This window comes from Streptomyces sp. NPDC046261, assembly GCF_040646235.1.
Classification (GTDB): domain Bacteria; phylum Actinomycetota; class Actinomycetes; order Streptomycetales; family Streptomycetaceae; genus Streptomyces.
Map to the genome: position 1 here is coordinate 1 of NZ_JBEYZU010000010.1, position 111352 is coordinate 111352.

Below are 111352 nucleotides of genomic sequence, written 5' to 3' on the forward strand. Positions count from 1 at the left end.
GCGCCTGGGCGGGCGGGCAGGCGCGCCTGCCCGCCGGCCGCCCCACCCTCCCCGGACGTGGAACCCGCTGCTCGCCCGTGCACGCGGCGCACTCGTCGGAGGACCCGTCCGCCAAGGGCGAGGAAGCGGGGACCTCCTCCCGGACGGACGCGAGCTCCATCCCCTCGGACGCCGAGGCGGACAGCACGAGCAGCACGGAGGTCAGCACGGCGACCACAGCCCGCACCACGGGCTGCAGCAATACCCCACGACCCCACATAGACACGCACCAAGCGTAGTTGTTCGGTCACCTTGGGTGCATTCCGTCGAAAGAGTGAGATTCCGGAGTCGCGGTGCGATCATCCGGCCGCCTTCCATCCGATGAACCGACTGGCCGGATACGGTGCCCGCCCGCCAAGACCGGTCAACGTCCGAGCCATTGACGCGGTCCCGGGAGGTGTACACGCAACACTCCGACGGAAGGGCAGCACGATGGGATTACGGACAGTACGCACGGCGCTGGTGGGGGCAGTGGTGGCCGCGCTGGCCACCACGGGCCTGGCGACGGCGTCCGCGGCCGGCGCCGGACAGGACGCCGGGGCGCACGGCGCCACCCGGGCGGCCATGGCGGCCGAGGTGAAGGCCGGAATACCGGGCATCCTGGGGCAGGTTCAGGACAAACTCGGGACCTGGCACGGATCGGTCGGCGTCGCCGACCTCGCCACCGACCGCCAGCGCCTCCCCCAGGACCGCTTCCGCATCGGCAGCATCAGCAAGGCGTTCGTCTCCACCGTTCTCCTCCAGCTGGAGGCCGAGGGCAGACTCGACCTCGACGACACGGTCGAGCGGCGGCTGCCGGGGGTGGTCCGGGGCAACGGCCACGACGGCGGCCGGATCACCGTCCGCCAACTGCTCAACCACACCAGCGGAGTCTTCAACTACACCAAGGACCCCGGCATGGTCGAGAAGCTCACCTCGGGCTTCCCCGAGCACCGCTACGACACGTACACGCCCCGCCAGCTGGTCGCGATCGCCATGAAGCACCGGCCCGACTTCCGGCCGGGCCAGGGCTGGAACTACTCCAACACCAACTACGTCCTCGCCGGAATGATCGTGGAGAAGGTCACCGGCCACACCTACGCCGCCGAGATCCAAAAGCGCGTCATCGACAAGCTGGGCCTGCGCGCCACCACCCTGCCGGGCACCTCATCGCTCATGCCGTCCCCGCACGGCCGCGCGTACGGCAAGCTCTCCGACGCACCGGACGCCGAGATCGTCGACACCACCGAGCTCAATCCGTCCTGGGGCGGCGCCGCGGGCGAGATCATCTCCACCACCGGTGACCTCAACCGCTTCTACCGCGCGCTGCTGGGCGGCACGCTGCTGCCCGAGCGTCAGCAGAAGGAGCTGCTCACCACCGTCCCGATGGACGACGCCGGCGGCGGCTACGGCCTGGGCGTCACCTCGGCCACACTCTCGTGCGGCAGGACCGTCTGGCTGCACAGCGGCGGCATCCACGGCTCCACCTCCCTGGCCGTCTCCACGGCGGACGGACGCCACACCGCCGCGTTCAACTACAACGGCGACTGGAGGGCCGACCTCCCCGCACTGGTGGAAGCCGAGTACTGCGGTGGGAAACCGGCCGCAGCCGCCCTGAAGACGAACAGCGCCCTGGCGGCCGTCACCTCCCTGCGCTGACGTCCGGCCCGCCGCGCACACCACCCTGATCGCGGCTGCCGCGTGCGCGCCCCTGTGGCCCGTACCGCGCCGTACCCGGGCGCGCACCGGCAGGCGTGAGGTGTAATACGGACAGACCTCCCAGGCGCGGTCCTGGGTCGAGCGGTTGTCCGAGGTGAGGAGCGCACCGTGGAGAAGCCGGAACGGGAACGGGCGGAGTCGGCGGCCCGGCAGGCCGCCGCGCAGCTCACCGCGCAGGACATCCGCGGCGTCGCCCTCACCTGGGTGGACAACGCCGGCATCTCCCGCGTCAAGGCCGTCCCCACGGCTCGCCTCGCGCACGCCGCCCGTCGGGGCGTCGGCGCCTCCCCCTCCTTCGACGTCTTCCTCGTCGACGACTCCAGCGTCACCAGCCGTCACATCGGGGGCCCCGACGGCGATCTGCGGCTGTTCCCCGATCTGGACCGGCTGACCGTCCTGGCCGCGCAGCCCGGCTGGGCCTGGGCGCCGGTGGACCGGTACGAACAGGACGACACACCCTATGCCGCGTGCCAGCGGCAGTTCGCCCGCCGGATGGCCGACGCGGCCGCGGCCCGCGGGATGCGGCTGAGCATGGGCTTCGAGACCGAATGGGTCGTCACCCACGCCAACGGGCACGAGCCGCCGCGCTACGCCTGCTCCGGCCCCGCCTACGGCATGACGCGGGTGATCGAGCTGTCGGACTATCTGCGCGAGGTGCTGGACGCGCTCACCGCGCAGCGCGTCGACGTCCTGCAGATCCACCCCGAGTACTCCCTCGGCCAGTTCGAGGTGTCGGTCGCCCCCTCGGACCCGGTCGGCGCGGCCGACCTGTCGGTGCTCGTCCGGGAGACGATCCGCGCGGTGTCGGCGCGGCACGGCCTCGACGCCTCCTTCGCCCCCGTCGTGGAGCCCGGCGGCGTCGGCAACGGCGCGCATCTGCACCTGAGCCTGTGGCAGGACGAGCGGAACCTGTGCCGCGGCGGCGACGGCCCGTACGGCATGACGGCCGAGTGCGAGGCGTTCCTGGCCGGTGTGGTGCGGGAGCTGCCCGCGCTGCTCGCCCTCGGCGCCCCCACGCCCGCCAGCTATCTGCGCCTGGAACCCTCGCGCTGGGCGGGGGTCTTCCAGTGCTGGGGCCTGGAGGCACGGGAGGCCGCGCTCCGCTTCATCACCGGCGCGCCGGACGACGCCGAGGGCGCCAACGCCGAGGTCAAGTGCTTCGACGGGGCGGCCAATCCGTACCTGGTGACGGGCGCCGTCGTGGCCGCCGGGCTGGCCGGTCTGGACGAGGGGCTGCGGCTGCCGCCGCCCGCCGCCGGCGACCCGGCCCTCACCGGCGGCCACCCGCGGCTGCCCACGTCCCTCGCCGAGTCCCTGGAGCACTTCCAGGGCTCGGCCCTGCTGCGCACCGCGCTCGGCGACCCCCTGTTCGAGGCGATCGCCGCCGTCCGCGCGGGCGAGGTGAAGCTGTTCGAGGGCCTGGCGCCGAAGGACATCGCGGCCGCGACGCGCGGACGGTACTGACATGACCGGCGTGCCGGTCCCCCCTCTGGTGGACCATCACTGTCACGGCGTGGCCCGCTCCGGCCTCTCCGCGGCGGCGTTCGCGTCCTTCCTCACCGAGTCCGACGCGCCCGCCGCGCCCGGCACCTCCTTCTTCGACACCCAGCTCGGCTTCGCCGTGCGCCGCTGGTGCCCACCGCTTCTGGACCTCGCACCGCACTGCCCGCCGGAGGTCTACCTCGCCCGCCGCGCCGAGCTCGGCGCGGCCGAGACCAACCGTCGCCTGCTGAGCTCCTGCGGCATCTCCGACTTCCTGGTCGACACGGGGCTGCCGGGCGACCTGACGAGCCCCCGGGAGCTGGCGGCGGCCGGTGACGCGGCCTGCCACGAGATCGTCCGCCTCGAACACCTGGCGGAACGGATCGCCGACGGCGCCGGCAGCCGCGCCGCGTTCCTCGACAGCCTCGGCGACGCCGTGCGGGACAGCGCCCGCGACGCCGCGGGCTTCAAGTCGGTGGTCGCCTACCGCTACGGCCTCGACTTCGAACCCGGCCCACCGCGCCCGGCCGAGGTACGGGCCGCAGCCGACCGCTGGCTCACCGCCCGTACCCCGGGCACCCGGCTGGCCGAGCCCACACTCCTGCGGCACCTGCTGTGGTCCGCCGCCGAGACGCGCCTGCCGCTCCAGTTGCACACCGGCTTCGGCGACCCCGACCTGCGGCTGGACCGCTGCGACCCACTGCTGCTCACCGACTTCGTCCGGGCGGTGCGCCCGACCGGCTGCACCCTTGTGCTGCTGCACGGCTACCCCTACCACCGGGGCGCCGGCTATCTCGCCCACTCCTTCCCGCACGTCTACGCCGACATGGGGCTCGCCCTGACCCACACCGGGGCGCGCGCGGGGGCCGTGCTGGCCGAGATGCTGGAACTGGCCCCGTTCGGCAAGCTCCTGTTCTCCACCGACGCCTACGGCCTGCCGGAGCTCTACGTCGTGGGGGCCGAGCTCTTCCGGCAAGGGCTCGGCCGGCTGCTGACGGGATGGGTCGAGGACGGCGCCTGGTCGGCCGGGGACGCGGAACGGGTCGCGGCGCTGATCGCCGCCGACAACGCCCGCCGGGTCTACGGCCTGGACGCCCCCTCGGCTCCCTAGGCCCCTCTGCCCCCCCTAGGCCCCTCTGCCCCCCTAGCCATCGTTTGGGTGAAGCTGCCCGCCAACCGGTCCTGTGCTCCGGTGGCCTCCGCGAGCATTGTGGAATATGCGACATCCGCTCCGCAGGCTCGGCGCTCTGGCTCTCACAGGACTGCTCACCCTCACCGCACCGCCCTCCGCGCAGGCGGCCACGGGAACGTTCATCTATCACACGCCACAGGGCGCCGTGCGGCACGGTCTGACCAATCCCGTCGACGGGCACTGCTACACCGTCGGCCACGCCCAGGGCGTCACCGGCAATGAGACGGACCGCAACGCCTATCTGTACGACACCCCCGACTGCCGGGGCACGGCGGCGTATTTCCCGTCCGGGTTCTACGGCCAGCAGTCGTTCCACAGCGTCGTCTTCATGCGCTAGGGCGCGCGCGGCGCACGGCGCTCCTGTGGCGTAGTGCGGCCCCATGGGTTCCGCTGATACGGAGGGAACAAGTTCGCTACTCTGGGCGGTCGAGCCGCCGACGCGGGGAGGACCCATGAGCACCGGCACGGTGTGGAGCATCGAGCGCATTCGCGACGTTCTCGGCAGTCCCGACCTCTCGCGGCGCTTCAGTGACGAGATCGGCCGGGCGCCGGCGCACACGGTGCCGGCCGTCTTCGCGAAGTGGCAGGCCATCGCCGAACGGACGCTCGCCTCCGTCGAACGGGGGCGGCAGGCGGCGGCCGCCGAGGCGGCGGGCGGTGAGGTGCCGGGCGAGTGGATCGACATCACCCAAAAGGTGCAGGAGGACGCTGCCCTCATTCGCGCCCACGGAGCCCCCTGGAGCTGACACCCTGAGCCGGTGTACGCGCTCAAGTACGATGCGACGATAGCGGCTGTCTGGGACTCCCTTCCGCCCGCGGTGAGCGGGCAGCTCAGCGACGTCCTCGCCGCGGCCTGCGCGAACCCTCTCTCGGTGACCGTCCCGTACGGCGAGGACGACGGCATCATGCGGATGCTGGTGCTGGACGACGTCTTCGTCGTCATCTATCTGGGGCACCAGACGAAGACGCTGCACATCTACCAGATCGACTACCTCGGCTGAGCCGGCCGTGCGAGACCGGCCAGCACGCGGACGGCCCGGTCGAGTTCCTCCTCGGTGTTGTAGTAGTGCGGGGAGAGTCTCACCAGCGGGTGGACGCCTCGGTCCTCGGTGTCGAACTGCGACTGCTCGGGAGCCGTCGTGGTCACGTTGATCCCCCGGCCGGCCAGCACGGCCTTGACCTCCTCCGCCGGCACCCCGTCGACCTTGGCGGTCACGATGGCGCACCGTTCGCGCCCCAGGTCGTACGTGCGTACCCCCGGCACCGCGTCGAGCCGCTCGCGCAAGGTGGCCCCCAGGGCGACGGCCCGCTCGCCGATCGCGTCCAGGCCGAGGTCCAGGGCCTGGCGCACGGCGCTGCCCAGGCCCAGCACGTTGGAGTAGCTCATCTCCCACGTGGCGAAGCGCCGCGCGCCCGGCTGCCAGGTGAAGCCGCGCTTGCCGTCCCAGACCGAGGCGGCGGTCTCGTTGACGTGCGGGTCGAGGCGGTCCAGGATCCCGGTGCGCACCCACAGGAAGCCCGTGCCCCGCGGGCCCCGCAGGAACTTGCGGCCCGTCGCGGTCAGCATGTCGCAGCCGATCTCCTGGACGTCGACGGGGAACTGGCCGGCCGACTGCGTGGCGTCCAGCAGGAACGGCACCCCCGCCCGGCGGGTGATGCGGCCGATCTCGGCGGCCGGGTTGACCAGGCCGCCGCCGGTGGGGATGTGGCTGACGCCGACGAGCTTGACGCGCTCGTCGAGGAGGGCGGTCAGCGCGGCGGTGTCCAGCTGCCCATGGGCGTCGTTGGGGACGACGACGATCTCGGCCCCGGTGCGCTGGGCGACCTGCAGGTAGGACAGCACGTTGCTGCCGTACTCGGAACGGCCGGTGAGGATCCGGTCGCCGGGGCGGAAGGCCAGGGAGTAGAACGCGGCCTGCCAGGCATGCGTGGCGTTGTCGAACAGCGCCACCTCCTCGGGGCGCCCGTTCAGGAGTTCGGCGATGGTGGCGTAGACCGCCTCGATGGCCTCCAGGCGCTCGGTCGCGGCCTCGTAGCCGCCGACGCGGGCCTCGAGTTCGAGGTGGGCGGTCATCGTCTCCAGGGTCCGGCGGGAGAGGAGGGCGGCGCCCGCGTTGTTCAGGTGCACGCGGTGCGCGCAGCCCGGCGTTTCCTCGCGCAGTGCGGCGATGTCCATAAGGTGCGCTCCTGATCTGGGAGTTGATGTGCCTACGGAGGGTGTACGGGTCGACTTCACCATCGACCCTGCCCATATGCCAGTGGCCGGATGCCGCCCGGTAGCCGCGCGGGCACGCAACCCCGCCGGCCGGCTGCCCGTCTCCCCGCACGGAACTCCGTTCGCACGCCCCCGAGGAGATGACGTCCGTATGCGCTCTTCACACCTGCTCACCCGGCTGTCCGCCGTCGCCGTGGCCTGTGCCGCGACGCTCGGCGCGGCACCGTCCCCGGCGACAGCGGCCGGTGCCGCTCCCGGGGCGGAGGTGGCGGAGGTGGCCTACAGCCCGCAGGAGCGGCGGCAGGCGCTCGCCTACTGGACGCCGGAGCGGATGCGGAAGGTCGGCGGGACGGTGGACCTGGGTCCGACGGGGCCGCTGACGAAGACGTGGAAGGGCGCGCCGGTGAAGACGGTGGGCCGGCTGTTCTTCGTCAACGCCGACGGTGCCGACACCTGGTGCACCGCCACCGCGGTCGACAGCGGCAACCGTTCGGTCGTCATGGCCGCCGGCCACTGCGTGCGCCGCGGGGCCTCCCCCGTCAACACCTACACGGACCTGGTGTTCGTACCCGGCTACGCCAAGGGGGCACGGCCGTACGGGGTGTTCCCGGTCCGGGCGACGGTCACGCCCGCGTCCTGGGCCCACGACTCCGTGGGTGACATCGCGGCGCTGACCGTGGACCCGGTCAAGGGCAGGCGGCTCACGGAGGTGACCGGCGGCCAGCCGGTCGCCTTCGACCGCGAGCCGGGCGGGGAGGTGACCGCGTTCGGCTATCCGGCCTCCACTCCCCAGCGCGGTGAGGAGCTGCTGTACTGCGCGGGCCCGTCGAAGGCCGCGCCGGACGACGAGACGGTCATGCCCTGCGACATGACGGGCGGGGCGAGCGGCGGCCCCTGGCTGGCCGACTTCGACGCCACCACCGGCCGGGGCACGCTGGTGTCGGTCAACAGCCACGGTGACGCGCTGGAGCACAGCACCACGATGTCGGGACCCGTCCTGGGGGCGGCGGCCCGACGGGTCCACGACCGGGCGCAGCGCTCCTGACGGAGGACGGGGGTGGTTCCTGTGCCACCCCCGGAACGGGCAGCAGCGGGATCGATCACGAGGGCGCCGGACGGAAGCATCGACGAGGCAACCGCAATCGCGCAGGAGGATCGATGTTCACGTTCGGGAAGTCACGACGGACGGCGGCCGCTGTGTCGGGCGTCATGGCGACGGCCATAGCCGCCGCCGTCCTTCCGGCGTCCGCCGCCCTGGCCCGGCCGGCCGTACCGGCCCGCTACGCCCAGCAGCACCTGGACTGGCAGCCATGTGAGAAGGATGCGCCGCTGGAGTGCGCACAGATGACGGTGCCGCGCGACTGGCACCACCCGGACGCCGGGACGGACCTCACGGTGGCGGTCTCCCGGCACCGTGCGAGCGACCCCGGCAAGCGGCGCGGGGTGCTGATGATGGCGGCGGGCGGGCCGGGAGGCAAGGGTCTGCTGAGGCCGGCGCGACTGGTGAGGGAGTCGCCGGCGGTGGGGGCCGCCTACGACGTGGTCGGCTTCGACCAGCGCGGGGTGGGCCGCAGCACGCGGGCGGTGTGCGAGAGCGACGCGGAGTTCGCCGACTTCCTCGACGGGGACTTCCGCGACCGCTCACCGGCGGCACTGCGGCGGGTGGTGGAGCGTTCGCGGACGTTCGTGGAGAACTGCCGCAGCCGCAGCGGTGATCTGCTGCCGTACCTGAACACCGATCAGACGGTCCGGGACATGGACCTCTTCCGGTCCCTGCTGGGGGAACGCACGATCTCCTACTACGGCCCCTCCTACGCCACGATGATCGGCGCCTACTACGCGACGCTCTTCCCGCGGCGCGTCGAGCGGGCCGTGCTGGACAGCAACATCGCCTTCGACGGCTCCTGGGAGAGCTTCATGAAGGACCAGCCGATGAGCTTCCAGCGCCGCTTCGAGAAGGACTTCCTGCCCTGGCTCGCGCGGTACGACGACGTCTACCACTACGGTCGTACCGCGGCCGGGGCGCAGGCGAAGTGGGAGCAGCGGCGGCGTGCCCTGGGGCAGCGGCCGGTGACCGTCGACGGGGTCGTCGTGGGCCCCAACCAGCTGGACAGCGGGACGATCCAGGCGATGTACGACGCGGGGCAGGGCTTCGGGCCGCTGGCGACGGCGCTCGCCGCGCTCGATCACTGGGACCGTGCGAAGCCGGAGGAGAAGGCGACGGTGCGGCAGGTGTTCGGGGGCTACGCCGACTCCGGCTTCTTCGCCCAGTACTTCTCGGTGACGTGCAACGACACTCCGTGGACCCGGGACATGGGCGCGTGGATCCGGCGCAGCGGCGCGGACACGCGCGAGCGGCCGCTGGCGGGGGCGCGCGAGCTGGCCTTCGCCTCGGTGTGCGCGGCGTGGCCGGCGTCCCCGGCACCGGAGGTGAAGGTCACCGGGGCCGGCCTGCCGGCCACGCTGATGCTCAACTCGGTGCACGACCCGGCCACTTACTACGAGGGGGCGCTGCGGGCCCACCGTGCCCTGCGCGGCTCGCGGCTGGTGACGGTCACGGGGGGCGGTGACCACGGGCAGTACCTGGCGGGCAACGCCTGCGTGGACGGCATCGTCGACGCCTATCTGCTGACGGGGGCGGCGCCCGGCGGTGACACGGCCTGCGTCGCCGTTCCCCCGCCGGTGCCCGAGGGGGCGCGAGGGGCGGCGTCGGCAGCGAAGTAGGCCGGTGCCGTATCCGGGCCGGGTGCCCTGTCGTTGATGCGACAGGGCGGCAGGAAGGTCGGGGACATGCGCATCCAGATCATCACAGCGGGCACGATGGGCTCCGTCGCCCCGTACACGGGCCTCGGGCACCGGCTGTTCGCCGAGGGCCATGACGTGGAGATCGCCGCTCACGCGCGGTTCACGGACGTGGTGGCGTGCTGCGGCCTGCGGATGCGGGCGCTGGAGGCCGATCCGTTCGAGGAGCTGCTGGGCGCGCACAGCCGGTTCCGGCGCGCGGTGCGTTCGCCGGCGTCCGTCCTGCGGGTGGTGCGCGCCACCGAGCAGGCGGCTCTCGCGCTCGTCGACGGGATCCTCGCCGCGGTCGACCCCAAGGCCGACGTGGTCCTGTTGTCGGCGATCGCCGCGCCGATCGGCCGGGTCGTGGCGCGCTACCACGACATTCCGAGCATGGGCGTCTTCCTCCAGCCCGATACGCCCACGGCCGCGTTCTCGCCGTGCACGATGCCCTGGAAGCCCCCGGGGTTCGCCAACCGGGTGCGGGGTCAGGCCGCGAACGCGGTGCTGGACGCGCTGTACGCCACCGCCAACCGGAGTCTGCACGCCAGGCTCGGGCTCGCCTACCGCAGCGGTCACCGGCTGCGGATGGATCGGGAGCGGAGCCGGTGGCCCATTTGGCACGGCTACAGCCCCTCGGTGGTCCCCCTGCCCGCCGACTGGCGCCCCGGGCTGGGCGTCGCGGGGTACTGGTGGCCGCACGAGTGCGCCGACTGGGAGCCGCCCACGCTGGTCACCGACTTCCTGGCGGCGGGCCCGCCGCCGGTGTTCGTGGGCTTCGGCAGCATGATGCCCGGTGATCCCGGGCGGCTCGCCGACATCACGGCGCGGGCCCTGCGGCAGGCGGGGCTGCGCGGCATCGTGCAGTCGGGCTGGGCGGGGCTGTCCGTGATGAACGACGACGTCATCACGGTCGGCCCGATCCCGCACGGCTGGCTCATGCCGCGCACGGCCGCCGTGGTGCACCACGCCGGGGCGGGGACGACGGCGGCCGGTCTGCGTGCCGGTGTGCCGGCTGTTCCCGTGCCCGTCCTGACCGATCAGCCGTGGTGGGCCGAGCGGCTGGCGCGGCTGGGCGTGAGCCCGGGGGCGCTGCCGTACGCGGAGCTGACGGCCGGCCGGCTGGCCGAGGCGCTGCGACGGGCCACGGGCGAACCCCGCTTCGCCCGGCGGGCCACCCAGCTGGCCGCCCGGCTGGGGCTGGAGGACGGGGCGGGGGCCGTCGCCCGGGCGATCGCGGACATGCCCTGCTGAGGAAGTGCCGGGCCGTCGGCACGGCCCGTTCCGGACCACCGCATGAGACCAGGACGTAAGGACTCCCTGTGACCCCCCACCCGTCCCTGCCCGAACTCGCCTCCTCCGGCCGGACCGCCGAGCGGCCGGCCGCCTTCGCCATGCCCCCGCTGGACGCCTGGCTGTACCGGCACCAGAGCAGTGGGTCGGTGTGCATGACCGCCGGGATCCTCGCCCGGTTCGAGGGCCCCGCACCGTCGTTGCCGCACCTGCGGGAGCTGGTCCGGCGCAGGTGGGGGTCGCACGAGCGGCTGCGCTGGACGCCGGGCGCCCCGGCGACCGGCTCCGGCGCGTGGCCGCACTGGACGCCGGGGCCGGAGTTCGACCCCGGGCAGCACATCCCCGACTCGCCCTCGCCGGCCGCGCTGGAGGCCCGTACCGCGCAGCTGCTCGCACACCCGCTCGGCCCGGCGCGGCCGCCGTGGCAGCTGCATCTGCTGCCTGCCGACGACGGGTTCGCCCTGTTGCTGCGCGCCCATCACGCCCTGCTCGACGGGGTGTCGTTCGTGACGCTGCTGCGTGAGCTGCTGGACGCGCCGGCCGCCGTGCCCGGGCAGCGGGCCCGGCCCGCCGGGCAGCCGGCCGGGCCGCCGCGGCTCGCGCTGGCCCGTGCGCTGGCGGATCTGCTGCCGCGGGCGCGGCCGCTGCCGTTCCACGGCCCGGTGGACTCGCGGCGGGCGGTGGCCTGGAGCCGGGTGTCGGCGGCGGAGCTGAGCGCGGCCCGTGAGGCGCTGCCGTCGGGGCGGGCGTCCGCCAACGCGGTCTTCCTCGCCGCGGCGGCCGGTGCGCTGCGCAGCGCGGGCGTCACCGGGCGGCTGCCGCTGCCGGGACTGTGCGCGATGGTCCCCGTCGACGTGCGCGCGGACGACGAGGGGGCGGTGCTGGGCAACCGTTACGCCGCGGTGCGGGTGCCGCTGCCGACGGGCGGCTGTCCGCAGCGGCGGCTCGCGGCCGTGGACGGTTTCACCCGGCGGGCGGCGCTCAAGCAGCGGGCGCGGGCGCAGGCGCTGTTCGTGTCGTCGCGGCCGCGGCGGTACGGGCTGATGAGCGAGGTTCTGGGCCGTTACGCGGACTCCCCGCTGTACTCCTCGCTGCTGTGCAGCAGCATGGCGACCCACGCGGGCCCGCTGGCGCTGGGCGCGGCGCGGCTCACCGGGATCGCCGCGCTGCCGCCGTTGAGCCCGGGGCATCCGGTGGCGATGACGATGGCCGTGCACGACACGAGCGCGACGGTGACGGTGACGACCGACCACGCCCACCGGCACCTGGGGGCGCGGCTGTCCACGCTCGTCCGCGAGGAGATCCGCGCGTTGTTCGTGTGAGCGCCGTGCGCTCCGACGGGTGACGGCCATATGGGCAGTAACGTCCCGCCCCGGTTCTCGTTCCCCCTGGTGAAGTCCCCCCACGAAACGGAGACCGGCCGTGCCGACGCGTACCGCACTCCTTGAAGAGGTCATTCCGCTCACCCTGGACGGTTACGCGTACAGCGGCCGGGTCGTGCACCAGCCGAATGCCAGAGTGGCGCCCATCGTCTTCGTCGGCGGGGCGTTCCAGTACCAGAACTCCTGGGGCCGCCTGGAGCAGGGGTGCCGGGAGGCGGCGAGCGTGATCACGATGGACCTCCCCGGCTGGGGTGCGGCGGACCGCCTGCCCGCCCGCTACGGCCTCGACTTCCTCACCGAGGCGCTGGACCAGCTGCTCGCCAAGGTCGCGCCGAGCCCGGTGAACGTCTTCGGCGCCTCCTACGGCAGCGCGGTGGCGTACCAGTGGGCGCGTGACCACCCCGAACGGGTCGAGCGTGTCGCCCTCTTCGGCACGATGTCCCACCTGACGGCCTCCGCCCGGGCCCGGGTGCAGCTCACGCTGGACCTGGCGGAGCAGGACCGGCACGCGGAGTTCGTGGAGTGCGTGCTGGAGAGCATGATGTGCACCTCGCCCGGTGTCACGGTCGCCCGCAGGGCCACGGTGGCCAGATGTCTGACCCGTGCCCTGCGCGAGATGACCGCCGACGATCTCGTCAAGTACCGCGACAACTCCTTGCGGTTGCTGGCGAACGCGCGGCTGCCCGCCGGGCCGCCCGTGCGGGTTCCGGTGCTGGTGGCGACCGGTGAGCACGACCCGCTGAGTACACCGGCGCTGAGCCGGGAGGCCGCCGCGCAGTGCACGGACGCCCGGTTCGTCGCGTTCCGGAACGCGGACCATCTGCTGCACCTGGAATGCCCGGCCGAGGTGGTGGATCTGCTGATCCGCTTCTTCTCCGGGGATTCCCTCACCGGTCTCGACTACTGCCATCCCGTTGAGCGCATCCGGCACCAGATGCGGAACGCGCTCCCCTCGCCCCGCCCGGCGGCCGATCGCTGAGGGGTCCGGCCCCTTTCGGGGGCCGGACGGCGGGGCGGATCAGTCCTCGTGCGCGCCGGAGGGCAGGCGGCGCAGTTTCATGGCGGTGTGGGTGCGGAAGGCGTAGTCCAGCATCTTCGCGGCGTCCGGGTAGCGGCCGGCGGGGTCGTTGAGGATGACGCCGACGACCTTGCGGGAGCCGCGCTGGGCGGCGAAGACCAGGCACGGCCCGGCGGCCTGGGTCGAGCCGGTCTTGAGCCCGATGACGCCCTGGTACGAGCCGAGCAGCTTGTTGGTGTTGTACCAGGTGTAGAGGCGGTTGACGTTCTTCGCCTTCTGCTGGGTGCTCGTCGCCTTCATCACCGTGGTCAGCGTGTCGCTGCGCAGGGCGTGCCGGGCGAGCTTCGCGAGGTCGCGGGGGGTGCTGTAATTGCCGCCCTGGGCGGAGATGCCGTCGAACGAGTCGTAGTGGGTGTTGCGCAGCCCCAGTTCGCGGGCCTTCTTGTTCATTGTGGCGACGAAAGAGCCGGTGCGTGCCGCCTCGGTGCCGCCGCTGCCGAAGGTGTCGGCGAGCGCGTAGGCCGCGTCGCATCCGGAGGGCAGCATCAGGGCGTAGAGCAGCTGCCGGACGGTCAGTTTGTCGCCGGTGCGCAGGTCGGCCGTGCTGGCCTGCTTGCGTGCCACCCAGTCGCGGTAGGACTGCTTGACGGCGACCTGCCGGTCGAGCTCGCCGGCGTGGTCGTCGAGGACCACGACGGCGGTCATGATCTTCGTGGTGCTGGCCATGGGCCGCTTGGTGTCCGCCGCCTTGCCCCACGGCTTGCCGTCGGGGCCGCTGTCGAGGTACGCGCCCTTGGCGGCGATCCCCCCGGGGCCGGCCGCGGCTTCGGCGGTGGCCGTCGGGAGGGCGACCGCCACGGCCGCAGTGGACGCGGTCAGCGCCGTTCCCCAGCGGCGGACCACCCCCCGGCGGAGCCGCACGTCGGCACTTCCCCCACATCGCTGCATGGATTCTCCAGATTTCCTCGCTGATCGGGTTTGGGCGAGCGAATGGTCGCACCCGATGCCGCGCGAGATGAAATCCCTTCACTAATGAGTGAAGACAGTCGGATAATTCCCCGATATTCGAACGCATTTATATGAACGAAATGGGGAGTGCCCGTACCTGTGTGGTACGGGCACTCCCCCGTTTCCGTCCCGCGGAAACCGCGGGCGCCGGGCTCAGGCGGAGCAGACGCCGCGGGCGTGGTCGAACGTGGCGCCCGCCTGCGAGTACGTCCACGCGGGGTCGAGCAGCTTGGCCTCCAGCTGCTTGGCGGCCTCGGGGCTCTCCACGATGTAGCCGAAGTCCTGCAGCCACGAGGGGTAGAGGTTCTTGGAGCCGATGTAGAACGCGGAGCTGTCCACGGACACCATCTTGTGGTGCAGCGCGTACGGCTTGCCGTCGGCCCAGGTGGCGCTCGGAGAGCTACGGAAGGTGGCGAGCTGCAGCGTGGAGCACATCGCCGCCTTGGCCTTCTGCTGGCCGCCGGTGATCAGGGCGAGGCGGCCCCGGAGGGTGTCGCTGATCTCGGCCAGGGACTTGATCTGCGAGTAGCCGCCGCTGCCGACCGCGCCGCGGTTGGCGGGGTCGCTGACGACGATGCGGACCTTCACGCCGGCCGCCATCTTCGCGGCGAGGGCGTCGTAGAGGCGGATGTCGTAGCGGGCGATGGGCGGGCAGGTGGCGTTGAGGTCCTGCTGGGAGATCACGATCTGGCGGTCCGCGCTGGCCACCAGGGCGCGCAGGGCGCTCTCCTCGGGGTTGACCGTGTCGTAGTCACGGCCGGCGTTGGTCTTGTCGGGCAGGCCGACGACGCACTTGGTGTCGGGGGCGGTCGGCAACTGTGGCGTGAACTTCGACGTGGGGTCGGAGTCCTTGATGCCCACGCCGAGGCCGCCGACGGCGATCACGGGGACGTCGCCCGTCGGGGCGGCGGGGGTGGGGTTGGCGTCCTTCTCCATGGTGGGCATGCACTCCCCGCCCGAGGCGGCGAACCAGACGCTGGCGATGTTGCTCTTGTTCTGGCACGTCCACGTCCAGAGCGTGTCCAGGTAGCGTCCCGCGGTGCTCGCGGCGGGGCCGGTGAGGGCCATGTCGACGTCCGTCACCGGGTGGGAGGTGTCGAGGTAGTCGCCCTTCCAGCTGTTGATGCCGCCGGTGATGGCCGACTCGCCGTCCACGACGAGGAGCTTGGAGTGGTTCCAGGAGAAGCTGGTCTTCGACGTGGTCATCGACGCGACGTTCAGCGTGATGGAGTCGGCGGCCTTGCCGAGCCGGGCCTTGAGGTCGTCCCGGTACTTCGAGGGCAGCACGTTCATGTGGTAGACCGGCGCGGCGCCGACCAGGACGCGTACGCGCAGCTTGTTCCCCGACTCCGCCGAAGCCTTGAGGCCGGCGGCGATCGCGTCCTGGAACGCGCCGTCGGGAAAGGGCGCGAGGGTGGATATGTCGACCGTGCGCTTCGCCTTGGAGATGTTCTCCGTCATCTTCGCGAGCAGCCGCTTGGTGCCGGGCCGGTCGGCGCACTTGTCGTCGCCCCAGCAGCCGGGGGTCTGCAGGAGCCAGTCGGTGGGGTCCGCGGCGGAGGCGTCCAGCTTGTTGCCGGCGGTGCGCTGCCAGATGTCACCCTCGAGGCCGGGCGAGACCTGACGCAGCGTCTTCTCGACGGCGTCGAGGTGCGGGGTGGGTGAGGAGCCGGCGAAGGCGGGGGTCGCGGGGAGCGCGGCGAGGACGACGGCCGAGATCGTCACACTGCGGGTGAGACGGCGTAAACGGCGGAGCCGGTGGCGGAGCAATGGTGCGTCCTTAAACGAAGGAAGGATTCCGCGAACGGAAGATCAACGCGGAGAAGTTATCAGCTGTCGAACAGTTGAACAGCACATGTCGGGGCCCCACCGGCGGGTTCAGGTCAGCGGCCTCCCGGCGGGACGGCCCGCCTCCCACGCCGTCCCGTACGTCTCGCGGATGACCCGCCACTCCGCCACCAGTCCGCAGATGTACGACAGACCGCCTGATGGATGGATTTCTCGCACTGCCTCACGCCCATAGCTTCGTGACCGAGCTTCTTGATCACATCCGTCAGGAAGACCGGACGTCACGACGGAGGCAGACATGTACGGCAAGGCTTTCGCCCCCGAGTACCGCGGCGCGCTGGGCGAGCTGTCGGTCAACTCCTCTCTGGAGGAGGTACTGGCCAAGGCGGTGGAACAGCGGCGCCGGGCCGAACGGGGCGGCACCGCCCTGGAGTCGGCGCACGCGTCGCTGGCCGTCGCCGAGGCCAGCCGCCGCCTGGGCCGGGTCGCCGAGGCCGAACAGGCATGGAAGGCCAGCTACCGGGCGGCCCGGCAGGCCGGCGACGAGGGCGCCATGGCGTGGGCGGTGTGGAGTGGCGGCACCCTGGCCCGGCAGCGCGGCGACCTCGCCCTGGCCCGGCGGTGGCTGGCCGTCGCCGCCGACCTGGCCGAGCGCGGCGGCGACGTCGTGGCCCGCGGCTACTCGCTGGCCGGGCTCGCCGAGACGGGCCGCATCCAGGGCGACTACACGGCCGTCGGCGAACTGCACGAGCAGCTGCTGGCCGAGGCCAGACGGCGGGGTGAGGCCCGGCACACGGTGTGGGCCCTGGAAGGCATCGCGCAGATGCACCGCAACACCGGCTCGTACGACAAGGCCCTGGCCATGTTCGAGGAGGCGGCCCTGATAGCGGCACGGGCCGACGACGCCCGCGGCCGGGCGTGGGCGCTGCGCGGCATAGCCGACGTGCTGTCCCTGCGCGGGGAGACCGGCCGGGCCCTGGAGCTGCTGACCGAGGCCGAGCACGCGTGCCGCGAGATGCGGCTCGTCAGCGCCCTGGCCTACAACCACAAGATGCGCGGCAACGTGCTCTTCCGCGCCGGCCGGTACGAGGAGGCGCGGGCGACCTACAGCGGCGCCCTGGAGGAGTTCCGGGCGATGGGCGAGCCGCGGGGCACGGCGCTCGCCACACTCGGCCTGGTCAAGGCCCGGGCCCGGCTGGGGCGTGACCTGGCGGCGACCGCCGCCGACCTCGAGGCGCTGCACGGCACGCTCGGCAGGCTGGGCCTGCTGCACGCCCGGGAGATGGTCGACCGGGCGCGGGCCGAGCTCGGGATCACGACCGTGCCGGCGGCCCCGGCGTCCTGAGATGGCCGCCGCCTTCACGGCCGTACCGGCCGCCCCGCATCCCACCGGACGAGAGAAGCCCGCCATGACGTCACAGACCGCCCTGCAGGTGCCCCCGATATCCCCGCACCACGTGCTCGCGCGCTGCCGGGAGCTGGTCGAACCGGCCCTCAAAGAAGCCGTGCAGAGCCTGCACCCCTGGCCACGGCTGATGGGCTCGTTCGCGCTCGGCTGGTGCGACGCCGAGGGGACGCCGGGCGCGTCCGGCGGCGGCAAGGGGGTGCGGCAGGCGCTGGCCGTCGTGGGGGCCGAGGCCGTGGGCGCGCCCGTCGGGGCGGGTGTCGCGGGGGCGGTCGCGGTGGAGTTGGTGCACGCCTTCTCGCTGGTGCACGACGACATCATGGACGGTGACGAACGGCGGCGGCACGGCGCCAGCGCGTGGAAGGCGTTCGGCACCGGGCCCGCGGTGCTGGCCGGGGACGCGTTGTTCGCGCTCGCCGTCGAGACGCTGGCGGGGGCGGGCGGCGGGCGGAGCGCGGCGGCCGTGCGGCATCTGGCGGGCGCGCTGCGGGAGCTGGTGGCGGGCCAGTCCGACGACCTCCTCTTCGAGGACCGGCCGTGGACGGGTCCGGGCGCCGTGGGCATGGCGGAGTACGAGGCCATGGCGGCCGGCAAGACCGGGTCCCTGCTGGGCTGCGCGCTGGCGCTGGGCCCGGTGCTGGGCGGGGCCCCGCCGCTCGTGGTGGACGCGCTCGCGCGGGCCGGCCGGCATCTGGGGGTGGCGTTCCAGGCGGTGGACGACCTGTTGGGGATCTGGGGCGACCCGGGCGCCACGGGGAAGCCGGTCCACGGCGACCTGCTCCGCGGGAAGAAGACCCTGCCGGTGCTCGCGGCCCTGGCCGCCGACCGCCCGGCCGGCCGCCGGCTCGCCGCCCTGCTGGGCCCGGCCGCCCCGCTGGACGCCGCGGGCGCCCGCCACGCGGCCGGGCTCGTCGAGGAGGCCGGGGGCCGGGATGTCGCCCTGGCACAGGCCCGCCGCCACGCGGCCGCCGCGCGCGAGTGCCTGCACGGGGTGCCGCTGGCACCGCGTGCGACGGACGAACTTCTCGCGCTCACCGCGTTCCTGCTGGAGCGGCGGCTGTGACGGCGGGGCCTGCCGGCGGCGGTATCAGGCGGTGCGGTTCACGACGACGCTGCTCGCGGCCTTGTCGTGGAAGCACTGCCGATAGGGCTTGTCCCAGCAGCAGGACAGCACGTTGATCAGGCCACCGAGAGGGATGAAACCGATCAGCATGTAGACGGCCCAGCGGCCGAACGCGGCACCGAAGGAGAGGTTCTGGCCGTCGGAGAGGCGGGCGACGCGCAGGCCGCAGATGCGCTTTCCGAAGGTGGCGCCGTACTTCGCGGTCATGAAGGGCTCGTAGAACACGAGCACAGCCGCGAAACCGAGGAGGTTGAGCAGGGCGACGACGGGGGTGGCACCCCCGCTGGCCCGCCCGATCGCCATGGTGATCAGCATCATGACCACGATGGGCACGATCATGAAGATGGTGTCGAGGATGCGGGCTCCGAGGCGGGCGCCCTGGTTGGCGAGGGCCTGCTCGGGCGGGCCGCTGGGGCCCATCGGCGGCATGGACGGCGGGTAGTACTGGGGCGGCGGGGCGTTGTAACCGTAGGGGTTCTGGACGCCGGGCTGCTGCTGGTAATGACTCACACAACTGATCCAATAGGAGAAGCGGGCGATCGTACAAATCGATACGGGTTCCGCGCGGAGATCGATCGCAAACGGTTATCCGAAACGGTCCGGCGATCCGGCGGAAGGGCCGCTACTGATTGTGCGTCAGGTATTCATTTCCGCACCGATGCCCTTTGGGGGAGGTTATGCGGATGGCCGGCGGGTGACGACGTGGTGCGCGGTCGCCGACCTCGGTCCATTTCCCTCCATTCCGGTCGCAGGGCGGCCAGATTGGTCGTGCAGAAATACGCCGCGGCCCCGGCCAGGAGCACCGGCGTCAGTCCGAGGGACGCCACCGCGGTGCCCGCCAGCAATCCGCCCAGGGGAATGCCGGCCCAGGCGCATGAATCGCCCAGCGCCCTTACCCGGCCGAGGAGTTGACGCGGCACGCGTTCGAAGGAGATCGCGCCCAGGATCGGGTTGAGAAAGCCGGCGCCGAAGCCGGAGAGCGCGAAGACCCCCGCCACCGCCCACACCGGGGCCCCCGAGACGAGGATCAGCCAGCGCGGCGCGCCGGCCAGCAGGAAGCCGGCGAAGAACACGACCCGGCGCGGCAACCGGTGGGCCACGGCGGCGGCGATGAGGCTGCCGCAGACCGCCGCGATGCCGGCCGTGGCCGCGGTCAGGCCGATCACCGCCGGCCCGCCGCCGCTCTCCCGGGCCCAGACCGGCACCAGCACGGCGTTGAACGCCGCGTCCAGCAGGTTGGTGATGGCCACCATGACGATGATGCTGAGCAACAGGGGTTCGCCGCGCAGGAACGCGAAGCCCTCGCCGAGGCGCTGCCAGTAGCCGGCGCGGTCCTCGCCGCTGTGGGGCGTGTCCTCGTCGCCGACGGGCCGGCCCATGCCGCGCGGCAGGACCAGCGCGATGATCACGGAGCCGAGGGCGAAGGACACCGCGTTGACGATCAGGCCGGTCAGGGGGCCGATGAGGGCCACCAGCGCGCCGCCGGCCGCCGGGCCCACCGTGGAGGCGAGGCGCTCGGTGACGCCCGACAGGCCGGTGGCTCTCTCCAGCGGCACCCGGCTGCGGTCGGCCGCCTCCGGGACCATGATCTCCTTGGCCAGGTCGCCGGGGCCGCGCACCGCCCCGACCACCGCGACGAGCGTCAGCAGCAGCCAGAAGGGCAGCAGGTGCAGACTGTGCGTCAGCGGGATGAGCAGGACGGCCGCCGCGCTGACCAGGTCGGTGCTCCAGGACACGACCCGGGGGCCGACGCGGTCGACGAGCGGGCCCGTGAGGGCCTTGACCAGGACGTAGGGGGCCATCTCGCAGAAGGCGACCAGTCCCGTGAGGGTGGCACTGCCGGTGGTGACGAGGACGAACCACGGCAGGGCGATCGCCGAGACGCGCGTGCCGGTCACGGATACGGCCGTGGCGGCCAGGACGCCCGCCAGCGGACGGAGGCGGCGCCGGCCGGGTGGGGGTACGTCGGCTATGCGGCCCGTGTCGTGAGGAGGATGGGGTCGGTCGCCCGGCCCGTTGTGGTCTGCCATGCTCTTGACAGTAAACGGGGCACGTGACCGCGGACGCGCGGTTTTCCGTGCGATCGCCGGGAGCGCGGGCTAGCGGACGGCCGCGTGGGCGCCCAGCGCGATGCCCGCGAAGTGGCGCAGCGACCGGGTGCCGGGGGCGAAGTAGTCACTGTGGCCGTGGGCTCCGTCGGACGGGACGAGGCGGGCGCCGAACTCCGCGGACGTCGGGTCGGTGCCGTGGCCGAGGCCGAAGAGACGGACGTGGGGCACCCTGCCGATCCAGTCGGCGCCGTTGCGGCGCGTGGCCCACACCCGGGCGCCGGTGTGCAGGGCGGCGGCCGAGTCGGCGCGCATGCCGGGGCTGCCGAGGGCGACGACGTCGGCGACCTCGGTTCCGTCCAGTCCCCGGGCCGCCAGCCCGCAGACGACCGAGCCGTAGCTGTGGCAGAAGACGGCGGGCGGGGCGGCGGGGGCGAGGGCGGAGAGGCCGGCGAGGAAGCGGTCCAGGCGTGCGGCGCCCGCTTCGGCGAGGCGGCCGGTGGCGGCGTCGAGGCCGACGCCGACGGGTGTGGTGTAACCGGCCCACGCGATCACGGCGGACGGGGTGTCCGGCGCCTGCCGGGCCATCTCCGCCAGCAGTGAACGGGCCATTCCGGCGGGGGTGCCGACGTGGTCCTTCGTGCGGTCGAAGGAGGCCAGGTCGATGTCCGAGCCGGGGACGACGACCGCGGTGCGCCGGGCCGCCGCCCAGTCGCCGTACACCTCGGCGAGCTGTCCGCGTCCCCGCGGGTCGAAGGCGAGGATCTGCCGGCCCGGTGCCAGCAGCCGCTCGTACCGGTCGGCGCGGGCGCCGGCCCGCTCGCGCTCGTGGGCGGGGAGCGTGCGGTCGGCCTCCCGGGCCTGCTCGCGGTCGCGCTCGGCGGTGAGAGCCAGCCTGTTGGCCTCGTACCGCAGGGGTATGGGGGCGCCGTCGAGGTTGCCGACGACCAGCGGGTGACGGGTCGCCAGGTCGTGCCGGCGCGTGTCGTCGAGGGAGGCGAAGAAGCGCGCCACGTCGTGCGGGGCGGCGGTGGCCGGATCCGGCAGCGGGCGGTGCAGGAAGTGGTCCGCGCGCCACGCGGCGGCGCCGGCCGGGGGGCCGGTCACGGCGGTCTGCTCGCCGCCGACGGCCCAGCCGGCCGTGCCCGCCATCACGGTCGTCGTGAGTGCTGCGGCGACCAGTGTGCGCTTGAAGCGGCGCATGCGTGAATTCCCCTCGTCTGCTGCGGTGACGAGGGGAAACGTAGGAAGGGGGTGGGTGGCGCGACGTCACACCACGGGGCCAATCCGTGGGTGCTACCGGAGTATGAGAACGGCCTGGTCGCCGGGCTAGGGCAGGGTGGATACGTACACGGGCCGGCCGCCCTGGACACCTGCCGTCGGCAGGGTGGCGGGGTCGGCCGCGTGGGCGTGTTCGACGATCGTGTACGCCAGGCCGGCGTCCGTGCCGTCGCTGCCCAGCCCCTCCAACGCGACCCGCACCCGCACCACGTCGTCGCGGGACAGGCGGGCGACGGAGACCGTCGCCGTGTCGCGGCCGTCGGTGGCGACGCCCAGCAGTTCCACTGGCTGCGGCAGGTACGCGTACCACGCGTCGCTTCTGCGGCCCAGCTCGTCCAGCAGCCAGGCGTGGCTCAGCAGCGGGGTGTCGGCCACCCAGAATTCGCTGTCGTGGTCCTCGGGCGCGGGCTCGACGGGGCCCGCCGCGGCCATGAGGCGCAGCAGCGCCGCGCGGCCGGCCTCCGGATCGGGCAGCAGAGTGGCGTCTGCCCTGCCGGGCCACTGGACGGTCAGTTCCGCGGTACCCGACGAGAGATCGATGTCCCGCACGCACAGGCCCGCCGGGGCACTGCCGCGCTGGATCGCGGCCACGTCGACGAGCAGCGGTGCCCACCACTCGGCCGCGGGCAGGTGGCGGGCCGGCCGGCGTGGATGAGAGCTCATCGTGCGTACCTTTCGGAAAGAAGAACGTGTCGTGCCGCCCGCCGCTGTGACGGCGGGCGGCACGAGTGGGCCGGGCCGCGGAGGGTACCGGCTAGATGTTGATGGAATTCTTGACCCAGTCGGGGCACCGTCCCGGGACGCCCTCGCAGAAGGCCGTGATGACGCCCTTGGACTTTCCGTCACCGCCGGGCGGGACGCGGAAGTCCACTCCCGCGCGGATGGTCTTCACGTCGACGACCCGGCAGGTCCTGAAGATCCACCAGCCGCTGCACCGGACGTGCAGCACCTCGGTCCGGTAGTTGTAGGTGGTCGAGGAACCGCTGAGGGGTTCCTTGCCCGTGGCGCCGGGACGAGGGTACTTCGTGGTGGCCCTGACCGCCTTGAGGGTGAGGTTGTGTTTCTGCTCGACCTTGGTCAAGCCGAATCCGCGGTCGAGGACCGGGTCGTAGTAGCCCCGGCGCATCACGGTGTCCCAGCCGTCCCGTTCCTTCCATTCACCGACCACGTCGTCGGGGCCGGCCAGGGTCTTCTCGCCGCTCGCCCCGGCGGCCGGTAATTTCCCGGCCCCCAGCTCGTCGACGGCGGACCGGGCCACGCCGTAGCGGCTGAGGTCGGCGAGCTTGAACGACGAATCCCTGGGAATTCCCGCTCCGGTGTCGAATACGGAGAAGTCGATGTCTCCCCGCGAGTCCCGGCCGGACGGACTTCCGTCCGCGGCCGCCGTGGCCGGTACGGCCGTGAGCAGTCCGGCTGTTGCGGCCAGAGTGACGACGATCGCACCCCGACGCGCGTGTGGCTTACGCATGTTCCCCCTTTGTCCTGCGCCTGCTGGATTTCTTGCGTTGCGCCGCTGCACGGCCGATGACGTACGTGGCGGAGGGCATCGTCCGTGTGCACGGCACCAGCACGCTAAAGGGGGCTCAGTTATCGCGTCGAGGCCCCTGAGTGACGAACGAGCCAGCCATCGGAGAAAACGATTCGGCCTGGTCGGCGGAGGCCCTCGGGCTACTTTTCGCACCATTCCGCGAGGAGGGGAACACCGCGCCATCAGCCTTGATCATCGCCGCTCCGGCACAGCTCACACGGGCGCGTTCACGTCAAGCGGCGCAATCCGCTTCGGGGGTCGGCAAGCCACCCCGATGTGGCCGGAATCCACCCTCCCCCTTCCCGGCGGGGAGGGTTCTACCGTAGGGGAATGATCACTGACGACCGCTCGCACACCATCGCTCCCGGCATCCTGCTGCGCCCGGCGACCCCGCACGACGCGGCGGGCCTCGCCCGGGCGTACCGCCTCAATCGCGCGCATCTGCGGCCCTGGGAGCCGCGCCGCGGCGAGGCGTTCTTCACCACCGAGGGGCAGGCGGAGCGGCTGCGCGACCTGGCCGGGCTGCGGCGGGCCGGGCGGGCGATGCCCTGGGTGCTGATGACCGGTGACGGCGACGAGGTCGTGGGCGTGGTGAACCTGTCCAACATCGTGCAGGGGCCCTTCCGCAGCACCAACCTCGGCTACTGGATCGCCGCCGGCCATACGGGCAAGGGCCTGGCCACCGCCGCCGTGACGGCCGTGTGCCGGGATGCCGACGAGCGACTGGGACTGCACCGGATCGAGGCCGGGACGGTGGTCAGCAACTCCGCGTCCCAGCGGGTGCTGGCCAAGTGCGGCTTCGAACTGATCGGTACCGCGCGGAACTACCTGCACATCGACGGGCAGTGGCGGGACCACCTCCTCTTCCACCGGATTCTCAACGACCGCGCCCCGGCCTGACCCCCGCACAGGCCGGAGCGGAATGAGCCGGCGCGATACCGGCCGTACCGGCGCGTCAGCGGCCCTTGCCGGCTTCGGCCCGGCCGGCGGCGTCCGCGACGAGGACGAGCGCCACGCCCAGCACCGCGAGCACCCCGCCGGCGTATATCTCATAGCCGTGGAGGAAGCCCAGGCGACGTATGAGGCCGAAGGTCCGGAACCAGCCGGTGGTGCCGTGGACGATGCCGGCGAGGCCCTGCAGCACGAGGAGGACGCCGAGTCCCTCGAGAAATTTCTTCATGCCGCCATCGTCGTCCGGCCACCCGGCGCCGGTCGTCGGCCGGACGGCTGCACAGCGGTGACGGAGGTAGCCGGGCAGCCGGGTGGCCGCATGCCAAAGTCTCGACCTCCGCGACTTTGGTCGACGGTCGCCGCGCGACCGGCCACCGGGGCCGGTCCGGTCCGTAGATTTGTGGCATGAGCAGCAGAGAGACCGGGGAGGCGGGCCGCGCGGCGGGCCAGGAGTACAGGTGGCTGTTGCCGTCCGCCGTCACGGACCCCGCCGGGAGCACCGCGGGCGCGGGCCGCTCCCGGCGCACCGTGCGCGACTGGGCGGTCGACATCCTCGGCATCGCCGGGGCCGCGCTGGTCGGGCTGCTGGCCGCCGAGCCGCTGCGCACGGATCCGCACACCTCCGCCCCGTTGTTCCTCGCCGACCAGATCGTCGGCGCCCTCGCGATCACGGCGCTGTGGACGCGGCGCCGCTGGCCGGTGGGGCTGGCCCTGGTGCTGACGGCGGTGAGCGCCCTCTCGCCGCCCTCGTCCGGCGCGATGCTGGTGGCGGTGTTCACGGTGGCCGTCCACCGGCCCTTCAAGGTGACCGCGTGGGTGGGCGGGCTCGCGCTCGTGAGCACCCTGGTCTCGGCCGCCGTGCGCCCCGACCGCGATCTGTCGTTCACGGCGTCGGCGGTCATCGGAACGCTGATGGTGCTGACCCCGATCGGCTGGGGCATGTTCGTGCGGTCCCGGCGGCAGCTACTGCTGTCGCTGCGCGAGCGGGCCCTGCGGGCCGAGGAGGAGGCGGGGCTGCGCGCCGAGCGGGCGCAGCGGCAGGCGCGGGAGCGCATCGCACGGGAGATGCACGATGTGCTGGCGCACCGGCTGTCGCTGCTGTGCGTGCACGCCGGGGCACTGGAGTTCCGGGCGGACGCCAGCCCGGTCGAGGTGGCCCGGGCCGCCGGGGTGATCCGCTCCAGCGCGCATCAGGCGCTGCAGGAGTTGCGGGAGGTGATCGGTGTCCTGCGCGCGCCCACCGGTGCCGACGCCGGTGACCCGGGGCGCCCGCAGCCCACGCTCGCGGCGCTGGAGGAGCTGGTCGAGGAGTCCCGGCAGGCGGGGACGGCGGTCGCCTTCGAGCAGCGGGTCGCCGATCCGGTGTCCGTGCCGGCCGCCGCGGGCCGCACCGTCTACCGGATCGTGCAGGAGGGCCTGACCAACGCCCGTAAGCACGCCCCGGGTTGCGAGGTCACGGTTGTCGTCGAAGGTTCCCCGGAAAGAGGGCTCACGGTCGAGGTGAGCAACCCCGCAAGCGTGGCGGCGCCGGACGGGGCGCCGGCCGTCCCCGGTTCCGGACAGGGCCTGATCGGGCTCGCCGAACGTGCCGCGCTGGCGGGTGGGCGGCTGGAGCACGGCCCCTGCCCCGGGGGCGGCTTCCGGCTCCGTGGCTGGATACCGTGGCGGCCATGAACGCGTCCCCGCCACCGCAGTCCCCCCAAGGGCCCGTCGCCCCGCACGAGCAGCAGTCCCCGCCGATCCGTGTGCTCCTGGTCGACGACGATCCGCTGGTGCGGGCCGGGCTGTCGTTCATGATGGGCGGGCTCCCGGACATCCGGATCGTGGGCGAGGCCGCGGACGGCTCGGAGGTCGCCGCGCTCGTCGAGGGGCTCGAGCCCGATGTGGTGCTGATGGACATCCGCATGCCGTCGGTGGACGGGCTGGCCGCCACCGAGCTGCTGCGCGCTCGCGAGCGGGCCCCGGAGGTGATCGTCCTGACCACCTTCCACGCCGACGAGCATGTGCTGAGGGCCCTGCGCGCCGGAGCGGCCGGCTATGTGCTCAAGGACACCCCGCCGGCCGAGATCGTCGAGGCGGTGCGCCGTGTGGCGGCCGGCGCCCCCGTCCTCTCCCCCACCGTCACCCGCCGGCTCATCGCCCAGGTCACCGAGCGGGGGCAGGACACCCGCGCCGACCGGGCGCGGGCCCGGCTGGCGGAGCTGGGCGAGCGGGAGCGGGAGGTCGCGGTGGCCGTGGGGCGCGGGCAGGCCAACGCCGACATCGCGGCCTCGCTGTACATGAGCGTGGCGACCGTCAAGGCGCATGTCTCCCGCATCCTGACCAAGCTCGGTCTGAACAACCGCGTGCAGATCGCCCTGCTCGTCCATGACGCGGGGGAACTGGACGGCGACGAGGACTGAGCCGTCCGGCACCGCACGCGCCCCCCACCAGCGGGACCGTCGTAACCCACGGTAGCCACCCCACGGCATTGGGCATCACGTTGCCTGATCGCCTGGGAATCTATGCCTCGCCGTGGCACGGCTGTTACACGACCGCAGGGAAACAGGGGGTTGCGGATCATAGGATCGAACTCTTGATCAGCGGGCGATTAGTGCTAATCGCCCGTTTCCGCGTACTACCGCGCTCACTTGGCGCAGGGGATGGGAGACACGCCTGTGCCAGGGCGAATACCGCGTCGGCGCATGCTCCAAGTGGCCGGTGGCGGCCTCGTCGTCGGAACGGGCGCGGTGGGTGCCTGGCAGTGGCTGGCCCCCGACGCGCAGGAGGGCGGACGGTCCGGGGAGTTCACGGCGCGGCCGGCGAAGGCAGCGGTCTCCGAGTCGTTCGTCCACATCATGGCGCACGCCGATGACTCCCTGTACTTCATGAACCCGGAGCTGGAGCAGTCCATCCGCAGCGGTGCCCCCTGCGTGACCGTCTGCATGACCGGTGGCGAGTCGGACGGCCGCAACGCCCTCAGCCGCAGCCCCGGTTACGCCAAGCTGCCCGAGAAGCGCGCCGAGTTCGTCCGCGCGCGGATCAACGGCCTCCGTGAGGCGACCGCCCACATGGCCACCGGCGACTGGCTGAGCCCGTGGACGGTGGAGAAGACGACGCTGCTGCCCGGCTTCGAGGTCGAGCTGCAGACGCTCAAGGCCGCCCCGCAGGTGCAGCTGATCTTCATGGAGCTCGTCGAGGCGCGCGTGATGCGGGCGCCGCGCAAGGACAGCCTGCGCGGACTGTGGCTCGGGGCCACCCCGGGCCTCACCACGCTCGTGCCCGCCGCGAGCCCCGTCGAGCGCACCTTCCAGTACAGCCGCCAGCAGGTGGTCGACTCCCTCACCGCCGTGCTGGAGCGCTACCAGCCCACGGTCGTACGGACCCTCGACCCGAACCCCACGCACCTGCCGAAGCAGCCGCACTACGCCGACACCCCGCCCGTCCTGCGGGGCATATCCAGCCACGACCACCAGGACCACACGGCCTCCGCCCACTTCGCGCAGGCCGCCCTCGCCCAGTACTGGGGGCGCAAGCACACGCGGCCCACGGCCGTCGACAGCTACGTCGGCTACGAGGTGGCGACGCTGCCCAACAGCCTCGACGCGGCCACCACCGCCCACAAGATCGAGATACTCGACATCTACGGCTGGGCCGACGGCCGGGACTGCGGCGATCCGGCCGGCTGCGGCGACCGCAAGGTGGGCAACCGCTCGAAGGACACCCGCTGGTCCGACAACCTCCGCCACCGGGCCACCGGAACCCAGCGTTGGGTCCAGCCGCTCCCGGACGGCCGGCTCGCGGCCTTCGCGATCCTCGACGGCCGGGCTCAGTGCTGGACCGAGGCCAAGGCCGGCAGCGGCATCTGGTCCAAGGCCGTACCGGCCGGAGGCTCCATGCTCGAGGGCCAGGTACAGGTCGTGCGCCACGGCGACGGCACGCTGCGGCTGTTCTCCGTGCGGACGGTCCTGCCGGCGCCGGGCTCGGCACACCGGCGCGAGATCGTGACCGCGGCGCAGACCGGCATGACGCCGGGCGGCGCACCGGCCTTCGGCCCCTGGGATTCCCTCGGTTCGCCCGAGGAGGAGCCCCAGCGGTCGATGGAGGTGGGCTACCCCGTCGCGGTGGTGGACCAGGACGGCACCGTCCACGTCTTCGTCAAGAACTGGGACGGAGGGGTGAGTTTCCGCTCCGGCGCGGGCGGCCGGGACTGGACGGAATGGGAGGAACTGGCCACGGACTCCGGTCGGCCGGTGAGGGTCGAGGACGGCCTGGACGCCGTCCTCGACGCCAAGGGCCGGCTCCACGTGGTCGCCGCCGACACCAAGACCGTCCACCACTGGATGTCCGCCGGGCCGGGCGAACCTCTGGAGCCGGCCGGCCCGACCCGGCTGCCCGCCGCCACCGGTCCGCTGACCCTGGCCCCGCTCTCCGCCGGGGGCGTGCGCCTGGCCGTGCGCCAGCCGGCCACCGCCCGCGTGGTCATCGCCGACCGGCAGGCCGACGGCGGCTGGCGGGTGACCTCCCAGGTCGAGCGCATCGGTGGTTACGGCCGGGTCGCGCTGGCCCAGGTGGGCTCCGCCACGGTCGTCGCCGCCCGCGACGGCAAGGGCATGGTGCGGCTGTCCGCCGGCGCGGGCCGTCCGGGCCCCTGGCAGGACGGGGGCGTGCCGCACCGCGGGACGGCCGCGATCGTCCAGGACGCCAAGGGGCGCCCGGTCGTGGTCGTGCTCGGCATGGACGGCCGGCTCAGCAGCGCCCGGGGCACGGGGGCTGCGGCCTTCACGGACTGGATCGCGCACGACGGCAGCGTCAACAGCGATCTGCAGACGTCGTAAGGACGTCAGCGGCCGGCATGCGCCGACAAACCCGCCGGCACATGCGGCGACGAATCCGCCGATGAGGCCCCGGCATACCGCCCGGGCCTCATCGCCGCTTTACGGAGGGGCGGTCGTCAGGACGCGGAAACGTCCTGCTGGATGATGCGTTCGATGTTCCGCTCCGCCAGCGCCGTAATGGTCACGAAGGGGTTCACCCCGATGGAACCCGGGATGAGGGAACCGTCCGTCACATAGAGGTTCCGGTATCCGGAGACCCGGCCGTAGAGGTCCGTGGCCTTGCCCAGGACGCAGCCGCCGAGCGGGTGGTAACAGAAGTCGTCGGCGAAATTCTTGAGCTTGCTGCCGAAGAGGTCGTACCGGTACATCGTCGTGTTGGCCTTGTTGATCCGGTCGAAGAGCGACTTGGCGGCGTTGACCGCGGGGGTGTTCTGGTCGCGGGTCCACCGCAGGTTCGCCCGGTCGGTGGCGCTGTCGTACACGAAGGTGCCGCGCTCGGGGTTCTTGGTGATCGCCAGGTAGAGGCTGACCCAGGTCTCCAGGCCGGCCGGCATGGGGGCGATCTCGGCGAAGACGGGGGCGGCGGCGTTGTTCCAGTCGTCGATGCCCAGGGCCGGTATCGAGGACTGCTTGGCGCCGGTGGGGTTCCACATGTGGTTGGCGCGGGCCGTCATGATGTTGCCGTTCGGGCCCCAGCCCGCGCCGACCTCGGCGCTGAGGTCGGGCAGCGCGCCGGTCTCGCGGGCGCGCAGCAGCAGTTCCGTGGAGCCGAGGCTGCCGGCGCCGAGGAAGAGGTAGGTGCAGGTGATCTGCTTGGTGGCGAGCCGCTTGCCGTAGGCGTCCTTCTCCTCGACCGTCAGCACGTACTGGCCGTCGCGCTGGCGGCCGATGGTCTTGACCGTGTGCATCGTGCGGATGGTCACCTTGCCGGTGCCCAGGGCCGAGGCGAGGTAGGTCTTGTCCAGGCTGAGCTTGCCGTGGTTGTTGCCGTAGATGACCTCGGTGGCCAGCGCCGACTTCGGTACCTCACCGGCCGCTTCGCGCCGCATGTAGTCGAAGTCGTAGACGTTGGGGACGAAGGTGGTGCCCAGGCCCGCCTTGCCGGCCTGCTCCCGGGAGACGCGGGCGAACTTGTACCACTCCGTGTCCTCGAACCAGCGCTTGTCGATGTGGTTGACCCGGAGCGTTGCGTTGGCGCGCGGGAAGTACCGGTCGTACATCTCCGCGGCGTCGACCCGAGGCAGGACCTCCTCGAAGTACGAGCGCTTGGGCACCACGGCCATGCCGCCGTTGACCAGCGAACCACCGCCGACGCCGCGCCCGACGTACACGGACATCTGGTCGAAGTTGACCCGGTCCAGGACACCGGCGTACGGGGTGATGTTCTTGTTGACGATGTCGAACCACAGGAACGAGCCGAGCGGGGCCTCGGTGCGGCTCTTGAACCAGCTGGAGCGCTCGTCGGGCTTGAGCATGTTGCAGAAGGTGTTGCCGTCGGCCCCCGGCTTGTCCCACTGCTGCCCCATCTCGAGCATCAGCGTCTCGACGCCGGCCTCGCCCAGGCGCAGCGCGGAGACGGCCGCGCCGTAGCCGGTGCCGATGACCACGGCGGGCACGAAGGAGCCGTTGTCGCCCTTGGTGTCGGCGTACGCGCGCGGGGCGGTGCTGATCGTCGTCGCTCCGCTGACGGCGGCGGCGCCCAGGGCCGCCATGCCGAGCAGGCGGCGGCGCGACAGGTGCTGGTTCATAACCACGTGGGATACCTGACCTTTCGGATACTGCTGACGGGCCGCCGGGGGTGCGGCCTTGGTGAACCGTGGTGGTCTGCGGGGGCCGCGCGGGCCGGGCCGCCGCTACCAGGCGACCGGGAGCCGCAGGACGCCGTGGACCTGGGCGTCGTGCCGGAGGGGGACCTCGGCGGCCGGGACGGCCAGGCGCAGGTCCGGGAAGCGGTCGAGGAGGGCGGTGAGGCCGGCGCGCAGCGCGATGCGGGCGAGCTGCCCGCCCAGGCACCGGTGGATGCCGTGGCCGAAGGCGAGGTGGCCGGCGGCGTCGCGGGTGACGTCGAGGCGTTCGGGGTCGGTGAATCGCCGGGGGTCGCGGTTGGCGGCGGCGAGGCTGACCACGACGACCTCGCCGGCCCGCACGGTGGTGCCGCCGAGGTCGACGTCCTGCCGGGCCGCCCTGGTGGGGCCGTGGTGGACGACGCTCAGGTAGCGCAGCAGTTCCTCGACGGCGCCGTCGGTCAGCGAGCGGTCGGCGCGGAGCGCGGCGAGCTGGGCCGGGTCGCCGAGGAGGGCGAACACGGCGAGGCCGAGCTGGTGGGCGGTGGCCTCGTGGCCGGCGATCAGCAGCAGGAAGGCCAGCGCGGCCAGTTCCTCGTCGGTCAGGGCGGGGTCGGCGCGCATCAGACCGCTGAGGATGTCGTCGCCGGGCCGGGCGCGCTTGAGGGCGACGAGCCGGTGGAGGAAGGCGACGAGCGAGGCGAAGGCGGCGGTGATCTCTTCGGCGGAGGTGCCGTGGCCGCTCCAGACGGCGGCGTCGTGCCCGAAGCGCTCCCGGTCGGCGTGCGGTACACCGAGCAGTTCGCCGATCAGCAGGGCGGGCAGCGGCAGGGCGTAGTGCGCGATGAGGTCGGCCGGTGAGCCCGTGCGCTCCATGGCGTCCAGCAGTTCACCCGTGGCCTTTTCGGTCCATCCGGTGAGCCGGTGAATACGGTCGGCGGTGAACTGGCCCGCGAGCAGGGTGCGGTAGCGCTGGTGCTCGAGGTTCTCCGGCCGGACCGGCATTCCCGGCGGGACGGCCGGATATTCGGCGAGTGTGACGGCGCGCGGCACGGCCGGATGCTCGTTCTCCCCCCGGGCGCCGAACCGGGGGTCGGTTAAGACGGTCCGGGCGGTGGAATATCCGGTGACGAGCCAGCCGAGGCGGCCGTCGGTGAAACGCAGCCGGGTGAGCGGCTCGTTCGCGTGGATGTCCCGGATCGTGGCGGGCGGGTCGAAAGCGTTCCCGCGGGCAGTGGAGAAAGCCACCGGCACGCCCTGGGTCATGTCCCGCCTTTCGGGGAATCACGCCGTCCGGACTCTTCGTTCTTTTCGGTCCCGCCGACGGCATTACGCATACGCACGAGTCGTTCACGGCGCGCCGGACAACGCTGTCAGCCGCCGAATCGACCGTATGGAGGCCCCGGGACGGCTGTCAACGAAATCGAATGCGGGGGGCGTTAACCCTGCGGGACCGGCCCGGGGGTTCGGTTCCCACGGACCGGCCGGGACTTCGGTTCGGTTCGGTACGGTCCGCCGCTCAGGAGGGTGCGGGGGCCGCCACCAGGGGGTCACGGGCGCCCGGAGGCTGTGGATCCGCTGGGCAGCAGGTGGGCCATGCCGGCGAGCTGGGCGCGGCCGGCCACGTTCAGCTTCCGGTAGGCGTGGGTGAGGTGTTTCTCCACCGCCCGCGAACTGACCTCCAGCCACTCGGCTATCTCCTTGTTGGACGCCCCGTGCGCGGCGTACCCGGCGACCCGGCGTTCGGTGCGGGTCAGCGCGGCCACGGCGACCGAGTCCGTGGAGCTGGCGACGTTCTGCAGTTCCCGCTCGGCCCCCTCGGCGAGCCAGGACGCACCGCAGGCGAGCGCCTGGTCGCGGGCCAGGCGCAGCTGGGTCTCGGCCTCGGGCAGGGCGGCGCGCAGCAGCCGCCGGCCGAGCAGCAGGGAGGTACGGGCCCGCTCCATGCCGTTGACCGACGTCGCCAGGGTCGCCGCGGACTCGCGCAGCAGCGCGATGCCGGGTTCCCCCGTGGTGAGGGCGCCCTTGACGCGCTGGGCGCGGCCGATGGCGACGGGGGTGCCCCAGGCCATGGCCCGGGCGTACTCCTCCTCGATGAGGTCGTGGGCCCGGTGGGCGTCGCCCATGCGGTAGTGCAGCCCCGCCGCCCATGCCCGCCAGGGGAAGACGGCGGGGTTGCGCCAGTCGGCGCGTTCGGCCGAGCGGCCCCAGTCCAGGAAGTACTCCAGGGCGGTGGGCAGGTCGCCGCGCTGGGCGGCGGACGAGCCGCGGATGAGCTGGAGGGAGGAGGGGCGGTAGCCGTGGTCGGCGCCCTCGCGGCGGAAGGCCAGCAGGCGGCGGGCCAGTTCGCTGTCGCGGCTCTCGATGGCGAGCATGACCACGGCGGTCATGCCCTGCAGGGTCGCCCAGTCGGCCACGCCCAGTGCGAGCGCCTCGTCCGCGCAGGCCCGGGCCTCGGTGAGGCGGCCCTGGGCGAGCATCACGTGGGTGAGTTCGATGGCCGTCACGGCCTGCGGGACGGTGGCGTTGTCCCTGCGGGCCCGTTCGCGGGCGGTCTCGAGCCAGGGGCCGATGGCGTCGAGGGAGTCGGCGGCGATGAGGGTGTGGGTCAGCAGCGGCAGGGCGGTGTGGGCGTGTTCGGGGGAGGCCGGCTCGTACTGCAGGACGCGGTTGGCCAGCGGCGCCACCTCGGCGGCGGACATGCCCTGCGACATGGTGGTGCCGTGCAGCAGCACGGTGACCAGCTCGCGTTCGGCGGCGGTGCACAGTGGCGGGTTGGGGCCCAGGGCGCGCAGGCGGTCGGCGGACAGCGGCAGTTGGCCCGGTCCGGCGACGGCGACGTGGCGCAGCCGCGCTTCCAGGCGCAGGGCCAGCTCGCGGTCGTCGCCGGTGAGCTGTGCGGGGTCGCCCAGTTCGGCGGCGAGTTCGGCGACCGCTTCGACGGTGGGACGTGGGCAGCCGCCGAGCAGGGACGGCGGGATGCGGACGGTGGCCTTGGCCCGCTGCGCGGCGGAGGGGAGCAGCAGCAGGGCCTGGGAGATGTGGCGGACCGCGGCGGGCGGGTCGAAGGACCGCTCGATGGTGGCCAGGTCGACGAGGAGGGCGGCCCGCTCGCCGCCGGCGGGCGCGCTGCCCAGCAGGGCGCGGCGCAGGTAGCGGGCGGCCTCTTCGGGCGCCCCGCGCCGCAGTGCGGTGCTCGCGGCGGCCCGCAGGACCTGGACGGCCCAGGCGTCCTGGCAGGAGGTGGCCGCGAGGAGCTGGGCGGCGGCCCGTTCGGCGGGGTGCCCGCCACTGTGCAGGAGGAGGGCGGCGTAGACGTGGATGTCCTCCTGTTCGGCGGGCGTCATCAGCTCTTCGACGGCGTCGCGCACGGCCGGGTGGACGAAGGCGAGCCCGGGCCCGTCGGCGAGCAGTCCCAGCCGGTGCAGGCCGCGCGCGGCCTCCTCACGGCCCGTGTCGTCCAGTCCCGCGAGGCGGCTGACGAGTTCGGGTTCGGTGCCCTCGTCCAGGACGGCCAGGGCCTTGGCCAGCTCCTGTACGGGGCCGGGCTGGGAGCGCAGCGCCACGGCGAGGCGGTCACGCAGGCCGGGAAGGCGCGGTGCGCGGACGGTGTGGGCCTGGGCCGCGACGGGTTCGCCGGTGGGGGTGAGGGCGGTCAGGGTGGCGCTCAGCAGCATCGGATGGCCGCCGGTGGCCTCGTGGAGGGCGGCGGCGTACTCGGGGTCGGCGGGGCGGCCGAAGCGGTCGGCGGCGAGCGCGGCGGTGCCGGCGGGGGTCAGGGGGCTGGGGCGCAGGATGTGGGCGGCGCGGTCGGTGATGTCGTGGATGCGGGGTTCCTCGGCGCCGGGGTCGCCCTCGCGGACGGCGACGACGACGGTGACGCGCAGGTTCGGCAGCCGTTTGGCGAGGTGGCCGAGCCAGCGCAGGGAGGGCGGGTCGGCCCATTGGAGGTCGTCGACGAGCAGCAGCAGCGGCCTGTGGGCGCCGCGGTCGGCGACGAGCGCGAGGAGCTCGCCGTGCGGGTCGTCGCCGGGCGGGTCGAGGACGGCGTCGGGCCGCAGGGGCTCCAGGAGCTGGGCGGCCACGCCGAAGGCGAAGTCGCGCTCGAGTGCCGCGCCGCTCGCGGTCAGCGCCTGGGTACCGCGTCGTTCGGCGACGGCGGGCAGGGCGCGCAGCAGGGCGCTCTTGCCGATGCCCATGCCGCCGGTCACGGCCAGCAGCGAGCCGCCGCGGCCGGCTTCGGCGGCCTCCAGGGCCGCGTTGATCAGGTCCAGCTCGCGCCGCCGGTCGAGCAGGGGTGTCATGAGTTCTCCCTCGGTACGCGCCCCAGCGCGTCGGCCAGCTCCGGGCGTCCTTGGATGCCCAATTTGCGGTACACCTTCGTCAGGTGGAGTTCGACGGTGCGCGCCGTCACCGCGAGTTCGGTGGCGATGGCCCGGTTGGCGAGGCCCTGGACGGCCAGGGTGGCGACGCGCAGTTCGGCGCCGGTCAGGGCGCCGCGTGGTGCGGGGGTGCGGGCGGGCGGGGCCGCGGCGGTGTCCTCGGCCGGGGGCCGCTCGGGGCCGGGGGCCGCTTCGCCGGCCGGGGCCCGGCCGCTGAGCAGGGGTGCGATGGTGTCTGCTGCTCCGGGGAGGCAGGAGAGGCCGGAAATGGGGGTCGTGGCCAGGGCGACGAGGGCCTGCCGGTACTGCGGGCCGGCCGGTGTCGCGGCTTCAGGGCGCAGGAGGTCGGGGCCGCTCATCTCGCCGGTGGCGAACAGGGACCTGGCGACGGCTCCGGGTGCGCCCCAGGCCAGGGCGAGCCGGCGTTCCTCGGCCAGCAGGGCGGCGGTGGGGCCGTCGTGGGGGGCGGGGCCGCGGGCGGTGGCGGCGGCCGAACGCCAGGGCAGCAGGGCGGGGTTGGGCGCCTGGCGGGCGAGCAGGAGGCGGCCGCACTCCAGCAGGTCCGCCAGGGCCTGGTCGCGGTGTCCGGCGGCCAGCCGGGTGCGGCCACGCGCGTAGAGCAGGAAGGCCCCGCCGATGCCCTCGGCGCAGCCGGTGCGGGCGAGGGCGATGGACCGCTCGGCACCGGGGATGTTGCCGTTCCGCAGGTAGATCAGCGTCTTCAGGGCGACGAGGAGGCAGGTCATGCGGGGGTGCCAGCAGTGCGGGGGCATCAGTTCCTGGGCGCGGTCCAGGGCGGCGGACGCCTCGTCGGGCCGTCCTTCGTACAGCCGGGCGAGGGCCCGGATGACCAGGGTGGCGCCGGCCACGGCGCGGGCGTCGGCGTGTTCGGCGCGCAGCAGGACGGTGTCGAGTCCGGCGTGTGCCTCGGTGAAGTCGTCGGCGAGGACGAGGGCGTAGCACGCGGCGACCTGGGCGGCGAGCGGGGTGGCCTCGGCGGCGGCCGGGGCCAGGGCGGTGCGGGCGAGTCGCCGGGTGCGGGTGATGTCCCGGCCCTGGAGTGCGGCGCGCCAGGCGGCGACGGCGGCTTCCGCGGGGTGGTCGGGGTGGTCGGCGAGCGGGGGCACGGGGGGCCGGTCGAGGGCGTGGGCGGTGTCGGACTGGCCGTTCTCGCCGAGCCAGTACAGGGCGCGCAGCGCCGCCTGTTCGGGGGCGCGCAGCTGGGGGCGGGCGATGACCTGGGCGATGAGGGGCTGGGCGGCGCCGACGTCGCCGCGGGCGACGAGCAGGTCGGCGGCGCGTACCCAGGCGGGGCCGGCGGCGGCGTCGGCGGGGGTGAGCAGGGCCTGGCGCAGGTGCCGGTCGGCGGCCTCGGGCGCGGAGGGCAGGACGGCGGCGGCGAGTTCGGCGAGGGTGCGCACTCTCAGGTGCGGGGGCATGGGTTCGCGCAGGGCGCGCTGCAGCAGGCGGGCGGCTTCGGCGGGTCTGCGGGCGGCGCGGTGGCGGGCGGCTTCCCTGCGCAGGACGTCGACCGCCCAGGCGGCGCCGAGTACGCGGGCGCCGAGCAGCATGCGGGCCAGCGCGCTGTCGGGGACGGCGACGCGCTGGGCGTGTTCGGCGGCGCGGGCGTACAGCTCCTCGCGGTGTTCGGCGCTCATGCGGGCGAGGACGACGTCGGCCGCCTTGGGTTCGCGGAAGGCCGGGCGGTCGGCGTCGGTCAGCAGGCCGGTGCCGCGCAGGAGTTCCAGGGCGCGGCGGGTGCTGATGGTGCGGGGTGCCGCGACGGCCGCGACGGTGTCGACGGTGGCGGCGGGTCCGCACGCGGCGACGGCGCGCAGGACGTCGAGCAGTTCGCCGGGGAGGGCGGTGAGGGTCCTGGCGGCGCGGTCCCTGATGGCCTCGGCCGCGCTGTCGGTGAGGTGCGGGAGGTGGTCCACGCGTGGTTTCCAGCCGTGGCGGGCGAACCGTGCGCTCACCGCGCGCACGACGGCGGGGTTGCCGTCGGTGACGCGGGCCGCCGCTTGCCGGAAGGCGGGCTCGACGGGCTCGGGGAACGCCTCGGCCAGCATCCGGCCCACGCCGTCGGCCGACAGGGGGGCCAGGGCGAGGGTGTGCCGGGCGACGGCCCGGCCGCGGTCGAGGGTGCGTGGTTCGATGCGGTCGTCCGGGCCGGCCGGGGTGAGGGCGCTGCGGGCGGTCACCAGCAGCAGCGGGGCGGTGGACAGCCGGTGGGCCAGGGCCTGGAGGCAGCGCAGTGAGGGTGTGTCGGCCCATTGGACGTCGTCGACGACGATCATCAGGGGGTGGGTGCGGGCGGCGGCGAGGAAGGCGTGGCACAGCTCGGCGGTGAGGCCGGGGCGGGGCCGTGGGTCGTGGGCGTGCGGCAGGGCAGGCAGGCCCGGCAGGCCAGGCGGGGCCGGCGCGAGCGCGGCGGCCAGTTGGGCGACGACGCCGTGGCGCAGGTCCGTCTCCTCCCAGCATGCCTGGGCCGCGGCGACGCGGACGCCGGCCGCGCGGGCGCGGGCGGCGGCGTGCTCCAGCAGGGCGCTGCGGCCCGTGCCGGGGGCGCCGTGGACGTCGATCAGTGCGGAACGGCCGGCGCGCAGGGCGGCGGTCAGCTCGCCGAACAGCCGCTGTTCGCGGTCGCGTTCGATGAGTTCGGGGGTGGTGCGGGGGCCGCCGGCCGGGGGGCGTCTGGGCGGGCGCTCGTCTGTCACCTGCGGCTTCACCCGTCTCTCCTCGTGGCTTGGATGCTAGTGGCTGGCTGCGGGGACGCCGGGGGCCGGGCCGCGGCGGCGGGTGTCGGGCGGGCCGGAGGCGCGTAGTCCGCCGGGCAGGTCGGCGCGGCCGCGGACGTCGAGCTTGCGGTAGACGTTGGTCAGGTGCATCTCGACCGTGCGGGGGGTGATGAACAACGCTTCGGCGATCTCTCTGTTGCTGATGCCGCCCTGGGCGAGGGAGGCGATCCGGCGTTCGCTGTCGGTGAGCGAGTCGAGCGGGCTGGCGGCGATCTGGGGCATCCGGCCGCCGGCGGTGACGAGCAGGGTGCGGGCGACGGCGCTGAGCGCGTGGTAGCCGCAGCGGGTGGCCAGTTCGATGGACTGCCGCAGGTTGCGGCGGGCGCCCGGGGCGTCGTCGCGGGCGAGCAGCTCGTGGCCGAGCTGGTAGGCGGCCTTGGCGTGCTCCATGCGGGCGGGGGAATCGGCGAGGACGTCCACGGCCTCGGCGAGCCGGTCCACCCGGGTCCGGCCGTCGGCGACCACGGCGGCGGCGATCAGGCCGATGCCGTGGGCGCGCGGGGTTCCCCAGCGCCGTATGTGCTCCTCGGCCCGCTCGACGACGCCGGCGGCCTCCGTGGCGCGGCCCAGGCGGACGAGGGTGGTGGTGGCCGGCAGCCACCAGGGGGCGAGGACGGGGTTGGTGACGCCGGCCTCGTCCAGGCTGCGCCCGCACCGCAGCCACAGCTCCAGCGCGCCCTCGAGGTCGCCCAGTTCCCGCAGCACCCGGGCCTGGGTGTAGAGGTAGTGGTGCCACTCCCAGATGGTGCGGTCGGTGCCGGCGCGGCCCAGGGGCTCGAGGAGGGCGGCGGCCTCGCGGGCCTTGCCCTGGGAGAGCAGGGCGGTGCTCAGGGCGATGTGGGGCAGCGGGGAGCCGGCGGTGCGCTCGCCGTGTGCGCAGATGTCGACGGCGGCCCGGGCGTCCCGGGCGGCGCCGGTGACGTCGCCCACGCCGTGCAGGGTGAGGGACCGGCCGGCGAGTGCGGCGACGTGCATGCGCGGCTCGTAGCGGGTGCGGCTGCCGGCCAGGGCCCGCTCCAGGCCGCTCAGCGCCTCGTCCACCTCGTCGGCGAGGCCGAGGACCAGGGAGGAGCCGAGCACCCACCATCCGGAGGGCGCGGTCTCCTCGACGCGCAGGGAGCGCCGGGCGAGCGAGGCGGCCTCGTGGGCACTCCCGCCGTCCAGGGCGGCGTAGGTGCTCATGGCGGACAGCAGCCGGCGTTCGGCGGGGCTGTCCCCTTCGGGTACGGGCCAGGTGCGGGCCCGTTCGCGGACCACGGTCATGGCCGCCTTCTCGTTGACGGCGGTGACCAGGAGAGCGGATTCGACGGAGGTGCGCAGCTCCCGTACGGCGGCGGCGGGTTCGGTGCCCAGGGCGGTGTGCAGGCCGTCCAGGACGCGCCCCAGGATGCGGACGGCCTCGGGGGCCCTGCTGGTGTTGAGGGCGGCCAGGCCGTACTCGACGGCGATGGGTGCCTGGTCGAGGGGGCCGGTGGCGGCGTCGAGGGCCCCGCGCAGGTGCCACAGCGCCATGGCGGGGGCGACGCGTGCGCAGGCTCTGGCCAGTTCGACGCGGATGTCCTTGCGCTGGGCCTCGGTGCGGGCGGCGGCCAGGGCGCGTTGCAGATAGCGGACGGCGGCTTCGGCGGCGGCGCGGCCCGGGGCCTCGGCGGCGGCGTCGCGCAGGACGTCGAGCATCCAGGGCTCGTCGAGTTCGGCCAGCAGCACCAGTTGGTCGGCCACGTCGGCGGCGGGGCGGCCGGTGTCGTTGAGGACGCGGGCGGCGCGGGCGCGCAGTTCCTCCAGCTCCGGCGCGGGCAGGTCGGCGAGGACCGCCGTGCGCACGGGGTCGCACATGGTGTGGGGTGTGCCGGGGTCGGCGGGGGCGATGAACTCGTGGCGCCGCAGGGCGTCCATGGCGGCGGCCATCCGTGTTCCGCTCACTCCGGAGAGGGCGGTGAGCAGGTCGGTGTCGGCGTGGCCGAGGACGGCGAGGGCGCGGGCGAGGCGGCGTACGGGGCGGGGCTGGCCGGCCAGGCACTCGGGGACCGCGGAGGCGACGACGCCCGCGCCGGCGGCCGCGATCCGGTGCGCTCCGGAGGCGTCGGGGCGGACGCCGGCCTCGCGCAGCCGGGCCAGGAGGCGGTGCAGCAGCTGGGGGTTGCCGCCGGTGACGTCGGCGCAGCGGGCGACGAAGCGCTCGTCGGGGCCGGCGCCCAGGGCGCGGGCGACGAGCTGGGCGGTGGCGCCGAGACCGAGCGGGCCGAGTTCGACGAGGTCCAGACGGTCCTGGGCGAGCATCTCGGCGAGCACGCCCGTGCCGGGACCGTCGCAGTCGGTGCGCTGGGAAAGGAGTACGAACAGGGGCCGGGCGGCGGCTCTGCGCAGGAGGAAGTCGAGGCATCTCAGGGAGGCTTCGTCGCACCATTGGACGTCATCGAGCACGAGCGCCAGGGGATTTTCGGCCATGAGGTCCACGGCCTGTCCGTAGACCCGGCGGTGGGCGGCGTAGGTGTCGCCAGGGCCTGCGGCGGCCGGGCCGTCCGGGGCGGCGGGGGCGGCCGGTTGGTACGGGCCGAAGAGGGCGTTCACTCCTCGGCGGTCGCGAAGGCCCGTGCCACCGGGGCGGCCGGTGTGGTGACGGACAGTGAACCCGGCGGGGCGCAGGCGGTCCGTCACGGCGCCCAGGAGGGTCGTCCTGCCGATGCCCGCGGGGCCTCGTACGAGGACGGCCCGGGCGCTTCCCTCGCGGGCCCGCACGGCGAGCCGTATCAGGCCGCTCAGCTCGACGGAACGGCCGGCCGGGCGTCGGGGACCGCCCTGACCTGCATCGAAGGTGACCGCCATGGCGTTCCTCTTTCGTGAAGCCACACTGGACCTCTGGTGACCGACGTGCCGGACAACGGCCCTGGGGAGGCCGACTTGCACGATCAAGATCGGAAACGACGGTAACAGTACCCCTAATGGGGACCCATCACGTTTGAGCCAGAATGACAAGCACCGTCGGCCAAGGGGGAACGCCGGGTAACCGCCCGCCCAGAGGACGTACCCCGGCGACTGCCTTTGTCAACGCAATTACCCTTCTTGATAGACAGAGCCCGAAAATGCACGCCTTCCGTGAGGCTGATATCCGACAGACATATGACTGATGTACGCTGCGGCGTTCTGCCCGTCCGGCCGGGTACGTCCCCGCCGACCGCTACCCCGGCCGGGTATCCGTCGCGGCCGCCACCGCCCGGCCGCCACCGAACAGACCGGAGCGACCTGTGCAGCTACACGTGGACCCCGCCGGCACCCTCCGCCCGGACACCGGCCACGACACCCCCTGGCCGCGGACCCTGGACGTACCCGCCGAGGGGACGCTCGACCTCTGGCTGCTGCACGCACCCGCCGCCTGGCTCGCCGCCAACCCCCTCGACCCGGCGCCGCTCGACGAGCGGGAGCGCGAGCGGGCCGCCTCCTTCGTCCGCCCCGCCGACCGCGCCACGTACACCGCCGCCCATCTCATGCTGCGCCGGATCCTCGGCGCCTACCTGGACGTCCCGGCCCCCGAGGTGCGCTTCGCCCGCGAGACGTGCCCCTGCTGCGGCGAGCCGCACGGCCGGCCCGCCGTCGACATGCCCGGCGCCCCCCACTTCTCCCTGTCGCACGGCGGCGAGCTCGTCCTGCTCGGCGTCGCCGGGGCGCCCGTCGGCGTGGACACCGAGCAACTGCCCGCCGCGCACACCGTCAGCGACGTCGCCGAGGCGCTCCACCCCGACGAGCGCCGCGAGATCATGGCGGCGGCGCCGGAGCGGCGGGCGGCGGTCTTCACCCGGCTGTGGGTCCGCAAGGAGGCCTACCTCAAGGGTCTCGGCACCGGCCTGGGCCGCTCCCCCGACCTCGACTACCTGGGCAACGGCGGCCCCGGCACGCCGGCATGGCCCGCGGGATGGACGATCGTCGACGTGCCGGTCGGCGCGGGGCACGGCGCGGCGGCGGTCCGCGGCGAGCTCAACAGCCGCTACGACGTGAGGCGGTTGACCCCGGAGGGGCTCACCGCCTGAGCCCCGGGCACGTGACGGCACGCCCCACGGGCCGGGCGTGCCGTCACTTGGCGACGACCCACCGGCCACTGTCCTTGGCGAATCCGGAGTCCGGCGTGAAGGTGACGGCCTTGGGCTTGGAGCCCTCGGGCACCGACACCACCACGTAACCGAGGGCCTTCTCGCCCGTCTTGAGCTTGACCGTGGCCGGCAGGTTGGGGCCCGAGGTGGTCCGGCCCATGGAACGGGTGAAGGTCTGCCCCTGCTCGTCGATGACCTTCACGCCGTTGGAGGGGGCGTCGTCGTAGCCGACCGTCCGGGTGTTGGCGATCTCGAACTGGGCGGCGACCCAGCGCTTGCCCGCGGACGGCTGCATGTACTTGTTGTCGCTCGTGGCGGGGTCGACCCAGTTCTTCAGGGTGACCGCGACCTGGGCGCCGTTCTTGGCCTTGAGGGTGGCGGTACCGCCGACGGCCAGGTCGCCGCCCTGGCCGGCGCCGGGCTTGTCCGGCGCGGGAGCCGGGTCCTTGGGCGCCCGGCTCGGCGCGGCGCTCGCGCCGGCGTCCGGCTTGGCGTCGACACCGTCGCTGTTGCAGGCGGTGGCGGTGGCCGCGAGCGCGATGACGATCGCGGCGGTGCTGAGCTGACGACGCATGAGTGAATCCCCGTGGTGGTTCCGTGCTTGACGTGCACATTCTTACCCGCACACCGGAGCCGGATTCCGCCCACGAGCGCCCTGTGGGGCTCCTGTGACAGTCGAGTGATCAAACCGTGGCAGCGCCTCCCCCGCACCCGGACGCATCACGCCTTACCGGATCGGCATCCCCGACAGGGCCCGTGCGATCACCAGGCGCTGGATCTCGCTGGTGCCCTCGAAGACGGTGTAGATCGCCGCATCGCGGTGCATGCGCTCCACGGGGTACTCCCTGGTGTAGCCGTTGCCGCCGAGGATCTGCATGGCCTGGGCGGTGACCTTCTTGGCCGTCTCCCCCGCGAAGAGCTTGGACATCGAGCCCTCGGCGGCGGTGAAGGGCCGGCCCGCGGTGGCCATCCAGGAAGCGCGCCAGACCAGCAGGCGGGCGGCGTCGATGCGGGTGCGCATGTCGGCGAGCTGGAAGGCCACGCCCTGGTTGTCGATGATCGGCCGGCCGAACTGGACGCGGGTCTTGGCGTACTCCAGGGCGACCTCGTACGCCGCGCGGGCGATGCCGACGGCCTGGGCGCCCACGGCCGGGCGGGACGCCTCGAAGGTGGCCATCGCCGCGTTCCCGGCCCGCTCGCCGCCGGCGGTGCCGGCCCGCTCGCGGGCGCGGGCCAGGCGCTCGTCGAGCTTGTCCTTGCCGCCCAGCAGGCAGTGGCCGGGTACCCGGACGTCCTGGAGGACTACCTCGGCGGTGTGGGAGGCGCGGATGCCGTGCTTCTTGAACTTCTGCCCCTGCGAGAGGCCGGGGGTGCCTGGCGGCACGACGAAGGGGGCGTGACCGCGGGAGCCGAGCTCGGGGTCGACCACGGCGACGACGACGTGGACGTCGGCGATGCCGCCGTTGGTGGCCCAGGTCTTGGTGCCGTTGAGGACCCATTCGTCCTTGGCCCGGTCGTAGACGGCCCGGGTGCGCATGGCGGCGACGTCCGAGCCGGCGTCGGGCTCGGAGGAGCAGAAGGCGGCGATCTTCACGTCGTTCGCGTCACCGTACATCTGCGGCACCCAGGTGCCGATCTGCTCGTGGGTGCCGTTGGTGAAGACGCTGATGGCGGCGAGCCCGGTGCCGGCGATCGCCAGGCCCAGACCCGCGTCGCCCCAGAAGAGCTCCTCCAGGGTGAGGGGGACGCCCAGGCCGGTGGGGTCGAAGAACTGCTGGGCGTAGAAGTCCAGCGAGTACAGCCCGATCCTGGCGGCCTCGCGGACGACCGGCCAGGGGAACTCCTCCCGTTCGTCCCACTCGGCCGCGGCGGGGCGCATGACGTCGGCGGCGAAGCCGTGGATCCAGTCCCGGATGGCCTTCTGGTCCTCGTCGAGCTCCAGCGCGAAGTCCCCCATGTCCCCTCCCAGCACGACTTACTTGCGGTAACGCGAGTCTGTTACCCACCGGTAGAATGTGTCAACGTCCCTGCCCCTCGAATCCGCTCCGTGGAGCGGGTGTTACGTTGCGCAGGCGTTTGTGAATCACTGGGCGGGGAGGCACGTCATATGGAGACCAGTCAGCGGGACGAACAGCAGCGGGCGGCGGAGCAGCGGCGCAGGGAATTGCTGGAGGCCGCCGACCGCGTGGTGCTGAGGGACGGACCGGGGGCCTCGATGAACGCCATCGCGGCCGAGGCGGGGATCACCAAGCCGATCCTCTACCGGCACTTCGGCGACAAGGGCGGCCTGTACCGGGCGCTGGCCGTGCGCCACACCGACGCCCTGCTGTCGGGGCTGCGCGCGTCGCTCGACGCCCCGGCGGGGCGGCGCGAGAGGGTCGAGGCGACCCTCGACAACTACCTCGCGGCGATAGAGGCCCGGCCGCAGGTCTACCGCTTCCTGATGCACCCGGCCGACGAGGGCAAGCCCGCCGAGCAGGGCTTCGACGTGGGCCGGCACTCCGCTCCCCTGCTGCGGCGGATGGGCGAGGAACTGGCCCAGGTCATAGCCGAGCGGGTGGACCTCGGACCGGAGGGCGAGGAGCTGGCCCGCGCGTGGGGGCACGGGATCGTCGGCATGATGCACGCCGCCGGCGACTGGTGGCTGCGGGAGCGGCCCTGTTCGCGCGGGGCGCTGGTGCGCCACCTCGCGGACCTGCTGTGGGGCCGGCTGGCCGTCTCGGGCGAGCGGCCGGACGGGCCGGGCTTCTGACCGGGCCGGGGCTCCGCCCCTCAGCCGCCGGACAGGCCGGCCGCGGCCCACGGCGCCCGCCGCACGGCCCGTAGCGCGCGGCGCCGGCGCAGGCCCGTCACATGGTCGAGGTACAGGCCGCCCTCGAGGTGATCGCACTCGTGCTGCAGGCAGCGGGCGAAGAACCCGGTGCCGCGCACGTGTGCGCGCGCGCCGTCCGCGGTGAAGCCCTCGACGACGGCCTCGTCGAAGCGGGGCGTGCCCGCCTCGACGCCCGGCACGGACAGGCAGCCCTCGGGGCCGCGGACCGTGATGCCCTCGGCGGCCACGAGCCGCGGATTGACCAGGTGGCCCACGTGCCGGCGGTCCTCGTCGTCCGGGCAGTCGTAGACGAAGACCCTCAGCGGGACACCTATCTGGTTGGCGGCCAGCCCCACCCCGCCCGCCGCGTACATGGTGGCGAACATGTCCTCGATCAGTGCGGAGAGGTCCGCGCCGAAGTCCGTGACCTCCTCGCAGGGTGCCACGAGACCCGGGTCTCCGAGCAGCCTCATGGGCCGCACTCGTCCTGAACTGCCGGGAATCGTGCCTCTTCGCATGGGCTCAAGAGTACGTTCCATGGACGGCGGGTTCGGGCCCGCGCCCGGATCTCGATAGGCTGATCCCCGACCGAAGCCTCCTGGCTGACGATTCGGCGCGGAGGGGGCGTTCCACCGGCGGACCAGGGACAGGCGCGGCGCCGGAACAAGGAGGATCTAGGACGATGGCAGGCAACTCGGGGCCACTGTCGCCGCGGGCCAAGCTGGCCGTGACGGCGGGCAAGGCGGCTGCGGCGGTGTCGCGGGCCGCGGGCCGCGGCAGCGGGTCGGTGATCGGCGGCAAGGTCGCGCTCAAGCTCGACCCCGACCTGCTGGCCCGGCTGGCAACCCACCTGGACGTGGTCCTGGTGTCGGCCACCAACGGCAAGACGACCACGACCCGGCTGATCGCCGAGGCGCTGCGGGCCAGCGGACCGGTGGTGTCCAACGCGCTGGGCGCGAACATGCCCGCGGGCATCACCTCGGCCCTGGCGGGCGGCTCGGACGCGCGCTACGCCGTGATCGAGGTGGACGAGAAGTACCTGGCGGGCGTCGCCCGCGACACCTCGCCGAAGGCCATAGCGCTGCTGAACCTCTCGCGCGACCAGCTCGACCGGGCCGCGGAGACGCGCATGCTCGCCGAGAAGTGGCGTGAGGGTCTGGCCGGCTCCAAGGCCGTGGTGATCGCCAACGCGGACGACCCGCTGATCGTGTGGGCCGCTTCCTCGTCGTCGAACGTGGTGTGGGTCGCGGCCGGCCAGGAATGGAAGGACGACGCCTGGTCGTGCCCCTCCTGCGGTGGCGTGATGCAGCGCCCGGGCGACGACTGGTTCTGCGGCGAGTGCGGCTTCAGGCGGCCCACGCCGAGCTGGGCGCTGTCGGGCGACTACGTCCTCGACCCGCACGGCTCCGCGTGGCCGATCCACCTGCAGCTGCCGGGCCGGGCCAACAAGGCCAACGCCACCAGCTCGGCCGCCGTGGCCGCGACCTTCGGGGTGCCCCCGCAGGTGGCGCTGGAGCGGATGTACCAGGTGCAGGCGGTGGCCGGCCGGTACGACGTGGTGAGCTTCCTGGGCCGTGAGGTGCGGCTGCTGCTGGCGAAGAACCCGGCCGGCTGGCTGGAGACGTTCTCGCTGATCGACGGGCCGCCGGCGCCGGTGATCCTGTCGGTGAACGCCCGCGGCGCCGACGGCACCGACACCTCGTGGCTGTGGGACGTGGACTACACCCGTCTCGCCGGACACCCGATCATGGTCATCGGCGACCGCAAGCTGGACCTGGCGGTGCGCCTGGAGGTCGCGGGCGTGGACTTCCGGGTCTGCGAGAACGTCGACGAGGCCGTGCAGGGCTGTCCGCCCGGCAAGATCGAGGTCATCGCCAACTACACGGCGTTCCAGGACATCCGCCGCCGCGTCGGCAACTAGAAGACCCACCGACGGCACTGAAGGATTGTGAGCATGAGCCAGAACAGTCTGCGTGTGGTGTGGGTCTACCCCGACCTGCTCAGCACCTACGGCGACCAGGGCAACGTCCTGGTCCTGGAGCGGCGCGCCCAGCAGCGCCGCCTGGACGTCCAGCGGGTGGACGTCCGCTCCGACCAGCAGATCCCCACCTCCGGGGACATCTACCTCATCGGCGGCGGTGAGGACCGTCCGCAGCGGCTGGCGGCTGAGCGGCTGCGCCGGGACGGCGGTCTGAACCGGGCCGTCGCCAACGGCGCGATCGTCTTCTCGGTCTGCGCCGGCTACCAGATCCTGGGCCACGAGTTCATCAACGACCTGGGCCAGCGCGAGCAGGGCCTGGGGCTGCTGGACGTCGTCAGCACCCGGGGCGAGTCCGAGCGCTGCGTGGGCGACGTGCTGGCCGACATCGACCAGCCGCTGGGCCTGCCCCCGCTGACCGGTTTCGAGAACCACCAGGGCATCACGCACCTGGGCCCGACGGCCCGCCCGTTCGCCCGGGTCCGCTACGGCAAGGGCAACGGCACCGGCGACGGCACCGAGGGCGCGTACAACGAGACCGTCTTCGGTACGTACATGCACGGCCCGGTCATGGCCCGTAACCCGCATATCTCGGACATGCTGATCAAGCTGGCGCTGGACGTCAACGCCCTGCCGCCGGTCGACGACCGCTGGTACGAGGCGCTGCGCGCCGAGCGGATCGCGGCGGCGACACAGCCCGCATAGCGGACGGTTCCGGTCCCCGCCGCCCTGCCCGGCTAGGGTGGCGGGGATCGCACCGGACGACGGGGTCCGGTCCCCGGCCCCGACGCGGCCCCGGTGCCGCCCTGTTGCGAGGTTCCCTGTCATGCGCATCGGTGTTCTCACCTCCGGCGGCGACTGCCCCGGACTCAACGCCGTCATCCGGTCCGTCGTGCACCGCGCGGTCGTCGACCACGGCGACGAGGTCATCGGCTTCCACGACGGCTGGCGCGGCCTGCTGGAGGCGGACTTCCGCGAGCTGGACCTGGAGGCCGTGGGCGGCATCCTGGCCACCGGCGGCACCATCCTCGGCTCCTCCCGGGTCCGCCCGGACCTGCTGCGCGAGGGCGTCGAGCGGGCCCGGGGCCACGTCGCCGACCTGGGCCTGGACGCCGTGGTCCCCATCGGCGGCGAGGGCACCCTCAAGGCCGCGCGCCTGCTGTCGGACGCCGGGCTGCCCATCGTGGGCGTACCCAAGACCATCGACAACGACATCGCGTCGACCGATGTCACCTTCGGTTTCGACACGGCGGTGGGGGTGGCGACCGACGCCCTGGACCGGCTGAAGACGACGGCCGAGTCGCACCAGCGGGTGCTCATCGTCGAGGTGATGGGCCGTCACACCGGCTGGATCGCCCTGCACTCGGGCATGGCGGCCGGCGCGCACGCCATCGTCGTGCCGGAGCGCCCCTTCGACATCGACGAGCTGACCGCGGTGGTCGGCAAGCGCTTCGAGGCGGGCAAGCGGTTCGCGATCGTGGTGGTCGCCGAGGGCGCCAAGCCGCGCCCGGGCTCCATGGAGTTCCAGGTCGGCGCCACGGACGTCTACGGACACGAACGGTTCGCCGGCGTCGCCGGCCAGCTGGCGGGCGAGCTGGAACGGCGGCTGGGCAAGGAGGCCCGGCCCGTGATCCTCGGCCATGTGCAGCGCGGCGGCACGCCCACCGCGTACGACCGGGTGCTGGCGACCCGCTTCGGCTGGCACGCGGTGGAGGCGGTGCACCAGGGCGCGTTCGGGATGATGACGGCCCTGCACGGCACGGACATCACTCTCGTGCCGCTGGCGACGGCCGTCGAGCGGCTCAAGACCGTGCCGGCCGAGCGGTACACCGAAGTCGAGTGCGTGCTGTGAGCTGATCGACGCCCGCCGCGGCAAGCCGCCCCGGCCTCGGGCCCGGCGGGCGGCGCCTCTACTCTGGTCCCGGCGCATCGGTACGAAATGGGAGAGAGCGGATGGATCACAGCGGGCACGGCATGATGCATATGGACATGCCGCCGTTCACGCTGGAGCGGGGTCTGCAGTTCAGTGGCGAACCGTTCTTCATGATCGGCTGCCTGCTGGGGCTGGGCCTGTACGGCTGGGGCGTGGTGCGGCTGCGGCGGCGCGGGGACGCGTGGCCGTGGGGCCGGGTGGTGGCGTTCGTCCTGGGCGTGCTGAGCGTGGCGCTGGTGATGTGCACCAAGCTCAACGACTACGGCATGGTCATGTTCAGCGTGCACATGGTGCAGCACATGGTCATCAGCATGCTCTCCCCCATCCTGCTGCTGCTCGGCGCGCCCGTGACGCTGACGCTGCGGTCCCTGCCGGCGGCCGGGCGCGGGCGCAGGGGCCCGCGCGAGTGGCTGGTGGCCCTGCTGCACAGCCGCTACATGCGCGTCATCACGCACCCGGCGTTCACCATCCCGCTGTTCATCGCGAGCCTGTACGCCCTGTACTTCACGCCCCTCTTCGACTTCCTCATGGGGTCCAAGACGGGGCACATCGCGATGATGGTCCACTTCCTCGCCGTCGGCCTGGTCTTCTTCTGGCCGATCATGGGCGTGGACCCGGGCCCGCACCGGCCGGGGTATGTGATGCGGATGCTGGAGCTGTTCGCCGGCATGCCCTTCCACGCGTTCTTCGGCATCGCGCTGATGATGGCCTCGGAGCCGATGATCGGCACGTACATGCACCCGCCGGCCTCGCTCGGCATCGACGCCCTGGACGACCAGAAGGCGGGCGGCGGCATCGCCTGGGCGTTCAGCGAGATCCCCTCGGTGCTGGTGCTGCTCGCGCTCGTCTACCAGTGGTACCGCTCGGAGCAGCGGCAAGCCAAGCGCAGCGACCGGGCCGCGGACCGGGACGGCGACAAGGAGCTGGCGGCCTACAACGCCTATCTGGCCTCGCTCAACACGCGGGGGCAGTGAACCGGGCAGGTCACAGGTATGGCGGTACGGGCCGCGGCGGGGAGACCATGGTCTCCTGGCCGCGGCCCTCGCGTATTTCTCCGGCGGGGCCGCCGTGAGGAAGGTGCGGGGATGCCCGGATCTGCGAGAACGATGGCGACGCTGACCGTCGGCGCGCTGGTTCTGGTGACCGCCTACACCGTGACGCTCGGCAGCAACGGGTGGCTGTGGTTCACGTGGGTGGTCCTGGGACTGGCGACCATAGGGACGCTGGCGGCCCGCGGTACGTGACGGGGCGCGCGAGGTGGACCTCCGGGAGGCCGGGGTCCGGCCTCCCACGCCCACGCCCGCGGCCGGCTGCCCGGCCCGTCAGAAGCGGAAGACGGGGCCGGTGGCCGACTCCAGCGCGCAGAGGTTGGGGAAGGTCTTGCGCCAGGCGACCGCGACGCCGCGCCATTCGCCGTCGGCGGTCGCGGTGACCGGGTCCTCCTCCTTGCCGCACACCGCATGGCTGTCCCCGGTGAGCGCGTCCGGCTTGCCGCCCGCCCGGCGCAGGCTCTCGCAGGCCTCGGGCGCGCGGGGGTGGTGGCCGCCCGGCCCGGGGCAGACGAGCTGGACGCCGCGGATCCAGGTGCTCTGGGCACCGGAGACGGTGAGCAGCACCCGGCCCCCGTCCATGTCGTCGGCCCCCGCCGGGGCCTGGGGCAGGGTGAGCAGGGCGGTGGCGGTCGCCGCGAGGGCCGCGGTGGTACGTACGGACATGGGTGGTGCCTCCAGGGGCGCGCGGGTACCCGCGCCAGGCCACCGCGCACGCGCTCGCGCGGCAAGCGGCCGCACCGGGCCGTCACCCGTGTGGGGGTCCCGGGCCACTCGGTCGGCCGTGGGGGGTGACCTGCGGAAAACCCCTCGCGGCCCGGGTGCCGGCGGCCCTACGCTCGGCGCTTGTGACACAGCTTCTGACGAGGGACGACGCATGAGTGCGCGACTGCGCGAGGTCGCGCGGCTGACGGAGGTGATCGTCGGCTCCGGCCGCTACACCACGCCCGGCGGCCGGACGGTGGACATCGCCGCCGAGGTCGGGCGGGCGAGGCGCGGGACCCTGCTGTACGGGCCCGCCCCGCTGACCGTGCCGGAGGCCGCCCGTCCCGTGGCGGCGACGGCGTTCGAAGTCACCGGTGAGGGCAGCCTGGACGCCTCGCGCCGGCTGGCGGCGGACGGCACGGTGGCGGTCCTCAACTTCGCCTCCGCCCGCAACCCCGGGGGCGGCTACCTCAACGGCGCCCAGGCCCAGGAGGAGGCGCTGTGCCGCGGCTCGGCGCTGTACACGTGCCTGCGTGAGGCCCCGGAGTACTACGCTGCGCACCGCGCCGACCCGAGCCCGTTCTACAGCCACCGCGTCATCCACTCCCCCGGCGTCCCCGTCTTCCGCGACGACCGCAACGCCCTCCTCGAAACCCCTTACGTGGCGGGCTTCCTGACCTCGCCGGCGCCCAACGCCGGTGTGATCGCCCGGCGCACCCCGGGCGAGAGCGGCCGCATCCCGGCGGTGCTGGCGGAGCGCGCCGGCCGCGTCCTGGAGGTCGCGGCCGTACACGGCTACCGTCAACTGGTGCTCGGCGCCTGGGGATGCGGGGTCTTCCAGAACGACCCGCACCAGGTCGCGGCGGCCTTCGCCGGCCATCTCAGGGGAGAGGGGCGGTTCGCGGACCGCTTCGAGCGCGTGGTCTTCGCGGTCCTGGACCGCCGCGCCGACTCCCCGGTCCGGGCGGCGTTCGCCTCGGCGTTCACACCGCACGGGCGCTGAGGGCTCACACCAGGGCGGGGTCCGGCGCGGGCAGCTCCTCCCGGGCTCCGTCCGGCCTGATCCTGAAGAGGCCGGGCCCCACCTCGTCCGACCGCAGCCAGATCGCGGCGCACCTGTCCGCCGGCCACACGGTGTGCAGGGACCACCAGACCCCGTCCACGCGGGTGCCGGTCAGGTCGGCGTCGGTCAGGTCCGCGTCCTGCAGCCGGGCCCCGCTCAGGTCGGCGCCGGTGAGGTCGGCGGCCCTGAGGCGGGCGCCGGTCAGGGCGGAACCGGTCAGGAGGGCGCCGCGCAGCCGGGCCCCGCTGAGGTCGGCGGCCGTGAGGTCGGCGGCGTGGCAGCGCGCACCGTCCAGGGTGGTTCCGGCCAGCAGCGCGTACCGCAGGCCGGCGCCGCGCAGTTCGGCGCCGCTCACGTCGACGCCGGACAGGTCGGCGCCCTCCAGGGCGGCCCCGGCGAGGCAGGCCCGGGCCAGGCTCGTACCGCGGAGGTCCATGCCCCGCAGGTCGGCGCCCGAGAGACCTGAGAGAGGGGCCCCGGGGCGGATGTCGAGGACGGGGCGGAAGGCGAGCGCGGCACGCAGCCAGGCGAACCGGCCGTGCAGGGCCACGGCGGCGGCCGGCCGGGGCGCCGCGGCGACGAGGCGGTCCAGGACCCGCCTCAGGAACGAGTCGGCGGGCATCACTCGCACCTCCCCCGCGAGGCCCGGTCGTCCGTGCGTCCGGGCAGGGACGCCGACTGGGCGAGCTGGATCAGCAGCCGGGGCGCGGTCATCCCCACGAGTGCGGCGCCGAAGGGCCCCACGAGCTGGTGCGAGGCGGCGCACGCCAGGGCCAGGCCGGCTCCCAGCCCGCAGCGGATGAGCACCGCCGCGGCGTACGGCGCCGACTCGGCCCGGCCGTCGCACGTCCACGGAAAGCCGCGCGCGCTCCGCATCGCCGTCCGCAGCCCGACTCCCTCCGAGAGAGCCGCACCCGCGAGCCCCCACAGGCATGCCGCCCACACCCCCACCTGCCACCCCTCCCCTGGCCCCCGCGCGGACCGCGTTCCCCGGGCCGTTCCCCCGTAACCTGCCAGCAGTGGGGGCGGGTATGGCCAAAAACCGCCGAACCGGGTACCCGGGGCGGCCGGGCGTGCCATAGTGCTGCGCCCCGGCCCATGTCGGACCGGGGCGCGGCGTCACCGTGCGGTGAAGCGGCTTCCGCGTTACTTGGCGGCGGCCTTGGGCGGCTCGGGGGTGGCGTGCGGGGTGCACGTCACGTCCTTGCCGTCGGTCTTGCCGGTGAGGAGGTAGGCGTCGACGCGGTCGTTGACGCACGGGTTCTTCAGGCCCGTGACGCCGTGGGAGCCGGCGCCCTTCTCCACGATCAGCTGGGAGCCGCGGAAGCGCTTGTGCAGCTCGAGCGCGCCCTCGTACGGGGTGGCGGCGTCACGGTCGGCCTGGACGATGAGGGTCGCCGGCAGGCCCTTGTGGGTGGTGACCTCGACGGGGTTGTACTGCGGGCCCTTCCAGGTCGCGCAGGGGAGGTTCATCCAGGCGTTGGACCAGGTCATGAAGGGGGCCTGGCGGTGGATGCGGGTGTTGTCGCGGTCCCACTTGCGCCAGCTGGTGGGCCACTTGGCGTCGGCGCACTCGACCGCGGTGTAGACGGCGTTGCCGTTCTCCGAGGCGATGTTGCCCGCGGTGTCGCCCATGTCCGGGCCCGCCGCCTGGACGAGCGCCTTCTCGTCACCGGCACGGTACTTCTTCCAGGTGTCGGCGACCGAGATCCAGGAGGAGTCGTAGTAGGCGGCGCTCTGGAAGAAGCTGATCAGCTCGGCGGGGCCGACGACGCCGCCGATGGGCTGCTTCTTGGCGGCGGCGCGGAGCTTCTCCCACTCCTGCTGGACCTTGTCGCGGGTGTCGCCGATGTGGAAGACGGAGTCGTACTTGGCGACCCAGCTCTCCCAGTCCTTGAAGCGGCCCTCGAAGGCGATGTCCTGCTCGAGGTTGGCCTTGTACCAGATGTTGTCCCGGGCCGGGTTGACGACGCTGTCGACGACCATGCGGCGGACGTGGGACGGGAAGAGCGTGCCGTAGACGGCGCCGAGGTAGGTGCCGTAGGAGACGCCGAGGTAGTTGAGCTTCTTGTCGCCGAGGGCGGCGCGGATGACGTCCAGGTCCCGGGCGGTGTTCGGCGTGGTGAGGTACGGCAGGAGGTCGCCGCTGCGCTCGGCGCAGCCCTCGGCGTACTCCTTGGCCAGCTTGCGCTGGGCGCGCTTGTCGGCCTCGCTGTCGGGCACCGGGTCGGCCTTGGGGGCCTTGACGAACTCCTGGGGGTCGACACAGGAGATGGGGGCGGAGCGGCCCACACCGCGCGGGTCGAAGCCGACGAAGTCGTATGCCTTCGAGGTCTTGGCGTACAGCGGGTTCTTGGTCGTCACCTTGCGCGGGAACTTCAGCCCGGAACCGCCGGGGCCACCGGGGTTGTACACGAGCGAGCCCTGGCGCTCCTCGGCGGTGCCGGTGGAACGGGCACGGTCCACGGCGATCTTGATGGTGCGGCCGTCGGGCTTCGCGTAGTCGACCGGGACGGTCACGAAGCCGCACTGGATGGGCTTCTCCAGGCCCCAGTCGGCCGGGCAGTCCTGCCAGTCGACACCGGCCTTCTCCGCCCGCTCGGCGGCTATCTTCACGCCCTTGGCCTCGGCGGCGCCGCCCGGCACCGCCTGCGCCGCGCCGGCCGCCGGGGCGGTCAGGAACCCGGCGACGAGCGTACCGGCCACGACGGTGCCGGCCGCGATGGATATCGCGTTTGGTCTCACGTAGGAATCCCCCTGCTGAGTGCCGCCCGAGGCGGCTGTGATCACGCGGTCTGCAAGGGGGAATCCTTTCGCCTCCCATGCCACAAAGGACAGGGCGGAAGGGCGTTCTTTACCAACACGTAAACACGACGAAACACGGAGCGGCACATGAGGCGCCCTTCGCCCCAACTCCCTTTAAAACATCCGAGTTATGGCATTCAGCTCGGATAGCGCGGAATCAAGCATTTTGCGTAGGGCCAGCGCGTCCGGTGCCACCGCGCTCACCACCACGGCCGGGCCGGCGAGTGGGGTGAGGGCGGCCGTCCCGCCGAGCGGCCGGGGCGCCACCGGGTGCGTGCCGAAGCCGGGGTCGACGACGAGGAGTTGGCCCACGGCGCGGTGCCCGCCGAGCACCGCGCCGCCGTCCCAGCCGGGCGCCCCGGGCCCGTAGCACAGCTCCTGGTCGAACAGCGGGCGCCCGGCACGGCGCACGGTCAGCCGGGCGGCCAGCCGCCCCGGCCGCTCCCCCGCCCGGCCCAGGACCTGCTCCTCGCGCAGCACGAGGCGGGCGGTGGCGGCGAGGTCGACGCGGGTCGTCGTCCGCAGGTCGCTGCCCCGGGCCGAGATCAGCGGTTCGGGCAGCCAGCACAGGCGCGCGCCCTCACCCACGCCGATGAGCGTGTCGTAGGCGGCGGGCGCCCCCGTACGGCCCGGCAGGGCGATCGTGGCGGCGGTGGTGGTGAAGCGCAGCGCCGCGCCCGCGCCGATCTCCACGGTGAGCCCGAGCAGGTCCCCGCCGAGCGGCGCGCTCATGGCCCCGACGAGCGCCACCCGGGCCTCGGGCCCGCAGGGGCGCAGCCGGCGCAGCGCGAAGGGGCCGCCGCCCTCGAGCACGGGCAGCGCGGTGCCGCCCCTGCCGTCGGGCGCGGCGACGACGCGGGCGGCGGCGCGTAGCCCGTGGCCGGACGCCGGAAGGGTGGCGGCCCTCACGGCGTGGGCGCGGTCCACGCGGCCAGCTGAGCGCGCACCCAGTCGCGCACGGGCGCCACTCCGCCTTCCGTGGCCAGGGAGGTGAAGGCGACGGGCAGTTCACCGCGCTGGGCCTTGGCGTCGCGGGCCATGCCTTCGAGGTCGGCGCCGACGTAGGGGGCGAGGTCGGTCTTGTTGATCACGAGGAGGTCGGCGGTGGTGACGCCGGGGCCGCCCTTGCGGGGGATGTCGTCGCCGCCGGCGACGTCGATGACGAAGATCTGCGCGTCGACCAGGCCCTTGGAGAAGGTGGCGGTGAGGTTGTCGCCGCCGGATTCGACGAGGACGAGGTCGAGCGGGCCGACGGCGTCCTCGAGGTCCTCCACGGCCTCGAGGTTGGCGGAGATGTCGTCGCGGATGGCGGTGTGCGGGCAGGCCCCGGTCTCCACGGCGGTGATGCGCTCGGGCGGCAGCACGGCGTTGCGCAGCAGGAACTCGGCGTCCTCGCGGGTGTAGATGTCGTTGGTGACGACGGCGATGGACAGCTCGTCCCGCAGGGCCCGGCACAGCGCGGCGACGGTCGCGGTCTTCCCCGACCCGACGGGCCCGCCGAGCCCGACGCGCAGCGCACGCCGGTTCCCGTCGGGGCGCAGGGGGGAGGCGGCGCTGTAGGTGTGCCGGTGGGGGAAGGCGTCGGGGTGGTCGAGGTGCACGGTTCCTCCGGGAGTCAAAGGGGAGCAAGGGGAGCGGGGAAGCCCGACGGCTTACGAGGCGAAGAGCCGTACGGGCCACGCCGCGTGCTGTTCGGCGGTGATGTCGAGCAACGGCGCGGAAGGCGAGGGCAGGGCGTCGAGGCCCTCGTACCGGGCCCGCCGCGCCGCCTCGGCGGCGCGTTCGGCGACCCGGTCGAGCTCCGGCGCCAGGTGGGCCAGCACGGCGGTCGCGGCGAACGGATCGAGGCTCAGCAGCCGGACGACCGCGGTGGCGGGTCCGCTCACCGACTCGTACGCGGCGGCGTAGGCGGCGGCCGGCGGGCGCAGTCCGGCGGCGCGCGCGGCGAGGCCGAGCACGACCGGCTGGTGGGCGCCGCGCGGCCGGCCGGCGGCGAGGGCGTCGAGGGCGGGGGACGGCCACGCGGCGCGTGCGGCGCGCATCATCTGGCGGCCGAGCCGCCGGCCGGCGGTGCGCAGGGCCTGGGAGGGGGTGCGGGCGTCGGCGGCCTCGTCGAGCAGCAGCGGGTCGAGCCCGGCCGCGGCCGCGGCGGCGAGTCCGGCCGCGGCCAGCCCGGCGGTGTGCAGCCGCCCCCGGCAGAACTCCGCCATGGTCGCGGCGTCCGTCACCCTCCCGGCCTTCACGGCGGCTTCGGCGCCTGCCGAGTGCGCGTGGCCGCCGGCGGGGAAGCGCCCGTCCGCGAGCACGAGCAGGGCGCCGAGCCCACCCGTGGCGGCCGGTGCGCCCGTGGGGCCGGTGCCGTCGGGCGGGGTGGTGAGCGGGCGGGCCCGGTGAACGGTCATGTCGACACCCCGCGTCAGAAGAGGAAGTACCGCTGGGCCATCGGCAGTTCCACCGCCGGCCGCGGCTCGACGGCCTCTCCGTCGACGGTGACGGTGAAGGTGTCGGGGTCGACCTCGACGCGGGGCCGGGCGTCGTTGTTGCGCATGTCCGCCTTGGTGACGCCGCGCGTGGAGCGGATGGGGGTGAAGCGCTTGCCGAGGCCGAGCCGCTCGGGGAGGCCGTCGTCCATGGCCCACTGGGTGACGAAGTTGAGGGAGTTGGCGGCGGGGGCGCGGCCCAGCGCGCCGAACATGGGGCGCGCCAGGACGGGCTGGGGGGTGGGGATGGAGGCGTTGGCGTCGCCCATCTGCGCGTAGGCGATCTGGCCGCCCTTGATGACGAGCTGCGGCCGGACGCCGAAGAACGCCGGGTCCCACAGCACCAGGTCGGCGAGCTTGCCCGGCTCGACGGAGCCGATCTCGTGGTCCAGGCCCTGGGCGACGGCCGGGTTGATGGTGTATTTGGCGACGTAGCGCCGGGCCCGGGCGTTGTCGGCGGGGCCGTCGCCGGGCAGGGCGCCGCGCCGCTTCTTCATCACGTGCGCGGTCTGCCAGGTGCGCAGGACGACCTCGCCGATGCGGCCCATGGCCTGGGAGTCGGAGGAGATGATGGAGATCGCGCCGAGGTCGTGCAGGACGTCCTCGGCGGCGATCGTGCCGGGCCTGATGCGGGACTCGGCGAAGGCGAGGTCTTCGGGGACGGCCGGGTTGAGGTGGTGGCAGACCATCAGCATGTCGAGGTGTTCGTCGACGGTGTTGACGGTGTGCGGCCGGGTGGGGTTGGTGGAGCTGGGCAGGACGTTGGGCTCGGAGACCACGGTGATGATGTCGGGCGCGTGCCCGCCGCCCGCGCCCTCGGTGTGGTAGGCGTGCAGGGTGCGGCCGGCGATGGCGGCGAGGGTGTCGCCGACGAATCCGGCCTCGTTGAGGGTGTCGGTGTGGATGGCGAGCTGGGCGCCGCTCTCCTCGCACACGCTCAGGCAGGCGTCGATGACGGCCGGTGTGGCGCCCCAGTCCTCGTGGATCTTGAATCCGACGGCCCCCGCGCGCAGTTGGGCGCGCATCGAGTCGTAGGAGACGGTGTTGCCCTTGCCGAGGAGGCCGATGTTGAGCGGGTACCCCTCCAGGGCTTCGAACATCCGGGCGAGGTGCCAGGAGCCGGGGGTGATGGTCGTGGCCTTGCTGCCCTCGGCGGGCCCGGTGCCGCCGCCGACGAGGGTGGTGATGCCGGAGGCGAGGGCCTCGTCGGCCAGTTGGGGGCAGATGAAGTGGACATGGGCGTCGATGGCGCCGGCGGTGAGGATCCGGCCGTTGCCGGCGATGATCTCGGTCTCGGGGCCGATGACGAGGTCGGGGTGGACGCCGTCCATGGTGTCGGGGTTGCCGGCCTTGCCGACGCCGGTGATCCGGCCGTCGCGCAGGCCGACGTCGGCCTTGACCACGCCCCAGTGGTCCAGGACGACGGCCCCGGTGATGACGGTGTCGGGGGCGCCCTCGGCACGCGTCGCGCGGGACTGTCCCATGGACTCGCGGATGACCTTGCCGCCGCCGAAGACCGCCTCGTCCCCGGCGCGGCCGGGGCCGCCGCAGCGGTCCTCCTCGATCTCGATCAACAGGTCGGTGTCGGCGAGCCGGACGCGGTCGCCGGCGGTCGGCCCGTACAGGTCGGCGTAGTCGGCACGGGCGAGCTCAGGCATCGAGCGGTCCCCCGCACTCGCCGCGCAGGCCCTCGACGACGCGCTTGCCGCCGATGGGGACCAGGTCGACCTCGACGGGGATGCCCGGCTCGAAGCGCACGGCGGTGCCGGCGGCGATGTCCAGCCGCTTGCCGCGCGCGGCCGCCCGGTCGAAGCGCAGGCCGGGGTTGGCCTCGGCGAAGTGGTAGTGGGAGCCGACCTGTACGGGCCGGTCGGCGGCGTTGAGCACGACGAGCCGGGTGCGGTGCAGCCCCTCGTTGAGCCGTACGGGCTCGGTGGCGTGCAGTACCTGTCCGGGAATCATCCGCGTCGCTCCCCCGTCACGCGATGGGCTCGTGGACGGTGACGAGCTTCGTCCCGTCCGGGAAGGTGGCCTCGACCTGCACGTCGTGGAGCATCTCGGGGATGCCCTCCATGACCTCGTCGCGGGTGAGCACCTTGCGCCCGGAGGACATCAGCTCCGCCACACCGCGTCCGTCCCGGGCGCCCTCGAGGATGTGCGCGGTGATCAGGGCCACCGCTTCGGGGTGGTTGAGGCGCAGCCCGCGTGCCCTGCGCCGCTCCGCGACGTCGGCGGCCACATGAATGAGCAGTCGTTCCTGCTCGTGCGGGGATAGTTGCATACGTCCCACCTCAACACAGTGTTGACCTGGGGTTCTTGTGCCCGTGGCCACTGGTCGCAGATTAGGGCGCAACCTTTTCCAACGCGTTAACTGGACTGACTCATTCTTTACATGGCCATGACGCTGAGTGGCACGCGGTGCCTTCCGTCCCTCAGGGCCCCTCAGGCCCCCCTCAGTGCCGCGGGGCGTCGCCGGGGTCGCGGTGCTCGGCGGCGATGCCGAAGCGGTGGCGTTCGCCGGGAGCGGACGGGGCCGAGGGGCGGACCGAGGTGACCGTGCTGATCACGGGCTCGTCCGCAGCACTCCCGCCCGCGTCGATCTCCTCCAGTCGTCGCAGGTCAGCGGCGGACACCAGGGCGACCAGCGGCTTCCCGTGGCGCGTCACGACGACCCGCTCGCCGCCGTAGACAACGCGATTGATCAGCTCCGCCAGCTCGGCTCGGGCTTGCGTCACAGGAATTTCGTAGGCCATGCTCCCCATTCTAACGAGGTGTACATCCTGTACATTTTTTACAGACGACCGAGGAGAGGCTCAGCCATGGACCGACCCGCCGCCCGCTATGTCCTGCCCGAGTTCACCGAGCGCACCGCGCTGGGCACGCACACCCTGGACCCGTACGCCAAGCTGTTCTCCGAGCGCATCGTCATGCTCGGGACACCCCTCGACGACACGGCCGCCAACGATGTGATCGCGCAGCTGATGCACCTCGAATACGCGGCGCCCGAGCGGGACATCTCCCTCTACATCAATTCCCCCGGCGGCTCCTTCGGGGCCATGTGCGCCGTCCACGACACGATGCGCTTCATCAGCTGTGACATCGAGACCATCTGCCTGGGCCAGGCCGCCTCGGCCGCCGCCGTCCTGCTGGCGGCCGGCACCCCGGGCAAGCGCCTGCTGCTCCCGCACGCCCGGTTGCTCATCCACCAGCCGTCCCTCGCCGAACCCGTCCAGGGGCAGCCCTCGGACCTGGCGATCCAGGCCGCGGAGCTGCTGCGGGTCCGCGACGGCCTGGTGGAGATGCTGGCGCTGCACACCGGGCAGGACGCGGAGCGCGTGCGGCGGGACCTCGAGCGCGACACCTTCCTCGACGCCGAGGCGGCGGTGGCCTACGGCCTGGCCGACCGGATCATCACCGACCGCCGGCCGCTCGGCGCGCCGGCCGGGGCGAGGTGAGGCGGATGCCGTCGGAGAAGTGGCCCCCGGAGCTGACGCCGCTGCCCGCCCTGACCCGCGCCGAGGGCGAAGTGGTCGACCGCTATCTGGAAGTACTGGATCTCCTCGGCCGGATCAACCCGGCTCGCACGCAGGGCACGTACAGTGCGCTACGAGCCGCGCAGACGCTCGCGCTCGCGGCCGCCGGGCTGCGCGACGCGCTGACGGTCATGCACGAACGCGACGAACGCGAGATATACGGGGGAACGCTGGCGCGAGCGATGCGGGTCCTGGACGGCGAACGCCGGGCCCGGCGGGTGATGTTGCCGCCGGAGCCGCCGAACTGAGGAGCGGAAACATTCTTCCCCCGATCTCCTCCAGACAACGGATGCGATCGTAGACGACCCGCAGTGATCACTTCGGGCGGTGCGCGTACTCGACGCTCGAAGAGATCGCTTCGCCGCAGGTGACGAACTCAGCAGGGAAGGGTCACCACCACCAAATCGCCCCGTGTCCACCCGAATTGCCCAGAGGTGACGAGGGTCACATATGGTGGGATCCGCTCGGCTTGGGCGCCGGGACTGCGCCAAGATCCGTCCGACGACAAGACCCCGCCACCGCGGCGGGGCGGTCCGGGCGGACGCCGAACCCTGCCGCCGCCGGGGCGACTGGTCGACATAAGTGCACCGGCAGGGATGGAGGACCCGAGCACGACGGGACGGCGGGAGAGCGACAACTGCCGTACGTCCCTTGGGGTGAAGCCGCTCACGCGGCCGGGCATTCTTCGCCTGCCCGAACCCGACAGGTCATCCTTCACAGGCGGCTGACGAAGGGTTTGGCATGGGCGCGCACAAACGTCCCTCAATGCTGTCCAGGACGGGGGCTCTGCCCCTGTCCGTGAAATCCGCCCTGACTCTCGCGGCCGTCGGTGCCACGGTGCTGGCACCGGGCGCCACCAACGACGCGGAAGCCGCGACCATCTCCAACACGGCCCTGCAGATCGCGGCCTCGAAGGCGGGCTCCCCCTATCAGTGGGGCGCGACGGGTCCCTTCCGCTTCGACTGCTCCGGGCTGACCCAGTACTCCTTCAAGCGGGCCGGCAAGCAGCTGCCCCGCACCGCACAGGACCAGTACAACCGCGTCCGGCACATCCCCGGTCTCTCCCGCACCCGGGGCGACCTGGTGTTCTTCCACGGCCGCGGTGGCGTCTACCACGTGGGGATATACGCCGGGAACAACAGGATCTGGCACGCCCCCAAGACCGGATCGGTCGTCCGCCTCGAGCGCATCTGGACCCGTAGCGTCTCCTACGGCCGCGTGAACGGCTGACCCGCCGAGCGGGGCCCCGGCGCCCGGTGTCACCCACCCATCGCGCCGGACCTCGACCACGCCGCACCCGACGCGCCGAGCGCATCTTCCGTGGCAGCGGACCCGGCTGCCTTCCCGGTGCCCCACCGGCACCCGCGACACCCGCGAACCCACCGGTTCAGGAGCGCGCTCCACGAGAGCGCCGGGCCGGGCGGACCACCGCCCGGCCCTCCACGCGCTGCCGGTTCAGCGGACCGGCACCGGCGGCACCCTCCACGGCATACGGATCCACACGGTCTTGCCTCCGTCGGCGGTCGGCGTGACGCGGAGAGCGCCGCCATGCTCGGCGGTGAGAGAGCGGATGATCACCAGACCGCGTCCGTTGTCCTGCTGGACGGCGGCCGGCAGCCGCCTGGGGTGACAGGGATGGCTGTCCGTGACCCCGATCCGCAGCTCCTCGCCCCGCTCGAGGCGGACGTCCACCGTAAAGGTGGGCGACCGGCCGTGGGTGTGCTGCACGGCGTTGGTGGCCAGTTCGGAGACGATCAGCCGGACCGCGTCGGCGGCGTCCGTACCGGCGGGCAGGCCCCATTCCATGAGCACGTCCATGACATAGCGCCGGGCCGCGGAGACCGAGGCGGGGCTGCTCGGCAGAGTGACGGCTGCTTCCTGGTGATCTGCCATGGCGCTGTCCCTTTCCCACCGGTGCCGGACTCCGACGCGCGGCGTGCGGTGAAGTCGGAAAGCGGCTCCGGACGGCTCTTCGCGACAGCGTGCCACTGTTCACGGGTGCGATGGGCGCGATCCACCGGATTGTGGATATATCTGTCGCTCGAAGCGGTGAACTCTGCTACGAGAGACCGGATTTGGACGGCAGACTGGTCTATTGACTCTGACGAGTGGATTTGAGCGGCGGGGAGGAGAGCTGATGCGGAACGGACCCGCGGTGCGCCGTCGCAAACTCGGCGCGGAGCTGCGCCGGCAGCGGGAGCTGACCGGGATGACGAGCCGGGAGGCGGCGGGGGCGGTCGGCTGGCACCAGTCGAAGGTGAGCCGGATCGAGACGGGCATCAGCGGCGTGAAACCCGCGGACGTGGCCCGGCTGCTGGATGTGTACCGCGTCTCGGACCCGGAACTGAGGGCGCTGCTGGGAGCGCTGTGCGGGGCGGGGTCCAAGGACGCGGAGGGGTCCCGGCGCGGGTGGTGGTACGCCTACCGCGATCTGCTGCCTTCGGCGTATCTCGACTTCATCAGCCTGGAGTCGGAGGCGTCCCACGCCCGGACGCTGGAGACCACGGTGGTGCCCGGCCTGTTGCAGACGCGGGAGTACGCCAGGGCCGTGACCCGGGCCGCGCTGTGCGACCCGCCGGCGGAACAGGTCGAGGAGCTCGTCCGGGTGCGCATGGCCCGGCAGTCGGTGCTGGAAGGGGAGCGTCCGTTGCAGCTCCGCGCGGTGCTCGACGAGGCGGTGCTGCGGCACGAGGTCGGTGGCCCGGAGGTCATAGCGGGACAGTTGCGCCATCTGTTGGCCATGGGTTCGCTGCCGCATGTGCGGCTGCACGTGCTGCCGTTCACCAGTGGAAACCATATCGGCATCACCGGCCCTTTCGTTATCTTCTCCTTTCCGCGCATCGCCGATCTGGACGTGGTTGTTCTCGACCATTTGACGAGTAGCCTCTATCTGGAGCGCAAAGAGGACCTCCGGGCGTACGGCTCGGCGTTCACCACGCTCCAGGCGCACGCCCTCTCGCACGAGAACTCGTTGGATTACATCGCCGGGATCAGCGACGGCGCGTAAGGAGGCAACATGTCCGCAATGCCTCGGTACGTACCCTCTCCATCGGCTCACGCCGGCCGCTGCGACGCCGCGTGGCACCGCAGCAGCTACAGCACCGGCATGAACAACTGCGTCGAAACGGCAAGCCTGGGACCGCGGCAGCTCGCCGTGCGCGACTCCAAGCGCACGGCCGGGCCGGTTCTGCGGTTCTCGCCCGCCACCTGGTCCGCGTTCCTCATGGACCTGGGCCGCGCCCGCCGGGCCGGCGACGGAGGTACCGCCGTACGGAGTTGAGCGTTCAGGCGGCCGGCGCGGTCCGTACGATCGCGTCGGCCGCCGCCATGACCTGGGCGTCCGACAGATCCGCCCGCGCGGTCAGCCGCAGCCGCGAGACGCCGTCCGGCACGGACGGCGGCCGGAAGCAGCCGACGGCCAGCCCGGCCGCACGGCAGTCGGCCGCCCAGCGCACCGCCGCCGCGGGCGAGGGCGCCCGGACGGAGACCACCGCCGCGTCGGGGCGCACCGCCGTCAGCCCCGCCGCCGTCAACCGCCCGTGCAGTGCGGTGGCCACGGCCCGCACCCTGCCGGCCCGGCCGGGCTCGCGGCGCAGCACCTCAAGGCTCGCCAGCGCCGCGCCGGCCGCCGCCGGGGCGAGGCCGGTGTCGAAGATGAAGGTGCGGGCGGTGCTGACGAGGTGGTCGATGACCCGGGCGGGGCCGAGCACCGCACCGCCCTGGCTGCCGAGGGACTTGGAGAGCGTCACCGTGGCCACGACGTCCCCGTCGCCGGCCAGGCCCGCGGCGTGCACGGCGCCCCGGCCGCCCGCGCCGAGGACCCCCAGCCCGTGGGCGTCGTCCACGAGCAGCGCCGCGCCGCCCGACCGGCATGCCGCGGCGAGGGCGGGCAGGGGGGCGGCGTCGCCGTCGACGGAGAAGACCGAGTCGGTGACGGCGATCGCCCGGCCCCGGTGCGCGGCCAGGCTCTTGCGGACGGCCTCCGGGTCGGCGTGCGGCACGACGGTCCGCTCGGCGCGCGCCAGGCGGCAGCCGTCGATGAGCGAGGCGTGGTTGCCCTCGTCGCAGACCAGGAGGGTGCCCGAGCCCACGGACCCGGACAGGGCGGTGACGGCGGCGAGGTTCGCGGCGTAGCCGGAGGAGAAGACCAGGGCCGCTTCGAAGCCGCAGAACGCGGCGAGCTCCGCCTCCAGCCGGGCGTGCAGGGCGGTGCTGCCGGTGACCAGGCGGGAACCGGTGGCGCCCGCGCCCCAGCGGCGCGCCGCATCCGCCGCGGCCTCGGTGACCTCGGGGTGGTGGGTCAGGCCCAGGTAGTCGTTGCCGGCCAGGTCGAGGAGGGCGGAATCGGCCGCCCGGGGGCGGAGGGTGCGCACCAGACCCGCGGCCCGCAGCCGCTCGTGCTCCGCGTCGATCCAGTCGAACGGGTCCTGGGGCATCGGCCGTCCCTCGTCGTTTGGTGGGTTTGCATAAAACCTAGCCGTCGCCGGGCCGGGGCAGGATGTGGCGATACACACACCTCAAACGGACTCTGTTGTGCGATCTCTCCTTGGCCGGGGATGGTGGCGTAGGCGAGGATCTGCGCCATGGACCTGCTGAACACGCTGGTGGACAAGGGGTTGCGGCGGGAGCTGCCGACCCGCGAAGAGGCGCTCGCCGTGCTGGCGACCTCCGACGACGAGCTGCTCGACGTGGTGGCCGCGGCGGGGAAGGTACGCCGCAAGTGGTTCGGGCGGCGGGTGAAGCTCAACTATCTGGTCAACCTCAAGTCCGGGCTCTGCCCCGAGGACTGCTCGTACTGCTCTCAGCGGCTCGGCTCGAAGGCCGAGATCCTCAAGTACACCTGGCTCAAGCCGGACGAGGCGTCGAAGGCGGCGGCCGCCGGGGTCGCCGGCGGCGCCAAGCGGGTCTGCCTGGTGGCCAGTGGCCGCGGGCCCACCGACCGCGACGTCGACCGGGTCTCGAAGACCATCGAGGCGATCAAGGAGGAGAACGCGGACGTCGAGGTGTGCGCGTGTCTCGGGCTGCTCTCCGACGGCCAGGCGGAGCGACTGCGCGCCGCGGGTGCGGACGCCTACAACCACAACCTCAACACGTCCGAGGCGACGTACGCCGGCATCACCACCACCCACACCTACGCCGACCGGGTACAGACGGTGCAGCAGGCCCAGGCGGCGGGCATGTCCGCCTGCTCGGGGCTGATCGCGGGCATGGGCGAGAGCGACGCGGACCTGGTGGACGTGGTGTTCTCGCTGCGGGAGCTGGACCCGGACTCGGTGCCGGTCAACTTCCTCATCCCCTTCGAGGGGACGCCGCTGGCCAAGGAGTGGAACCTCACCCCGCAGCGCGCTCTGCGCATCCTGGCGATGGTGCGGTTCGTCTGCCCGGACGTGGAGGTGCGGCTGGCGGGCGGCCGTGAGGTGCACCTGCGCTCGATGCAGCCGCTGGCGCTGCACCTGGCCAATTCGATCTTCCTCGGCGACTACCTGACGAGCGAGGGCCAGGAGGGCAAGGCCGACCTGGCGATGATCGCGGACGCGGGCTTCGAGGTGGAGGGCACGGGCACCACGACGCTGCCCGGGCACCGCGCGGACGCCCTCGCGGGCGCGGGCTGCGGCTCGCGCGGCGCGAGCGGCTGCGGCTCGCACGGCGCCGGGGAGAGCGCGGCCGGCGGTTGCGGCTCGCACGGCGCCGGCGGCTGCGGGCCGTGCGGCGACGGGGGCGCGGCCGGGGAGCCGGCGGCGGCCGGGGCCGACGAGGCCCGTACGGACCTGGTGGCCGTGCGCCGCCGGGGCGCGGGGACGGACCTGCCGCCCAATGCCTGAGCCGCTCACCGCGGGCGAGTTGCTCGCCCTGGACAAGCAGCACGTCTGGCACCCCTACGGTCCGATGCCGGGGCGGGTCGACCCGCTGGTCGTGGAGTCCGCGTCCGGGGTACGGCTCCGGCTCGCCGAACCGGTCGCCGGGGTGCGCGAGCTGGTCGACGGGATGTCCTCGTGGTGGTCCGCCCTCCACGGTTACAACCACCCGCGGCTCAACGAGGCGGCGCGGGACCAGCTCGAACGCGTGAGCCATGTGATGTTCGGCGGGCTCACGCACGAGCCCGCCGTGCGGCTCGCCAAGCGGCTGGTGGACATCACGCCCGACCAGCTCGAGCACGTCTTCCTCTCCGACTCCGGCTCGGTGTCGGTCGAGGTCGCCGTGAAGATGTGCCTGCAGTACTGGCGGTCGGTGGGACAGCCGCGCAAGCAACGGCTGCTGACCTGGCGGGGCGGCTACCACGGCGACACCTGGCAGCCGATGTCGGTGTGCGACCCGGACGGCGGGATGCACGCGCTGTGGTCCGGGGCCCTGCCCCGACAGGTTTTCGCGGACGCGCCCCCCACCGGCTTCGACGCCGCGCCGGATCCGGCGTACGCCGCTCATGTGCGGGAGCTGATCGGGCGGCACGCCGAGGAGCTCGCCGCGGTGATCGTCGAGCCGGTGGTGCAGAACGCGGGCGGCATGCGCTTCCACTCCCCCGCCTACCTCACGATGCTGCGCGAGGCGTGCGACGAGCACGACGTGCTGCTGATCTTCGACGAGATCGCGACGGGCTTCGGCCGCACGGGCGTGCTGTTCGCGGCGGAGCACGCGGGCGTCTCCCCCGATGTGATGTGCGTGGGCAAGGCGCTGACCGGCGGTTATCTGTCGTTGGCCGCGACGCTGTGCACGACGCGGGTGGCACAGGGCATCTCGCGGGGCGAGGTGCCGGTGCTGGCGCACGGTCCGACGTTCATGGGCAATCCGCTGGCCTGCGCGGTCGCGAACGCCTCGCTCGAGCTGCTGCTCTCGCAGGACTGGCAGTTGGAGGTCAAGCGGATCGAGGCCGGGCTGCGCGACGGGCTGGCCGCCGCGGCCGAGGTGCCGGGCGTACGGGACGTACGCGTCCTCGGCGCGATCGGCGTCGTCCAGCTCGACCATCCCGTGGACATGGCGGCGGCGACGCGGGCGGCGGTCGCGAAGGGCGTGTGGCTGCGGCCGTTCGGGGACCTGATCTACACCATGCCGCCGTTCATCACCTCCGACGAGGACCTGGCGAGGATCTGCGCCGGGGTGCGCGCCGCCGCCCGTCAGGGCTGACCGGGACGGCGGCAAGCGCCATGGGAACGGAACGCGAGAGAACGGAGCGCACAGCATGACGGTCATGGTCGTCACGGGAACGGGCACGGAGGTCGGCAAGACCGTGGTGACGGCCGCCGTCGCGGCGGCGGCCCTGGCGGCCGGCCACTCGGTGGCGGTGCTCAAGCCCGCCCAGACCGGGGTCGCGCCGGACGAGCCGGGGGACGTCGCGGAGGTGCTGCGGCTCGCCGGGCCGGTCACCGGTGTCGAACTGGCGCGCTTCCCGGAGCCGTTGGCGCCCGCCACCGCCGCCCGCCGGGCCGGCCTGGCGCCGGTGCCTCCGCGGGAGATCGTGCGCGCGGCGGGCGAGCTGGCCGCCTCCCACGACCTGGTCCTCGTCGAGGGCGCGGGCGGGCTGCTCGTACGGCTGGACGAGGCCGGCTCGACGCTCGCGGACGCGGCCCGGCTGCTGGACGTGCCGGTACTGATCGTCGCGCAGGCGGGGCTGGGCACGCTCAACGCCACGGCGCTGACCGCCGAGGCCCTGCGCTCGCGCGGCCTGCGCTGTGCGGGCGTGGTGATCGGCAGTTGGCCGGCCACGCCCGACCTCGCCGCCCGCTGCAACCTCGCCGACCTGCCCGAGGCGGCCCGGGCGCCCTTGCTGGGGGCCGTCCCGGAGGGCGCGGGCACGCTGCCCCCCGGCGACTTCCGCGCGATGGCGACGAGCTGGCTGGCACCGCGGCTGTCCGGCGTCTGGGACGCGGAACGCTTCGCGCAGGAGCAGCGCTAGGGCGCGGGGCGGAAACGGCGAAGCGGCGGGGAGGGGATAAATCCCCTGGCCGGGGAACAATCGCGGTAGCCGTCGTATCCCCGGAAAGGGGTGCCCCATGCCGCTCCGCAGCACCAGAACACCGCACGACGCCGTGCACCATCCGGTCTTCGCCCGCGTCTACGCCAAGTGGAGCCCGGTCATCGACGAGCGGGCCAATGTGGGCGCGCACCGCAGGGACCTGCTGGCGGGGCTCTCCGGGAGGGTCATCGAGATCGGCGCCGGCAACGGTCTGAACTTCGCCCACTACCCCGGCACCGTCTCGGAGGTGGTGGCGATCGAGCCGGAGCGGCGGCTGCGCCGGCTGGCGGTGGACGCGGCGGTCCGGGCGGGCGTGCCGGTGGACGTGGTGCCGGGCGTGGCGGAGGCGCTGCCGGTCAAGAGCGAGGCGTTCGACGCGGCCGTGGTGTCCTTGGTGCTGTGCTCGGTGCGGGACGTGCGGCGCTCGCTGGCGGAGCTGCGGCGTGTGCTGAAGCCGGGCGGCGAGCTGCGGTTCTTCGAACACGGCATCGCGCGGGGGCGGGTGCTGGCGGATGTGCAGCGGGCCTTGGACCGCACGGTGTGGCCGCTGCTGTTCGGCGGCTGTCACACCGCCCGTGATCCGCTGGCGTCGATCGAGGCGGCGGGGTTCGACATGGGCGACTACCGACGGCTGCGGGTGCCGCGGAGCAGAGTGCCGATGCCGGCTTCCTCGTGCGTGCTGGGGGTGGCCCGGCGCCCGGCCGAGCCGGGGCCCTGAGTGCCCGCCGAGTGAGCCGGCTCACGAAGGAGGGCCCCCACCGGACAAACGGAGCCATCCTCCGGTACGTTGCTTCCCAACGACATCCAGGGGGTTTCTCATGTCACGTCCGTTCCGCTTCGCCGTCAACATGCTCGACAGCGGTACCTCCGCCGAATGGCGTGCGAAGTGCCGTCGGGCCGAGGCGATGGGCTATGACGTCATCCTCGTGCCCGACCACCTCGGCATGCCCGCGCCGTTCCCCTCGCTCGTGGCCGCCGCCGAGGCCACCGAGCGCCCGCGCGTGGGCACGTTCGTCCTCAACGCGGGCTTCTACAACCCCGCGCTGCTGGCGCGGGAGGTGGCCTCCACCGATCAGCTCACGGGCGGCAGACTGGAGTTGGGGCTGGGCACCGGTTACGTCCAGGCCGAACACGACAGTGCCGGACTGCCGTTCGGCTCGCCGCGCGAGCGGGTCGACCACCTGGAGCGCACGGTCACCGAGCTGAACCGGCTGCTCGCCGACCCGGAGCACCGGCCGGCGACGGCACAGTCGCCGCGCCCCCCGCTGCTGCTCGGCGGCAACGGCAACCGCGTGCTGCGGCTGACGGCCCGGCACGCGGACATCGCGGCCTTCACCGGCGGGGCGACCGGGCCGGACGGGGCGCTGCGGCTGATCAGCCCCACCGAGCTGGAGGAGCGCGTGGCGGCCTACCGCGGCTTCGAGGGCGACCGGGCCGAGCCCGCCGAGCTCAACTACCTGGTGCAGATCGTGGTGGCCGGCGGTGACCCACGCGCCAAGATCCGCGACCTGATGGGCCATGTGGGGGACATGTCCGAGGACGAGGTCCTGGAGCACCCCGCCCTGCTGGCCGGCTCGGTGAAGGAGATCGCCGAGCGCGTCCGGGGCCACCGCGAGCGCTTCGGCTTCAGCTACTTCACGGTGCTGGAGCCGTACATGGAGGCGTTCGCCCCCGTGATCGAGGAGCTCCGGGGCTGACTCGCCCGCGGCTTTGCCGGTCCTTTACCCTTGAGGGTCAGCCACCGGGTCCACCGGTGACCTCCCAGCGAAAGGTGTGAGCGTCCGCCCATGGGCGAGCCCCCCAGTAGTCCCCGGAGCCGACATCGCGCGGTCCCTCCTCCCCTGCCCGATCATGGGACGGAGGTGAACCGATGACCGAAGTCCTCCTCCTGGTGCTCGCCCTGCTCCTGACGCTCGCCTGCGCCGTCTTCGTGGCGGCGGAGTTCTCGCTCACCACCGTCGAGCGCGCCGAGCTGGAGCGGGCGGCCGAGCGCGGTGAGCGCGGCGCCGAAGGCGCCCTCAAGGCCGTCCGCGGTCTCACCTTCCAGCTCTCCGGCGCCCAGCTCGGCATCACCGTCACGGGCCTGATCATCGGCATGATCTCCAAGCCGTCGATCGCGGCGCTGCTCACGGGCCCCGTCGAGGCGCTCGGCCTGCCCGCCTCGGCGGCGTCCTCGGCGGCCCTGATCCTGGGCACCGTGATCTCCACGGTGGTGCTGATGGTCGTCGGGGAGCTCGTCCCCAAGAACTGGGCGATCTCCCGGCCGCTGCCGGTGGCGAAGCGGGTCGCGGGCCCGCAGCGCGCCTTCAGCGCCGCCTTCCGCCCGCTGATCCGGCACCTGAACAACAGCGCCAACCACGTCGTGCGCCGCATGGGCCTGGAGCCCGCCGAGGAGCTCGCCACCGCGCGCGGCCCCCGGGAGCTCGCCGCCCTGGCCCGGCACTCCGCCAAGGAGGGGGCGCTGGAGGCGGACACCGCCGAGCTGTTCGTCCGCACCCTCAACCTCGCCGACCTCACGGCCGAGAACGTCATGACCCCGCGCGTCCAGGTCACCGCCCTCGACGCCCGGGCCACCGCCGAGGACGTCGCCGACGCCACCCGGGCCACCGGCCTGTCGCGCTTCCCCGTCTACCGGGGCAGCCTCGACGCGGTCGTCGGCATCGCCCACATCAAGGACGTGCTCGCCATACCGGCCGAGCAGCGCCACCACCGTCCCGTCACCACGTTCCTGCGGCAACCGCTGCTGGTCCCGGAGTCGCTGACCGTGGACCGGCTGCTGGACCGGCTCTCCGCCAAGCGCAGCATGGCCGTGGTCATCGACGAGTACGGCGGCACGGCCGGCGTGGTCACCCTGGAGGACATCATCGAGGAGGTCGTCGGCGAGGTCCGCGACGAGCACGACCCGCACGAGCTGCCCGACCTGGCCCCGGCCGGCGAGGACGGCGGGGGCCGCACGCTCTACGACGCCGACGGCGCCACCCGCACCGACCAGCTCGAGCACATCGGGCTGCGGGCACCGGACGGCCCGTACGAGACCCTGGCCGGCCTCGTCGCCACCGTGCTCGGCCGCATCCCGGCCGAGGGCGACACGGTGGAGGTCGCCGGCTGGCGGATCGAGGTGACCGACGCGTCCGGGCGGCGCGCCGCCCGCGTGCGGCTGACCGCCCCGCTGCCGCCCGGCGCCGACGCCGCCCCTGGTGACGGAGCCGGCCGATGACCGTGATCCAACTGCTGATCGGGCTGGCGACGCTGGTCGCCAACGCCTTCTTCGTCGGCGCGGAGTTCGGCATGATCTCCGTGCGCCGCAGCCAGATCGAGCCGTACGCCGAACGCGGCGACCGGCGGGCCCGCAGCGTGCTGTGGGGCCTGCGGAACGTCTCGGCGCTGATGGCGGCCGCACAGCTCGGCATCACCCTGTGCACGCTGGTGCTGGGCATCGTCGCCGAACCGGCCATCGCCCACCTGCTGGAGCCGCTCTTCCACGTGGTGGGGCTGCCGCACGGGCTCGTCCACCCGGTGTCGTTCGTGATCGCGCTGGCCGTGGCGACGTACCTGCACATGCTCTTCGGCGAGATGGTGCCCAAGAACATCGCGCTGGCCGAGCCGGTGCGCACCGCGCTGCTGCTCGGCCCGCCGCTGGTGACGCTGGCGCGGGCGCTGCGCCCGTTCGTCTTCGCGATCAACGGGCTGGCGAACGGGCTCCTGAAGCTGCTGCGCGTCGAACCGAAGAACGAGGTGTCGGCCGTCTTCTCGGACGACCAGCTCGCCCGCATGGTCGCCGACTCCAGCGAGGCCGGGCTGCTGGACCAGCGCGCCACCAGGCGCCTGCGGGACGCCCTGGGGCTGGGCAAGCGCCCCGTGGGGGACGTCGTGCTGCCCATCGAGCGCGTGGTCTCCACCCGCTTCGGGGTCACGCCCGAGGAACTGGAGCGGCTCGCCGCCTCCTCCGGCTTCTCCCGCTTCCCCGTCGTCGACGACGCCGGGCGCATCCTGGGCTATCTGCACGTCAAGGACGCCCTGGACGCCAAGCCCCGCGACATGCCCTTCCCGCTGCGCCGGATGCGCCCCATCGCCCGGGTACGGGCGGACACCCCGCTGGACGACGTGATCCCGGCGATGAGCCGCACGGGCGCCCACCTCGCGGCGGTCATCGGCGAGGACAACCGGCTGACCGGCCTGGTCACCCTCGAGGACGTGCTGCGCCAGCTGGTCGCCCCGCGGCAGTGAGCACGGCCGCGGCGTCCGCCCCGTCCGGGGCCGGGCGCCGCGGCCGCCCCGCGCGGCGATAGGATCACGGCGCCATGCCGATGAATGCCGCATACACGCACACCAGTTTCGTCGCCGTGGGCGACTCCTTCACCGAGGGCATGTCCGACGCCCTGCCGGACGGCTCCTACCGCGGCTGGGCCGACCTGCTCGCCGCCCGCCTCGCGGCGCGCACGCCCGGCTTCCGGTACGCCAACCTCGCCGTGCGCGGCAAGCTGATCGGCCAGATCGCGGACGAGCAGGCGCCGGTGGCGGCCGCCATGGGCGCGGACCTGGTGACGCTGGTGGGCGGCCTCAACGACGTGCTGCGCCCGCAGTGCGACGTGGACCTGGTGTGCGCCCGCCTCGCGGAGGCCGCCGACCGGCTGGCCCCGGGGTGCCGGCAGCTGGTGCTCATGCGCAGCCCCGGCCGGCGCGGGCCGGTCCTGGAGCGCTTCCGGCCCTGCATGGAACAGCTCTTCGACTTCATCGACACGCTGGCCGAGCGGCACGGCGCCCTGGTCGTCGACCTCTTCTCCGCGGAGGTGCTGGGCGATTCCCGGCTGTGGGCCGAGGACCGGCTGCACCTGAACGCCGAGGGCCACCGGCGGGTGGCCGAGGCCGTGTGGCAGGCGCTCGGTCACCCGCCGGAGTCCGACTGGCGCGAGCCGCTGCCGCCGGCCCTGCGCCCCGCCTGGTCCACCCGGCGCGCCTCCGACGTGCGCTTCGCCCGCGAACACCTGGTCCCCTGGATCGGCCGCCGGCTCACCGGACGCTCCTCGGGGGACGGCCGCCCGCCCAAGCGCGCCGAGCTGCTGCCGTACGAGCCGCTGCCCTAGCCACTCGCCCAAGCGCTCTCGTAGCAACCCACAAACCGGACCGGGGCGCTGGCCTGCGCGAATCGCCAGTAGACTTCCGTCACGTGACTGCAAAGCCCCGCATCCCCAATGTCCTGGCCGGCCGCTACGCCTCCGCGGAGCTCGCCGTGCTGTGGTCCCCCGAGTACAAGGTGACGCTGGAGCGGCGGCTGTGGCTCGCCGTGCTCCGTGCGCAGAAGGACCTGGGGATCGAGGTGCCGGACGCCGCCCTCGCCGACTACGAGCGCGTCCTGGACCAGGTCGACCTGGCCTCGATCGCCGAGCGCGAGAAGGTCACCCGGCACGACGTGAAGGCCCGCATCGAGGAGTTCAACGCCCTCGCCGGCCATGAGCACGTCCACAAGGGCATGACCTCCCGCGACCTGACGGAGAACGTCGAGCAGCTGCAGATCCGGCTCTCGCTCGAGCTGGTGCGCGACCGCGTCGTCGCCGTCCTGACCCGGCTCGGCAAGCTCGCCGCCGACCACGCCGAGCTGGTCGTGGCGGGCCGTTCGCACAACGTCGCCGCCCAGGCCACCACCCTCGGCAAGCGCTTCGCGACCACCGCCGACGAGCTGCTCGTCGCCTTCGGCCGCACCGAGGAGCTGCTGGCCCGCTACCCGCTGCGCGGCATCAAGGGCCCCGTCGGCACCGCCCAGGACATGCTCGACCTGCTCGGCGGCGACGCCGCGAAGCTGGCCGAGCTGGAGCAGCGCATCGCCGCCCACCTCGGGTTCGCGCACGCCTTCACCTCCGTCGGCCAGGTCTACCCGCGCTCCCTGGACTACGACGTGGTCACCGCGCTGGTGCAGCTGGCCGCCGCGCCCTCCTCGCTCGCCAAGACGATCCGGCTCATGGCCGGCCACGAGCTGGTGACCGAGGGCTTCAAGCCGGGCCAGGTCGGCTCGTCCGCGATGCCGCACAAGATGAACACCCGCTCCTGCGAGCGCGTCAACGGCCTGATGGTCATCCTGCGCGGCTACGCCTCGATGACCGGCGAGCTGGCGGGCGACCAGTGGAACGAGGGCGACGTCTCCTGCTCGGTGGTGCGCCGCGTCGCGCTGCCGGACGCGTTCTTCGCGCTGGACGGCCTGCTCGAGACGTTCCTGACCGTCCTCGACGAGTTCGGTGCCTTCCCGGCCGTCGTGGCTCGCGAGCTGGACCGTTACCTGCCGTTCCTCGCCACCACCAAGGTGCTGATGGGCGCGGTGCGCGCCGGCGTCGGCCGCGAGGTCGCGCACGAGGTCATCAAGGAGCACGCGGTGGCCTCGGCGCTCGCGATGCGCGAGCAGGGCGCCGAGCGCAACGAGCTGCTCGACAAGCTCGCCGCCGACGCGCGCATCCCGCTGGACCGCGCCGCCCTGGACGCGCTGATGGCCGACAAGCTGTCGTTCACCGGTGCCGCGAGCGACCAGGTGGCCTCGGTGGTCGCCCGCGTCGAGGAGATCGCCAAGCGGCACCCGGAGGCCGCCGCGTACGCGCCGGGGGCGATCCTCTGACACCCCAGGAGCTGGAGGCCGCCCGCGACCGTCTCGTTCCGGACGTGGTCGCGGACGGCCTCCGTGTCTTGTTCTGTGGCATCAACCCGGGCCTGATGTCGGCCGCCACCGGCCACCACTTCGCCCGGCCGGGCAACCGCTTCTGGCCCGTGCTGCACGCCTCGGGCTTCACGCCGCGCCGGCTGCTCCCCGCCGAGGAGCGGGAGCTCCTGGAGTACGGGCTCGGCATCACCAACGTCGTCGCCCGGGCCTCGGCGCGCGCCGACGAGATCAGCGACGCCGAGTTCCGCGAAGGGGGCCGCGTCCTCACCGAGAAGGTGGAGCTGCTGCGGCCCCGCTGGCTGGCGGTCGTCGGGGTCACCGCCTATCGCGTCGCCTTCGGCGACCGGCACGCGAAGATCGGCCCTCAGGAACGCACCATCGGCACCACCCGTGTCTGGGCGCTGCCCAATCCCAGCGGGCTCAACGCCCATTGGCCGCTGCCGAAGATGGCGGAGGAGTTCGCGCGGCTGCGCGCCGCCGCCGACGGCACCGGCTGATCGCCCGCCCCGCCGTCACCACCGGCGGGGCTCCCGAGGCTCGCCGGGTTCCGGTTGACCGGATACGATCCGTGCGGGCAAAGGGCGCGCAAAGCGAGGAGGCGGCACGTTGGGGCGGCTCACCGGCGGGGACCCGTCTCTGTTGCGGCGGATCAATTCGGCCGTGGTGCTGCACGCCCTGCGCGCCGCCCAGGCGCCCACCCTCACCGACCTGGTCAACGTCACCGGACTGTCGCGGCCGACCGTGGAGGGCGTCGTCGAGGGCCTGATCGGCTCCGGCCTGGTGGTGGAGGCGCCCGCCGACGAGAACGCGGCGCGCCGTCAGGGCCGCCCGGCGCGACGCTTCCGGTTCCGGGTGGAGGCCGGCCATCTGCTGGGCATCGAGATCGGGCCGCACCGCATCGCCGCGCTGCTGGCGGACCTCGGCGGACGGGTGATGGGCTCGGCCCACGTGGAGGTCTCCGCGACGGCTCCGGCGGACGAGCGCCTGGAGCAGGTCCGGGTGGCCGTCGCCGACCTGCTCCGGCGCGCCGGGGTGCCGCGTGGTTCGCTGCGGGCGGTGGGCGTGGCCACCCCCGGCATCGTGGAGGCGGACGGGACCGTACGGCTGGGGACGGCGCTGCCGCAGTGGACGGGGCTGCCGCTCGGGGAGCGGCTGCGGCGCTCGTTCCGCTGCCCGGTGCTGGTGGAGAACGACGCCAACGCCGCCGCCGTCGCCGAGCACTGGAAGGGCGCGGCGACCGCCTCCGACGACGTGGTCTTCGTACTGGCGGGGCTGAGCCCGGGGGCCGGGTCGCTGATCGGCGGACGGCTGCACCGGGGCTTCGGGGGCGCGGCCGGGGAGATCGGCGCCCTGCACCTGCTGGGCCGGGAGGCCACTCCCGAGGAGGTGCTGTCCACCACCGGGGAGCCGCTGCACCCGCTCGACGAGGCGCAGGTGGCGCGGGTGTTCGCCCGCGCGGAGCAGGGTGACGAGCGGGCCCGGGCGGCGGTGGAGCGGTATCTGCGTCGCCTGGTGCACGACGTGGCGGCGCTGGTGCTGGCGCTCGACCCGGAGCTGGTCGTGGTGGGCGGCTGGGCCGCCCACCTGAACGGGGTCCTGGAGCCGCTGCGGGCCGAGCTGGCCCGCTACTGCCTGCGGCCGCCGCAGGTGGCGCAGTCGCTGCTCGGCGAGGCCGCGGTGGCCACGGGTGCGCTGCGGCTGGCCCTCGACCACGTGGAGAAGCAGCTCTTCGCGGTCGAGAGCACGGTCACGGCGCGCCGCTGAGCGGCCGTCAGCCCGCGAGGAGCTGCACCTCCGCGCCGCCGGCGTCCCCGAAGGTGAGCCGGCAGGTGTCGGCACGGTAGGTGGCGACGGCGACGGCCGCGGTGCGGCCGCCGGAGACGTAGCGGGTGGTGACGACGAGCACGGGTGCGCCGGGGAGCCGGTCGAGCTGCTTGGCGTCGTCGGCGCGGGCGGAGCCGAGCTCCACCGCCTGGTCCTGGCCCTCCAGTTGCAGGCGCTGCAGCTCGCGCAGCACGGCGCGGGCGCGGGCCGTCCCGGTGGGCGCGTCGATGGCGGCGAGGCCGGGGACGCTGCTCGCGGGGACGTACAGCAGCTCGGCGGCGACGGGCTGACCGCGCGTCTTGCGGGTGCGGCGCACGATGTGCACGTCCTGGCCGGGGCCGGTGGCCAGGAGTCGGGCGACCGTGGCGGGGGGTACGGCCTCGGTGCTGTCGACGGGCTGCCAGGCGTCGGCCGCCGTGCCGGGCCAGGCGTGGGCGGCGTCGGCGACGGCGACGCCCACGCGGGGCGGGGCGACGGTGGTGCCGACGCCCCGGCGGCGCTGGAGGCGGCCCTCCAGCTCGAGCTGTTCGAGCGCCTGACGGAGCGTGGCGCGGGCCACGCCGAAGCGGGCCGCGAGCTCGCGCTCGTTCGGCAGGATCTCGCCCACGGCGAACTCCGAGTCGAGTGCGTCGCTGAGGACGGTCTTCAGGTGCCAGTACTTCGGTTCCGGCACCGTTTCCAGCTGCGTGGTCCCCACCCTGATCCTCCGCAAAGGCTTTTCGCGCGCTTCTTTATTAAAGGTTGTTGCAGTATGCCTGCGACCATAGGACGGTGTGCGTACTTGGTCAAGACCAATGGCATCCCGCTCCGGCCGCTGTCAGAGGGCTGAGGTACCGTCGGTAATCATTCGGTCGCGTGACGGGGGGCAGGAGCGATGGAGCGGGCGTCGGACCAGGTCACGGTGGTGACCGGAGGGGGCAGGGGCATCGGTGCGGCGGTGGCGGTGCGGCTGGGTCGCGCCGGGCACCGCGTGGCCATCGGCTACGAACGGGCGCGGGAGGCGGCGGAGAGGACGGCGGACGCCGTGCGCGCCGAGGGCGTGGCCTGTGCGGCGGTCCGGGTCGACACCGGCGACGAGCGACAGGTCGACGACTTCTTCGCGATAGTGAAGGAGGAACTGGGGCCGGTCACGGGTCTGGTGAACAACGCCGGGATCACGGGCTTGTTGGGCCGGTTCACCGAGACTCCCGTGGAACGGATGCGCCGGGTCGTCGATGTCAACGTGCTGGGCACGCTGATCTGTGCCCGCCGGGCGGCGCTGGAGATGTCCACGCGCCACGGCGGCCGCGGCGGTGCGATCGTGAACATCTCCTCGACCGCCGCGACGCTGGGCAGCCCCGGCGAGTACGTGCACTACGCCGCGAGCAAGGCCGCGGTGGACGCGATGACCGTGGGGCTGGCCAAGGAGCTGGCCCCGGAGGGCATACGGGTCAACGCGGTGCAGCCCGGGGCGATCGTGACCGGCATTCACGCGGCGATGGGCGACCCGGACCGGCCCTGGCGCGCGGCCGACCGCATCCCCATGGGCCGCCCCGGCGAGCCGGAGGAGGTCGCGGGAGCGGTGGCCTGGCTGCTGTCGCCGGAGGCGTCGTACACCACCGGCGCGGTGCTGCGGGTGGCCGGAGGGCTCTGACCGGCCCCGGCCGGGCGTGGTCAGGGCTGCAAGGCCGTCAGCTTGTCGGGGTTGCGGATGATGTAGACCTCGGCGATCCGGCCGTCGGCGACCTCGACGCTGAGGACGGAATCGGTGCGTCCGCCGGCGAGCACCAGCACGGCCGGGGCCCCGTTGACCTCCGCGAGGCGGACCTCCGGGCGGGGGGTCTCCTTGCCGGCGACGGCCAGCAGGAAGCGCCCGACCTTCCCGGCGCTCTCGATGACGCGCAGCGCGGCCTTCGCCTTGCCGCCGCCGTCGCTGACGAGCCGGACGTCGGGGGCGAGCAGGTCGAGCATGTCGTCGATGCTGCCGCCGGTGGCGGCGGCGAGGAAGCGCTCGGTGAGGTCGCGCCGGCGGGCCGGGTCGACGTCGAAGCGCGGCTTGCGTTCCTCCACATGACGGCGTGCCCGCCCGGCGAGCTGGCGCACGGCCGCCTCCGAGCGGTCGAGCGTCTCCGCGATCTCCTGGTAGGGGAAGCCGAACGCCTCGCGGAGGACGAAGACCGCGCGCTCCAGCGGCGAGAGGGATTCGAGGACGACGAGCACGGCGAGGGAGACGGAGTCGGCGAGCACCGCGCGCTCGGCCGTGTCGGGCACTGTCGCGCCGAAGTCGGTGATGACGGGCTCCGGCAGCCAGGGCCCCACATACGCCTCGCGGCGCGCCTGCGCCTGACGCAGCCGGTCGATGGCGAGCCGGGTGGTGACGCGCACGAGATAGCCGCGCGCGTCCCGCACGGCCCCGCGGTCCGCGGTGGACCAGCGCAGCCATGCCTCCTGGACGACGTCCTCCGCGTCGGCGAACCGGCCGAGCATGCGGTAGGCCACGCCGGTCAGCGTGGTGCGGTGTTCCTCGAAGGCCTCGAGCCCGGCGTCAGGTGCGCTCACCCGGCCCATCCCACCCGAGGTGGCCGGGGATTGTCCACGTGAACCGGGTCTCACCGGGGCGGAGCGGCCGCCGTGCCGCCCGGGGTCTACCCAGTGGTAACCGCTGCTGACATCCTGTCTCGGTACGTCGCCCCACGGATGACGAGGAGCCGAGCCATGACCGAGACGATCTCCTTCACCATCGACACCCCGGCCGGGCAGCGCACGGTCGGGGTGGCGTACGAGCGGCTCGGCGGCGGCGAGCCGCTGGTGCTGCTGCACGGCATCGGCCACCACCTGCAGGCATGGGACCCGGTGGTGGGCATCCTCGCCGCCGAGCGCGACGTCGTCGCCGTGGACCTGCCGGGCTTCGGCCGCTCCCCCGCGCTGCCCGACGGGATCCCCTACGACCTGAGCGGCGTGGTCCCCGTGCTGGGCGCCTTCTTCGACGCGCTGAACCTCGGGCGACCGCATGTCGCGGGCAACTCCCTGGGCGGGCTGCTCGCCCTGCAGCTCGGTCACGACAAGCTCGTACGCTCCGTCACCGCGCTGTCCCCCGGCGGATTCTGGACCGAGGCCGAGCGCCGCTACGCCTTCGGGGTGCTGATGGCCATGCGCCAGGGCGCGCTGCGGCTGCCGGAGCAGACGGTGGCCCGGCTGGCCCGTACGGCCGTGGGCCGGGCGGCGCTGGTCAGCCCCATCTACGCCCGGCCCGGCCGCCGTTCGCCCGACGCCGTGGTCGCCGAGACGCGGGCGCTGCGCGAGGCGTCCGGCTTCGAGGCCGTGCTCACGGCGGGCCGCTCGGTCCGCTTCACCCACGACGTGGCGGAGGTGCCGGTCACCATCGCCTGGGGCACCAACGACCGGGTGCTCCTCCGCGGCCAGGGCGTGCGGGCCAAGAAGGCGATCCCGGGCGCCCGGCTCGTACGGCTGCCGGGCTGTGGTCATGTCCCGATGAACGACGACCCGGCGCTGGTCGCCCGCGTCATCCTCGACGGCTCGCGCTGACCCGGGCGGCGACGCGAGGGGCGCGCGTCGGACAGTGACGCCTTCGCGGCGCGGTGGGAAGGTGGTGGGCACCCGAAGCCGGCGCGAGGAAGGTGCGGTGCTGTGGCCGAACAGGTGGATGTCGTCGTCATCGGCATGGGTCCGGGCGGCGAGCACGTGGCCGGGCGGCTCGCCGAGGCCGGGCTGAGCGTGGTGGGCGTCGAGGCGGAGCTGGTGGGCGGCGAGTGCCCGTACTGGGGATGCGTGCCCAGCAAGATGATGATCCGCGCCGGGAATCTGCTGGCGGAGGCGCGGCGGGTGCCCGGCATGGCGGGCACCGCCCGCGTCTCGGCCGACTGGGCGCCGGTGGCCGACCGCGTCCGCGACGAGGCCACCGACGACTGGAACGACCAGGTGGCCGCCGACCGCTTCACCGGCAAGGGCGGCCGCCTGGTGCGCGGCCACGGCAGGCTGGCCGGCCCGGGGCGGGTGGAGGCCGGCGGCGAGGTGTTCGAGGCGCGGCGCGGCATCGTCCTCGCCACGGGCAGCCGGCCGCAGATCCCGCCGGTGCCGGGGCTCGACGCCGTGCCGTACTGGACCAACCGCGACGCGATCGCCGCGAAGGAGCCGCCGGGCACGCTGCTGGTGCTGGGCGGGGGCGCGGTCGGGCTGGAGCTGGCCCAGGTCTACGCCCGTTTCGGCACCCACGTCACGGTGGTGGAGGCGCTCGACCGGCTGCTCCCGGCCGAGGAGCCGGAGGCCGGCGAGCTGCTGACCGGGGTGCTGCGCGGCGAGGGGCTGACGGTGCGGACGGGCGCGCGGGTCGGCCGGGTCCGGCACAGCGGCGACGCGTTCACGCTGACCCTCGAGGACGGCGCCGAGCTGACGGGAGATCAGCTGCTGGTGGCCACCGGCCGCCGGGCGGACCTCTCCGCCCTCGGCCTGGACACCGTGGGGCTGGACCCCGCCGCGCGGGCCCTGCGCACCGACGGGCAGATGCTCGCCGCGCCGGCGCTGTGGGGCGTGGGCGATGTGACCGGGCACGGGGCGTTCACCCATCTGGCGATGTACCAGGCGGAGATCGTGATCCGGGCCGTGCTGGGCGAGCCCGGCCCGGACGCCGACTACCGCGCCCTGCCCCGGGTGACCTTCACCGACCCCGAGGTGGGGGCGGTGGGCCTGACCGAGAAGCAGGCCCGCGAGAAGGGGCTGCGGGTGCGCACGGGCGTGGCCCGGGTGCCGTCCTCGGCCCGCGGCTGGATCCACAAGGCGGGCAACGAGGGACTGGTCAAGCTCGTCGAGGACGCGGACCGGGGCGTGCTGGTGGGCGCGACCGCGGCGGGGCCGATGGGCGGCGAGGTGATGTACGGGCTGGCGGTGGCGGTCCAGGCCACGGTGCCGGTCGAGGCGCTCCGGCACATGATCTACGCGTACCCGACCTTCCACCGCGGGGTGGAGGACGCGCTGCGGGAGTTGCGCGGCTGAGCGCCGCCCGGGCGGCCGGGGCGCGCCCGGATCGTCCGGACCCGGACAGATGTGTCCTTTACCCGTCGGACACAGGACGTTCGTGATCACGCAACACCGCTCGGCAAGGGTGGGGGCATGACCGACGAGACCTTCGCGAAGAGCTCCCCCCGGCACCACGGCCACCACCACTGGCGCCGGGACCTGGTGGAACTGGCCGCCCTGTTCACGGCGGTCGCCGCTGCCGACGCCGTCGCCAACACGGTCGCGCACGGCCCCGACGGGCCCGCCCTGCTGGTCAGCTCGGCCGCCGCCCTGCTGGCCACGGCCGGCTTCCACACGTGGTGGTCCCGGCGCCGGGGCCACACTCCCCCGCCGCCCGCCGCGGAAGCCGCCGATGCCGGCGCGGCGCCGGCCCGCACCACCGACGCCGCTCCCTCGGACGGCGACACCACGCTGTGGCGGATGCGTACCACCGTGCGCGACGAGGTGGGCAGCCTGGCCGCGCTGTGCCTGGCCCTGGCCGAGTGCCGCGTCGACATACTCGCCCTGCAGACCCATCCCCTGGCCGACGGCACCGTCGACGAGCTGTTGCTGCGCGCCCCCGCGGCCCTCGCGCCGGCCGAGCTGACCCGGGCCGCCGCGCGCGGCGGCGGCCGCGAGACCTGGCTGGAGCGGGCCGACGCCCACGACCTCGTGGACGCCCCGACCCGGATCCTGGGCCTCGCCACCCGCACCGCCCTGGACGCCGCCGAACTCCCTCTCGCCCTCCGGCAGTTGCTCGGACGCTGCACCATCCACTCGATACCGGCCCGCTCCCCCCACACCGGGGCCCTGGCCGAAGCCGTGCCGGAGGAGGGGGTGTGGGAGGAGACGGTACTGCGGCTGCGCGACCCCTCCGGCGGGTCGATCACCATCGAACGCCCGTATCTGCCCTTCACCCCCACCGAGTTCGCCCGTGCCCGGGCGCTGGTCGAGCTCGACGCCCGGCTGGGCCCGCGCGTACCGCCGCGCCGCGACGTGCTGACACTGCCCGAGGGCAACGAGATCACCGTCCGCCGGGCCGACGCCGCCGACCTCGGGCCCGCCCGCGCCATGCACGACCGCTGCTCCAACGCGACGCTCAACCGGCGCTACCACGGTCCCGTCACCGACGCCGACCGCTACCTGCGCCACCTGCTCAGCCCGCGCTTCGGCCGCACCCTGGCCGCGTACACCGCCTCCGGCCGGCTCGTCGCCCTCGGCCATCTGCTGTGGGACGGCAACGAGACCGAGGTCGCGCTGCTCGTCGAGGACGACTGGCAGCGGCGCGGGGTCGGCGGCGAGCTGCTGCGCCGGCTGATCGCCATGGCCGGCGAGGCGGGCTGCGAGAGCGTGTACGCGGTCACCACGGCCTCCAACACCGGCATGGTGGGGGCCATGCGCGCCCTGGGCCTGCCGCTGGACTACCAGATAGAGGAGGGCACCTTGGTGATCACCGCCCGGCTCGCCGCCGTCCCCGCGGCGGCCCGCCCCACGTCCGCGACGGTGCGCCGGGTTTCGGACAACTAACGGAAAAATACCCCTGACGCGGCCACCCCGGGCATACGAGGATGGGCACATGCCGAACTCCACGAACACTCCGCTGCCCCGTCAGGTCGCCGACTCCTACGTAGAGGCGTTCACCGAACTCGACCCCATCACCGGTACCTTCCTGGGCATCGCGGAGTCCGCGCGACGACTGCCGGACTTCTCTCCGGCGGGGCAGGAGGCCCTGGCCGACCTGGCCCGGACGACGCTGCGGGCGCTGGAGGAGGCCGAGGCGCGGCCGGGCGCGGACAGCGACAGCGAACGGCGCTGCGCCCGGCTGCTGCGCGAGCGGCTGACCGCCGAACTCGCCGTGCACGAGGCGGGGGAGCCGCTGCGCACGGTCAGCAACATCCACTCGCCGCTGCACGCGGTGCGCGAGGTCTTCACCCTGATGCCGACGGAGACCGAGGAGGACTGGTCGGCGGTCGCCGAGCGGCTGCGGGCGGTCCCCGCGGCGCTCGAGGGCTACCGCGCCTCGCTCGCCGAGGGTGTCGAGCGCGGGCTGCCGGGCGGTCCGCGCCAGGTGAGCACCGTCATCGGCCAGCTGGACCAGTGGATCGGCACCGGCACCGGCTGGTTCGGCGACTTCACGGCCGCCGGGCCCAAGGAGCTGCGCGACGAGCTGGACGAGGCGGCCGGCGTCGCGACGGGCGGCCTGGCCGCACTGCGCGACTGGCTGCGCGACGTCTACGCCCCGGCCGTCGAGGGTGCCCCGGACGTGGTGGGGCGCGAGCGGTACGCGCGCTGGTCGCGCTACTGGAACGGCACCGACCTCGACCTGGACGAGGCGTACGCCTACGGCTGGTCCGAATTCCACCGCATCCTCGGCGAGATGCGCGTCGAGGCCGAGAAGATCCTGCCGGGCGCGAAGACGCCCTGGGAGGCCCTGGCCCACCTCGACGCGCACGGCACCCACATCGAGGGAGTGGAGGAGACCCGCGTCTGGCTGCAGGAGCTGATGGACGAGGCCATCGAGGCGCTGGACGGCACCCACTTCGAGCTGGCCGAGCGCGTCAAGCGCGTCGAGTCCCGCATCGCCCCGCCCGGCGGCGCCGCGGCCCCGTACTACAGCCAGCCGTCGGAGGACTTCTCCCGCCCCGGCCGCACCTGGCTGCCCACGATGGGCGAGACCCGCTTCCCCGTGTACGACCTGGTGTCGACCTGGTACCACGAGGGTGTTCCCGGCCATCACCTGCAGCTCGCGCAGTGGGTGCACGTGGCGGACCGCCTCTCGCGCTACCAGGCCACCGTCGGCCTGGTCAGCGCCAACTGCGAGGGCTGGGCGCTGTACGCGGAGCGGCTCATGGACGAGCTGGGCTTCCTCACCGATCCCGAGCGCCGGCTGGGGTATCTGGACGCCCAGATGATGCGCGCCGCCCGGGTGATCATCGACATCGGCATGCACCTGGAGCTGGAGATCCCCGGCCACTCGCCCTTCCACCCGGGCGAGCGCTGGACGCCGGAGCTGGCGCGGGAGTTCTTCGGCATGCACAGCGGCCGCCCGGCGGACTTCGTCGACAGCGAGCTGGTGCGCTACCTGGGCATGCCGGCCCAGGCGATCGGCTACAAGCTCGGCGAGCGCGCGTGGCTCACCGGCCGCGAGGCCGCCCGCAAGGCCCACGGCGACGCCTTCGACGCCAAGGCCTGGCACATGGCGGCGCTGTCCCAGGGTTCGCTGGGCCTGGACGACCTGGTCGCGGAGCTGTCGGCGCTGTGAGGGGCATCGACTAGGGTGCCGCGATGGCACCTTTGATCATTTTCTGTGGCGACCCGCTCGGTCCCCGGCGGGCGGACCCGCACTTCACCGGCGAGGTGCGGGCCGCCCGCGAGCTCGGGCTGCGGGTCGCCCTGCTCGACCACGACGCCCTGCTCGCCGGGGACGCCGCGGCAGCGGTCGCCGGTGTGCCACGCGGGGCCGGGGCGGCGTGGTACCGCGGCTGGATGGTGCCCTCCGGACGGTACGCGCGGCTGGCGGGCGCCCTCGCGGACCGCGGGGTCACGCTGCTGACGGGGGCGGAGGACTATCGGCGCGCCCATGAACTGCCCGGCTGGTACGGCACGTTCAGCGCCCTCACCCCGCGGGGCGTCTGGCTCCCGGCCGAGCCGGGCCGCGCTCCCTCGGCGGCGGAGCTGGCGGCCGCCACCGCGCCGCTGGGCGGCGGGCCGGCGGTGGTCAAGGACTATGTGAAGTCGCGCAAGCACGAGTGGCACGAGGCGTGCTACGTCCCGGACCTGGCCGACACGGCCCGGACGGCGGCCGTGGTCGCCCGTCTCGTCGAGCTCCAGGGCGCCTTTCTCGCCGGCGGCGTCGTGGTGCGGGCCTTCGAGCGCTTCTCGGCGGCGGGCGAGGCCCGCGTGTGGTGGGTGGACGGCGTCCCGGTGCTGACCACCGCCCACCCGGACAGCCCCGGCCTGCGGCCGGACCCGGCGACCGAGGCGGTGGCCCCTTGTGTGGCGGCGCTCGGGTGCCGGTTCGTGACCACCGATCTCGCGCTGCGCGAGGACGGGGTGTGGCGCGTGGTGGAGGTCGGGGACGGCCAGGTCAGCGACCTGCCCCGGGACACGGACCCGCGGCCGCTGCTGCGGGCGCTGGCCGGCGCCCGCCCGCGGCCGGCGGCCGCGCGTCAGCAGCCGCATTCCCCGTCGAGCGGTGCGGTCAGCGGATCGGCCGGGAGCTGACGGGTGCCCTCCCAGGTCTCGACGGCGTAGCCCTCGCGGATCCAGTACTCGATGCCGCCGAGCATCTCCTTGACGCGGTAGCCCAGGCGGGCCAGGGCCAGGGCCGCGCGGGTGGCGCCGTCGCAGCCCGGCCCCCAGCAGTAGACGACCACCGGGACGGCCGGGTCGAGGAACTCGGCGGCGAGAGCGGGGATCTGCGCGGTCGGCAGGTGCACGGCGCCCGGCACGTGGCCCTGGTCCCAGGACTGGGTGGAGCGGGAGTCGACCACCGCGAAGTCGGCGTGGCCGGCGGCCAGGGCGGCGTGGACGTCGGCGACGTCGGTGTGGAAGGCGAGACGGGCGGCGAAGTAGGCCGCGGCGTCGCCGGGGGCGGCCGGGGGAACGGCGAGGACGGAGCTGGTGGCCTGCGGGGCGGCGGTTGCTGTCATGCCCGAAAATCTACGGTCCTTGATCACGCACGGGAACCCGTGATCCTCGGGAAAACTCTTGATGAACAGGGGATTCCACTGCTAGACATCGCACATGACCGGCTATTCCCCTGACGCCACCGACTGGCGCATTCTCGACGCCCTGCAGAGCAACGGGCGTGCGGGCTACGCGGAGTTGGCGCGTACCGTGAACATGTCCTCCAGCGCCGTCACCGAGCGCGTCCGTCGGCTGGAGGAGGCCGGGATCATCGGCGGCTACACCGCGGTCGTGGATCCCGAGCGGCTGGGCATGCCGGTCCTGGCGTTCGTACGGCTGAGGTACCCCAACGGCAATTACAAACCGTTCCACGACCTGCTGGCCGCGACCCCGGAGATCCTGGAGGCCCACCACGTCACCGGCGACGACTGCTTCGTGATCAAGGTCGCGGCCCGGTCCATGCGCCACCTGGAGGAGGTCGCGGGCCGGATCGGCGCGCTCGGCTCGGTGACCACGAGCGTGGTCTACTCCTCGCCGCTCCCCCGCCGCGCCCTCAGCCGGCGTACCCCGCCGTCCGGTGCCGGACAGCCGAACCCGACCGCTCCTTGACCACCTGCAGCTGGGCCGGGACGCGCTGCCGCAGGTCGGCGACGTGGCTGACGATGCCGACGGTGCGGTCGCGTTCGCGCAGCGAGTCCAGCACGTCGAGGACCTCGTCCAGGGTCTGCTCGTCGAGGCTGCCGAAGCCCTCGTCGATGAAGAGGGTGTCCAGCCGCACGCCGCCCGCCTCCTCGGTGACCACGTCGGCCAGGCCGAGGGCCAGGGACAGCGACGCGAAGAACGTCTCCCCGCCGGAGAGGGTCGCGGTGTCGCGCTCACTGCCCGTCCAGGCGTCGATGACGTGCAGGCCCAGGCCCGAGCGGGCGCGCCCGGCGGTCCTGGCGTCGGAGTGGACGAGGGTGTAGCGCCCGGCCGACATGCGCTGCAGGCGGGCGGTCGCGGCGGCGGCGACCTGTTCGAGCCGTGCGGCCAGGACGTACGACTCCAGGCGCATCTTGCGCTCGTTGCGGGCGGAGGTGCCGGCCGCCAGCGAGGCGAGCTCGGCCACCCGGTGGTACTCCTCGCGCAGCGGGGCGAGCCGGCGGGCGTCGGCGACGGCCTGGGCGGAGAGCCGGTCCAAATCCGCGCAGCGGGCGCGCGCGGCCGCCTCTTCGGCGGACGCCCCCCGCAGAAGCCGCGTCGCGGCCTCGGCCGCCGCCACGGCGGCCTGCGGATCGGCCGGCGGCAGGGCGGCGGCGGCCGCCACGGCGGGGTCCTCCAGCGCGGCGGCGATCGTCGCCTCCTCGCTCCGCCACCGCTCCCGCCGTTCCTCCAGCTCCCGCTGCTCCCCGGGGCCCAGCAGGGCCCCGGCCGCCGCGGGCGCGTCGTCGAAGCCCGCGCGGCGGGCGGCGTCGGTGAGCCGGTCGTCGGCCTCCTTCAGGCGACGGGCGGTGCGTTCGGCCTCCCGTACGGCCTCGGCGGCTCCGGCGACGCGGGTGAGCCGGTCCTCGAGCCGCTCGGCACGGCGGGAGACGCTCTCCTCGCCGCCGCGGGCGGCGGCCAGTTCCTCCTCGAGCGCGCTCAGTTCGCGCTCGAGGTGCTCACGGCGCGAGGTACGGGCGGCGATGCGCAGCCGTGCCTGTTCCTGGGCGGTGCGGCGGCGCTCGCACTCGCGCTCGGCGGCGGCCAGCGTCTCCCGGGCGGCGTGCAGGCCGGTGGAGTCGGCCCGGGCCGCGGCCAGGGAGCGTTCCAGTGCGTCGAGGGCATGGGCCAGTTCGGTCACGGGCGCCGCTCCCGCGTCGGCCGTCGCGGCGGCGAGGTCCCGGCCGAGCGAGGTCAGGTGCGCGGCGGCCTGCTCGCGGACGGCGTCGGCGCGCTGGTACGCGGCCAGGGCGGCCTCCTCGGCCGCCCGGTCCACATGGCCCGCGTCCAGGCGGGCCGGTTCGGGGTGGTCGCGGGAACCGCACACGACGCACCGGTCCCCGGCGGCCAGCGCGGCCGCCAGCTCGGCGGCCATGCCCCGCAGCCGCCGGTCCTTGAGGCCGAGCCAGTGCTCGCGCGCGGCGGCGGCCTCCTCGCGGGCGGCCAGCAGGCGGGCCTCGGCGGCGACGGACTCGCCGGTGAGGGCATCGCGGCGGCGGGCGGCCAGGAGCGTACGGCGGGCGGTCTCGAGCTGCCCCCCGAGCCGCTCGGCGCGCCCGACGGCCTCCTGGGCGTCGTCGACGCGCTGCTGGTGGGCGGCGCGCACGGCCGGCCAGGAGGCGAGCCACTCGTCGGCCTCGGCGAGCATCTCCTCGTCGGCGCCGGCGGCGCGGTCCATCGCGGTGAGGTCGCCGGCGATCGCGGCCGCCCGGGCCTCGGCGCGGCGGGCGGCGGAGAGCGCGCCGAGCTCCTCGCGCAGCGCGCGCTCGGCGGCGGCCAGTTCTCCGGCGCCGGCGTCCCCCTGTTCCCGGGGCAGCGCGGCACGGGCCTGCCGTTCGGCGGCGGCCGCCGCGAGGTGCTCGGCCTCGGCCTTGTCGCGCAGCTCCAGCGCGGGGGCGACGGCCTCGGCGGCCCGGGCCCGCTCCAGCCGCCGGCTCAGCAGCTCCCGCTCGGCGCGCCGCTGCGCGAACGCGGCGGCGCGGCGCGTCGCCTCGGCGTGGGCGCCCTGCAGCCGGGCCAGTTCGCGTACGGAGTCGGCGTGCCGCTGCGCGGAGCGGTGGTGGTGCTCGGCGGCGTGGACGGCGGCCACGGCGATCGCGTACCGCTCGCGGGCGTCGGTGCGGGCGAGGGCCGCCCACTCCAGCACGGCCTCGGCCAGCCCGGCCTCGCCGGGGGCGAGGGGCTGCTCGCCGCGCCGGGGCGCCGGGACCGACGCGCGGGCGCGGCGCGGCGGGGCCGCGGTGGCCCCGTCCGCTGCCGTGGCCGGTGCCGGGGTGCCCACCTCGGGCAGGGAGGGGTCGGCGGCGGCCTGCCGCATGCGGTGGCCGAGGGCGAGCAGCCGTTCGTCGCCGGTGCGCACCTGTGCCTCCGCGGCGCGGCGCAGTTCGGCGAGGCGGTCCTCGACGGCGGCGAAGCGGCCGGTGTCGAAGAGCCGGCCCAGCAGCTTGGCGCGGGCGGCGTCCTCGGCGCGCAGGAAGCGGGCGAACTCGCCCTGGGGCAGGAGGACGACCTGGCAGAACTGTTCCCGGCTCATGCCGAGCAGCTGCTCGATCTCGGTGCCGATCTCCTGGTGGGAGCGGCTGAGGGCCTTCCATTCGCCGCCGCCCGCGGGCTTCTCGCGCAGGGCGCTGTAGGCCTTCTCCTTGGTGACGCCGGTGCCCCGTTTCTTGGGCCGGGGCTGCTCGGGGCGCCGGGTGATCTCCAGCCGGCGGCCGCCGACGGTGAGGTCGAGCACCACCTCGGTGGGGGTGGCGGGGTCGGCGTGGTCGCTGCGCAGCGTGAGGCCGCTGCCCTGGCGGGAGCCGGGGACGCCGTTGTAGAGGGCGTAGCAGACGGCGTCGAGGACGGAGGTCTTGCCCGCGCCGGTGGGGCCGTGCAGCAGGAAGAGGCCGGCGGCCGACAGCTCGTCGAAGTCGATGTGCTGGGTGGCGCCGAAGGGCCCGAAGGCGGTGATCGTGAGCCGGTGGAGCCTCATCGGGCGACCTCGTCGAGGGTGTCGTCCAGCCGTACGGAGTCCAGGGCGGCGGTCAGTACCGCGCGCTCGGCCTCGTCGGGGCCCTGCCCGCCGCGTACGTGCGCCACGAAGTCCTCGGCGATCTGCTGGTCGGTGCGGCCGCGCAGCCGCTGGGCGTAGGAGGCGAGGGGGTCCTCGGGGGCCCTCTCGGGTGCGAAGACCAGGCTCACGGTGTGCGGGAAGCGGCGGGTGAGCCGGGCCATGGGTTCCTGGGGGCGCACCGGGTCGGTGAGGGTGGCCTCGATCCATGCCTGTTCGTGGCGCTCGAGGTGCGGGTCGGCCAGGAGGTCCTCGAGGCGGCCGTGGATGCGGGCGAGCGGGCGCGGCACGGGGCAGTCGATCCGTTCGGCGCTGACGTCGCCGTCGGCGGCGAGGTCGACGAGCCACATGGTCTTGCGGTGGGTGGCCTCGGAGAAGGAGTAGGCGAGGGGGGAGCCGGAGTAGCGGACGCGGTCGGTGATGGTCTGGCTGCCGTGGAGGTGGCCGAGGGCGGTGTAGTCGATGCCGCGGAAGACCTCGGCGGGTACGGAGGCGACGCCGCCGACGGTGATGTCGCGTTCGCTGTCGCTGGTCGTGCCGCCGGCGACGAAGGCGTGGGCGAGGACGACGGAGCGGGTCCCGGCGGGCCGGGATGCGAGGTCGGCGCGTACCCGCTCCATGGCGGCGTCCAGCACGGCGGCGTGGCCGGCCCGGGCGGCGCCGAGCTGCTCGCGCACCAGGGCGGGCTCCAGGTAGGGCAGGCCGTAGAAGGCGACGTCGCCGTGGCCGTCGGAGAGGAGGACGGGGGTGGCGCAGCCGGCGGGGTCGGTGCGCAGGTGTATCCCGGCCCGGTCGATGAGGCCGGCGCCGACGCCGAGCCGGCGGGGCGAGTCGTGGTTGCCGGAGATCATGATCGTGGGCACGCCGAGGGCGGCGAGGCGGTGCAGTGCCTCGTCGAAGAGCTCGACGGCGGCGAGCGGCGGTACGGCGCGGTCGTAGATGTCGCCGGCGACGAGGACGGCGTCGACGTCGCGTTCGCGGACGGTCCGCACGAGGTGGCCGAGGAAGTCGCGCTGGGCCGCCAGGAGGTTCACGCGGTGGAAGGACCGCCCCAGGTGCCAGTCCGAGGTGTGCAGCAGTCTCACAGGACGGCTCCGACCAGCATGTTCTCCGTCCCCTTCACTGGTTCTCCCCCGTCGGGCGGTGCAGGGCCTTCGTGACCCCTGTGGCCTCGCCGGCCTCGCCCGCTCCGGGCGGCACGCTGTCCATCACTGTTCACAGTTTCGCATCCGGGCCGGGGGCGAAGGACACGGTTGCCCGAATGCCTTGCCGCCGGCCCGGCCGGTCGCTGTGGTCAGGCGCACGCCCTGTGGTCGTCGCGGGGCAGGGCGCGGTGGGGTGCGAAGGTGAGGGCGGGTGGGGAGGCGTAGGCCTCGGCGAGGCGCAGGAGGAAGATCCGTTCGTCGTCGAGGCCGCCGTTGCCGAGACCGAGGCCGAGGGGTTCGGGCGGGTGGGCGGCGGTGCGTGGGAGACCGGTGAGTTTGGCGTGCCGGGCTTCGCGCAGGACGCAGGCGAGCACGGCGGCCTCCGCCGCGGCGGGGCCTCGCACGGGTGCGGCGGCCACGGTGGCGCGGGCGGCGCGGGTGACGCGGGGTTCGGTGTAGTCGCGCAGGACGAGGATGGCGTCGCGGGTCTCGACGACCTTGCGGTAGGCCAGCAGCTTCCAGGAGGCCCGGGGCCAGAGGATCTCGGTGAGCCGGGGCCGGGCGCGGGCCAGGGCGACGTGCGGGACGGCGTCCACCAGCTCGCGCCACAGTGGCCACAGCCGCCAGACGGTCCTGATGTCGCGGGCCGCCTGGCGCAGCGCGACGGCTGTCGGTACGAGCACGGCCGCGGCCCGCAGGATGCCGTGCAGGGCCATCAGGAGGGGCTGGTAGCCCAGGAGCGCGTCCGAGGCGGTGAACAGGCCGGCGAAGAGGCGGAGCCAGTACAGCCCGGCGAGGGCCGTGCCGATGCCGAAGAGCCGCAGGCCGAGGGCGAGCGCGGAGCCGCTGCGGTGGCCGGTCGCGTACCGCCAGCACACGGCGACGCAGGCCGCGTTGACGGTCAGGTGGGTGCAGATCAGGAGCAGCCAGTAGGCGGTGGCGGCGGGTGGCATCGTGGCCACGGTGCCGTAGGAGCGGTGGGCTGCGGTGGTGAGGCCGAGGAGCGCCAGGGCCAGGGCCACCGCGGCGACGGCGCCGCAGGCCCAGGCGCGGATCCGCCGGCCACCCATGATCGTGACGACGAAGCAGAGGACGGCGCCGGCGGACACCATGCCGGCCAGGCTGCGGGCGAGCAGCAGGGCGGGGGCCGGGGTGCCGGGGAGGCCGGAGAGGAGGGGCAGGGTCATCGCGAGGGCCGCCGTGGCCACCGCCAGCCACAGCCCTCGCTGTGGGGGGTGGCGCACGGCGTAGGGACATCGCACGATCACCGCGATCCACAGGCAGATCGCGCCGGTGCTCTCCAGGACGTGGACGGGGGCGTCAGTGGTCATGGGAGCCGACCACGCCGAGCGCCGCCTGCAGCCTGCCGAGCGCGCCCGGCGGCCGTTCCTCGGCGCAGGCGCGTGCGCTGGTGCGCATCAGGCTGGCAAGCATCTCCGCCTCCTGTTCCTGGCGCGTGGAGTAGTTGGTGCGCGCGAGGATGCGGCGGATGAGCCGGGGGTCGAGGTCGGCCAGGAGGGCGCCGGTGTGGCCGCCGGCCGGGGAGAGGGAGTGGTGGTCGAAGAGCATGTGCCCGATCTCGTGCAGGACGATGTGCTCCTGGTGCGGGCGGACGGTGTGGCGCTCGTGGAAGATGTGGTCGTCGGTGGCGGTGGCCAGCCACAGCCCGCAGGCTCCCGCCATGGCGGCCTGTTCCGGCAGCGGGTGCAGGTGGATCGGCCGGCCGCGCTGCTCGCCGAGGTGCCGGCACAGGGCCTCGACGGAGAAGGGCCGGGGCAGGCTGATGCGGGCCAGCAGGGCCCGGCAGCGTCGGCGGAGGGCGGCGTCGCTCGTGTACGGCATCTCGGGTTCCCGTTGACCCTTTCTCAGGCAGCGGCGGTAGGCGACGTACGTACGGCGTGGCATCGGTCCTCCAGGCCCACGGGACCGGCGTCGGGTCGTTGACTACCCTGAAGAAGTACGGGTGGTGGTGTCGTCGTCATCGTCGATGGACGACAGGTTCTGGGTCTTGCGTGCCTCGTCCACCATGGCGATCAGTGCGTCCAGACAGGCGGGCGAGAGTCCGTCCGCGCGCAGGGCGAGGTTGCGGACCTTGGCGTCGCGCAGGGCGACGGCGAGTCTGCGCCGGTCGTCGATGCGCCGGCCGGCCTCGTCGTCGTCGAGGAAGTACTCGGGCGGCACGCCGAAGTACTCGGCGAGGACGTCGAGCTGTTCGAGGGTGACGTTGCGCTTCTTGCCGGTGGCCAGCTCCCAGAGGTAGGTGCCGGAGATGGTCCTGCCGGTGGTGTCGCGGATCTCCTTGGCCAGGCGCGCGTATCCGGGGCGCCTGCACCCGTCGGGGCGGGCGGTGGCGGCGATCAGTTCACTGAGCCGCTGGTCGAACTTCCGCAGGAGGGGACGGTCGTTGTGGTCCGGTGCCTGCTGACTGCCGCTCATGCCCCGTCCCTCTCGTAGGAGTTGCCCGGTCGACTTTTTCTGTCCGCTTGAGCGTATGGATAACGCCAGACAAGCCTGACATTCATACGCCATAGTTGACAAGCGACTCTGTACGCAACGTACGCTTGCCGACCGAGACATCCGCTTGAGTTGACAGCGGGCACGGCAGTCCCCAGCCGCCTTCACGGTGCGGCTCGATGAGCGAAGGGGAGAGTTCATGAGCCGGGAAACATCCTTCCGAGTTCTCGGACCGCTGAGCGTCGCAGTGGGCCGAAAAAACGTTTCGCTACCCAGTGGCAGGCAACGATCCCTCCTCGCGGCCCTGCTCGTGCACCCGGGCGAGATCGTCCCGGTCGAGAAGCTCGTCGACCTGGTGTGGGGCGACGAGCTGCCGCACAGCCCGCGCCCCGCCCTCCACACCCTCCTCACCCGATTACGGCAGAGCCTGGACGCGGGTGGCGCGGGGCTGTCCGGGCTCCTGCGCACCTCGCCCAGCGGGTACCTGATCGAGGTCCCCACCGGCTGTCTCGATCTCACTCTTTTCCGCGAATCCGCCACCCGCGCCCGGCTCGCCGCCGAACTCGGCGACCGGGCGCTGGAGTACACCGCCCTCACCGAGGCGCTGGCCCTGTGGCGCGGCCAGCCGCTGGGGGGCGTGCGTTCGGACGCGCTCCACCGGGACGTGGTGCCGGGCCTGATGGAGGAGTGGATCCGGGCCATCGAGCGGTACCACGACGTGTGCCTCGCCCTGGGGCGCCACGACGAGATCGTCGGCGACCTGCGGACGCTCACCGCCAAGTACCCGCTGCGCGAGAGCCTGTGGCAGCGGCTGATGCTCGCCCTCTACCGCTGCGGCCGCAGGGGCGAGGCCCTGGCCGCGTACGCCGAGGTGAGCGGCTTCTTCCGGGACGAGCTCGGGGTGGACCCCGGGCGCGAACTGCGCCACCTGCACGTCGCGATCCTGCGCACCGACGTCAGCCTGTCGCTGGCGCGCTCGGCCTGAGGCCCGTACCGCCCCGCGCGAGCGGCGGCGGTGCACGAGCAGCCCCACGAGCACGGCCAGCAGGACACAGCCGGCCGCGACAAGCGCCGGCACGCCACCACGCACGGCGGTCAGCCGTTCGTAGGACGCGCCCAGCACATACCCCGCCCCGGCCTCCGCGCTCGCCCAGAGCAGCCCCGCCAGCAGGCTGTACGGGGCCAGGCGCCGGTACGGCATGCCGGCCGCCCCGGCCAGGTGCGGCGCGAAGGTCCGTACGACCGGCACGAAGCGGCAGACCAGCAGCGCCGGTCCACCGCGCCGCTTGAGCACCGACCAGGCCCGCTCCCAGGCCGCGTCGGGCAGCCGCCGCCCCAGCCGGCTGCGCCGCAGCCCGGGGCCGAGGCGGCGCCCGGTGCGCTGCGCGAGCAGATCACCGGTCACCACCCCGGCCGTGGCGCAGAGCACGACCAGCGGCAGCCGCAGCGTGCCTTCCTGGGCGAGGACCCCGGCGCACAGCATCAGGCTCAGCGTCGGCACGAACGAACCGAGCAGCAGCACCGATTCCAGGAGCACCAGGCCGAGCACGACACCGTACGCGGCCGTCGGCGGCACCCCTTGCAGCAGCTCGTCCGCGGTCGGCATCAGGCCGCGTCCGCCGCCCGGGTGGCGTGCTCGGGGGCGCGCACGTGCCACACCCGGGCGGGCGGAAGGTTGCGCCACACGACGCTGTGCCGGCTGGCGTAGCGGCGCGTGAACTCGTGCAGCAGGTCGGTCACTTCACGGTGGCGCACGGACTCCTTGCGGCTGCTCAGCAGGGAGCGGGTGGCATGGGTGCCGAGGTAGCCGAAGAAGGTCAGATGGCCGCCGGGGACGAGCACGGACAGGTAGCGGTCCAGGATCGCCTTGACGGTGTCCGGCTCGAAGTTGGTGAAGGGCAGGCAGGAGACGATGACGTCGTAGCTGTGGTCGATACGCATCTCGGTGATGGACTCGGGGATGATCCGGATGCGGTCGGAAGCGGCCGACATGGCGGGATCGGTGCGCAGCGCGCCGTGCAGAATATCGACGAAGCGGGGGTTGATCTCGACGACGTCCAGCCGGTCGGCGGGCCCGACGGACCCGGCCAGCACCCGCGTCACCGGGCCCGTGCCGGCCCCGACCTCCAGCACCGCGGTGGGGCGGCGCAGTCTGCTCGCGGGGGCCAGCGGCGCGGCCAGCCGCTCCGCGAGCTGCCTGCTGCTGGGCGCGATGGCGCCGGTGGTACGGAAGGTGCGGGTCGCCTCACGGAGGAAGGCCAGCCCGGCAGCCGAACGCGGCTGTGCGGGCGTGGAGTTGGCTTGCGTCAGATCCATGACCATGAAACTAGGGGCCCGCGCGGGCCGCACCATCGGCCGTTGTGCGACGCTCGATCAGTACGAAAGTAGGGGGTAGCGTAGGCCGACTGGCGGAGGGACCGGAAACGTTGGCTGACTACGATTTACCCGTGCTGAGTGCGGACGACCGGAGGTGGCCGGGATGGGCGGAGGCGCTGCTGATCGCGGCCGTTGGTGTGCTGTCGGTGCAGAACGCCTATGTGGGCGCCGGCGCCACGCTGTTCGGCCCGCACACGGCCGTCGCCGCGCTGGGCAGCCTGTCGCTGGCGGTGCGCTATCGCGTCCCGGTGGTCACAGTCGTGGTGACGGTCGGCGCGGCGATCGCCGTCGGGGCGCTGCTGCCGCTGCTGGTGATGCTCTTCTACCTCGCTTCGCGCGGCTGGCGCGCGCTGGGCTGCGCGTGCGCGGCGGTGGCGCTGGCGGGGAACTGGTTCGCGCAGCCCGAGCAGTTGCTGTGGACCACCCGGGCTTACGGTCCGGTCCTGCCGTTCGCCCTGGTGATGGTGCTGGGATTGTGGGTCGACAGCCGTAGGCGGCTGGTCGCGAGCCTGACCGCGCAGGTCGATCATCTGCGCGTCGAGCGGGAACTGCGCGCGAAGCAGGCCCGGTTGAACGAGCGCGCCCGCATCGCCGCCGAGATGCACGACGTGCTCGCCCACCGGCTGAGCCTGCTCGCCCTGCACGCGGGCGCCCTGCAGCGGCGGGCCGCCTCCCTTCCCGAGCCCGTCGCCGACCGGCTCGCGCTGCTGCGCACGACATCGACCGAGGCGCTGGGCGACCTGCGCGACGTCCTGGGCGTGCTGCGCGACCCCGACCACCCCGAGCTGCAGGGGCAACGCGTCCCGGGGCTGCGGGAGCTGCCCGCGCTGTTCGACGAGGCGCGCGCGGCGGGCCAGGACATCGAGGCCGTCGTGGAGGGCTCGGCCGCGCCCCTGCCGGCCAGCCACCGGCTCGCCGTCCACCGCCTGGTGCAGGAGGCGCTGACCAACGCCCGCAAGCACGCCCCGGGCGCGCCGGTCCACGTCACGGTGCGCTACGGGCCGCCGGCATCCACCGTCGAGGTACGCAACCAGGCCGGCGAGCCCTCGCCCGAGGAGGCGCCGGTCGGCAGCGGCTACGGCCTGGTCGGGCTGGCCGAACGGGTCACCGCCCTGGGCGGCCGGCTGGACTACGGGCCGGCCGGGGGCGGCGGCTGGAGCATCGCCGCGGACATTCCCCTCGAAGACCACCTCGCGCCGGGAGCGGCATGATCCGTACATTGATCGTCGACGACGACAGCCTGGTCCGGCTGGCCCTCGCCGACATCCTCGACGACGTCCCCGGCATCGAGGTGGTGGCCCAGGCGGGCGACGGCCTGGAGGCCGTCGAACGGGCCGGTTCCCTGCGGGTGGACGTGGCCCTGATGGACGTCCGGATGCCGCGCATGGACGGCATAGCCGCCACCGAGCGGCTGCGCGCCCTGCCCTGTCCGCCGGAGGTCGTCATGCTGACGACCTTCGACCTGGACCAGTACGTGTACGACGCCCTGGCCGCCGGCGCCTCGGGGTTCCTGCTCAAGGACACCGACCCGGCCGAGATCATCCGCGCGATAGAGGTCGTCGCCGCGGGGCAGGCCATGCTGCATCCGGCCGCCGCGCGCCGCCTGGTGGACCGCTATCACCGCACGGCCTCCCGTGACTCCGCCGCCGCCCAGCTCCGCGTCGCCCGGCTGACCCCCCGTGAGGCCGATGTCCTCGGGCTCCTGGCGGCAGGCGCCTCCAACGCCGAGATAGCCGACGGTCTGGGCATGCGGGAGAGCACGGTCAAGGCCCACGTCAGCCGCATCCTGGCCGCGCTGGAGGTCGGCAACCGGGTGCAGGCGGCCCTGTGCGCCAGGGACGCGGGGCTGGCGGTGTGAGGTGGGGCGGGCGGGGGCGGGCTGTCCGCCCCCGCCCGCGTCGGTCAGCCCAGCCGGGGTATCTCGATCGCCGGACAGCGGTCCATGATCATCAGCAGGCCCGCGTCCCGCGTGCGGTCGTAGGCGTCCTCGTCGATGACGCCCAGCTGGAACCAGACCGCCTTCGCACCGATGGCGACGGCCTCGTCGGCGACGGCCCCCGCGAGCTCGGACCTGACGAAGACGTCGACCACGTCGACGGGGAAGGGTATGTCGGCGAGGGTGGCGTATCCCCGCTCGCCGTGGACCGTCTCGGCCCTGGGGTGGACGGGCACGATGCGCTTGCCGTGGCCCTGGAGCACCTCCGCGACGCGGTAGGCGGCGCGCTGCTCGTTGGCCGACAGACCGACCACCGCCCAGGTGTCGCCGGTCCCCTCGATGATCTTCCGGATGATCCCCGGTTCTGCGTACATGCCGGCTCAACGAGCGAGGTCACCGGAGCATTCCCGGGAGCGGGAGGATGTCGCGGCGGGATTAGGCTTACGGGATGCAGGACGAGTACCGCACCGTAGCGCTCGAGGGCGAGCACGAGATCGAGATCAGCAGGTCTCGCTTCATCTGCGCGCTCGCGCCCGCCGCCACCGAGGAGGAGGCGCAGGCGTTCGTCGCGCGTATCCGCAAGGAGCACCCGGCCGCCCGGCACCACTGCTGGGCGTACGTCATCGGTGCCGACGGCTCGGTCCAGAAGGCGAGCGACGACGGCGAGCCCGGGGGGACGGCGGGCGTGCCCATGCTGCAGATGCTCGTGCGGCGCGACATGCGGTACGTCGTCGCCGTGGTCACCCGCTACTTCGGCGGCGTCAAGCTCGGCGCCGGTGGCCTGATCCGGGCCTACGGCGGGGTGGTCGGGGAGGCGCTCGACACCCTGGGCACGGTGACCCGCCGGCGCTTCCGGCTGGCGACGGTCACGGTCGACCACCAGCGGGCCGGCAAGCTGGAGAACGAATTGCGGGCCACCGGGCGGGATGTGCGCGAGGTGACCTACGGGGCGGGCGTGCGGATCGAGATCGGGCTGCCCGAGGCGGACGTGGCGGGGTTCAGGGCCTGGCTGGCGGACACCACGGCCGGCTCGGCGGTCCTGGAGCTCGGCGGCGAGGCGTACGGCGACGCCTGACAGGGGTGCCCGGGGTACGTGCGTACGTGCCTGCCGGCCCTAGGTGGCCGGGCCGGCAGGTCGTCCGTGGTGGAGCCGGGGTCAGCGGCAGTCGCGCACGGGGTTGTCGTGCGTCAGGACGCAGCCGATGCGCTGGCCGCGCTCCTGGCCGTAGCGCTCGGTCAGCGCGGCACGGAAGTCGGCCCACTGACGGCGGGTGTCGGCGATCGCGCCCTTGACGGCGCGGTCGAAGTTGCCGGTGATCCGGCCGCGGTTGGTGGTCGGGTCACTGGTGGCGCCGGTGGCCGGATCGATCAGGCCGGTGTCCTTGTTGAGGGTGGAGTGCGTGACCCGGTTCGAGCAGCCGAAGGGGTTGAGGGAGAAGCAGCCGGTGGACAGCTGCGCCGGCACGGCGGAGGGCGCCGGCGGCTTGCCGCTCTTGAGGGCGAGCAGCGGGGACGGGCCGGTCATGTTCAGGCCGGGCGGGTTGGCGACGCCGATCCCCTGGTTGGGGTCCGCCTTGTCGGCCCAGTTGCTGTGCGAGTAGAAGTCCTGCACGCCGTGCAGCGCGCGACCGAAACCCTCGATGGCGTTGCACTTGCCGCGCCCGGGAACGCCGCCCGTGAACGTGCAGTCCACGGACAGGTCGCTGTTGCCCGGCGAGACGGTGCCGTCGCCGTTCAGGGTGGCGGACCCCGCGGAGACACCCTGGCCGAAACGTCCCTGCAGCTTCGATATGCAGGCGATGAGCTGCTCACTGGCCTGCTGACGCGTGCGGGGGTAACCGGAGGCGGTGAGGAAGTCGGCGTCGTCGCAGTGCGCCTCGGGGGTGAAGATCTCGTCGGAGTCCGGCGAGCCCACGGCGCCGAACGTGCCGGTGTGACCCGCCACTTGGTCGATCGACCGCGGCTCGAAACACGTCCCGTCGGATGCCTGGCCGGGGGCGCAGGCCAGCGCCGCCCTGGTGATGCGCTCGTGCTCGGCCCGCTGCCCGAGCGAGTTGATCGTGCCGAACGCCTGCGCCTCGCCGGCCTGGACCGTGAGCAGCATCGGGGCCGCCAGGGAGGCGGTGCCCATGAGCAGAGCGGTGCGGCGGCGCAGCGTGAGGCGTCTGGTGGTGCGCATGGTGCAGTCTCCTCTGATCGGGTTCGGCGCTACGGTCGTGAGTGATGATCCACCGTTGGGTCGCCCGGGACGACGGCGTTTTCAGTCGGTCTGCGGGAATTCAGTCGGTCCGTGAGAAACGGCGGGCGGCCACCGCCAGGGCCGCGACGGAGAACGCGGCCACCAGGGCCACCGACAGTCCCGGCGGGACGTCCCAGCCGCCCCAGGAGACCGGGTCGAAGAAGGGCGCGCCCGAGGCCCCGGCCGCCGGGGCCGGGTGGAAGGCGGTGATGGTCTGGCGCATGGCGTCCACGGCGTACGTCAGCGGGTTGACCAGGGTGAGCGAGGCCATCCAGGCCGGCATGGCGCTGACGGGGAACATCAGCCCCGACAGGAAGACCATGGGGGCCGTCAGGACCGTCAGCGCCGTATGGAAGGTCTGGATGCGCTGGATCCTGACCGCGATCACGGCGCCCATGACGGTCATCGCGAGGGAGGCCAGCAGCAGTTCGGCCAGCAGGGCGGCGAAGAGGTCGATCCGGTAGGGCACGCCCACCAGCCCGGCGCTGGCCAGGACGACGGCGCCCTGGCAGGCCGCGACGGTCGCGCCGCCGAGGCACTTGCCGATCAGCAGGGTGCTGCGGTGGACGGGCGCCACCAGCATCTCGCGCAGGAACCCGCTCTGCCGGTCCCAGACGATGGAGGCCCCCACCGAGATGGCCGGGGCCTGGGCCGCCATCACCAGCACGCCGGGGAAGAGGAACACCATGTAGTCGTCGGAGGAGCCGGCGCCGCTGAACATCCGGGACAGGCCGATGCCCAGGACGTAGAGGAACAGCAGCGGCTGCAGCAGGGACACGGCGATCCCGGCCCGCGAGCGCAGGAAGTGGATCATCTCGCGGCGCCAGACCATGCTGCCCGCGCGCCATTCGGCGGCGATCCGGCCGGTTTCGCGGGGGGCGGCCGCCGGCAGTGCGGCCGTGGCGTGCGTCATGCGCCGGCTCCTGAGTCGTCGCGGATTCCGCGCCCCGTGTGGTGCAGGAAGACGTCGTCGAGGCTGGGGCGGGTGACGGTCACCTCGTAGACGGCCACGTCGAGGGCCGCGCACAGCGCCGGGACGAGCCTGGCGCCCTCCGCGACCTTGACGCTGAGGCCGGCCGGGCCCTGGACGGGGTCGAGGCCGAAGCGGGTCCGCAGCAGCGTGGCCGCCACGGCGTCGTCGCCCGTGCGCAGGTCCACGCGGTCGGCGCCGATGACCGACTTCAGCTCGGCCGGGCTGCCCTGGGCGACGATCCGGCCGTCGTCGATGATGGCGATGCGGTCGCACTGCTCGGCCTCGTCGAGGTAGTGCGTGGTGAGGAAGATGGTCGTGGCCTCGCGTTCGCGGATCTCGGCCAGGTGCGTCCACACCTGCGCCCGGGTCTGCGGGTCGAGGCCGATGGTCGGCTCGTCCAGGAAGAGCAGGCGGGGCCGGTGCAGCAGACCGCGGGCGATCTCCAGCCGGCGCTGCATGCCGCCGGAGTAGGTGCGCACGAGGCTACCGCCGCGGGCGGCGAGCCCTACGAGCTCGAGCATGGCGGTGATGCGCTCGCTGAGCCCGGCCCTCGGCAGGGCGTAGAGGTCGGCGTGGAAGCGCAGGTTCTCCACGGCCGTCAGCTCCGGGTCGAGCGTGGTCTCCTGGAAGACCAGGCCGAGGTTGCGGCGCACCTGCTGGGGGGCGGTGCGGGTGTCGTGGCCGGCGATCTCGATCCGGCCCGAGGTGGGCGTGGCCAGCGTGGTCAGCATGGAGATGGTCGTGGTCTTGCCCGCCCCGTTGGGGCCGAGGAAGCCGAAGGTCTCCCCCTGGGCGACGGTCAGATCGATGCCGCGCACCGCTTCCACGCCCGCGTACGACTTGCCCAGCCCCCTCGCCAGGATGGCCGGCGGACCGGGCCGTGGGGCCCGGGGCCCGGCCGGGGTCCCGGGGGCCGGCACCGGCCCGTCGGCCTCGCGCGCGGCATCGCCGTCCGCGTCCGCCGCCGGCTTGCGCGCGGTCCGCGGTCCTGCTCCGAACATCGCTCCTCCTTGGTGCCACGCGGTGTGCGCGGGCGACGGGTGGCGGGTCAGCCGTGGTGGCGGAGGGCGTCCATCCAGTTCTCCGGCACGACATAGCCGAAGCTCCAGCGGTGCCGGTCCGTGGGGTTGGCGATGCAGTGCCAGAACAGCTTCTCCGGGTCCTGCTCGACCTTGAAGAACCGCACGATGCGCGGGCTCTCGCGCAGCGTGACGATCTCCCGGGTGCGCGGGTGGAGGTAGCGGAAGAAGGAGGTCTGGCCGGGGTCGGCGAAGGGCCGGTCCACGTCCACGAGGTACATGCGCCACCCCGGCTGGTCGGCGTTGGTGTGCCACAACCGGTAGCTGGACGGCGGGTACCACATGGAGCCCGAGCAGCGCACGTCGCCGCCGAAGAGGTTCTCCAGGGCCGCCACGACGCGGGTCTTCGCCGCGAAGTACTCCTCGTAGCCGGGGTATTCGACGTGTTCGTCGAGGTTGACGAGGTGGAAGTCCCGCCGGGGCGCGTCCGGCGCGGCGGCCTCGGTGTCCCGCCAGCCCCGCCCGGCGAGCTCCTGGTGCCAGCTCTGGTAGGCGGGGTCGGCGGGGGACATGGAGATCGTCCGCATGTCCTCGTCGCGGTAGCGGGAGGTGAAACGGTCCAGGTCGGCGGAGGGCGGCATCACCTTGAGCCGGGGCAGTTCCGCGACGACCGGGGCGAATTCGGGGAGCTCGTCGAGCCGGTACTCGTAGTGGGCGAAGCTGGTGGCGCCGGATTCCGGGCGGGGCGTGGCGGCCTCGGTGGCCTTGCCGGTCGAGGTGCCGTTCTGCCCCGGCGTGGTCGTGGCCTCCGGGGCACCGGCTTCGGGGGTGCCGAAGGTCATGGCCTTCGTCAGGAACTCCTCGGCGGTGAAGCCGTATCCGTGGCGGTGACCGAGCTTGACGATCTCCGGTATCTCGGTGACCGCCTTCATCTCCCGGCCGAAGCGGTCGGGGTCGAGGGCGTCGCGCAGGAATTCCTCGCAGGTCTTCAGGGCCATGGTGGAGCGACTCCTTACTGTTCGTGGTGCGACGGCGGGTCGAGGAGCAGCACGGACGGGACGCGGTCCGGGTCCGCCAGCCGCAGGAAGTGCATGCCGAATCCGGAGATGCCGATCATCAGTCCCGGGAAGAAGTCGGCGCTGCCCTCCGCCGCGCTGTCGCCCGCCTCGTCGAAGCTCCGCCACAGCGCCTGGACCTGGACGTTCGCCTCCAGTTGGAAGGCCGGTTCGTCGTTCAGCCGGGCGAAGCGCAGGAAGAGCTCGGCGTTGCCGGACGTGCCGTGGCACAGGGTGTGGTTCTTCAGGCGGGGGAAGTTGCGCATGGTCGCCGAGAGGGCCTGCTGGGCCTCGCGCAGCAGTTGTTCGTCGGTGCGGCCGAGCGCGTCCCAGCTGGTGATGCGGGCGAGCCCGATGCCCGCCGCCCCGTTGCACCAGGCGTTGGAGAAGTGCCGGGCGCCCTTGACCGTGGATCCGTTGTTGATCCGCAGGTCGTACCAGTCCTTCTCCTTGTCGTCGAGGTACCGGTCCTCGTAGGCGAAGGCCTTGCGCCCGGCCTCGATGTAGTCGGGCCGGCCGGTGTGCCGGCCGAGCTGGATCAGGGCCCAGCCGATGCCGCCGGAGCCGTGGGAGAAGCCGGTGAGGTTGCCGTATGTCTCGTCGGGGGCGGAGGGGGGCCAGCTGAGGGTCTCGCCGTCGTCCTCGGCGTGCCGCAGCAGGTGCTCGGCGCACCGGTGGGCGTGGTCGAGGCCGTGCCCGCCGCTTTCCCCGGCGAGGCCGAGCAGGACGGGGATGAGGCCCGCCGCCCCGTGCAGGACGTCGAAGTGCCGGTCCTCCTCGATGCGGTCGGGAAGCTCGTCGCTCAGCTTGACGGCCAGGTCGAGCAGCTCCTTCTCGCCCCAGAGCCGGTGCAGGTGGGTGAGGAGGTAGAGGACGCCGCCGAGCCCCGCGAACGCGCCCAGCCGGCCGCGGTCCCATTGGGCGAGGACGTGGTCGAGGCCCTGCCGGGCGGCCTGCCGGAACTCCGGGCGGGGTACGAGATGGTCGAGGTAGGCGAGGAACAGCACGACGCCCGCGGAGCCTTGGTAGAGGTCGGCCTCGATGTCCACCTGGGCGAGCCGGCCGCCCGCCAGCTGGTACGAGGTCCAGGGCGCGGGGGCGTCGGGCGACCTGAGTTCGCCGCACAGCCGGTTGCCGATCCTGACGGCGTAGTCCAGTGAGGTGGCGACGAAGGAGGGGCTGCTGATCTCGCCCGTGGAGAGGCTGGCGGCGATGTACTGGCTCTGCTGCTCGCGGTTCTCCTCCGACAGCCGCCTGATGCGGGCGGCGGCGTGGTCGATCGGCGAGATGTCCAGGGGCGAGGGCAGCGGTTCGCTGTGCGCGTGCACCAGCTGCCGGGCGTGTGCGGCGGCGGTGAACAGCGGCACGTCCAGCTGCCACATGGCGTTCACTTCGCGCGCGGCGAGGATGCCTTCGGCGTCCCAGGTGCGGGGGAAGGTGCGCACGGTGTTGGCGAGCAGGTCGACTTCGAGGGGCTCGGTCAGGCACCGCGGGTGGCGGGCGGCGCTCAGCAGCTGGGCGTAGATCTGGGTGCCCCAGTTGATGAAGCGGGCCGTGACCCAGCTGAACGTCTCCATCACGAAGTCGACGGCCGCGTCGGGTTCCTTGGCGAACCAGGCGTAGACCCGGTCGAAGCCCTCCATGATCGATTCTGCGTGGTCCTCGGGGCGGACGAGCTCCTCGCCGAGGAAGACGCGGTTGGAGGCGCTGGTCTCGACGTGGACGCCGGTGCGGTGCACCACGGACGCCTCGAAGCTCAGCCCCTCGCCGTTCCGGCGGGCCACCGGGACGGGGACCTCGTATCCCTCGCCGCCCGCGTAGCCGCTGATCCGCATCTCGGCGGCGGCCTCCTCGCCCGGCCGCGCGGAACGCGGCCACTCGAGCAGTCCCGTCTTGAACACGGAGTCCAGGAGGGTGCCTTCGGACTGCGAGCGGCCCCGCGGGTGAACGCCGAGGACGGTCTCGGCGTCGCACACGAAGGCGTGCCCGTCGGCGACGAGGATGTTCTCGAAGTGCAGGTCGCTGCCGCCCAGCACGTAGAAGATCGCCAGGTAGCCGCCCAGCTCCTCGTAGATCCGCTGGACTTCCCGGTGCGTCTCGACGCGATTGCGCCCGGCGGGTATCAGGGCTTCGTAGCCGTAGCCGTCCCGCGGCAGGACGGGGCGGGTCGCGAAGTCGACGACTTTGTCGTCCGCCAGCCGGGCGAGCAGGTCCTGCAGGGCCGCCTCGGAGCGGACGCTGCGCGGCTTGTAGAAGAATTCGGCCGTGCTTCCGTCGGCGAGCACGACGTCGACGCGGGCGACGGTACGCGCGCCCGCGTGCGGATCGGAGTCGCCCAGCCGAAGGGACCGGAATTCGGCGATCCGCTGACCGAAGAATTCCTTTCCGATGGCCTCCGCGTCGGCCGCCAGGCTTTCGAGGATGTCCCGGCCGAAGGAGGTGAGCAGGGCGGTGGTGTGCGCGAGCCAGCGGCCGAGCACGGGGAATTTCAGATAGAAGCGGTGATAGGCCGCGCTGTCGGCGAACGTGGCGTCGAGATAGGCCAGATACTCGTCGCGACCGGCCTTCGACTTGTCGATTCCGGTCTGTGCGCAGTGCACGTTGGCGTCGGCTTCCACGGCCCAGGCCATGCTCAACTCGAAGCGGTCGAGCAGGTGGAGCTGCATGTCCTCGACCAGCTTGGGGCTCAGCAGGGCGCTGCCGTTCTCCGCCGCGCCGCGTACGGCACGCAGGGCACGCCCCAATTCGCACAGGAACGGCTCGCATGCCTTGGCCAGCCGCCCGTAATACACGTCGAACGCGCGCCAGGCGGGCTCTTCGGCCGCCCCGGGACCGGTCCGCTCCCGGCCGAAGGCGCCCAGGGCCGTCCGGTAGGTGGGCAGCCAGGCGCCGTGCAGGGTGCTCAGGAGCTCGCGCGTCTCCTCGTCCGCCTCGCCCAGGCCCAGTTCGATGCGGCGGTACGCGGACAGCACGCCGACGAGCTCGTCCTTGGTGTACTGGGGCGGCCTGGACCGGTGGAGGGACTCCTGGTGGAACTTGTCGGCCAGCTTCCCGGCCAGTGTGTCGATCTTCCAGCGGTCGAACGCGTCGAGCTCGACCGCGGTGCCGCCCCCTCCGGCCGCCGCGGCGCCGCCCGACGCGGCGACGACGCGCGATCGCTCGGTCAGATTGGCCGCCCGCGCTGCGATGTCCAGCGGATACGCGTTTGCCATGTGCGAAACTCTCCTGCGGTCGAGGTCGGGAGCGCTCGTGGCCGGGGCTCCGCCGCGCGGCGCGACGCGGTGGGCCGGCGAGGGCCGACCCACCGCGTCATCACACCGGGCGGGCGTTACCGCCCAAGGGCAACGGCCGCTTACTTGGTGTTGCCGTCACACACGAAGGTGAACGGGCCGAAGCTGCAGCTCTGCTTGCAGGCGAAGGCTTCCGTAGCGGCGATGTCCTTGGTCCAGAAGTCGAGGGACGCCTGGTCCTGCTGCTCCACGGGCGTGGGCAGGACCGCGGTCGAGGCACCGAACGCGGCCGGGTTCTCGATCAGCGCGGCGCGGAAGTCGGCGTCCACGACGGACTGCTGAAGAATCGAAGCGGTCATGACTTACCTCCGATGTTGAGGTGAATCCCGACACCTGGCGATGTCAGGACGTCAGCCGGGCGACCAACGTGATACCGGACTGCTGCTCGGCGTTCCGGAGTTCACGAATGGCCGGGCCCATGTTTTCGCTCTTGTTCTGCCAGGCGACCAGTTCCTTCTCCTCGCTGGAGACGCCCTCCCCGAGCCACAGGGCTTCGAGCCAGGCTTTCGTCGCGAAGGGATGGAGATTGGTGAGGGGAGTGATCCGGGCCAGAGCCGGCTCCTCGTGGAGCGCGAGAGCGAGCTCCAGCGCTTCACGCAGCTTGCCGTCGGGCGGCAGCAAGGAGCACAGAACCATGAGCTCCTGGATGCGGCGGATGATATCCACGTCCTGGTAGATCGTCGGTTCCTTGGCGCTTTTCATGGCCCGTCCCCATCCAGTCGGCTCCCGGTGAGAACGACAGTAGGGGCGCCCACTTTCACTACGGTTTCAGTCCGCTTTCAGAAAACCGGAGTCCGCGGCGGTGCCGTGGTGGGGGGGTTGGGTGGGTCAGCTCCCCAGCCCCGGAAGCACCACGGCGCCGGGCAGTTCGGCGAGTGCCTTGCCTGGGACGATGAGCTTGCCGCGCCGGCTGCCGCTGCCGACGATCAGGTGGGGGCTGTCGGCGACGGCGGCGTCGACGAGGACGGGCCAGCCGGCGGGCAGCCCGATCGGGGTGATGCCGCCGTACTCCATGCCGGTCGCGGCGAGCGCGGTGTCCATGGGCGCGAACGACGCCTTGCGGGCACCGAGGTGACGGCGTACGACGCCGTTGACGTCGGCGCGGGTGTGACCGAGGACGAGGCAGGCGGCGAGGGTGGTGGTGCCCCCGCGCCGGGCGGCGACGACGACGCAGTTGGCGGACTGCTCCAGCAGCCAGGGGCCGTAGCTCTCCGCCAGGACGGCGGTGTCGGCCCGTTCCGGGTCGGTGTCCACGTAGCGCAGCTCGGTCACGGGCACGGAACCGCCCCAGCCGCGCACGGCGGCGGCCACGGGCGGGACCAGCAGGCCCAGGCACTCCACGGCGGGCCGGACCTCGTCGAAGGCGTCCATCGGCGTCGGGGTCGGCGAGCTGTTCATGCCCGCCAAGCTAACAGCCGTGGCCCGTGCCGGCGGCGCGGCTCAGCGGGCGGGCGGTACCGCCACCACCATGGTCATCTCGACGGGCTCGGAGCCGTCGTTGCGGTAGGTGTGCGGCACGTTCGCCTCGAAGGTCGCCGAGGTGCCGGCGGGGACGGTGTGCTCCTCGCCGTCGACGACGAGCGTGAGCTCGCCGGCCGTCACCCGCAGCAGCTCGATGGTGCCGGGCGGGTGCGCGTCCGAGACGCTGCTGTCACCGGGCACGATCCGCCACTCCCACAGTTCCAGCGGCCCGCGCGCCTCGGTCCCCACCAGCAGCGAGGTGTGGCTGCCGGCCTCGGTGGACCACATCCGCACCACCTGTTCCGGGGGTACGAGCCGGACGCGGTCGCCCTGCTCGTAGTCGAGGAGGGTGGTGATGCTGACGCCGAGGGCGTCGGCGAGCTTGACCGTGGTGCCGACGCTGGGGTTCGTACGGGCCTGCTCGATCTGGATGATCATGCCCCGGCTGACGCCCGAGCGTGCCGCGAGGGCGTCAAGGGTGAAGTTGCGCTCGCCGCGCCAGCGCTTGAGGTTGCGGGCGAGCGACTGCGTGAGCTGCTCGAGGTCCGTCACAGTCCGTCCAGTCAAATATATTAATGAATGAAGTTCAGCAGCATGCACTACGGTGTCATGGACGCCACCATTCACCACACTGTACTGCGAGGTCTCCCCCATGACACCGGTCTTCGCCCTGGCCACCAGCCTCATGTGGGGGCTGGCCGACTTCGGCGGCGGGCTGCTCACCCGGCGCATGCCCGCCCTGACCGTGGTCCTGCTCTCCCAGCTGCTGGCCGTGGGCGCGCTGGGCGCCATCGTGATCGCCACCGGCGGCTGGTCCGAGATCGGACCCCAGCTGTGGTTCGCGGTGGCCGCCGGCGTCGTGGGCCCGGCGGCGATGCTCGCCTTCTACAAGGCCCTGGCCCTCGGCCCCATGGGCGTCGTCTCCCCGCTGGGCGCGCTGGGCGGGGTGGCGGTGCCGCTGGGCGTGGGCCTGGTGCTGGGCGAACGCCCGGGGATCCTGCAGTTCGCGGGCATAGCGGTGGCGGTGGCGGGCGTGGTGCTGGCCAGCGGCCCGAGCAGGGGCGGCGCCCCCGTGCAGCGCCAGACCCTGATGCTGACGATGATCGCGGCGTTCGGCTTCGGCTCCGTAATGGCCCTGATCGCCGAGGCCTCGCACAACCTCACCGGGCTGTTCCTGGCGCTGTTCGTGCAGCGCGTGTGCAATGTGGCGGTGGGCGCGGGCGCGCTGTACGCCTCTGTGCGACGCGGCAACCCATGGCTGCCGGAGGAGGGCTGGAGCGGCATCCGCTCGGCGCTGCCCGCCCTCGCCTTCGTCGGGCTGGCCGACGTGGCCGCCAACGGCACGTACTCCATCGCCGCGAACAACGGCCCCGTGACGGTGGCGGCCGTCCTCGCCTCGCTGTACCCGGTGGTCACCGCACTCGCCGCCCGCGGCGTCCTGCGCGAGAAACTCCAGACCATCCAGGCCGCGGGCGCGGGCCTGGCACTCGTCGGCACGGTCCTCCTGGCGACGGGCTGACGCACGGCCCCTCAACAGCCCGGCGAAGGGCGCGCGGCACTTCTCAGTGACCTTGGCCGGGTGCCGCCGCACACGGCTTCGGCCAGGAGCGGTAAGTCCGGCTCCGGCCAACTTCAGCCGGTTTCTCTACGGGCCCGCGTCCCCGCCTTCTGTACGCGCCGGGGCGCACAGCGGCCTGTCCCGTGATCGACTCCCGGCAGGTGAGGGGGCGTCAGCGGTATGTGGTGTGGGCAGGGTGATCCGATCGGGCTCGCTCGTTGGCGCTATCGACCGTGGACGGGGTCGGGCCACCGGTATGGACTCGTGCCGTCTGGCGAGGCAGACTTGAGTTCGGCGGGATCTCTGCGGCAGCCAGCCCGGACGTAACGTTCGGAGAGAAGCCGGTCTCGTCGTCTCGGTGGCCCGGATGCTGGTCGTCGACGACACCTCTCCCGGCCAGGAATCCCGGTCGGCATCCGATTCGTGTTCGGCACCGAACCGATCGACTCGGCACCACCAGCCCGCGAGCAAGCGAGATCATCGCCGCCTACTGGTTGGCTCGCCGGATCCGGCGCCAGCGCCCGCCATGCCGAATCTGTGCAACATCGCCTCGACACAGCGAACCGGAACCGTGAACTCCCACGCTGTCTACGTAAGGACACACGCGCCATGAACGACCCGACTCGTGTCACCGGCGGCCCCGAGCGTCAGCTGCTCGAATACATGCTCGACCATGCCCGGGCCGAGCTGATCGATACCGTGCGCGGCCTGTCGGAAACAGAGGCCCGCCGCCGTCTCGTTCCGTCCATGATGACGTCGATCGGACTGGTCAAACACGCCGCGTTCGCGGAAAGGAAGTGGTTCCAGCACATCTTGGGAGGTTTGCCGGAATCCGAATGCGACGGTGCGATGGTGGGCGAGGCCAGTTTCGTGGTCAGCGACCACGAAACGGTCGCCGACGTGATCGCCGAATTCGAGCGCGCCGGCAACCGCGCACGTACGATCGCTGCCGACATCGACCTCGACGCCACCCGAGGACACCCCACCTTCGGCAGCGTCAGCCTGCGATGGATCTACCTGCTCATGATCCAGGAATTCTCCCGCCACGCCGGCCACAGCGACATCCTGCGTGAGCAGACCACCACCACCCGCCGGACGTGAGCCAGACCACCAGACCCGCCGAGGCGACCCCACGACGGGCGCCGTTGAACGCACCGAACCGGCAGGAGGCCGGCGTCAGCCGGGCCACCATGAACCGCGCGACCGCAGCCCGCCGGTAGGGCGACATGCCCGACTGTTTCAGCGGAAGGTTCTTGTCATCGTGCCGGAACTCGTCCCGCACGCAGGCCAGCAGCTGGGCGCCGTACCTGGCCGGCACGCTGCTCTTGCCGTGGACGACGTGCGACTTGGCCGCGTACATGCTGCCGGCCTTCGCCAGGATGCTCCGGGCCTGGTTGTACTCGGCAGGAGGACCGCCGCCGCGTGCTGCGTGCCACATATCCGCCGTGGTCGCCGTGGCCCGCGCCATCACCCGCGCCCTGGCCGCCGATCACTGGTCTCGGGGCGTCACCTGGTGCACGAAGGAGGTCCTGGACTGTTTGGACGCACGTCTTCGGGACCAGCGCACCAGCGTTTCGTGGCTCCATTGCGTACCAAGTTAAGAGGGCGGATCACGACCGCC

104 protein-coding genes, 1 pseudogene and 1 riboswitch are annotated in these 111352 nt (G+C 73.3%); of the genes and pseudogenes, 54 read left to right on the forward strand and 51 right to left on the reverse strand.

Annotated elements, in window-relative coordinates:
• Positions 1-265 (reverse strand): hypothetical protein (locus ABZ956_RS19265; RefSeq protein ID WP_361894678.1); only part of this gene is annotated, 265 nt, incomplete at its 3' end.
• 206 nt (positions 266-471) lie between these two features.
• Here ABZ956_RS19265 and ABZ956_RS19270 point away from each other — a divergent pair.
• The 6 genes from ABZ956_RS19270 to ABZ956_RS19295 all read left to right on the forward strand — a co-directional run bounded on the left by ABZ956_RS19270 (position 472) and on the right by ABZ956_RS19295 (position 5412).
• The gene (locus tag ABZ956_RS19270) at positions 472-1677 is read left to right on the forward strand and encodes a serine hydrolase domain-containing protein (RefSeq protein ID WP_361894681.1); all 1206 of its coding nucleotides are present in this window, start codon (positions 472-474) and stop codon (positions 1675-1677) included.
• A gap of 168 nt (positions 1678-1845) precedes the next feature.
• On the forward strand, positions 1846-3201 hold the full coding sequence (locus ABZ956_RS19275) for a glutamine synthetase family protein (RefSeq protein WP_361894684.1): 1356 nt from the start codon (positions 1846-1848) through the stop codon (positions 3199-3201).
• Position 3202: 1 nt separating this feature from the next.
• Positions 3203-4330 (forward strand): amidohydrolase family protein, encoded by a 1128-nt coding sequence (locus ABZ956_RS19280; RefSeq protein ID WP_361894687.1) that lies wholly within the window; start codon positions 3203-3205, stop codon positions 4328-4330.
• A 106-nt stretch (positions 4331-4436) separates the two neighbouring features.
• Positions 4437-4748: a hypothetical protein gene (locus ABZ956_RS19285; protein ID WP_361894690.1), complete on the forward strand. Its 312-nt coding sequence runs from the start codon at positions 4437-4439 to the stop codon at positions 4746-4748.
• Positions 4749-4863: 115 nt separating this feature from the next.
• Positions 4864-5157: a hypothetical protein gene (locus ABZ956_RS19290; RefSeq protein WP_071963773.1), complete on the forward strand. Its 294-nt coding sequence runs from the start codon at positions 4864-4866 to the stop codon at positions 5155-5157.
• A gap of 12 nt (positions 5158-5169) precedes the next feature.
• Positions 5170-5412, forward strand: a complete 243-nt coding sequence (locus ABZ956_RS19295) for a hypothetical protein (RefSeq protein ID WP_361894693.1) — start codon at positions 5170-5172, stop codon at positions 5410-5412.
• On the opposite strand, the gene ABZ956_RS19300 is transcribed toward ABZ956_RS19295, so the two are convergent.
• A complete protein-coding gene (locus ABZ956_RS19300) occupies positions 5400-6587 on the reverse strand; it encodes an aminotransferase class V-fold PLP-dependent enzyme (RefSeq protein ID WP_361894696.1) in 1188 nt (395 codons plus the stop codon). The two genes, ABZ956_RS19295 and ABZ956_RS19300, sit on opposite strands and share 13 nt — an antisense overlap.
• Positions 6588-6777: 190 nt before the next feature.
• Here ABZ956_RS19300 and ABZ956_RS19305 point away from each other — a divergent pair, with 190 nt between their 5' ends.
• From ABZ956_RS19305 to ABZ956_RS19325, 5 genes are all read left to right on the forward strand, one after another.
• Positions 6778-7671 carry a peptidase gene (locus tag ABZ956_RS19305; protein WP_361894699.1) on the forward strand — a complete coding sequence of 298 codons (894 nt, stop codon included), beginning with the start codon at positions 6778-6780 and terminating at the stop codon, positions 7669-7671.
• A 113-nt stretch (positions 7672-7784) separates the two neighbouring features.
• The gene (locus ABZ956_RS19310) at positions 7785-9350 is read left to right on the forward strand and encodes an alpha/beta hydrolase (protein ID WP_361894702.1); all 1566 of its coding nucleotides are present in this window, start codon (positions 7785-7787) and stop codon (positions 9348-9350) included.
• 66 nt (positions 9351-9416) lie between these two features.
• Positions 9417-10661, forward strand: coding sequence for a glycosyltransferase (locus ABZ956_RS19315; RefSeq protein WP_361894705.1), 1245 nt, complete (start codon positions 9417-9419; stop codon positions 10659-10661).
• A gap of 68 nt (positions 10662-10729) precedes the next feature.
• The gene (locus ABZ956_RS19320) at positions 10730-12022 is read left to right on the forward strand and encodes a wax ester/triacylglycerol synthase domain-containing protein (RefSeq protein ID WP_361894708.1); all 1293 of its coding nucleotides are present in this window, start codon (positions 10730-10732) and stop codon (positions 12020-12022) included.
• Between the two features lie 100 nt (positions 12023-12122).
• A complete protein-coding gene (locus tag ABZ956_RS19325) occupies positions 12123-13061 on the forward strand; it encodes an alpha/beta hydrolase (protein ID WP_361894711.1) in 939 nt (312 codons plus the stop codon).
• 39 nt (positions 13062-13100) lie between these two features.
• On the opposite strand, the gene ABZ956_RS19330 is transcribed toward ABZ956_RS19325, so the two are convergent.
• Together ABZ956_RS19330 and ABZ956_RS19335 are read right to left on the reverse strand one after the other, a co-directional pair.
• Positions 13101-14048 (reverse strand): serine hydrolase, encoded by a 948-nt coding sequence (locus ABZ956_RS19330; protein WP_361894714.1) that lies wholly within the window; start codon positions 14046-14048, stop codon positions 13101-13103.
• A 213-nt stretch (positions 14049-14261) separates the two neighbouring features.
• Complete coding sequence (locus ABZ956_RS19335; RefSeq protein WP_361894717.1) at positions 14262-15833, reverse strand: phospholipase D-like domain-containing protein; 1572 nt, start codon at positions 15831-15833, stop codon at positions 14262-14264.
• A gap of 361 nt (positions 15834-16194) precedes the next feature.
• Between ABZ956_RS19335 and ABZ956_RS19340 the strand changes: the two genes are divergently transcribed.
• Together ABZ956_RS19340 and ABZ956_RS19345 are read left to right on the forward strand one after the other, a co-directional pair.
• Complete coding sequence (locus tag ABZ956_RS19340; protein WP_361894719.1) at positions 16195-17241, forward strand: tetratricopeptide repeat protein; 1047 nt, start codon at positions 16195-16197, stop codon at positions 17239-17241.
• A gap of 64 nt (positions 17242-17305) precedes the next feature.
• Entirely contained in the window at positions 17306-18364 is a 1059-nt protein-coding gene (locus ABZ956_RS19345) for a polyprenyl synthetase family protein (RefSeq protein WP_361894722.1), read from the forward strand.
• A gap of 24 nt (positions 18365-18388) precedes the next feature.
• Here ABZ956_RS19345 and ABZ956_RS19350 read toward each other — a convergent pair whose 3' ends face one another.
• The 5 genes from ABZ956_RS19350 to ABZ956_RS19370 all read right to left on the reverse strand — a co-directional run bounded on the left by ABZ956_RS19350 (position 18389) and on the right by ABZ956_RS19370 (position 23221).
• Positions 18389-18934, reverse strand: coding sequence for an RDD family protein (locus tag ABZ956_RS19350; RefSeq protein WP_361894725.1), 546 nt, complete (start codon positions 18932-18934; stop codon positions 18389-18391).
• A 134-nt stretch (positions 18935-19068) separates the two neighbouring features.
• Entirely contained in the window at positions 19069-20454 is a 1386-nt protein-coding gene (locus ABZ956_RS19355; RefSeq protein WP_361894728.1) for an MFS transporter, read from the reverse strand.
• Positions 20455-20523: 69 nt separating this feature from the next.
• On the reverse strand, positions 20524-21675 hold the full coding sequence (locus ABZ956_RS19360; RefSeq protein ID WP_361894731.1) for an alpha/beta hydrolase: 1152 nt from the start codon (positions 21673-21675) through the stop codon (positions 20524-20526).
• Positions 21676-21801: 126 nt separating this feature from the next.
• On the reverse strand, positions 21802-22416 hold the full coding sequence (locus ABZ956_RS19365; protein WP_361894734.1) for a hypothetical protein: 615 nt from the start codon (positions 22414-22416) through the stop codon (positions 21802-21804).
• A 91-nt stretch (positions 22417-22507) separates the two neighbouring features.
• Positions 22508-23221 (reverse strand): hypothetical protein, encoded by a 714-nt coding sequence (locus tag ABZ956_RS19370; protein ID WP_361894737.1) that lies wholly within the window; start codon positions 23219-23221, stop codon positions 22508-22510.
• Between the two features lie 390 nt (positions 23222-23611).
• Between ABZ956_RS19370 and ABZ956_RS19375 the strand changes: the two genes are divergently transcribed.
• Positions 23612-24181: a GNAT family N-acetyltransferase gene (locus ABZ956_RS19375; protein WP_361894740.1), complete on the forward strand. Its 570-nt coding sequence runs from the start codon at positions 23612-23614 to the stop codon at positions 24179-24181.
• A gap of 55 nt (positions 24182-24236) precedes the next feature.
• On the opposite strand, the gene ABZ956_RS19380 is transcribed toward ABZ956_RS19375, so the two are convergent.
• Entirely contained in the window at positions 24237-24461 is a 225-nt protein-coding gene (locus tag ABZ956_RS19380; protein ID WP_361894742.1) for a hypothetical protein, read from the reverse strand.
• 176 nt (positions 24462-24637) lie between these two features.
• On the opposite strand from ABZ956_RS19380, the gene ABZ956_RS19385 reads away from it, so the two are divergent.
• The 3 genes from ABZ956_RS19385 (at position 24638) to ABZ956_RS19395 (ending at position 29049) form a co-directional block, all read left to right on the forward strand.
• On the forward strand, positions 24638-25906 hold the full coding sequence (locus ABZ956_RS19385; RefSeq protein ID WP_361894745.1) for a histidine kinase: 1269 nt from the start codon (positions 24638-24640) through the stop codon (positions 25904-25906).
• Positions 25903-26634 carry a response regulator transcription factor gene (locus tag ABZ956_RS19390; RefSeq protein WP_361894748.1) on the forward strand — a complete coding sequence of 244 codons (732 nt, stop codon included), beginning with the start codon at positions 25903-25905 and terminating at the stop codon, positions 26632-26634. The genes ABZ956_RS19385 and ABZ956_RS19390 overlap by 4 nt, the downstream gene beginning before the upstream one ends.
• A gap of 282 nt (positions 26635-26916) precedes the next feature.
• Complete coding sequence (locus tag ABZ956_RS19395; RefSeq protein WP_361894751.1) at positions 26917-29049, forward strand: PIG-L family deacetylase; 2133 nt, start codon at positions 26917-26919, stop codon at positions 29047-29049.
• 116 nt (positions 29050-29165) lie between these two features.
• On the opposite strand, the gene ABZ956_RS19400 is transcribed toward ABZ956_RS19395, so the two are convergent.
• From ABZ956_RS19400 to ABZ956_RS19420, 5 genes are all read right to left on the reverse strand, one after another.
• Entirely contained in the window at positions 29166-30797 is a 1632-nt protein-coding gene (locus ABZ956_RS19400; protein WP_361894754.1) for a GMC oxidoreductase, read from the reverse strand.
• Between the two features lie 105 nt (positions 30798-30902).
• The gene (locus tag ABZ956_RS19405; RefSeq protein ID WP_361894756.1) at positions 30903-32081 is read right to left on the reverse strand and encodes a cytochrome P450; all 1179 of its coding nucleotides are present in this window, start codon (positions 32079-32081) and stop codon (positions 30903-30905) included.
• A 302-nt stretch (positions 32082-32383) separates the two neighbouring features.
• The gene (locus ABZ956_RS19410) at positions 32384-35137 is read right to left on the reverse strand and encodes an AAA family ATPase (RefSeq protein ID WP_361894759.1); all 2754 of its coding nucleotides are present in this window, start codon (positions 35135-35137) and stop codon (positions 32384-32386) included.
• A complete protein-coding gene (locus ABZ956_RS19415; protein ID WP_361894762.1) occupies positions 35134-37944 on the reverse strand; it encodes an AAA family ATPase in 2811 nt (936 codons plus the stop codon). Before ABZ956_RS19415 ends, ABZ956_RS19410 begins: the two co-directional genes overlap by 4 nt.
• Before the next feature lie 24 nt (positions 37945-37968).
• Complete coding sequence (locus ABZ956_RS19420; RefSeq protein WP_361894765.1) at positions 37969-40839, reverse strand: AAA family ATPase; 2871 nt, start codon at positions 40837-40839, stop codon at positions 37969-37971.
• Positions 40840-41258: 419 nt separating this feature from the next.
• Here ABZ956_RS19420 and ABZ956_RS19425 point away from each other — a divergent pair, with 419 nt between their 5' ends.
• The gene (locus ABZ956_RS19425) at positions 41259-42038 is read left to right on the forward strand and encodes a 4'-phosphopantetheinyl transferase superfamily protein (RefSeq protein WP_361894768.1); all 780 of its coding nucleotides are present in this window, start codon (positions 41259-41261) and stop codon (positions 42036-42038) included.
• Positions 42039-42081: 43 nt separating this feature from the next.
• Here the strand turns inward: ABZ956_RS19425 and ABZ956_RS19430 are convergent, their stop codons facing one another.
• Positions 42082-42672, reverse strand: a complete 591-nt coding sequence (locus ABZ956_RS19430; RefSeq protein ID WP_361894771.1) for a DUF4352 domain-containing protein — start codon at positions 42670-42672, stop codon at positions 42082-42084.
• A gap of 153 nt (positions 42673-42825) precedes the next feature.
• Positions 42826-44055: an acyl-CoA dehydrogenase family protein gene (locus ABZ956_RS19435; RefSeq protein ID WP_361894774.1), complete on the reverse strand. Its 1230-nt coding sequence runs from the start codon at positions 44053-44055 to the stop codon at positions 42826-42828.
• Positions 44056-44205: 150 nt separating this feature from the next.
• Between ABZ956_RS19435 and ABZ956_RS19440 the strand changes: the two genes are divergently transcribed.
• On the forward strand, positions 44206-44850 hold the full coding sequence (locus ABZ956_RS19440; RefSeq protein WP_361894777.1) for a TetR family transcriptional regulator: 645 nt from the start codon (positions 44206-44208) through the stop codon (positions 44848-44850).
• 20 nt (positions 44851-44870) lie between these two features.
• Here the strand turns inward: ABZ956_RS19440 and def are convergent, their stop codons facing one another.
• Positions 44871-45428 (reverse strand): peptide deformylase, encoded by a 558-nt coding sequence (def, locus tag ABZ956_RS19445; protein ID WP_361894780.1) that lies wholly within the window; start codon positions 45426-45428, stop codon positions 44871-44873.
• Between the two features lie 164 nt (positions 45429-45592).
• Between def and ABZ956_RS19450 the strand changes: the two genes are divergently transcribed.
• The 5 genes from ABZ956_RS19450 (at position 45593) to ABZ956_RS19470 (ending at position 50065) form a co-directional block, all read left to right on the forward strand.
• Positions 45593-46831, forward strand: a complete 1239-nt coding sequence (locus ABZ956_RS19450; RefSeq protein ID WP_361894783.1) for a MurT ligase domain-containing protein — start codon at positions 45593-45595, stop codon at positions 46829-46831.
• A gap of 33 nt (positions 46832-46864) precedes the next feature.
• Positions 46865-47593, forward strand: a complete 729-nt coding sequence (locus ABZ956_RS19455; RefSeq protein ID WP_361894786.1) for a glutamine amidotransferase — start codon at positions 46865-46867, stop codon at positions 47591-47593.
• Positions 47594-47714: 121 nt separating this feature from the next.
• Complete coding sequence (locus ABZ956_RS19460) at positions 47715-48740, forward strand: 6-phosphofructokinase (protein WP_361894789.1); 1026 nt, start codon at positions 47715-47717, stop codon at positions 48738-48740.
• Positions 48741-48841: 101 nt separating this feature from the next.
• Positions 48842-49795, forward strand: coding sequence for a cytochrome c oxidase assembly protein (locus ABZ956_RS19465; protein ID WP_361894791.1), 954 nt, complete (start codon positions 48842-48844; stop codon positions 49793-49795).
• Positions 49796-49906: 111 nt separating this feature from the next.
• Positions 49907-50065 carry a hypothetical protein gene (locus ABZ956_RS19470; RefSeq protein ID WP_361894794.1) on the forward strand — a complete coding sequence of 53 codons (159 nt, stop codon included), beginning with the start codon at positions 49907-49909 and terminating at the stop codon, positions 50063-50065.
• A 78-nt stretch (positions 50066-50143) separates the two neighbouring features.
• On the opposite strand, the gene ABZ956_RS19475 is transcribed toward ABZ956_RS19470, so the two are convergent.
• Positions 50144-50536 carry an SSI family serine proteinase inhibitor gene (locus tag ABZ956_RS19475; protein WP_361894797.1) on the reverse strand — a complete coding sequence of 131 codons (393 nt, stop codon included), beginning with the start codon at positions 50534-50536 and terminating at the stop codon, positions 50144-50146.
• 211 nt (positions 50537-50747) lie between these two features.
• Here ABZ956_RS19475 and ABZ956_RS19480 point away from each other — a divergent pair, with 211 nt between their 5' ends.
• Entirely contained in the window at positions 50748-51578 is an 831-nt protein-coding gene (locus ABZ956_RS19480) for a TIGR02452 family protein (RefSeq protein ID WP_361894800.1), read from the forward strand.
• Between the two features lie 4 nt (positions 51579-51582).
• On the opposite strand, the gene ABZ956_RS19485 is transcribed toward ABZ956_RS19480, so the two are convergent.
• The 10 genes from ABZ956_RS19485 to ABZ956_RS19530 form a co-directional block, all read right to left on the reverse strand.
• On the reverse strand, positions 51583-52260 hold the full coding sequence (locus ABZ956_RS19485) for a pentapeptide repeat-containing protein (RefSeq protein WP_361894803.1): 678 nt from the start codon (positions 52258-52260) through the stop codon (positions 51583-51585).
• Positions 52260-52514 (reverse strand): hypothetical protein, encoded by a 255-nt coding sequence (locus ABZ956_RS19490; RefSeq protein ID WP_361894806.1) that lies wholly within the window; start codon positions 52512-52514, stop codon positions 52260-52262. The genes ABZ956_RS19485 and ABZ956_RS19490 overlap by 1 nt, the downstream gene beginning before the upstream one ends.
• 270 nt (positions 52515-52784) lie before the next feature.
• Positions 52785-54368, reverse strand: a complete 1584-nt coding sequence (locus tag ABZ956_RS19495; RefSeq protein ID WP_361895149.1) for an alpha/beta hydrolase — start codon at positions 54366-54368, stop codon at positions 52785-52787.
• Positions 54369-54557: 189 nt separating this feature from the next.
• Positions 54558-55370, reverse strand: a complete 813-nt coding sequence (locus ABZ956_RS19500) for an urease accessory protein UreD (protein ID WP_361894809.1) — start codon at positions 55368-55370, stop codon at positions 54558-54560.
• Positions 55349-56044, reverse strand: coding sequence for an urease accessory protein UreG (gene ureG / locus ABZ956_RS19505; RefSeq protein WP_361894812.1), 696 nt, complete (start codon positions 56042-56044; stop codon positions 55349-55351). The genes ABZ956_RS19500 and ureG overlap by 22 nt, the downstream gene beginning before the upstream one ends.
• Positions 56045-56095: 51 nt before the next feature.
• Positions 56096-56845, reverse strand: a complete 750-nt coding sequence (locus ABZ956_RS19510; protein WP_361894815.1) for an urease accessory UreF family protein — start codon at positions 56843-56845, stop codon at positions 56096-56098.
• A gap of 14 nt (positions 56846-56859) precedes the next feature.
• Positions 56860-58581: an urease subunit alpha gene (locus ABZ956_RS19515; RefSeq protein WP_361894818.1), complete on the reverse strand. Its 1722-nt coding sequence runs from the start codon at positions 58579-58581 to the stop codon at positions 56860-56862.
• Positions 58574-58885 carry an urease subunit beta gene (locus ABZ956_RS19520; protein WP_361894821.1) on the reverse strand — a complete coding sequence of 104 codons (312 nt, stop codon included), beginning with the start codon at positions 58883-58885 and terminating at the stop codon, positions 58574-58576. Before ABZ956_RS19520 ends, ABZ956_RS19515 begins: the two co-directional genes overlap by 8 nt.
• A 16-nt stretch (positions 58886-58901) precedes the next feature.
• Complete coding sequence (locus tag ABZ956_RS19525) at positions 58902-59204, reverse strand: urease subunit gamma (protein WP_071964556.1); 303 nt, start codon at positions 59202-59204, stop codon at positions 58902-58904.
• Positions 59205-59376: 172 nt separating this feature from the next.
• Positions 59377-59676, reverse strand: coding sequence for a type II toxin-antitoxin system Phd/YefM family antitoxin (locus ABZ956_RS19530; RefSeq protein WP_361894825.1), 300 nt, complete (start codon positions 59674-59676; stop codon positions 59377-59379).
• A gap of 66 nt (positions 59677-59742) precedes the next feature.
• Here ABZ956_RS19530 and ABZ956_RS19535 point away from each other — a divergent pair, with 66 nt between their 5' ends.
• The 3 genes from ABZ956_RS19535 to ABZ956_RS19545 all read left to right on the forward strand — a co-directional run bounded on the left by ABZ956_RS19535 (position 59743) and on the right by ABZ956_RS19545 (position 61686).
• A complete protein-coding gene (locus ABZ956_RS19535; RefSeq protein WP_361894828.1) occupies positions 59743-60378 on the forward strand; it encodes an ATP-dependent Clp protease proteolytic subunit in 636 nt (211 codons plus the stop codon).
• Between the two features lie 5 nt (positions 60379-60383).
• A complete protein-coding gene (locus tag ABZ956_RS19540; RefSeq protein WP_361894831.1) occupies positions 60384-60704 on the forward strand; it encodes a hypothetical protein in 321 nt (106 codons plus the stop codon).
• Between the two features lie 284 nt (positions 60705-60988).
• A riboswitch (cyclic di-AMP (ydaO/yuaA leader) is annotated at positions 60989-61194 on the forward strand.
• 3 nt (positions 61195-61197) lie between these two features.
• The gene (locus ABZ956_RS19545; protein WP_361894834.1) at positions 61198-61686 is read left to right on the forward strand and encodes a C40 family peptidase; all 489 of its coding nucleotides are present in this window, start codon (positions 61198-61200) and stop codon (positions 61684-61686) included.
• A 225-nt stretch (positions 61687-61911) separates the two neighbouring features.
• Here the strand turns inward: ABZ956_RS19545 and ABZ956_RS19550 are convergent, their stop codons facing one another.
• On the reverse strand, positions 61912-62349 hold the full coding sequence (locus ABZ956_RS19550) for an ATP-binding protein (protein ID WP_361894837.1): 438 nt from the start codon (positions 62347-62349) through the stop codon (positions 61912-61914).
• A 244-nt stretch (positions 62350-62593) separates the two neighbouring features.
• Between ABZ956_RS19550 and ABZ956_RS19555 the strand changes: the two genes are divergently transcribed.
• The gene (locus tag ABZ956_RS19555) at positions 62594-63463 is read left to right on the forward strand and encodes a helix-turn-helix transcriptional regulator (RefSeq protein ID WP_361894840.1); all 870 of its coding nucleotides are present in this window, start codon (positions 62594-62596) and stop codon (positions 63461-63463) included.
• 9 nt (positions 63464-63472) lie between these two features.
• Positions 63473-63736: a DUF397 domain-containing protein gene (locus ABZ956_RS19560; protein ID WP_361894842.1), complete on the forward strand. Its 264-nt coding sequence runs from the start codon at positions 63473-63475 to the stop codon at positions 63734-63736.
• 4 nt (positions 63737-63740) lie between these two features.
• Here the strand turns inward: ABZ956_RS19560 and ABZ956_RS19565 are convergent, their stop codons facing one another.
• A complete protein-coding gene (locus ABZ956_RS19565; RefSeq protein WP_361894845.1) occupies positions 63741-64892 on the reverse strand; it encodes an 8-amino-7-oxononanoate synthase in 1152 nt (383 codons plus the stop codon).
• A 147-nt stretch (positions 64893-65039) separates the two neighbouring features.
• Here ABZ956_RS19565 and bioB point away from each other — a divergent pair, with 147 nt between their 5' ends.
• From bioB to ABZ956_RS19620, 11 genes are all read left to right on the forward strand, one after another.
• Positions 65040-66278, forward strand: coding sequence for a biotin synthase BioB (gene bioB / locus ABZ956_RS19570; RefSeq protein WP_361894848.1), 1239 nt, complete (start codon positions 65040-65042; stop codon positions 66276-66278).
• The gene (locus ABZ956_RS19575; RefSeq protein ID WP_361894851.1) at positions 66271-67575 is read left to right on the forward strand and encodes an adenosylmethionine--8-amino-7-oxononanoate transaminase; all 1305 of its coding nucleotides are present in this window, start codon (positions 66271-66273) and stop codon (positions 67573-67575) included. The genes bioB and ABZ956_RS19575 overlap by 8 nt, the downstream gene beginning before the upstream one ends.
• A 55-nt stretch (positions 67576-67630) precedes the next feature.
• Positions 67631-68344, forward strand: coding sequence for a dethiobiotin synthase (gene bioD / locus ABZ956_RS19580; protein WP_361894854.1), 714 nt, complete (start codon positions 67631-67633; stop codon positions 68342-68344).
• Positions 68345-68441: 97 nt separating this feature from the next.
• The gene (locus ABZ956_RS19585; protein ID WP_361894857.1) at positions 68442-69122 is read left to right on the forward strand and encodes a methyltransferase domain-containing protein; all 681 of its coding nucleotides are present in this window, start codon (positions 68442-68444) and stop codon (positions 69120-69122) included.
• Between the two features lie 100 nt (positions 69123-69222).
• On the forward strand, positions 69223-70101 hold the full coding sequence (locus ABZ956_RS19590) for an LLM class F420-dependent oxidoreductase (protein WP_361894860.1): 879 nt from the start codon (positions 69223-69225) through the stop codon (positions 70099-70101).
• A 173-nt stretch (positions 70102-70274) separates the two neighbouring features.
• Positions 70275-71621 (forward strand): hemolysin family protein, encoded by a 1347-nt coding sequence (locus tag ABZ956_RS19595; protein WP_361894863.1) that lies wholly within the window; start codon positions 70275-70277, stop codon positions 71619-71621.
• Positions 71618-72631, forward strand: coding sequence for a hemolysin family protein (locus ABZ956_RS19600; protein WP_361894866.1), 1014 nt, complete (start codon positions 71618-71620; stop codon positions 72629-72631). Before ABZ956_RS19595 ends, ABZ956_RS19600 begins: the two co-directional genes overlap by 4 nt.
• Positions 72632-72705: 74 nt before the next feature.
• Positions 72706-73488 (forward strand): SGNH/GDSL hydrolase family protein, encoded by a 783-nt coding sequence (locus tag ABZ956_RS19605; RefSeq protein WP_361894869.1) that lies wholly within the window; start codon positions 72706-72708, stop codon positions 73486-73488.
• An 83-nt stretch (positions 73489-73571) separates the two neighbouring features.
• Positions 73572-75005, forward strand: coding sequence for an adenylosuccinate lyase (gene purB / locus ABZ956_RS19610; protein ID WP_361894872.1), 1434 nt, complete (start codon positions 73572-73574; stop codon positions 75003-75005).
• Entirely contained in the window at positions 75002-75544 is a 543-nt protein-coding gene (mug, locus tag ABZ956_RS19615) for a G/U mismatch-specific DNA glycosylase (RefSeq protein WP_361895152.1), read from the forward strand. The genes purB and mug overlap by 4 nt, the downstream gene beginning before the upstream one ends.
• A gap of 109 nt (positions 75545-75653) precedes the next feature.
• Positions 75654-76811 (forward strand): ROK family protein, encoded by a 1158-nt coding sequence (locus ABZ956_RS19620; RefSeq protein ID WP_361894875.1) that lies wholly within the window; start codon positions 75654-75656, stop codon positions 76809-76811.
• 7 nt (positions 76812-76818) lie between these two features.
• Here the strand turns inward: ABZ956_RS19620 and ABZ956_RS19625 are convergent, their stop codons facing one another.
• Entirely contained in the window at positions 76819-77568 is a 750-nt protein-coding gene (locus tag ABZ956_RS19625) for a GntR family transcriptional regulator (protein WP_361894878.1), read from the reverse strand.
• Positions 77569-77745: 177 nt separating this feature from the next.
• Between ABZ956_RS19625 and ABZ956_RS19630 the strand changes: the two genes are divergently transcribed.
• Positions 77746-78504: an SDR family oxidoreductase gene (locus tag ABZ956_RS19630; RefSeq protein WP_361894881.1), complete on the forward strand. Its 759-nt coding sequence runs from the start codon at positions 77746-77748 to the stop codon at positions 78502-78504.
• 20 nt (positions 78505-78524) lie between these two features.
• On the opposite strand, the gene ABZ956_RS19635 is transcribed toward ABZ956_RS19630, so the two are convergent.
• Entirely contained in the window at positions 78525-79418 is an 894-nt protein-coding gene (locus ABZ956_RS19635) for an RNA polymerase sigma-70 factor (protein WP_361894884.1), read from the reverse strand.
• A gap of 147 nt (positions 79419-79565) precedes the next feature.
• Here ABZ956_RS19635 and ABZ956_RS19640 point away from each other — a divergent pair, with 147 nt between their 5' ends.
• The 5 genes from ABZ956_RS19640 to ABZ956_RS19660 all read left to right on the forward strand — a co-directional run bounded on the left by ABZ956_RS19640 (position 79566) and on the right by ABZ956_RS19660 (position 86087).
• The gene (locus ABZ956_RS19640; RefSeq protein WP_361894887.1) at positions 79566-80396 is read left to right on the forward strand and encodes an alpha/beta hydrolase; all 831 of its coding nucleotides are present in this window, start codon (positions 79566-79568) and stop codon (positions 80394-80396) included.
• Between the two features lie 102 nt (positions 80397-80498).
• Positions 80499-81860 carry an NAD(P)/FAD-dependent oxidoreductase gene (locus ABZ956_RS19645; protein ID WP_361894890.1) on the forward strand — a complete coding sequence of 454 codons (1362 nt, stop codon included), beginning with the start codon at positions 80499-80501 and terminating at the stop codon, positions 81858-81860.
• A gap of 117 nt (positions 81861-81977) precedes the next feature.
• On the forward strand, positions 81978-83390 hold the full coding sequence (locus tag ABZ956_RS19650) for a GNAT family N-acetyltransferase (RefSeq protein WP_361894893.1): 1413 nt from the start codon (positions 81978-81980) through the stop codon (positions 83388-83390).
• A gap of 49 nt (positions 83391-83439) precedes the next feature.
• Positions 83440-85125 (forward strand): DUF885 domain-containing protein, encoded by a 1686-nt coding sequence (locus ABZ956_RS19655; protein ID WP_361894896.1) that lies wholly within the window; start codon positions 83440-83442, stop codon positions 85123-85125.
• Between the two features lie 23 nt (positions 85126-85148).
• Complete coding sequence (locus ABZ956_RS19660) at positions 85149-86087, forward strand: ATP-grasp domain-containing protein (protein WP_361894899.1); 939 nt, start codon at positions 85149-85151, stop codon at positions 86085-86087.
• On the opposite strand, the gene ABZ956_RS19665 is transcribed toward ABZ956_RS19660, so the two are convergent.
• Positions 86033-86515 carry a rhodanese-like domain-containing protein gene (locus ABZ956_RS19665; RefSeq protein ID WP_361894902.1) on the reverse strand — a complete coding sequence of 161 codons (483 nt, stop codon included), beginning with the start codon at positions 86513-86515 and terminating at the stop codon, positions 86033-86035. The genes ABZ956_RS19660 and ABZ956_RS19665 overlap by 55 nt on opposite strands.
• Positions 86516-86609: 94 nt before the next feature.
• Between ABZ956_RS19665 and ABZ956_RS19670 the strand changes: the two genes are divergently transcribed.
• Entirely contained in the window at positions 86610-87101 is a 492-nt protein-coding gene (locus tag ABZ956_RS19670) for an Lrp/AsnC family transcriptional regulator (protein ID WP_361894905.1), read from the forward strand.
• Here the strand turns inward: ABZ956_RS19670 and ABZ956_RS19675 are convergent.
• From ABZ956_RS19675 to ABZ956_RS19695, 5 genes are all read right to left on the reverse strand, one after another.
• Positions 87046-90147, reverse strand: a complete 3102-nt coding sequence (locus ABZ956_RS19675; RefSeq protein ID WP_361894908.1) for an SMC family ATPase — start codon at positions 90145-90147, stop codon at positions 87046-87048. The genes ABZ956_RS19670 and ABZ956_RS19675 overlap by 56 nt on opposite strands.
• Positions 90144-91310 carry an exonuclease SbcCD subunit D gene (locus ABZ956_RS19680; RefSeq protein WP_361894911.1) on the reverse strand — a complete coding sequence of 389 codons (1167 nt, stop codon included), beginning with the start codon at positions 91308-91310 and terminating at the stop codon, positions 90144-90146. Before ABZ956_RS19680 ends, ABZ956_RS19675 begins: the two co-directional genes overlap by 4 nt.
• A gap of 209 nt (positions 91311-91519) precedes the next feature.
• A complete protein-coding gene (locus ABZ956_RS19685; protein WP_361894913.1) occupies positions 91520-92701 on the reverse strand; it encodes an MAB_1171c family putative transporter in 1182 nt (393 codons plus the stop codon).
• Positions 92691-93212 carry a hypothetical protein gene (locus ABZ956_RS19690; protein ID WP_361894916.1) on the reverse strand — a complete coding sequence of 174 codons (522 nt, stop codon included), beginning with the start codon at positions 93210-93212 and terminating at the stop codon, positions 92691-92693. Before ABZ956_RS19690 ends, ABZ956_RS19685 begins: the two co-directional genes overlap by 11 nt.
• 102 nt (positions 93213-93314) lie before the next feature.
• Positions 93315-93806 (reverse strand): hypothetical protein, encoded by a 492-nt coding sequence (locus tag ABZ956_RS19695; protein ID WP_361894918.1) that lies wholly within the window; start codon positions 93804-93806, stop codon positions 93315-93317.
• Between the two features lie 217 nt (positions 93807-94023).
• On the opposite strand from ABZ956_RS19695, the gene ABZ956_RS19700 reads away from it, so the two are divergent.
• On the forward strand, positions 94024-94809 hold the full coding sequence (locus ABZ956_RS19700; RefSeq protein WP_361894921.1) for an AfsR/SARP family transcriptional regulator: 786 nt from the start codon (positions 94024-94026) through the stop codon (positions 94807-94809).
• Positions 94810-94959: 150 nt separating this feature from the next.
• Here ABZ956_RS19700 and ABZ956_RS19705 read toward each other — a convergent pair.
• Together ABZ956_RS19705 and ABZ956_RS19710 are read right to left on the reverse strand one after the other, a co-directional pair.
• Positions 94960-95430 (reverse strand): annotated as a pseudogene (locus tag ABZ956_RS19705) (DedA family protein); the annotation flags it as partial.
• On the reverse strand, positions 95430-96140 hold the full coding sequence (locus ABZ956_RS19710) for a methyltransferase domain-containing protein (protein WP_361894924.1): 711 nt from the start codon (positions 96138-96140) through the stop codon (positions 95430-95432). The pseudogene ABZ956_RS19705 and the gene ABZ956_RS19710, both read right to left, overlap by 1 nt.
• A gap of 131 nt (positions 96141-96271) precedes the next feature.
• On the opposite strand from ABZ956_RS19710, the gene ABZ956_RS19715 reads away from it, so the two are divergent.
• A complete protein-coding gene (locus ABZ956_RS19715) occupies positions 96272-97411 on the forward strand; it encodes a histidine kinase (RefSeq protein ID WP_361894927.1) in 1140 nt (379 codons plus the stop codon).
• Positions 97408-98058 (forward strand): response regulator transcription factor, encoded by a 651-nt coding sequence (locus ABZ956_RS19720; RefSeq protein ID WP_361894930.1) that lies wholly within the window; start codon positions 97408-97410, stop codon positions 98056-98058. The genes ABZ956_RS19715 and ABZ956_RS19720 overlap by 4 nt, the downstream gene beginning before the upstream one ends.
• Positions 98059-98102: 44 nt before the next feature.
• On the opposite strand, the gene ABZ956_RS19725 is transcribed toward ABZ956_RS19720, so the two are convergent.
• Positions 98103-98510 (reverse strand): CoA-binding protein, encoded by a 408-nt coding sequence (locus ABZ956_RS19725; RefSeq protein ID WP_361894933.1) that lies wholly within the window; start codon positions 98508-98510, stop codon positions 98103-98105.
• Positions 98511-98584: 74 nt separating this feature from the next.
• Between ABZ956_RS19725 and ABZ956_RS19730 the strand changes: the two genes are divergently transcribed.
• The gene (locus ABZ956_RS19730) at positions 98585-99211 is read left to right on the forward strand and encodes a YigZ family protein (RefSeq protein WP_361894936.1); all 627 of its coding nucleotides are present in this window, start codon (positions 98585-98587) and stop codon (positions 99209-99211) included.
• Positions 99212-99292: 81 nt separating this feature from the next.
• Here the strand turns inward: ABZ956_RS19730 and ABZ956_RS19735 are convergent, their stop codons facing one another.
• From ABZ956_RS19735 to ABZ956_RS19775, 9 genes are all read right to left on the reverse strand, one after another.
• A complete protein-coding gene (locus ABZ956_RS19735; RefSeq protein ID WP_361894939.1) occupies positions 99293-100315 on the reverse strand; it encodes a CinY protein in 1023 nt (340 codons plus the stop codon).
• 100 nt (positions 100316-100415) lie between these two features.
• Positions 100416-101288, reverse strand: a complete 873-nt coding sequence (locus tag ABZ956_RS19740; RefSeq protein WP_361894942.1) for an ABC transporter permease — start codon at positions 101286-101288, stop codon at positions 100416-100418.
• The gene (locus tag ABZ956_RS19745; protein WP_361894945.1) at positions 101285-102349 is read right to left on the reverse strand and encodes an ATP-binding cassette domain-containing protein; all 1065 of its coding nucleotides are present in this window, start codon (positions 102347-102349) and stop codon (positions 101285-101287) included. Before ABZ956_RS19745 ends, ABZ956_RS19740 begins: the two co-directional genes overlap by 4 nt.
• Positions 102350-102396: 47 nt before the next feature.
• Positions 102397-103365, reverse strand: coding sequence for a Nif11-like leader peptide family natural product precursor (locus ABZ956_RS19750; protein WP_361894948.1), 969 nt, complete (start codon positions 103363-103365; stop codon positions 102397-102399).
• Positions 103366-103379: 14 nt separating this feature from the next.
• On the reverse strand, positions 103380-106634 hold the full coding sequence (locus tag ABZ956_RS19755) for a type 2 lanthipeptide synthetase LanM family protein (RefSeq protein WP_361894951.1): 3255 nt from the start codon (positions 106632-106634) through the stop codon (positions 103380-103382).
• Between the two features lie 140 nt (positions 106635-106774).
• Positions 106775-107011 carry a cinnamycin family lantibiotic gene (locus ABZ956_RS19760; protein WP_361894954.1) on the reverse strand — a complete coding sequence of 79 codons (237 nt, stop codon included), beginning with the start codon at positions 107009-107011 and terminating at the stop codon, positions 106775-106777.
• Between the two features lie 43 nt (positions 107012-107054).
• The gene (locus tag ABZ956_RS19765) at positions 107055-107414 is read right to left on the reverse strand and encodes a DurN family substrate-assisted peptide maturase (protein WP_361894957.1); all 360 of its coding nucleotides are present in this window, start codon (positions 107412-107414) and stop codon (positions 107055-107057) included.
• Positions 107415-107540: 126 nt separating this feature from the next.
• Positions 107541-108083, reverse strand: a complete 543-nt coding sequence (locus tag ABZ956_RS19770) for a YbaK/EbsC family protein (RefSeq protein WP_361895154.1) — start codon at positions 108081-108083, stop codon at positions 107541-107543.
• 69 nt (positions 108084-108152) lie between these two features.
• Positions 108153-108725, reverse strand: a complete 573-nt coding sequence (locus tag ABZ956_RS19775; protein WP_361895157.1) for an XRE family transcriptional regulator — start codon at positions 108723-108725, stop codon at positions 108153-108155.
• Positions 108726-108825: 100 nt separating this feature from the next.
• Between ABZ956_RS19775 and ABZ956_RS19780 the strand changes: the two genes are divergently transcribed.
• A complete protein-coding gene (locus tag ABZ956_RS19780) occupies positions 108826-109692 on the forward strand; it encodes an EamA family transporter (RefSeq protein ID WP_361894960.1) in 867 nt (288 codons plus the stop codon).
• A gap of 648 nt (positions 109693-110340) precedes the next feature.
• A complete protein-coding gene (locus tag ABZ956_RS19785) occupies positions 110341-110832 on the forward strand; it encodes a DinB family protein (RefSeq protein WP_361894963.1) in 492 nt (163 codons plus the stop codon).
• Positions 110833-111352: the final 520 nt, after the last annotated feature.

Bases quoted from the DNA above. Each gene is read 5' to 3' on its own strand.
- ABZ956_RS19270 (WP_361894681.1), top strand. From the start codon at position 472: ATGGGATTACGGACAGTACGCACGGCGCTGGTGGGGGCAGTGGTGGCC.
- ABZ956_RS19280 (WP_361894687.1), top strand. From the start codon at position 3,203: ATGACCGGCGTGCCGGTCCCCCCTCTGGTGGACCATCACTGTCACGGC.
- ABZ956_RS19285 (WP_361894690.1), top strand. From the start codon at position 4,437: ATGCGACATCCGCTCCGCAGGCTCGGCGCTCTGGCTCTCACAGGACTG.
- ABZ956_RS19290 (WP_071963773.1), top strand. From the start codon at position 4,864: ATGAGCACCGGCACGGTGTGGAGCATCGAGCGCATTCGCGACGTTCTC.
- ABZ956_RS19300 (WP_361894696.1), bottom strand. From the start codon at position 6,587: ATGGACATCGCCGCACTGCGCGAGGAAACGCCGGGCTGCGCGCACCGC.
- ABZ956_RS19305 (WP_361894699.1), top strand. From the start codon at position 6,778: ATGCGCTCTTCACACCTGCTCACCCGGCTGTCCGCCGTCGCCGTGGCC.
- ABZ956_RS19310 (WP_361894702.1), top strand. From the start codon at position 7,785: ATGTTCACGTTCGGGAAGTCACGACGGACGGCGGCCGCTGTGTCGGGC.
- ABZ956_RS19315 (WP_361894705.1), top strand. From the start codon at position 9,417: ATGCGCATCCAGATCATCACAGCGGGCACGATGGGCTCCGTCGCCCCG.
- ABZ956_RS19330 (WP_361894714.1), bottom strand. From the start codon at position 14,048: ATGCAGCGATGTGGGGGAAGTGCCGACGTGCGGCTCCGCCGGGGGGTG.
- ABZ956_RS19340 (WP_361894719.1), top strand. From the start codon at position 16,195: ATGTACGGCAAGGCTTTCGCCCCCGAGTACCGCGGCGCGCTGGGCGAG.
- ABZ956_RS19345 (WP_361894722.1), top strand. From the start codon at position 17,306: ATGACGTCACAGACCGCCCTGCAGGTGCCCCCGATATCCCCGCACCAC.
- ABZ956_RS19355 (WP_361894728.1), bottom strand. From the start codon at position 20,454: ATGGCAGACCACAACGGGCCGGGCGACCGACCCCATCCTCCTCACGAC.
- ABZ956_RS19360 (WP_361894731.1), bottom strand. From the start codon at position 21,675: ATGCGCCGCTTCAAGCGCACACTGGTCGCCGCAGCACTCACGACGACC.
- ABZ956_RS19365 (WP_361894734.1), bottom strand. From the start codon at position 22,416: ATGAGCTCTCATCCACGCCGGCCGGCCCGCCACCTGCCCGCGGCCGAG.
- ABZ956_RS19370 (WP_361894737.1), bottom strand. From the start codon at position 23,221: ATGCGTAAGCCACACGCGCGTCGGGGTGCGATCGTCGTCACTCTGGCC.
- ABZ956_RS19375 (WP_361894740.1), top strand. From the start codon at position 23,612: ATGATCACTGACGACCGCTCGCACACCATCGCTCCCGGCATCCTGCTG.
- ABZ956_RS19380 (WP_361894742.1), bottom strand. From the start codon at position 24,461: ATGAAGAAATTTCTCGAGGGACTCGGCGTCCTCCTCGTGCTGCAGGGC.
- ABZ956_RS19385 (WP_361894745.1), top strand. From the start codon at position 24,638: ATGAGCAGCAGAGAGACCGGGGAGGCGGGCCGCGCGGCGGGCCAGGAG.
- ABZ956_RS19390 (WP_361894748.1), top strand. From the start codon at position 25,903: ATGAACGCGTCCCCGCCACCGCAGTCCCCCCAAGGGCCCGTCGCCCCG.
- ABZ956_RS19395 (WP_361894751.1), top strand. From the start codon at position 26,917: ATGCTCCAAGTGGCCGGTGGCGGCCTCGTCGTCGGAACGGGCGCGGTG.
- ABZ956_RS19400 (WP_361894754.1), bottom strand. From the start codon at position 30,797: ATGAACCAGCACCTGTCGCGCCGCCGCCTGCTCGGCATGGCGGCCCTG.
- ABZ956_RS19410 (WP_361894759.1), bottom strand. From the start codon at position 35,137: ATGACACCCCTGCTCGACCGGCGGCGCGAGCTGGACCTGATCAACGCG.
- ABZ956_RS19420 (WP_361894765.1), bottom strand. From the start codon at position 40,839: ATGGCGGTCACCTTCGATGCAGGTCAGGGCGGTCCCCGACGCCCGGCC.
- ABZ956_RS19430 (WP_361894771.1), bottom strand. From the start codon at position 42,672: ATGCGTCGTCAGCTCAGCACCGCCGCGATCGTCATCGCGCTCGCGGCC.
- ABZ956_RS19435 (WP_361894774.1), bottom strand. From the start codon at position 44,055: ATGGGGGACTTCGCGCTGGAGCTCGACGAGGACCAGAAGGCCATCCGG.
- ABZ956_RS19440 (WP_361894777.1), top strand. From the start codon at position 44,206: ATGGAGACCAGTCAGCGGGACGAACAGCAGCGGGCGGCGGAGCAGCGG.
- def (WP_361894780.1), bottom strand. From the start codon at position 45,428: ATGCGAAGAGGCACGATTCCCGGCAGTTCAGGACGAGTGCGGCCCATG.
- ABZ956_RS19450 (WP_361894783.1), top strand. From the start codon at position 45,593: ATGGCAGGCAACTCGGGGCCACTGTCGCCGCGGGCCAAGCTGGCCGTG.
- ABZ956_RS19455 (WP_361894786.1), top strand. From the start codon at position 46,865: ATGAGCCAGAACAGTCTGCGTGTGGTGTGGGTCTACCCCGACCTGCTC.
- ABZ956_RS19460 (WP_361894789.1), top strand. From the start codon at position 47,715: ATGCGCATCGGTGTTCTCACCTCCGGCGGCGACTGCCCCGGACTCAAC.
- ABZ956_RS19465 (WP_361894791.1), top strand. From the start codon at position 48,842: ATGGATCACAGCGGGCACGGCATGATGCATATGGACATGCCGCCGTTC.
- ABZ956_RS19470 (WP_361894794.1), top strand. From the start codon at position 49,907: ATGCCCGGATCTGCGAGAACGATGGCGACGCTGACCGTCGGCGCGCTG.
- ABZ956_RS19475 (WP_361894797.1), bottom strand. From the start codon at position 50,536: ATGTCCGTACGTACCACCGCGGCCCTCGCGGCGACCGCCACCGCCCTG.
- ABZ956_RS19480 (WP_361894800.1), top strand. From the start codon at position 50,748: ATGAGTGCGCGACTGCGCGAGGTCGCGCGGCTGACGGAGGTGATCGTC.
- ABZ956_RS19485 (WP_361894803.1), bottom strand. From the start codon at position 52,260: ATGCCCGCCGACTCGTTCCTGAGGCGGGTCCTGGACCGCCTCGTCGCC.
- ABZ956_RS19490 (WP_361894806.1), bottom strand. From the start codon at position 52,514: ATGCGGAGCGCGCGCGGCTTTCCGTGGACGTGCGACGGCCGGGCCGAG.
- ABZ956_RS19510 (WP_361894815.1), bottom strand. From the start codon at position 56,845: ATGACCGTTCACCGGGCCCGCCCGCTCACCACCCCGCCCGACGGCACC.
- ABZ956_RS19515 (WP_361894818.1), bottom strand. From the start codon at position 58,581: ATGCCTGAGCTCGCCCGTGCCGACTACGCCGACCTGTACGGGCCGACC.
- ABZ956_RS19520 (WP_361894821.1), bottom strand. From the start codon at position 58,885: ATGATTCCCGGACAGGTACTGCACGCCACCGAGCCCGTACGGCTCAAC.
- ABZ956_RS19525 (WP_071964556.1), bottom strand. From the start codon at position 59,204: ATGCAACTATCCCCGCACGAGCAGGAACGACTGCTCATTCATGTGGCC.
- ABZ956_RS19530 (WP_361894825.1), bottom strand. From the start codon at position 59,676: ATGGCCTACGAAATTCCTGTGACGCAAGCCCGAGCCGAGCTGGCGGAG.
- ABZ956_RS19535 (WP_361894828.1), top strand. From the start codon at position 59,743: ATGGACCGACCCGCCGCCCGCTATGTCCTGCCCGAGTTCACCGAGCGC.
- ABZ956_RS19540 (WP_361894831.1), top strand. From the start codon at position 60,384: ATGCCGTCGGAGAAGTGGCCCCCGGAGCTGACGCCGCTGCCCGCCCTG.
- ABZ956_RS19545 (WP_361894834.1), top strand. From the start codon at position 61,198: ATGGGCGCGCACAAACGTCCCTCAATGCTGTCCAGGACGGGGGCTCTG.
- ABZ956_RS19550 (WP_361894837.1), bottom strand. From the start codon at position 62,349: ATGGCAGATCACCAGGAAGCAGCCGTCACTCTGCCGAGCAGCCCCGCC.
- ABZ956_RS19555 (WP_361894840.1), top strand. From the start codon at position 62,594: ATGCGGAACGGACCCGCGGTGCGCCGTCGCAAACTCGGCGCGGAGCTG.
- ABZ956_RS19560 (WP_361894842.1), top strand. From the start codon at position 63,473: ATGTCCGCAATGCCTCGGTACGTACCCTCTCCATCGGCTCACGCCGGC.
- ABZ956_RS19565 (WP_361894845.1), bottom strand. From the start codon at position 64,892: ATGCCCCAGGACCCGTTCGACTGGATCGACGCGGAGCACGAGCGGCTG.
- bioB (WP_361894848.1), top strand. From the start codon at position 65,040: ATGGACCTGCTGAACACGCTGGTGGACAAGGGGTTGCGGCGGGAGCTG.
- ABZ956_RS19575 (WP_361894851.1), top strand. From the start codon at position 66,271: ATGCCTGAGCCGCTCACCGCGGGCGAGTTGCTCGCCCTGGACAAGCAG.
- bioD (WP_361894854.1), top strand. From the start codon at position 67,631: ATGACGGTCATGGTCGTCACGGGAACGGGCACGGAGGTCGGCAAGACC.
- ABZ956_RS19585 (WP_361894857.1), top strand. From the start codon at position 68,442: ATGCCGCTCCGCAGCACCAGAACACCGCACGACGCCGTGCACCATCCG.
- ABZ956_RS19590 (WP_361894860.1), top strand. From the start codon at position 69,223: ATGTCACGTCCGTTCCGCTTCGCCGTCAACATGCTCGACAGCGGTACC.
- ABZ956_RS19595 (WP_361894863.1), top strand. From the start codon at position 70,275: ATGACCGAAGTCCTCCTCCTGGTGCTCGCCCTGCTCCTGACGCTCGCC.
- ABZ956_RS19600 (WP_361894866.1), top strand. From the start codon at position 71,618: ATGACCGTGATCCAACTGCTGATCGGGCTGGCGACGCTGGTCGCCAAC.
- ABZ956_RS19605 (WP_361894869.1), top strand. From the start codon at position 72,706: ATGCCGATGAATGCCGCATACACGCACACCAGTTTCGTCGCCGTGGGC.
- ABZ956_RS19630 (WP_361894881.1), top strand. From the start codon at position 77,746: ATGGAGCGGGCGTCGGACCAGGTCACGGTGGTGACCGGAGGGGGCAGG.
- ABZ956_RS19635 (WP_361894884.1), bottom strand. From the start codon at position 79,418: ATGGGCCGGGTGAGCGCACCTGACGCCGGGCTCGAGGCCTTCGAGGAA.
- ABZ956_RS19640 (WP_361894887.1), top strand. From the start codon at position 79,566: ATGACCGAGACGATCTCCTTCACCATCGACACCCCGGCCGGGCAGCGC.
- ABZ956_RS19650 (WP_361894893.1), top strand. From the start codon at position 81,978: ATGACCGACGAGACCTTCGCGAAGAGCTCCCCCCGGCACCACGGCCAC.
- ABZ956_RS19655 (WP_361894896.1), top strand. From the start codon at position 83,440: ATGCCGAACTCCACGAACACTCCGCTGCCCCGTCAGGTCGCCGACTCC.
- ABZ956_RS19660 (WP_361894899.1), top strand. From the start codon at position 85,149: ATGGCACCTTTGATCATTTTCTGTGGCGACCCGCTCGGTCCCCGGCGG.
- ABZ956_RS19665 (WP_361894902.1), bottom strand. From the start codon at position 86,515: ATGACAGCAACCGCCGCCCCGCAGGCCACCAGCTCCGTCCTCGCCGTT.
- ABZ956_RS19670 (WP_361894905.1), top strand. From the start codon at position 86,610: ATGACCGGCTATTCCCCTGACGCCACCGACTGGCGCATTCTCGACGCC.
- ABZ956_RS19675 (WP_361894908.1), bottom strand. From the start codon at position 90,147: ATGAGGCTCCACCGGCTCACGATCACCGCCTTCGGGCCCTTCGGCGCC.
- ABZ956_RS19685 (WP_361894913.1), bottom strand. From the start codon at position 92,701: ATGACCACTGACGCCCCCGTCCACGTCCTGGAGAGCACCGGCGCGATC.
- ABZ956_RS19690 (WP_361894916.1), bottom strand. From the start codon at position 93,212: ATGCCGTACACGAGCGACGCCGCCCTCCGCCGACGCTGCCGGGCCCTG.
- ABZ956_RS19695 (WP_361894918.1), bottom strand. From the start codon at position 93,806: ATGAGCGGCAGTCAGCAGGCACCGGACCACAACGACCGTCCCCTCCTG.
- ABZ956_RS19700 (WP_361894921.1), top strand. From the start codon at position 94,024: ATGAGCCGGGAAACATCCTTCCGAGTTCTCGGACCGCTGAGCGTCGCA.
- ABZ956_RS19710 (WP_361894924.1), bottom strand. From the start codon at position 96,140: ATGGATCTGACGCAAGCCAACTCCACGCCCGCACAGCCGCGTTCGGCT.
- ABZ956_RS19720 (WP_361894930.1), top strand. From the start codon at position 97,408: ATGATCCGTACATTGATCGTCGACGACGACAGCCTGGTCCGGCTGGCC.
- ABZ956_RS19725 (WP_361894933.1), bottom strand. From the start codon at position 98,510: ATGTACGCAGAACCGGGGATCATCCGGAAGATCATCGAGGGGACCGGC.
- ABZ956_RS19730 (WP_361894936.1), top strand. From the start codon at position 98,585: ATGCAGGACGAGTACCGCACCGTAGCGCTCGAGGGCGAGCACGAGATC.
- ABZ956_RS19735 (WP_361894939.1), bottom strand. From the start codon at position 100,315: ATGCGCACCACCAGACGCCTCACGCTGCGCCGCCGCACCGCTCTGCTC.
- ABZ956_RS19740 (WP_361894942.1), bottom strand. From the start codon at position 101,288: ATGACGCACGCCACGGCCGCACTGCCGGCGGCCGCCCCCCGCGAAACC.
- ABZ956_RS19745 (WP_361894945.1), bottom strand. From the start codon at position 102,349: ATGTTCGGAGCAGGACCGCGGACCGCGCGCAAGCCGGCGGCGGACGCG.
- ABZ956_RS19750 (WP_361894948.1), bottom strand. From the start codon at position 103,365: ATGGCCCTGAAGACCTGCGAGGAATTCCTGCGCGACGCCCTCGACCCC.
- ABZ956_RS19755 (WP_361894951.1), bottom strand. From the start codon at position 106,634: ATGGCAAACGCGTATCCGCTGGACATCGCAGCGCGGGCGGCCAATCTG.
- ABZ956_RS19760 (WP_361894954.1), bottom strand. From the start codon at position 107,011: ATGACCGCTTCGATTCTTCAGCAGTCCGTCGTGGACGCCGACTTCCGC.
- ABZ956_RS19765 (WP_361894957.1), bottom strand. From the start codon at position 107,414: ATGAAAAGCGCCAAGGAACCGACGATCTACCAGGACGTGGATATCATC.
- ABZ956_RS19770 (WP_361895154.1), bottom strand. From the start codon at position 108,083: ATGGACGCCTTCGACGAGGTCCGGCCCGCCGTGGAGTGCCTGGGCCTG.
- ABZ956_RS19780 (WP_361894960.1), top strand. From the start codon at position 108,826: ATGACACCGGTCTTCGCCCTGGCCACCAGCCTCATGTGGGGGCTGGCC.
- ABZ956_RS19785 (WP_361894963.1), top strand. From the start codon at position 110,341: ATGAACGACCCGACTCGTGTCACCGGCGGCCCCGAGCGTCAGCTGCTC.